General features: G+C 64.5%; 117 protein-coding genes, 1 tRNA gene and 15 pseudogenes (2 of these 133 running past the window's edge). 37 read left to right on the top strand and 96 right to left on the bottom strand.

Annotated elements, in window-relative coordinates:
* The 37 genes and pseudogenes from rpsE to ACETMP_RS03290 all read right to left on the bottom strand — a co-directional run.
* On the bottom strand, window positions 1–42 hold the start of the coding sequence (rpsE, locus tag ACETMP_RS03470; RefSeq protein WP_014494507.1) for a 30S ribosomal protein S5. 555 nt of this gene lie to the left of the window's left edge; the window shows 42 of its 597 coding nt (coding positions 1–42); the start codon lies at window positions 40–42; its stop codon lies beyond the left edge, outside the window.
* 47 nt (window positions 43–89) lie between these two features.
* Window positions 90–452 carry a 50S ribosomal protein L18 gene (gene rplR, locus ACETMP_RS03465; protein WP_007603036.1) on the bottom strand — a complete coding sequence of 121 codons (363 nt, stop codon included), beginning with the start codon at window positions 450–452 and terminating at the stop codon, window positions 90–92.
* Window positions 453–463: 11 nt separating this feature from the next.
* Window positions 464–998: pseudogene (rplF, locus tag ACETMP_RS03460) on the bottom strand (50S ribosomal protein L6).
* A gap of 16 nt (window positions 999–1,014) precedes the next feature.
* Window positions 1,015–1,413: a 30S ribosomal protein S8 gene (rpsH, locus tag ACETMP_RS03455; RefSeq protein ID WP_028137017.1), complete on the bottom strand. Its 399-nt coding sequence runs from the start codon at window positions 1,411–1,413 to the stop codon at window positions 1,015–1,017.
* Window positions 1,414–1,427: 14 nt separating this feature from the next.
* A complete protein-coding gene (rpsN, locus tag ACETMP_RS03450; RefSeq protein WP_028137018.1) occupies window positions 1,428–1,733 on the bottom strand; it encodes a 30S ribosomal protein S14 in 306 nt (101 codons plus the stop codon).
* A gap of 46 nt (window positions 1,734–1,779) precedes the next feature.
* Complete coding sequence (gene rplE, locus ACETMP_RS03445) at window positions 1,780–2,337, bottom strand: 50S ribosomal protein L5 (protein ID WP_375159893.1); 558 nt, start codon at window positions 2,335–2,337, stop codon at window positions 1,780–1,782.
* Window positions 2,330–2,644: a 50S ribosomal protein L24 gene (gene rplX, locus ACETMP_RS03440; RefSeq protein WP_007603031.1), complete on the bottom strand. Its 315-nt coding sequence runs from the start codon at window positions 2,642–2,644 to the stop codon at window positions 2,330–2,332. The genes rplE and rplX overlap by 8 nt, the downstream gene beginning before the upstream one ends.
* Complete coding sequence (gene rplN / locus ACETMP_RS03435) at window positions 2,644–3,012, bottom strand: 50S ribosomal protein L14 (protein WP_007603030.1); 369 nt, start codon at window positions 3,010–3,012, stop codon at window positions 2,644–2,646. The genes rplX and rplN overlap by 1 nt, the downstream gene beginning before the upstream one ends.
* An 83-nt stretch (window positions 3,013–3,095) precedes the next feature.
* Window positions 3,096–3,344, bottom strand: coding sequence for a 30S ribosomal protein S17 (gene rpsQ, locus ACETMP_RS03430; RefSeq protein WP_007603028.1), 249 nt, complete (start codon window positions 3,342–3,344; stop codon window positions 3,096–3,098).
* Window positions 3,345–3,357: 13 nt separating this feature from the next.
* Complete coding sequence (gene rpmC / locus ACETMP_RS03425) at window positions 3,358–3,564, bottom strand: 50S ribosomal protein L29 (RefSeq protein ID WP_157280557.1); 207 nt, start codon at window positions 3,562–3,564, stop codon at window positions 3,358–3,360.
* 5 nt (window positions 3,565–3,569) lie between these two features.
* Window positions 3,570–3,983, bottom strand: a complete 414-nt coding sequence (gene rplP / locus ACETMP_RS03420; RefSeq protein WP_008136349.1) for a 50S ribosomal protein L16 — start codon at window positions 3,981–3,983, stop codon at window positions 3,570–3,572.
* 30 nt (window positions 3,984–4,013) lie between these two features.
* Window positions 4,014–4,739, bottom strand: coding sequence for a 30S ribosomal protein S3 (rpsC, locus tag ACETMP_RS03415; RefSeq protein WP_018647246.1), 726 nt, complete (start codon window positions 4,737–4,739; stop codon window positions 4,014–4,016).
* 17 nt (window positions 4,740–4,756) lie between these two features.
* Window positions 4,757–5,143, bottom strand: coding sequence for a 50S ribosomal protein L22 (gene rplV / locus ACETMP_RS03410; RefSeq protein ID WP_028137020.1), 387 nt, complete (start codon window positions 5,141–5,143; stop codon window positions 4,757–4,759).
* 10 nt (window positions 5,144–5,153) lie between these two features.
* Window positions 5,154–5,432: a 30S ribosomal protein S19 gene (gene rpsS / locus ACETMP_RS03405; protein WP_008136357.1), complete on the bottom strand. Its 279-nt coding sequence runs from the start codon at window positions 5,430–5,432 to the stop codon at window positions 5,154–5,156.
* 12 nt (window positions 5,433–5,444) lie between these two features.
* A complete protein-coding gene (gene rplB, locus ACETMP_RS03400) occupies window positions 5,445–6,278 on the bottom strand; it encodes a 50S ribosomal protein L2 (protein ID WP_126258105.1) in 834 nt (277 codons plus the stop codon).
* A gap of 12 nt (window positions 6,279–6,290) precedes the next feature.
* Window positions 6,291–6,593 (bottom strand): 50S ribosomal protein L23, encoded by a 303-nt coding sequence (locus ACETMP_RS03395; RefSeq protein ID WP_028137022.1) that lies wholly within the window; start codon window positions 6,591–6,593, stop codon window positions 6,291–6,293.
* Window positions 6,590–7,210: a 50S ribosomal protein L4 gene (rplD, locus tag ACETMP_RS03390; RefSeq protein ID WP_074116741.1), complete on the bottom strand. Its 621-nt coding sequence runs from the start codon at window positions 7,208–7,210 to the stop codon at window positions 6,590–6,592. The genes ACETMP_RS03395 and rplD overlap by 4 nt, the downstream gene beginning before the upstream one ends.
* Before the next feature lies 1 nt (window position 7,211).
* Window positions 7,212–7,925, bottom strand: a complete 714-nt coding sequence (gene rplC / locus ACETMP_RS03385) for a 50S ribosomal protein L3 (protein WP_028137024.1) — start codon at window positions 7,923–7,925, stop codon at window positions 7,212–7,214.
* A 98-nt stretch (window positions 7,926–8,023) separates the two neighbouring features.
* Window positions 8,024–8,332, bottom strand: a complete 309-nt coding sequence (rpsJ, locus tag ACETMP_RS03380; RefSeq protein WP_002712302.1) for a 30S ribosomal protein S10 — start codon at window positions 8,330–8,332, stop codon at window positions 8,024–8,026.
* Between the two features lie 83 nt (window positions 8,333–8,415).
* Window positions 8,416–9,606, bottom strand: a complete 1,191-nt coding sequence (gene tuf, locus ACETMP_RS03375; protein WP_008136415.1) for an elongation factor Tu — start codon at window positions 9,604–9,606, stop codon at window positions 8,416–8,418.
* 40 nt (window positions 9,607–9,646) lie between these two features.
* Window positions 9,647–11,719: an elongation factor G gene (gene fusA / locus ACETMP_RS03370; protein WP_028137025.1), complete on the bottom strand. Its 2,073-nt coding sequence runs from the start codon at window positions 11,717–11,719 to the stop codon at window positions 9,647–9,649.
* Window positions 11,720–11,752: 33 nt separating this feature from the next.
* A complete protein-coding gene (gene rpsG, locus ACETMP_RS03365) occupies window positions 11,753–12,223 on the bottom strand; it encodes a 30S ribosomal protein S7 (protein WP_008136420.1) in 471 nt (156 codons plus the stop codon).
* A 15-nt stretch (window positions 12,224–12,238) separates the two neighbouring features.
* Complete coding sequence (rpsL, locus tag ACETMP_RS03360; protein WP_007603006.1) at window positions 12,239–12,610, bottom strand: 30S ribosomal protein S12; 372 nt, start codon at window positions 12,608–12,610, stop codon at window positions 12,239–12,241.
* 873 nt (window positions 12,611–13,483) lie between these two features.
* The gene (locus tag ACETMP_RS03355) at window positions 13,484–15,508 is read right to left on the bottom strand and encodes an ABC transporter ATP-binding protein (protein ID WP_375159892.1); all 2,025 of its coding nucleotides are present in this window, start codon (window positions 15,506–15,508) and stop codon (window positions 13,484–13,486) included.
* A 132-nt stretch (window positions 15,509–15,640) separates the two neighbouring features.
* Entirely contained in the window at window positions 15,641–17,701 is a 2,061-nt protein-coding gene (locus tag ACETMP_RS03350; RefSeq protein ID WP_375159891.1) for an FAD-dependent oxidoreductase, read from the bottom strand.
* 193 nt (window positions 17,702–17,894) lie between these two features.
* Window positions 17,895–22,092: pseudogene (gene rpoC, locus ACETMP_RS03345) on the bottom strand (DNA-directed RNA polymerase subunit beta').
* Between the two features lie 130 nt (window positions 22,093–22,222).
* Window positions 22,223–26,341 (bottom strand): DNA-directed RNA polymerase subunit beta, encoded by a 4,119-nt coding sequence (gene rpoB / locus ACETMP_RS03340; protein WP_028137029.1) that lies wholly within the window; start codon window positions 26,339–26,341, stop codon window positions 22,223–22,225.
* Window positions 26,342–26,856: 515 nt separating this feature from the next.
* Window positions 26,857–27,233: pseudogene (gene rplL / locus ACETMP_RS03335) on the bottom strand (50S ribosomal protein L7/L12).
* A gap of 54 nt (window positions 27,234–27,287) precedes the next feature.
* Window positions 27,288–27,806, bottom strand: a complete 519-nt coding sequence (gene rplJ / locus ACETMP_RS03330; RefSeq protein ID WP_126258098.1) for a 50S ribosomal protein L10 — start codon at window positions 27,804–27,806, stop codon at window positions 27,288–27,290.
* A gap of 566 nt (window positions 27,807–28,372) precedes the next feature.
* A complete protein-coding gene (locus ACETMP_RS03325) occupies window positions 28,373–29,326 on the bottom strand; it encodes a 2-hydroxyacid dehydrogenase (RefSeq protein ID WP_375159890.1) in 954 nt (317 codons plus the stop codon).
* A gap of 89 nt (window positions 29,327–29,415) precedes the next feature.
* A complete protein-coding gene (rplA, locus tag ACETMP_RS03320; RefSeq protein ID WP_028137032.1) occupies window positions 29,416–30,108 on the bottom strand; it encodes a 50S ribosomal protein L1 in 693 nt (230 codons plus the stop codon).
* A gap of 6 nt (window positions 30,109–30,114) precedes the next feature.
* Window positions 30,115–30,543, bottom strand: coding sequence for a 50S ribosomal protein L11 (gene rplK, locus ACETMP_RS03315; protein WP_006611824.1), 429 nt, complete (start codon window positions 30,541–30,543; stop codon window positions 30,115–30,117).
* A 131-nt stretch (window positions 30,544–30,674) separates the two neighbouring features.
* Entirely contained in the window at window positions 30,675–31,229 is a 555-nt protein-coding gene (gene nusG, locus ACETMP_RS03310) for a transcription termination/antitermination protein NusG (RefSeq protein WP_007602985.1), read from the bottom strand.
* Window positions 31,229–31,420 (bottom strand): preprotein translocase subunit SecE, encoded by a 192-nt coding sequence (secE, locus tag ACETMP_RS03305; protein WP_135166019.1) that lies wholly within the window; start codon window positions 31,418–31,420, stop codon window positions 31,229–31,231. The genes nusG and secE overlap by 1 nt, the downstream gene beginning before the upstream one ends.
* A 370-nt stretch (window positions 31,421–31,790) precedes the next feature.
* Window positions 31,791–33,059 carry a methyltransferase domain-containing protein gene (locus ACETMP_RS03300; protein ID WP_375159889.1) on the bottom strand — a complete coding sequence of 423 codons (1,269 nt, stop codon included), beginning with the start codon at window positions 33,057–33,059 and terminating at the stop codon, window positions 31,791–31,793.
* An 85-nt stretch (window positions 33,060–33,144) separates the two neighbouring features.
* Window positions 33,145–34,164 (bottom strand): lysylphosphatidylglycerol synthase transmembrane domain-containing protein, encoded by a 1,020-nt coding sequence (locus ACETMP_RS03295; RefSeq protein ID WP_375159888.1) that lies wholly within the window; start codon window positions 34,162–34,164, stop codon window positions 33,145–33,147.
* A gap of 12 nt (window positions 34,165–34,176) precedes the next feature.
* Entirely contained in the window at window positions 34,177–34,764 is a 588-nt protein-coding gene (locus ACETMP_RS03290) for an SIS domain-containing protein (protein WP_375159887.1), read from the bottom strand.
* Window positions 34,765–34,929: 165 nt separating this feature from the next.
* On the opposite strand from ACETMP_RS03290, the gene ACETMP_RS03285 reads away from it, so the two are divergent.
* From ACETMP_RS03285 to ACETMP_RS03250, 8 genes are all read left to right on the top strand, one after another.
* Window positions 34,930–35,946, top strand: a complete 1,017-nt coding sequence (locus ACETMP_RS03285) for an SDR family oxidoreductase (protein ID WP_375159886.1) — start codon at window positions 34,930–34,932, stop codon at window positions 35,944–35,946.
* Window positions 35,947–36,028: 82 nt separating this feature from the next.
* Complete coding sequence (locus tag ACETMP_RS03280) at window positions 36,029–37,594, top strand: PfkB family carbohydrate kinase (RefSeq protein WP_375159885.1); 1,566 nt, start codon at window positions 36,029–36,031, stop codon at window positions 37,592–37,594.
* Window positions 37,595–37,621: 27 nt separating this feature from the next.
* Window positions 37,622–38,623, top strand: a complete 1,002-nt coding sequence (locus ACETMP_RS03275) for an NAD(P)-dependent oxidoreductase (protein WP_028137039.1) — start codon at window positions 37,622–37,624, stop codon at window positions 38,621–38,623.
* Window positions 38,624–38,628: 5 nt separating this feature from the next.
* On the top strand, window positions 38,629–39,240 hold the full coding sequence (locus tag ACETMP_RS03270) for a hypothetical protein (RefSeq protein WP_375159884.1): 612 nt from the start codon (window positions 38,629–38,631) through the stop codon (window positions 39,238–39,240).
* A complete protein-coding gene (locus ACETMP_RS03265) occupies window positions 39,237–40,274 on the top strand; it encodes an aminoglycoside phosphotransferase family protein (RefSeq protein ID WP_375159883.1) in 1,038 nt (345 codons plus the stop codon). Before ACETMP_RS03270 ends, ACETMP_RS03265 begins: the two co-directional genes overlap by 4 nt.
* Window positions 40,249–41,097 (top strand): transketolase, encoded by an 849-nt coding sequence (locus ACETMP_RS03260; protein WP_257195848.1) that lies wholly within the window; start codon window positions 40,249–40,251, stop codon window positions 41,095–41,097. The genes ACETMP_RS03265 and ACETMP_RS03260 overlap by 26 nt, the downstream gene beginning before the upstream one ends.
* A gap of 10 nt (window positions 41,098–41,107) precedes the next feature.
* Window positions 41,108–42,067, top strand: a complete 960-nt coding sequence (locus ACETMP_RS03255) for a transketolase family protein (protein WP_375159882.1) — start codon at window positions 41,108–41,110, stop codon at window positions 42,065–42,067.
* A gap of 8 nt (window positions 42,068–42,075) precedes the next feature.
* Window positions 42,076–43,182, top strand: a complete 1,107-nt coding sequence (locus tag ACETMP_RS03250; protein ID WP_375159881.1) for a DegT/DnrJ/EryC1/StrS family aminotransferase — start codon at window positions 42,076–42,078, stop codon at window positions 43,180–43,182.
* Here ACETMP_RS03250 and ACETMP_RS03245 read toward each other — a convergent pair.
* Window positions 43,157–43,351: a hypothetical protein gene (locus ACETMP_RS03245; protein ID WP_375162068.1), complete on the bottom strand. Its 195-nt coding sequence runs from the start codon at window positions 43,349–43,351 to the stop codon at window positions 43,157–43,159. The genes ACETMP_RS03250 and ACETMP_RS03245 overlap by 26 nt on opposite strands.
* On the opposite strand from ACETMP_RS03245, the gene ACETMP_RS03240 reads away from it, so the two are divergent.
* The 11 genes and pseudogenes from ACETMP_RS03240 (at window position 43,259) to ACETMP_RS03190 (ending at window position 53,356) form a co-directional block, all read left to right on the top strand.
* On the top strand, window positions 43,259–43,588 hold the full coding sequence (locus ACETMP_RS03240; RefSeq protein ID WP_375161831.1) for a DegT/DnrJ/EryC1/StrS family aminotransferase: 330 nt from the start codon (window positions 43,259–43,261) through the stop codon (window positions 43,586–43,588). The genes ACETMP_RS03245 and ACETMP_RS03240 overlap by 93 nt on opposite strands.
* Entirely contained in the window at window positions 43,492–44,289 is a 798-nt protein-coding gene (locus ACETMP_RS03235; protein ID WP_375161830.1) for a DegT/DnrJ/EryC1/StrS family aminotransferase, read from the top strand. The genes ACETMP_RS03240 and ACETMP_RS03235 overlap by 97 nt, the downstream gene beginning before the upstream one ends.
* Entirely contained in the window at window positions 44,286–45,092 is an 807-nt protein-coding gene (locus tag ACETMP_RS03230) for a sporadic carbohydrate cluster 2OG-Fe(II) oxygenase (RefSeq protein WP_375159880.1), read from the top strand. Before ACETMP_RS03235 ends, ACETMP_RS03230 begins: the two co-directional genes overlap by 4 nt.
* Entirely contained in the window at window positions 45,085–45,477 is a 393-nt protein-coding gene (locus ACETMP_RS03225; protein WP_375159879.1) for an LIC12192 family sporadic carbohydrate cluster protein, read from the top strand. The genes ACETMP_RS03230 and ACETMP_RS03225 overlap by 8 nt, the downstream gene beginning before the upstream one ends.
* 25 nt (window positions 45,478–45,502) lie before the next feature.
* A pseudogene (locus tag ACETMP_RS03220) lies at window positions 45,503–46,169 on the top strand (class I SAM-dependent methyltransferase).
* 49 nt (window positions 46,170–46,218) lie between these two features.
* Entirely contained in the window at window positions 46,219–46,734 is a 516-nt protein-coding gene (locus ACETMP_RS03215) for a WbuC family cupin fold metalloprotein (RefSeq protein WP_375161829.1), read from the top strand.
* 4 nt (window positions 46,735–46,738) lie between these two features.
* The gene (locus tag ACETMP_RS03210; protein ID WP_375159878.1) at window positions 46,739–47,830 is read left to right on the top strand and encodes a hypothetical protein; all 1,092 of its coding nucleotides are present in this window, start codon (window positions 46,739–46,741) and stop codon (window positions 47,828–47,830) included.
* A gap of 869 nt (window positions 47,831–48,699) precedes the next feature.
* On the top strand, window positions 48,700–49,671 hold the full coding sequence (locus tag ACETMP_RS03205; RefSeq protein ID WP_375159877.1) for a lysylphosphatidylglycerol synthase transmembrane domain-containing protein: 972 nt from the start codon (window positions 48,700–48,702) through the stop codon (window positions 49,669–49,671).
* A gap of 233 nt (window positions 49,672–49,904) precedes the next feature.
* Complete coding sequence (locus ACETMP_RS03200; protein ID WP_375159876.1) at window positions 49,905–51,122, top strand: class I SAM-dependent methyltransferase; 1,218 nt, start codon at window positions 49,905–49,907, stop codon at window positions 51,120–51,122.
* On the top strand, window positions 51,115–52,308 hold the full coding sequence (locus ACETMP_RS03195; protein WP_375159875.1) for a class I SAM-dependent methyltransferase: 1,194 nt from the start codon (window positions 51,115–51,117) through the stop codon (window positions 52,306–52,308). The genes ACETMP_RS03200 and ACETMP_RS03195 overlap by 8 nt, the downstream gene beginning before the upstream one ends.
* Window positions 52,309–52,321: 13 nt before the next feature.
* A complete protein-coding gene (locus tag ACETMP_RS03190; RefSeq protein WP_375159874.1) occupies window positions 52,322–53,356 on the top strand; it encodes a Gfo/Idh/MocA family oxidoreductase in 1,035 nt (344 codons plus the stop codon).
* Window positions 53,357–53,363: 7 nt separating this feature from the next.
* On the opposite strand, the gene ACETMP_RS03185 is transcribed toward ACETMP_RS03190, so the two are convergent.
* A complete protein-coding gene (locus ACETMP_RS03185) occupies window positions 53,364–54,965 on the bottom strand; it encodes a hypothetical protein (protein WP_375159873.1) in 1,602 nt (533 codons plus the stop codon).
* A 216-nt stretch (window positions 54,966–55,181) separates the two neighbouring features.
* On the opposite strand from ACETMP_RS03185, the gene ACETMP_RS03180 reads away from it, so the two are divergent.
* The 3 genes from ACETMP_RS03180 (at window position 55,182) to ACETMP_RS03170 (ending at window position 57,109) form a co-directional block, all read left to right on the top strand.
* Complete coding sequence (locus ACETMP_RS03180; RefSeq protein WP_375159872.1) at window positions 55,182–55,688, top strand: hypothetical protein; 507 nt, start codon at window positions 55,182–55,184, stop codon at window positions 55,686–55,688.
* Window positions 55,689–55,697: 9 nt separating this feature from the next.
* Window positions 55,698–56,204, top strand: coding sequence for a hypothetical protein (locus ACETMP_RS03175; RefSeq protein WP_375159871.1), 507 nt, complete (start codon window positions 55,698–55,700; stop codon window positions 56,202–56,204).
* A gap of 143 nt (window positions 56,205–56,347) precedes the next feature.
* Entirely contained in the window at window positions 56,348–57,109 is a 762-nt protein-coding gene (locus tag ACETMP_RS03170) for a glycosyltransferase family 2 protein (protein ID WP_375159870.1), read from the top strand.
* 643 nt (window positions 57,110–57,752) lie between these two features.
* Here ACETMP_RS03170 and ACETMP_RS03165 read toward each other — a convergent pair.
* A tRNA-Trp gene (locus tag ACETMP_RS03165) sits at window positions 57,753–57,828 on the bottom strand.
* A 149-nt stretch (window positions 57,829–57,977) separates the two neighbouring features.
* Here ACETMP_RS03165 and ACETMP_RS03160 point away from each other — a divergent pair.
* Window positions 57,978–59,213, top strand: a complete 1,236-nt coding sequence (locus ACETMP_RS03160; protein ID WP_375159869.1) for a serine hydrolase domain-containing protein — start codon at window positions 57,978–57,980, stop codon at window positions 59,211–59,213.
* Between the two features lie 203 nt (window positions 59,214–59,416).
* Here the strand turns inward: ACETMP_RS03160 and ACETMP_RS03155 are convergent, their stop codons facing one another.
* The gene (locus tag ACETMP_RS03155; protein ID WP_025037031.1) at window positions 59,417–60,184 is read right to left on the bottom strand and encodes an SDR family NAD(P)-dependent oxidoreductase; all 768 of its coding nucleotides are present in this window, start codon (window positions 60,182–60,184) and stop codon (window positions 59,417–59,419) included.
* Between the two features lie 121 nt (window positions 60,185–60,305).
* Complete coding sequence (locus tag ACETMP_RS03150; protein ID WP_375159868.1) at window positions 60,306–61,004, bottom strand: histidine phosphatase family protein; 699 nt, start codon at window positions 61,002–61,004, stop codon at window positions 60,306–60,308.
* Between the two features lie 135 nt (window positions 61,005–61,139).
* Between ACETMP_RS03150 and ACETMP_RS03145 the strand changes: the two genes are divergently transcribed.
* The 3 genes from ACETMP_RS03145 (at window position 61,140) to ACETMP_RS03135 (ending at window position 64,866) form a co-directional block, all read left to right on the top strand.
* Window positions 61,140–61,925, top strand: a complete 786-nt coding sequence (locus tag ACETMP_RS03145) for an SDR family NAD(P)-dependent oxidoreductase (protein ID WP_375159867.1) — start codon at window positions 61,140–61,142, stop codon at window positions 61,923–61,925.
* 1,237 nt (window positions 61,926–63,162) lie between these two features.
* Window positions 63,163–64,335, top strand: a complete 1,173-nt coding sequence (argE, locus tag ACETMP_RS03140; protein WP_375159866.1) for an acetylornithine deacetylase — start codon at window positions 63,163–63,165, stop codon at window positions 64,333–64,335.
* Window positions 64,336–64,563: 228 nt separating this feature from the next.
* Window positions 64,564–64,866, top strand: a complete 303-nt coding sequence (locus ACETMP_RS03135) for a GIY-YIG nuclease family protein (protein WP_375159865.1) — start codon at window positions 64,564–64,566, stop codon at window positions 64,864–64,866.
* A 101-nt stretch (window positions 64,867–64,967) separates the two neighbouring features.
* Here the strand turns inward: ACETMP_RS03135 and ACETMP_RS03130 are convergent, their stop codons facing one another.
* Both ACETMP_RS03130 and ACETMP_RS03125 read right to left on the bottom strand, forming a co-directional pair.
* Window positions 64,968–66,026, bottom strand: a complete 1,059-nt coding sequence (locus ACETMP_RS03130) for a phosphotransferase family protein (RefSeq protein ID WP_375159864.1) — start codon at window positions 66,024–66,026, stop codon at window positions 64,968–64,970.
* A 145-nt stretch (window positions 66,027–66,171) separates the two neighbouring features.
* Window positions 66,172–67,407 (bottom strand): acyl-CoA dehydrogenase family protein, encoded by a 1,236-nt coding sequence (locus ACETMP_RS03125; RefSeq protein ID WP_257180580.1) that lies wholly within the window; start codon window positions 67,405–67,407, stop codon window positions 66,172–66,174.
* Window positions 67,408–67,724: 317 nt separating this feature from the next.
* Here ACETMP_RS03125 and ACETMP_RS03120 point away from each other — a divergent pair.
* A pseudogene (locus ACETMP_RS03120) lies at window positions 67,725–68,384 on the top strand (TetR/AcrR family transcriptional regulator); the annotation flags it as partial.
* Between the two features lie 277 nt (window positions 68,385–68,661).
* Here the strand turns inward: ACETMP_RS03120 and ACETMP_RS03115 are convergent.
* From ACETMP_RS03115 to modD, 9 genes and pseudogenes are all read right to left on the bottom strand, one after another.
* Window positions 68,662–68,877: a hypothetical protein gene (locus ACETMP_RS03115; protein ID WP_028137066.1), complete on the bottom strand. Its 216-nt coding sequence runs from the start codon at window positions 68,875–68,877 to the stop codon at window positions 68,662–68,664.
* Between the two features lie 155 nt (window positions 68,878–69,032).
* Window positions 69,033–70,261: pseudogene (locus tag ACETMP_RS03110) on the bottom strand (CaiB/BaiF CoA transferase family protein).
* A 168-nt stretch (window positions 70,262–70,429) separates the two neighbouring features.
* A pseudogene (locus ACETMP_RS03105) lies at window positions 70,430–71,634 on the bottom strand (MFS transporter).
* Window positions 71,635–71,755: 121 nt separating this feature from the next.
* Window positions 71,756–71,926: a hypothetical protein gene (locus ACETMP_RS03100; RefSeq protein WP_196236035.1), complete on the bottom strand. Its 171-nt coding sequence runs from the start codon at window positions 71,924–71,926 to the stop codon at window positions 71,756–71,758.
* Window positions 71,927–71,950: 24 nt separating this feature from the next.
* Window positions 71,951–72,166: a hypothetical protein gene (locus ACETMP_RS03095; RefSeq protein ID WP_375159863.1), complete on the bottom strand. Its 216-nt coding sequence runs from the start codon at window positions 72,164–72,166 to the stop codon at window positions 71,951–71,953.
* 52 nt (window positions 72,167–72,218) lie between these two features.
* Window positions 72,219–73,556 (bottom strand): PQQ-dependent sugar dehydrogenase, encoded by a 1,338-nt coding sequence (locus ACETMP_RS03090; RefSeq protein ID WP_375159862.1) that lies wholly within the window; start codon window positions 73,554–73,556, stop codon window positions 72,219–72,221.
* On the bottom strand, window positions 73,553–74,005 hold the full coding sequence (locus ACETMP_RS03085) for a DUF2231 domain-containing protein (protein ID WP_375159861.1): 453 nt from the start codon (window positions 74,003–74,005) through the stop codon (window positions 73,553–73,555). Before ACETMP_RS03085 ends, ACETMP_RS03090 begins: the two co-directional genes overlap by 4 nt.
* Before the next feature lie 61 nt (window positions 74,006–74,066).
* Window positions 74,067–74,435, bottom strand: coding sequence for a hypothetical protein (locus ACETMP_RS03080; protein WP_375159860.1), 369 nt, complete (start codon window positions 74,433–74,435; stop codon window positions 74,067–74,069).
* Between the two features lie 97 nt (window positions 74,436–74,532).
* Window positions 74,533–75,453 (bottom strand): ModD protein, encoded by a 921-nt coding sequence (gene modD, locus ACETMP_RS03075; RefSeq protein WP_375159859.1) that lies wholly within the window; start codon window positions 75,451–75,453, stop codon window positions 74,533–74,535.
* A 217-nt stretch (window positions 75,454–75,670) separates the two neighbouring features.
* Between modD and modA the strand changes: the two genes are divergently transcribed.
* The 4 genes and pseudogenes from modA (at window position 75,671) to ACETMP_RS03055 (ending at window position 78,476) form a co-directional block, all read left to right on the top strand.
* On the top strand, window positions 75,671–76,423 hold the full coding sequence (gene modA, locus ACETMP_RS03070) for a molybdate ABC transporter substrate-binding protein (protein ID WP_375159858.1): 753 nt from the start codon (window positions 75,671–75,673) through the stop codon (window positions 76,421–76,423).
* Between the two features lie 5 nt (window positions 76,424–76,428).
* Entirely contained in the window at window positions 76,429–77,115 is a 687-nt protein-coding gene (gene modB / locus ACETMP_RS03065) for a molybdate ABC transporter permease subunit (RefSeq protein ID WP_375159857.1), read from the top strand.
* Window positions 77,112–77,792 (top strand): annotated as a pseudogene (gene modC / locus ACETMP_RS03060) (molybdenum ABC transporter ATP-binding protein); the annotation flags it as partial. The gene modB and the pseudogene modC, both read left to right, overlap by 4 nt.
* A 66-nt stretch (window positions 77,793–77,858) precedes the next feature.
* Window positions 77,859–78,476: a DUF2478 domain-containing protein gene (locus tag ACETMP_RS03055; protein WP_375161828.1), complete on the top strand. Its 618-nt coding sequence runs from the start codon at window positions 77,859–77,861 to the stop codon at window positions 78,474–78,476.
* Here ACETMP_RS03055 and ACETMP_RS03050 read toward each other — a convergent pair.
* The 11 genes and pseudogenes from ACETMP_RS03050 to nifH form a co-directional block, all read right to left on the bottom strand.
* Entirely contained in the window at window positions 78,450–78,656 is a 207-nt protein-coding gene (locus ACETMP_RS03050) for a molybdopterin-binding protein (protein WP_375159856.1), read from the bottom strand. The genes ACETMP_RS03055 and ACETMP_RS03050 overlap by 27 nt on opposite strands.
* Window positions 78,657–78,659: 3 nt before the next feature.
* Window positions 78,660–78,956, bottom strand: a complete 297-nt coding sequence (locus tag ACETMP_RS03045) for a ferredoxin family protein (RefSeq protein ID WP_375159855.1) — start codon at window positions 78,954–78,956, stop codon at window positions 78,660–78,662.
* Between the two features lie 36 nt (window positions 78,957–78,992).
* Window positions 78,993–80,301: pseudogene (locus ACETMP_RS03040) on the bottom strand (FAD-dependent oxidoreductase).
* A gap of 14 nt (window positions 80,302–80,315) precedes the next feature.
* Window positions 80,316–81,422 (bottom strand): electron transfer flavoprotein subunit alpha/FixB family protein, encoded by a 1,107-nt coding sequence (locus ACETMP_RS03035; protein WP_375159854.1) that lies wholly within the window; start codon window positions 81,420–81,422, stop codon window positions 80,316–80,318.
* Between the two features lie 19 nt (window positions 81,423–81,441).
* Window positions 81,442–82,284, bottom strand: coding sequence for an electron transfer flavoprotein subunit beta/FixA family protein (locus ACETMP_RS03030; RefSeq protein WP_375159853.1), 843 nt, complete (start codon window positions 82,282–82,284; stop codon window positions 81,442–81,444).
* Between the two features lie 181 nt (window positions 82,285–82,465).
* Window positions 82,466–82,795 (bottom strand): nitrogenase stabilizing/protective protein NifW, encoded by a 330-nt coding sequence (gene nifW / locus ACETMP_RS03025; protein WP_375159852.1) that lies wholly within the window; start codon window positions 82,793–82,795, stop codon window positions 82,466–82,468.
* Window positions 82,788–83,579, bottom strand: a complete 792-nt coding sequence (cysE, locus tag ACETMP_RS03020; protein WP_375159851.1) for a serine O-acetyltransferase — start codon at window positions 83,577–83,579, stop codon at window positions 82,788–82,790. Before cysE ends, nifW begins: the two co-directional genes overlap by 8 nt.
* Window positions 83,580–83,586: 7 nt before the next feature.
* Window positions 83,587–84,768, bottom strand: a complete 1,182-nt coding sequence (gene nifV, locus ACETMP_RS03015) for a homocitrate synthase (protein ID WP_375159850.1) — start codon at window positions 84,766–84,768, stop codon at window positions 83,587–83,589.
* Window positions 84,769–84,897: 129 nt separating this feature from the next.
* Complete coding sequence (irr, locus tag ACETMP_RS03010; RefSeq protein ID WP_375161827.1) at window positions 84,898–85,380, bottom strand: Fur family transcriptional regulator Irr; 483 nt, start codon at window positions 85,378–85,380, stop codon at window positions 84,898–84,900.
* A 7-nt stretch (window positions 85,381–85,387) separates the two neighbouring features.
* Window positions 85,388–86,104: a nitrogen fixation protein NifQ gene (locus ACETMP_RS03005; RefSeq protein WP_375159849.1), complete on the bottom strand. Its 717-nt coding sequence runs from the start codon at window positions 86,102–86,104 to the stop codon at window positions 85,388–85,390.
* 65 nt (window positions 86,105–86,169) lie between these two features.
* A pseudogene (gene nifH / locus ACETMP_RS03000) lies at window positions 86,170–87,059 on the bottom strand (nitrogenase iron protein).
* Between the two features lie 395 nt (window positions 87,060–87,454).
* Between nifH and ACETMP_RS02995 the strand changes: the two are divergent.
* Window positions 87,455–87,889 carry a response regulator gene (locus ACETMP_RS02995; protein WP_375159848.1) on the top strand — a complete coding sequence of 145 codons (435 nt, stop codon included), beginning with the start codon at window positions 87,455–87,457 and terminating at the stop codon, window positions 87,887–87,889.
* Window positions 87,890–87,965: 76 nt separating this feature from the next.
* Here ACETMP_RS02995 and ACETMP_RS02990 read toward each other — a convergent pair whose 3' ends face one another.
* From ACETMP_RS02990 to ACETMP_RS02980, 3 genes are read right to left on the bottom strand one after another with little or no spacing between them, the layout of a single operon-like run.
* Window positions 87,966–88,319 (bottom strand): ferredoxin, encoded by a 354-nt coding sequence (locus ACETMP_RS02990; RefSeq protein WP_375159847.1) that lies wholly within the window; start codon window positions 88,317–88,319, stop codon window positions 87,966–87,968.
* Entirely contained in the window at window positions 88,316–88,651 is a 336-nt protein-coding gene (grxD, locus tag ACETMP_RS02985) for a Grx4 family monothiol glutaredoxin (protein WP_375159846.1), read from the bottom strand. The genes ACETMP_RS02990 and grxD overlap by 4 nt, the downstream gene beginning before the upstream one ends.
* A gap of 19 nt (window positions 88,652–88,670) precedes the next feature.
* Window positions 88,671–88,904 (bottom strand): BolA family protein, encoded by a 234-nt coding sequence (locus ACETMP_RS02980; protein ID WP_375159845.1) that lies wholly within the window; start codon window positions 88,902–88,904, stop codon window positions 88,671–88,673.
* Window positions 88,905–89,258: 354 nt separating this feature from the next.
* Here ACETMP_RS02980 and ACETMP_RS02975 point away from each other — a divergent pair, with 354 nt between their 5' ends.
* Genes ACETMP_RS02975 through ACETMP_RS02965 form a run of 3 tightly spaced genes read left to right on the top strand, consistent with a single transcriptional unit; the run spans window position 89,259 to window position 90,347 of the window.
* Window positions 89,259–89,738, top strand: coding sequence for a hypothetical protein (locus ACETMP_RS02975; protein WP_375161826.1), 480 nt, complete (start codon window positions 89,259–89,261; stop codon window positions 89,736–89,738).
* A gap of 7 nt (window positions 89,739–89,745) precedes the next feature.
* Entirely contained in the window at window positions 89,746–90,075 is a 330-nt protein-coding gene (locus ACETMP_RS02970; RefSeq protein WP_375159844.1) for an iron-sulfur cluster assembly protein, read from the top strand.
* Between the two features lie 26 nt (window positions 90,076–90,101).
* Window positions 90,102–90,347 (top strand): hypothetical protein, encoded by a 246-nt coding sequence (locus ACETMP_RS02965; protein ID WP_028137092.1) that lies wholly within the window; start codon window positions 90,102–90,104, stop codon window positions 90,345–90,347.
* Window positions 90,348–90,359: 12 nt separating this feature from the next.
* On the opposite strand, the gene ACETMP_RS02960 is transcribed toward ACETMP_RS02965, so the two are convergent.
* From ACETMP_RS02960 to ACETMP_RS02865, 20 genes and pseudogenes are all read right to left on the bottom strand, one after another.
* Window positions 90,360–90,788, bottom strand: a complete 429-nt coding sequence (locus ACETMP_RS02960; protein ID WP_028137093.1) for a group II truncated hemoglobin — start codon at window positions 90,786–90,788, stop codon at window positions 90,360–90,362.
* A gap of 24 nt (window positions 90,789–90,812) precedes the next feature.
* A complete protein-coding gene (locus tag ACETMP_RS02955; RefSeq protein WP_375159843.1) occupies window positions 90,813–90,980 on the bottom strand; it encodes a hypothetical protein in 168 nt (55 codons plus the stop codon).
* 9 nt (window positions 90,981–90,989) lie between these two features.
* Entirely contained in the window at window positions 90,990–91,439 is a 450-nt protein-coding gene (locus tag ACETMP_RS02950) for a Rieske (2Fe-2S) protein (RefSeq protein WP_375159842.1), read from the bottom strand.
* Window positions 91,440–91,452: 13 nt separating this feature from the next.
* A pseudogene (locus ACETMP_RS02945) lies at window positions 91,453–91,678 on the bottom strand (hypothetical protein).
* A 14-nt stretch (window positions 91,679–91,692) separates the two neighbouring features.
* A complete protein-coding gene (locus ACETMP_RS02940) occupies window positions 91,693–92,001 on the bottom strand; it encodes a 2Fe-2S iron-sulfur cluster-binding protein (RefSeq protein ID WP_375159841.1) in 309 nt (102 codons plus the stop codon).
* Window positions 92,002–92,035: 34 nt separating this feature from the next.
* Window positions 92,036–93,244, bottom strand: coding sequence for a DegT/DnrJ/EryC1/StrS family aminotransferase (locus tag ACETMP_RS02935; RefSeq protein WP_375159840.1), 1,209 nt, complete (start codon window positions 93,242–93,244; stop codon window positions 92,036–92,038).
* A complete protein-coding gene (locus ACETMP_RS02930) occupies window positions 93,241–93,399 on the bottom strand; it encodes a hypothetical protein (RefSeq protein WP_375161825.1) in 159 nt (52 codons plus the stop codon). Before ACETMP_RS02930 ends, ACETMP_RS02935 begins: the two co-directional genes overlap by 4 nt.
* A 127-nt stretch (window positions 93,400–93,526) precedes the next feature.
* Window positions 93,527–93,886, bottom strand: a complete 360-nt coding sequence (locus tag ACETMP_RS02925) for a hypothetical protein (RefSeq protein ID WP_375159839.1) — start codon at window positions 93,884–93,886, stop codon at window positions 93,527–93,529.
* Window positions 93,887–93,896: 10 nt separating this feature from the next.
* Window positions 93,897–94,136, bottom strand: a complete 240-nt coding sequence (locus ACETMP_RS02920) for a nitrogen fixation protein NifZ (protein WP_028137099.1) — start codon at window positions 94,134–94,136, stop codon at window positions 93,897–93,899.
* Window positions 94,136–94,453 (bottom strand): nitrogen fixation protein NifZ, encoded by a 318-nt coding sequence (locus ACETMP_RS02915; RefSeq protein WP_375159838.1) that lies wholly within the window; start codon window positions 94,451–94,453, stop codon window positions 94,136–94,138. Before ACETMP_RS02915 ends, ACETMP_RS02920 begins: the two co-directional genes overlap by 1 nt.
* Window positions 94,450–95,223 carry a 4Fe4S-binding leucine-rich repeat protein gene (locus ACETMP_RS02910; protein ID WP_375159837.1) on the bottom strand — a complete coding sequence of 258 codons (774 nt, stop codon included), beginning with the start codon at window positions 95,221–95,223 and terminating at the stop codon, window positions 94,450–94,452. Before ACETMP_RS02910 ends, ACETMP_RS02915 begins: the two co-directional genes overlap by 4 nt.
* The gene (locus tag ACETMP_RS02905) at window positions 95,216–95,746 is read right to left on the bottom strand and encodes a hypothetical protein (RefSeq protein WP_375159836.1); all 531 of its coding nucleotides are present in this window, start codon (window positions 95,744–95,746) and stop codon (window positions 95,216–95,218) included. Before ACETMP_RS02905 ends, ACETMP_RS02910 begins: the two co-directional genes overlap by 8 nt.
* 8 nt (window positions 95,747–95,754) lie before the next feature.
* Window positions 95,755–96,063: an iron-sulfur cluster assembly accessory protein gene (locus tag ACETMP_RS02900; RefSeq protein WP_028137103.1), complete on the bottom strand. Its 309-nt coding sequence runs from the start codon at window positions 96,061–96,063 to the stop codon at window positions 95,755–95,757.
* 13 nt (window positions 96,064–96,076) lie between these two features.
* Complete coding sequence (locus ACETMP_RS02895; protein ID WP_025037807.1) at window positions 96,077–96,301, bottom strand: 4Fe-4S binding protein; 225 nt, start codon at window positions 96,299–96,301, stop codon at window positions 96,077–96,079.
* Between the two features lie 10 nt (window positions 96,302–96,311).
* Window positions 96,312–97,873, bottom strand: a pseudogene (nifB, locus tag ACETMP_RS02890) (nitrogenase cofactor biosynthesis protein NifB).
* Between the two features lie 297 nt (window positions 97,874–98,170).
* Window positions 98,171–99,037: an SIR2 family protein gene (locus ACETMP_RS02885; protein ID WP_375159835.1), complete on the bottom strand. Its 867-nt coding sequence runs from the start codon at window positions 99,035–99,037 to the stop codon at window positions 98,171–98,173.
* A pseudogene (nifT, locus tag ACETMP_RS02880) lies at window positions 99,034–99,259 on the bottom strand (putative nitrogen fixation protein NifT). Before nifT ends, ACETMP_RS02885 begins: the two are co-directional and overlap by 4 nt.
* The gene (nifS, locus tag ACETMP_RS02875) at window positions 99,256–100,452 is read right to left on the bottom strand and encodes a cysteine desulfurase NifS (RefSeq protein ID WP_375159834.1); all 1,197 of its coding nucleotides are present in this window, start codon (window positions 100,450–100,452) and stop codon (window positions 99,256–99,258) included. The pseudogene nifT and the gene nifS overlap by 4 nt, the downstream one beginning before the upstream one ends.
* A 29-nt stretch (window positions 100,453–100,481) precedes the next feature.
* Complete coding sequence (locus ACETMP_RS02870) at window positions 100,482–100,775, bottom strand: NifU family protein (RefSeq protein ID WP_375159833.1); 294 nt, start codon at window positions 100,773–100,775, stop codon at window positions 100,482–100,484.
* A 41-nt stretch (window positions 100,776–100,816) separates the two neighbouring features.
* Window positions 100,817–101,137 (bottom strand): iron-sulfur cluster assembly accessory protein, encoded by a 321-nt coding sequence (locus ACETMP_RS02865; RefSeq protein WP_080136068.1) that lies wholly within the window; start codon window positions 101,135–101,137, stop codon window positions 100,817–100,819.
* Window positions 101,138–101,469: 332 nt separating this feature from the next.
* Between ACETMP_RS02865 and ACETMP_RS02860 the strand changes: the two genes are divergently transcribed.
* Entirely contained in the window at window positions 101,470–102,060 is a 591-nt protein-coding gene (locus ACETMP_RS02860; protein ID WP_375159832.1) for a hypothetical protein, read from the top strand.
* A 10-nt stretch (window positions 102,061–102,070) separates the two neighbouring features.
* On the opposite strand, the gene ACETMP_RS02855 is transcribed toward ACETMP_RS02860, so the two are convergent.
* Window positions 102,071–102,475, bottom strand: coding sequence for a Rieske (2Fe-2S) protein (locus ACETMP_RS02855; protein WP_375159831.1), 405 nt, complete (start codon window positions 102,473–102,475; stop codon window positions 102,071–102,073).
* 314 nt (window positions 102,476–102,789) lie between these two features.
* Between ACETMP_RS02855 and ACETMP_RS02850 the strand changes: the two genes are divergently transcribed.
* Window positions 102,790–103,104: a hypothetical protein gene (locus ACETMP_RS02850; RefSeq protein WP_375159830.1), complete on the top strand. Its 315-nt coding sequence runs from the start codon at window positions 102,790–102,792 to the stop codon at window positions 103,102–103,104.
* A 10-nt stretch (window positions 103,105–103,114) separates the two neighbouring features.
* On the opposite strand, the gene fdxB is transcribed toward ACETMP_RS02850, so the two are convergent.
* From fdxB to nifD, 8 genes and pseudogenes are all read right to left on the bottom strand, one after another.
* Window positions 103,115–103,399 (bottom strand): ferredoxin III, nif-specific, encoded by a 285-nt coding sequence (gene fdxB / locus ACETMP_RS02845; RefSeq protein ID WP_375159829.1) that lies wholly within the window; start codon window positions 103,397–103,399, stop codon window positions 103,115–103,117.
* Between the two features lie 13 nt (window positions 103,400–103,412).
* Window positions 103,413–103,613, bottom strand: a complete 201-nt coding sequence (locus ACETMP_RS02840; protein ID WP_028137114.1) for a CCE_0567 family metalloprotein — start codon at window positions 103,611–103,613, stop codon at window positions 103,413–103,415.
* 9 nt (window positions 103,614–103,622) lie between these two features.
* Entirely contained in the window at window positions 103,623–104,093 is a 471-nt protein-coding gene (locus tag ACETMP_RS02835) for a NifX-associated nitrogen fixation protein (protein ID WP_375159828.1), read from the bottom strand.
* Window positions 104,094–104,104: 11 nt separating this feature from the next.
* Window positions 104,105–104,499, bottom strand: a pseudogene (nifX, locus tag ACETMP_RS02830) (nitrogen fixation protein NifX).
* Window positions 104,500–104,520: 21 nt separating this feature from the next.
* A pseudogene (gene nifN, locus ACETMP_RS02825) lies at window positions 104,521–105,904 on the bottom strand (nitrogenase iron-molybdenum cofactor biosynthesis protein NifN).
* 9 nt (window positions 105,905–105,913) lie between these two features.
* Window positions 105,914–107,581, bottom strand: coding sequence for a nitrogenase iron-molybdenum cofactor biosynthesis protein NifE (gene nifE / locus ACETMP_RS02820; protein ID WP_375159827.1), 1,668 nt, complete (start codon window positions 107,579–107,581; stop codon window positions 105,914–105,916).
* A 116-nt stretch (window positions 107,582–107,697) separates the two neighbouring features.
* A complete protein-coding gene (nifK, locus tag ACETMP_RS02815) occupies window positions 107,698–109,257 on the bottom strand; it encodes a nitrogenase molybdenum-iron protein subunit beta (protein WP_028137119.1) in 1,560 nt (519 codons plus the stop codon).
* Window positions 109,258–109,339: 82 nt separating this feature from the next.
* On the bottom strand, window positions 109,340–110,396 hold the 3' portion of the coding sequence (gene nifD / locus ACETMP_RS02810; RefSeq protein WP_375159826.1) for a nitrogenase molybdenum-iron protein alpha chain. It continues 446 nt past the right edge of the window; the window shows 1,057 of its 1,503 coding nt (coding positions 447–1,503); its start codon lies off the right edge, out of view — the gene reads right to left on this strand; the stop codon is at window positions 109,340–109,342.

Genomic DNA, 110,396 nt, shown 5'->3' with positions numbered 1-110,396 from the left:
GCGTTGATCGCGTCCACCACGTTGTTCGCGTTCAGCTGCCATGGTTTTTCCAATCCTTCAGAGGCTTACGCCTCAATCCTCAAATTCCGTTAGAAGCTCAGCCCACTCTCACGCGCAGCGTCGGCGAGAGCCTTGACGCGCCCGTGATAGAGGTAGCTGCCGCGATCGAACACGACTTCCTTGACACCCTTCTCGGCGGCGCGCTCGGCCAGCAGCTTGCCGACCGCCTTCGCCGCATCGATGTCGGCGCCGGTCTTGCCGCCGTCGCGCATCGACTTCTCGAGCGAGGAGGCAGAGGCCAGCGTCTCGCCCTTCAGGTCGTCGATGACCTGGGCGTAGATGTGCTTGGACGAGCGAAACACCGACAGACGCGGACGACCACCACCGGAGCGGCGCAGCTTCAGCCGCACACTCCGCTTGCGCCGGGCATTGGTAACCTTGGCTTTGGACATGACCGGCTCCGTTACTTCTTCTTGCCTTCCTTGCGGAAGATGAATTCGCCAACATACTTCACGCCCTTGCCCTTGTAGGGCTCCGGCGGGCGATAGCTGCGGATCTCGGCCGCGACCTGGCCGACGCGCTGGATGTCGCTGCCCGACACCGTGATCTCGGTCGGCTTCGGCACCGTGATCGTGATCCCTTCCGGGATCGCGTAGACCACGTCGTGGCTGTAACCGAGCGCGAGCTGCAGGTTCTTGCCCTGCATCGCGGCGCGGTAACCGACGCCGGTGATCTCCAGCTTCTTCTCGAAGCCCTTGGTGACGCCTTCGACCAGATTCGCGACCTGGGCGCGAGCGGTCCCGTACAGGGCACGCGCGCGATTGGTCTCGAAGCGCGGCTGAACCTTGATCTGGCCGCTCTCGAAGCTTCACCTCGACGTCGTCATGGACGACGAACTGAAGCTGGCCCTTCGGCCCCTTCATCTTGACGGTCTGCCCATCGACGGTCGCGGTAACACCCGACGGCACCGCCACAGGCCTTTTGCCAACACGTGACATGGATGAAAAATCCTTCTCAGAACACCGTGAAGAGGACTTCGCCGCCCACATTCGCGTCGCGCGCGCTGTGGTCGGCCATGATCCCCTTCGGCGTCGACAACACCGAAATGCCGAGCCCGTTGTTGACCCGCGGCAGGTTCTTCACCGAGGCGTAGACGCGGCGCCCGGGCTTGGAGACACGTTCGATCTCGCGGATGACGGGCTCGCCGTCGAAATACTTCAGCTCGATCTCGATCTCGCTGCGGCCCGAGGAATGCTCGAGCGTGGCATAGCCGCGGATGTAACCCTCGGTCTTGAGGACCTCGAGCACGTTCTCGCGCATCTTCGAGCCGGGCGTGGAGACCTTGCTCTTCGAGCGCATCTGCGCATTGCGGATACGGGTGATCAGATCGCTGATTGGATCGTGCGTGGACATCTAAACGACCCTCCTTACCAGCTGGACTTCACGAGGCCCGGGACCATGCCCTTGGAGCCAAGTTCGCGCAGCGCGATACGGGACAGCTTGTTCTTGCGGTAGTTCGAGCGCGGACGGCCCGACAGCTCGCAACGCAGGCGGATGCGGGTCGCCGACGAGTTGCGCGGCATTTCCGCCAGCTTCAGGGTCGCGGCGAACCGCTCCTCCATCGGCAGCGTCTTGTCGGCGATGATCGCCTTCAACCGCTCGCGCTTGGCGGCGGCGTTCTTCACCATCCGCTTGCGCCGGTTGTTCTTCTCGACTGAACTCTTCTTTGCCATGCTTGGCTCCTGGGTATCCGCGTTTGAGAGGCTTTAGGTCAGCGTCTCACTGCCGGAACGGGAAATTGAAAGCGGTCAACAAGGCCCTCGCCTCTTCGTCGGTCTTGGCCGTGGTGCAGACGGTGATGTCCATGCCGCGGGCTTCCGTGACCTTGTCGAAGTCGATCTCGGGGAAAATGATGTGCTCCTTGATGCCGAGCGAATAATTGCCGCGGCCGTCGAAGCTCTTCGGGTTCAGGCCGCGGAAGTCGCGGACGCGCGGCAGCGCGACCGTCACCAGGCGATCGACGAACTCGTACATGCGGGCCTTGCGCAGCGTGACCTTGCAGCCGATCGGCTGGTTCTCGCGCAGCTTGAAGGTCGCGATCGCGATCCGCGAATAGGTGACGATTGCCTTCTGGCCGGCGATCTGGGTCAGCTCGGCAGCGGCGGTCTCGGCCTTCTTGCGGTCGTTGACGCTGTCGCCGACGCCCATGTTCAGCACGACCTTGTCCAGGCGCGGAACCTGCATGACGTTCTCATAACCGAACTTCTCGGTCAGAGCCGTGCGGATATTGGCGTCGTATTCCGCGCGCAGGCGCGGGGTGTAAGCGGCCTCAGCCATCGATCTCAGCTCCCGAGCTCTTGGCGATGCGGACCTTCTTGCCGTCCGCCAGAATCTTGAATCCGACGCGGGTCGGCTTTCCGTCCTTGCCGACATACGCGATGTTGGACAGTTGGATCGGCGACTCCTTCGAGATGATGCCGCCCTCCTGGGCCTGCGTCTGCTTCTGGTGACGCTTGACCATGTTGATGCCGCGCACCAGCGCCGTGCCGGCGTCGGGGCGCACTTCGAACACTTCGCCGGTCCGGCCCTTGTCGCGACCGGTCAGCACGACGACCTTGTCGCCCTTGCGGATCTTCGCAGCCATCACAGCACCTCCGGCGCGAGCGAGATGATCTTCATGTGGTTCTTGGCGCGCAGCTCGCGCGGCACGGGCCCGAAGATACGGGTGCCGACCGGCTCGGACTGATTGTTGATCAGAACGGCGGCGTTGCGGTCGAAGCGGATGACCGAACCGTCGGCGCGGCGGATGTCCTTGCGGACGCGCACCACGACGGCCTTCATCACGTCGCCCTTCTTCACCTTGCCACGCGGAATCGCTTCCTTGATCGAGACGACGATGATGTCGCCGATCGTGGCGTAGCGGCGCTTGGAGCCTCCGAGCACCTTGATACACATGACACGGCGTGCGCCAGAATTGTCGGCCACGTCGAGGTTGGTCTGCATCTGAATCATTGATGCACCTCGTCCTCTTCTCTTTGCGCCAGCCCAGCCGGCGCTCAACATTTCCCTGAAGTCAGTCGGCTAAAGCCAACAGATCAGGCGCTTTTCTTGTGCTCGCCCCGGATCACGACCCAGCGCTTCAATTTCGAAATCGGCTTCGATTCCTCGATCCACACCATGTCGCCCGGCTTGAACTCGTTGCTCTCGTCGTGCGCGTGGTAGTTCTTCGAACGGCGGATCGTCTTCTTGTAGATCGGGTGCGTGAAGCGGCGGTCGACGCGCACCACGATGGTCTTGGCCTGCTTGTCGCTGACGACCACGCCCTGCAAAGTACGTTTCGGCATCTTCGTAAGCCTCTTACTTCTTCTTGGCGCGCGTCTGCGCGGCGACGGTCTTGATCCGGGCGATGTCACGGCGGGCCTCGCGCAGGCGCGAGGTGTTCTCGAGCTGCCCGGTGGCGCGCTGGAAGCGCAGGTTGAAGCGCTCCTTCTTCAGGTTCAGGATGGCCTCATCCTGCTGGTCGGGGCTCATCGCGCGGATGTCTTCGATCTTCATCTGGGCCATGACCATTACTCCGCAATGCGCTCGACGAAGCGCGTCTTGATCGGCAGCTTGGCGGCCGCCAGGGTCAGCGCCTCACGCGCCGTCTGGGTGTTGACGCCGTCGATCTCGAACAGCACCCGGCCCGGCTTGACGCGCGCGACCCACAATTCCGGCGAACCCTTGCCGGAGCCCATGCGGACTTCGGCCGGCTTCTTCGACACCGGAACGTCCGGGAACACCCGGATCCAGACGCGGCCGGCGCGCTTCATGTGGCGGGTCAGCGCGCGGCGAGCGGCTTCGATCTGGCGCGCGGTGACGCGCTCAGGCTCGGTCGCCTTCAGGCCGAACTGGCCGAACGCCAACGTCGCGCCCGAAGACGCAACGCCGTGGATGCGGCCCTTATGCGCCTTCCGGAACTTCGTTTTCTTAGGTTGCATCATGGCTTTGAGCCCTCAAATTCCTGTGCGGCTTTAGGCTGCAGCCGTGTCGCGGCGCTGACGGCCACCACGATCACCACTACCGCCCGTCTCGCCTTCGGCCATTCTCTTGTCCTGGGCCATCGGATCGTGCTCGAGGATCTCGCCCTTGAAGATCCAGACCTTGACGCCGCAGGTGCCGAAGGTCGTGAACGCGGTCGCAACGCCGTAGTCGATGTCGGCGCGCAGCGTGTGCAGCGGCACGCGACCTTCGCGGTACCATTCCATGCGCGCGATTTCCGCACCGCCCAGACGACCCGAGCAGTTGATGCGGATGCCTTCCGCGCCGAGACGCATCGCCGACTGCACGGCGCGCTTCATGGCCCGGCGGAACGCCACGCGGCGCTCCAGCTGCTGGGCGATCGATTCGGCCACCAGCGTCGCATCGAGCTCCGGCTTGCGGATCTCGACGATGTTGATGACGACGTCGGACGAGGTGATGTCCGCGACCCGCTTGCGCAGCTTGTCGATGTCGGCGCCCTTCTTGCCGATCACCACGCCCGGACGGGCCGAGTGGATGGTGACGCGGCACTTCTTGTGCGGACGCTCGATCACGATGCGGGCGACGGCCGCCTGCTTGAGCTCCTTGTGCAGGATCTCACGGATCTTGACGTCCTCGTGCAGCAGCTTGCCGTATTCCTGCTTGCCGGCGAACCAGCGGGAATCCCAGGTACGGTTGATGCCGAGGCGCAGACCGATCGGATTGATCTTTTGACCCATCGTGTTCTCCTGCGCCCTTAAGCGGCGGCTTCAGCTTCGACCTGACGAACGATGATCGTCAGCTGCGAAAATGGTTTGTAGACCCGGCCCGAGCGACCCCGGCCGCGAGCGGCGAAGCGCTTCATCACGAGACCGTTGCCGACGAAGGCCTGCGCCACGACGAGATCGTCGACGTCGAGGTCGTGGTTGTTCTCGGCGTTGGCGATGGCCGATTCCAGGCACTTCTTGACGTCGACCGCGATCCGCTTGCGCGAAAACTGCAGATCGGCGAGCGCAGCAGCAGCCTTACGACCGCGAATGAGCTGGGCCACCAGGTTGAGCTTCTGCGGACTCACCCGCAGCATCCGGGCGACCGCCTTGGCCTCGTTGTCGGCGAGGCTCCGTTCGCGCTTAGGTTTGCTCATCGTTTAATCCTCAAGCCTTCTTGGCTTTCTTGTCGCCGGAGTGGCCATGGAAGGTCCGGGTCGGCGAGAACTCGCCGAACTTGTGACCAACCATTTCCTCGTTGACGGCCACCGGCACGTGCTTCTGACCGTTGTAGACGCCGAAGGTCAGGCCGACGAACTGCGGCAGGATCGTCGAACGACGGCTCCAGATCTTGATGACGTCGTGACGGCCGGACGCGCGCGCGGCATCTGCCTTCTTGAGCAGAGAACCCTCGACGAACGGGCCTTTCCAGACTGAACGAACCATGTCCGGCGTTCCTTACTTCTTCCGCTTGTGGCGGCTTAGGAGAATGAATTTGTTGGTCGACTTGTTGGTGCGGGTCTTCTTGCCCTTGGTCGGCTTGCCCCACGGCGTGACCGGGTGGCGGCCGCCCGAGGTACGACCTTCACCACCGCCGTGCGGATGGTCGATCGGGTTCATCGCGACACCACGGTTGTGCGGGCGACGGCCCATCCAACGCTTGCGACCGGCCTTGCCGATCGAGGTGTTCATGTGATCCGGGTTCGACACCGCACCGATCGTGCCGCGGCAACGGCCGTGCACCAGGCGCTGCTCGCCCGAATTCAGGCGGATGATGACGTAGTCCTGGTCACGGCCGACGAGCTGGGCGTAGGTGCCGGCGGAACGGGCGAGCTGGCCGCCCTTCCCGATCTTGACCTCGATGTTGTGGATGATCGTGCCGACCGGCATGTTGCCGAGCGGCATGACGTTGCCCGGCTTCACGTCGACGTAGTTGCCGGCGACGATGGTGTCACCCACGGCCAGGCGCTGCGGCGCCAGGATATAGGCCTGCTCGCCGTCCTGATACTTGATCAGCGCGATGAAGCCGGTGCGGTTCGGATCATACTCGAGCCGCTCGACGGTCGCGGGGACGTCGATCTTCTCGCGCTTGAAATCGACGGTGCGCAGCGTCTTCTTGTGACCGCCGCCACGGAAGCGCACGGTGATGCGGCCGGTGTTGTTGCGGCCGCCCGAGGAATGCTTGCCCTCGGTGAGCGCCTTGACCGGCTTGCCCTTGTAGAGGGCCGAACGATCGACCATGACCAGCTGGCGCTGGCCCGGCGTCGTGGGGTTGAATTTCTTCAGTGCCATCGTCGTACGACCTTACAGACCGGTGGTGACGTCGATCCGGTGGCCCTCTTCGAGGGTCACGATCGCGCGCTTGGTGTTCGACTGCGAGCCGAGATTGCCGCGGAAGACCTTGGTCTTGCCCTTGCGGACCAGCGTGTTGACGCTCTTGACCTTGACGTCGAACAGCTTCTCGATCGCTTCCTTGATCTGCGGCTTGGTCGCCTTCGCGGCGACCTTGAACAGCACCTTGTTGTGCTCGGAGGCGATCGTCGCCTTTTCGGTCACGACCGGCGCAACGATCACGTCGTAGTGGCGAGCCTCGATGTTCTTCGTCATTTGAAGCGCGCCTCCAGCGCATCGATGGCGGCCTTGGTCAGAACGAGCTTCTGACGGCGCAGGATGTCGTAGACGTTGATGCCCTGGATCGGCAGCACGTCCATGTTCGGGATGTTGCGGGCCGCAGCGGCAAAACCGTTGTTGAGCTCGGCACCGTCGATGATCAGCGCGTTGGTCAAGCCCAGACCCGAGAAGTGACCGAGCAGCGCCTTGGTCTTGGCGGCTTCCAGCGCGGCCTTGTCGATCACGACGAGATCGCCGTCCTTGGCCTTGGCCGAGAGCGCATGCTTCAGAGCGAGCGCGCGGACCTTCTTCGGCAGGTCGGTGGCGTGCGAACGCACCACCGGACCGAAGGCACGACCGCCGCCGCGGAACTGCGGCACGCGAGCCGAGCCGTGACGAGCACCGCCGGTGCCCTTCTGCTTGTACATCTTCTTGCCGGTGCGCCAGATCTCGGCGCGGCCCTTGGCCTTATGCGTACCGGCCTGGCGCTTGTTGAGCTGCCACTGCACGCAACGTGCAATGATGTCCTGGCGCGGCTCGAGGCCGAAAATGGTGTCGGAGAGCTGGACCGAGCCGGCTTCCTTACCTTCGAGGGTGGTGACCTTCAATTCCATCTCACGCCTCCTGCGCAGCCGGAGCGGCTTCCGCGTCGCCAGCAACCTTGAACTTGCCGGGCTTCGGAGCTTCCTTCGGCAACGGCTTCTTGACGGCGTCGCGCACGCGGATCCAGCCGCCCTTGGAGCCGGGAACGGCACCTTCGACGAGGATCAGGCCGCGCTCCACATCGGTCTGGACGACGCGAAGGTTGAGCGTGGTGATGCGGTCGACACCCATGTGGCCGGGCATCTTCTTGTTCTTCCAGGTCTTGCCGGGGTCCTGACGGCCGCCGGTCGAACCGATCGAACGGTGCGAGACCGACACGCCGTGGGTGGCGCGCAGACCGCCGAAGTTCCAGCGCTTCATGCCGCCGGCGAACCCCTTACCGACCGAGGTGCCGGTGACGTCGACGAACTGACCGACGACGAAGTGATCCGCAAGGATCTCGGCGCCGACCGGGATCATCGCGTCCTGCGAGACGCGGAATTCCTCGACCCGCCGCTTCGGCTCGACCTTGGCGACCGCGAACTGGCCGCGTTCCGCCTTGGGCATGTAAACGGTCTTGCGGCTGCCAGAACCGAGCTGGAGCGCGACGTAACCGTTCTTCTCTTCGGTACGGTGGCCTACGACCTGGCAATTGCCGAGCTTCAGCACGGTCACGGGGATATGTTCGCCGGCCTCCGTAAAGACCCGCGTCATCCCGACCTTTTGTGCGATCACTCCGGAGCGCATCGGCTTGCTTCCTGTTCTTTCTGTCCTTGCGGACTAGCTAATCTTCGTAAGTGAGCATGACCCGATCCGAAAACCGGTGCCCACTTCTCGGGGCATGCTCAGAGCTTGATCTCGACGTCGACACCGGCGGCCAGGTCGAGCTTCATCAAAGCATCGACGGTCTGCGGGGTCGGATCGACGATGTCGAGCAGGCGCTTGTGAGTGCGCATCTCGAACTGCTCGCGGCTCTTCTTGTCGACGTGGGGCGAACGGTTGACGGTGAACTTCTCGATGCGGGTGGGCAGCGGAATGGGTCCGCGGACCTGCGCGCCGGTGCGCTTCGCCGTGTTCACGATCTCGCGGGTCGACGTATCGAGGATACGATGGTCGAACGCCTTGAGACGGATACGAATGTTTTGGCCGTTCATTGCCGTGCTTTCTCTAGTGAGTGGCGAGTAGCGAGTAGCGAATAGAGATCCCTATCCGCCACTCACCATTCCCTATTCGCTTGTTACTCGATGATCGAGGCGACGACGCCGGCGCCGACGGTGCGGCCACCTTCGCGGATCGCGAAGCGGAGCTTCTCTTCCATCGCGATCGGCACGATCAGGTGCACTTCCATCGCGATGTTGTCGCCCGGCATCACCATCTCGGTGCCTTCCGGCAGATGCACGACACCGGTCACGTCGGTGGTGCGGAAGTAGAACTGCGGACGGTAGTTGGTGAAGAACGGGGTGTGGCGACCGCCCTCTTCCTTGGTGAGGATGTAAGCCTCAGCCTTGAACTTGGTGTGCGGCTTGACCGAACCCGGCTTGCACAGCACCTGGCCGCGCTCGACGTCTTCGCGCTTGGTGCCGCGGAGCAGAGCACCGATGTTGTCGCCGGCCTGGCCCTGATCGAGCAGCTTGCGGAACATTTCGACGCCGGTGACCGTGGTCTTCTGCGTGGCGCGCAGACCGACGATCTCGATTTCCTCGCCGACCTTGACGATGCCGCGCTCGACGCGGCCGGTCACGACGGTGCCGCGGCCCGAGATCGAGAACACGTCTTCAACCGGCATCAGGAACGGCTGGTCGATCGGACGCTCCGGCTGCGGGATGTACTCGTCGACGTTCTTCATCAGCTCGAGAATGGCGTCGTGGCCGAGCTTCTTGTCGGAATCTTCGAGGGCGGCGAGCGCCGAGCCCTTGATGATCGGGATCTTGTCGCCGGGGAAGTCGTACTTGGAGAGCAGCTCGCGGACTTCGAGCTCGACGAGCTCGAGCAGCTCCGGATCGTCGACCATGTCGCACTTGTTGAGGAACACGACGAGCGCGGGCACGCCGACCTGGCGGGCAAGCAGGATGTGCTCGCGGGTCTGCGGCATCGGGCCGTCAGCGGCCGACACGACCAGGATCGCACCGTCCATCTGGGCGGCGCCGGTGATCATGTTCTTGACGTAGTCGGCGTGGCCGGGACAGTCGACGTGGGCATAGTGGCGGTTCGGCGTCTCGTACTCGACGTGCGCGGTCGAGATGGTGATGCCGCGCGCCTTCTCTTCCGGCGCCTTGTCGATCTGGTCGTATGCGGTGAACGTCGCACCGCCGGCTTCGGCGAGAACCTTGGTGATCGCCGCGGTCAGCGACGTCTTGCCGTGGTCGACGTGACCGATGGTGCCGATGTTGCAGTGCGGCTTGTTACGTTCAAACTTTGCTTTGGCCATTTGACTCTCCGTTCAATCGTCAGCTTTAGACCGACGACAATCAGGCAAACTTCTTCTGGACTTCTGCCGACACGTTGGCCGGCGCTTCTGCGTAGTGGTCGAACTGCATGGTGAAGGTCGCGCGACCCTGGCTCATCGAGCGCAGATTGTTCACGTAACCGAACATGTTCATGAGCGGCACCATCGCATTGATGACGTTGGCGTTGCCGCGCATGTCCTGACCCTGGATCTGACCGCGCCGGGAATTCAGGTCGCCGATGACCGAGCCGGTGTAGTCTTCCGGGGTCACCACTTCGACCTTCATGATCGGCTCGAGCAGGACGGACTTGCCCTTCTGCAGGGCTTCGCGGAATGCCGCACGCGCTGCGATTTCGAAGGCGAGCGCCGACGAGTCGACGTCGTGATACTTGCCGTCGACGAGCTGAACCTTGACGTCGACCACGGGGAAGCCCGCGACCACGCCGGAGCTCATCACGCTGTTGAGGCCCTTTTCGACGCCGGGGATGTATTCCTTCGGAACCGCACCGCCGACGATCTTGGACTCGAACTCGTAGCCCTTGCCGGGCTCGTTCGGCTCGACCACGATCGACACTTCCGCGAACTGACCGGTGCCGCCGGTCTGCTTCTTGTGGGTGTACTTGACCTCGGCCTTCTTGGTGACGCGCTCACGGAACGCAACCTGCGGGGCGCCGATGTTGGCGTCGACCTTGTAGGTCCGCTTGAGAATGTCGACCTTGATGTCGAGATGGAGCTCGCCCATGCCCTTGAGGATGGTCTGGCCGGACTCCTGGTCGGTCGACACGCGGAAGGACGGATCCTCCGCGGCGAGCTTGGCCAGCGCCACGCCCAGCTTTTCCTGGTCGGCCTTGGACTTCGGCTCGATCGCGATCTCGATGACCGGCTCGGGGAATTCCATCTTCTCCAGGATCACCTGCTTGTCGGGATCGCACAGCGTGTCACCGGTGCGCGCTTCCTTCAGGCCGGCCAGCGCGACAATGTCGCCGGCATAGGCTTCCTTGATGTCTTCGCGGTTGTTCGCATGCATCAACAGCATGCGCCCGATGCGCTCCTTCTTCTCGCGCGTCGAGTTGACGACGCCGGTGCCGCTCTGCAGCACGCCGGAATAGATGCGGCAGAAGGTGATGGTGCCGACGAACGGGTCGTCCATGATCTTGAACGCGAGCAGCGCCAGCGGCTCCTTGTCGTCCGCCTTGCGCACGACCTCGTTGCCGCGGTCGTCGGTGCCCTTGATCGCGGGCACGTCGATCGGCGACGGCAGATAGTCGACGACGGCGTCGAGCAGCGGCTGTACGCCCTTGTTCTTGAAGGCCGAGCCGCACAGCACGGGATAGAACGCGCCGGTCAGCACCGCCTTGCGGATCAGCCGCTTCAGCGTCGCCTCGTCCGGCTCCTTGCCGTCGAGATAGGCGGCCATGGCGTCGTCGTCGAGCTCGACGGCAGCCTCCACCATCTTCTCGCGGTATTCCTTGGCCTGCTCGACCAGATCCTCGGGAATGTCGACATAGTCGAACTTCGCGCCGAGCGATTCATCGTTCCAGATGATGCCCTGCATCTTCACGAGGTCGACGAGACCCTTGAAGTTGTTCTCGGCGCCGATCGGAAGCTGGATCGCGATCGGCTTGGCGCCCAGGCGGTCGACGATGTCGGACAGGCACTTGAAGAAGTCGGCGCCGGTCTTGTCCATCTTGTTGGCGAAGACGATACGCGGAACCTTGTACTTGTCGCCCTGGCGCCAGACGGTCTCGGTCTGGGGTTCGACGCCCTGGTTCGAATCGAGCACGCAGACGGCGCCGTCGAGCACGCGCAAGCTGCGCTCGACCTCGATGGTGAAGTCGACGTGGCCGGGGGTGTCGATGATGTTCAGGCGCTTGCCGGCCCAGAACGCGGTGGTCGCAGCCGAGGTGATCGTGATGCCACGCTCCTGCTCCTGCTCCATCCAGTCCATCGTCGCGGCACCTTCGTGCACTTCGCCGATCTTGTGGCTCTTGCCGGTGTAATAGAGGATGCGCTCGGTCGTCGTGGTCTTGCCGGCGTCGATATGCGCCATGATACCGAAGTTACGGTAGTCCTCGATGGCATGTTGGCGGGGCATGGGTGGTTCCTTGCGAGTCCGAGTGTGTCGCCGTTACCAGCGATAGTGCGAGAAGGCGCGGTTGGCTTCCGCCATCCGGTGCACGTCTTCACGCTTCTTGACGGCGTTCCCGCGGTTGTTCGATGCGTCCAGCAGCTCGGCCGAAAGCCGCTCGGTCATGGTCTTCTCGTTGCGCTCGCGCGCGGCCGAGATCAGCCAGCGGATGCCCAGCGCCTGCCGGCGGGTCGAGCGAACCTCGACCGGAACCTGGTAGGTCGCACCGCCGACGCGGCGAGAGCGAACCTCGATCGTCGGCATGACGTTCTCGAGCGCCTGCTCGAACACGCCGAGCGGGTTCTGCTTGGTCTTGGATTCGATGATGCCGAACGCACCATAGACGATGCCCTCGGCGACCGACTTCTTGCCGGCATACATCACCGAGTTCATGAACTTCGTGACGATGATGTTCCCGAACTTCGGATCGGGAAGGACTTCGCGCTTTTCCGCTGAATGGCGACGAGACATAGAGCTGGTTCCCGCTTACTTCGGACGCTTCGCGCCGTACTTCGAACGACGCTGCTTACGGTTCTTGACGCCCTGGGTATCCAGAACGCCGCGGAGGATGTGGTAACGCACGCCGGGCAAGTCCTTGACGCGGCCGCCGCGGATCATGACCACCGAGTGCTCCTGGAGGTTATGGCCCTCGCCGGGGATGTAGCCGATCACCTCGAAGCCGTTGGTCAGGCGCACCTTGGCGACCTTACGAAGCGCCGAGTTCGGCTTCTTCGGGGTCGTGGTGTAGACGCGGGTGCAAACACCACGCTTCTGCGGCGACTGCTGCAGCGCCGGCACCTTCTTGCGCGACTTCTGCACTTCACGCGGTTGAGCGATCAGCTGGTTGATCGTCGGCATCCTGGCCTTACCCTTTGTTCTGTCGCGGCCCCTTCCGGATCCGCTGTCTTGCCGCAGCCCGTTGCCGGAACTGCAAATTCTTTCGAGCTACCTGCCCGACGAGGCTGCCTTCCGCGGAACAATCCGCACAAAGCGAAATCGCGCCAACCACCCCATCAACGGGCGGAAAGCGCTTCGACGCCACAGAGGACCGCAGTATTGAGGCCGTCGGCGTAAAGCCACGGCCTGCGCACTGAGGTCATGCATCCGAATTCGATCTCAAGAGAACTTGCTCAAGAGACCTAGAATCGCACTGGCATTGCCTAGCTATGATCGACAGCGTTTGAGCGGCATTCGTCGAGGTTGGTGCCCGCTTCGAGCGATCCCTTGTGGAGCTGGTCCTTGGGGATCTGACGGGTGGCCCGTTCCGACGCTGGCGATGCTCACCGCCTGTCGTTAAGTGAGGCGCTTTCTATAAGTGGGAGTCGCTCAAGTCAAGGCGAAACGACAGTCACGAAGCGCTTCAGCAGCCTGTCAAAATCGCTGTTTATCGCCTCGCCGCGCTCACACTCATATGGGACGACAGCCTCCACGTCGCCAGCTCAGCTGTGATTTATATCCGGACAAAAAGCAATTTTATGATAATCGGCACGGCCTTTTCTTGCTCGGAGTGCGTTAAGGGGCGTTAATCTCTCCGCTTCGGCAGCCATCGGCGCCGCCGGGAGCGGCCGAAGTCGCCGCACGACCAATGTCCGCGACGTCGGCCGCGCGGACTTTCGACGCTCACGACCAATTCGAATGAGAGCTATCCGATCGAGCTCTCGAATCGAAAACTCGTCGTCAGGTGCGGACCGCGCCGATGCCGATCACCGGAATCACCGAATCGCGGTCCGGTCACTCCTCGTCGTCCTCGTCGTCGTCGTCCTCGTCTCTGCCATCGTCGACGGGCGCGGCCGCGCCGTGCGGCTGGTGGATCTGGTCGTTCCACAGCTTGCGATAGGTGCCGTTCTTGGCGAGCAACTGGGCATGAGAGCCGCGTTCGATCGCCCTGCCCCCGGAAATCACGATGATCTCGTCCATCTCGACCACCGACGTCAGACGGTGGGTCGACCAGATCATGGTGCGGCCCTTGGCGACCTTGAGCAGCGTGCGGTTGATCGCAGCTTCCGTGGTCTGGTCCAGCGCCGAGGTGGCTTCGTCCAGCAGCAGCACCGACGGGTTGCGGATGATGGCGCGCGCGATCGCGATGCGCTGGCGCTGGCCGCCCGACAGGGTGTCGCCGCGCTCGCCGACCGGCGTGTCGTATCGCTGCGGCAGGCTCATGATGTAGCGGTGGATCTCGGCCTTCTTGGCAGCGTCCTCCACCTCCTCGTCGGTCGCGCCCTCCTTGCCGAGCCGGATGTTCTCGCGGATCGACATGTTGAACAGCATGTTCTCCTGGAACACCACCGCCATGCTCCGGCGCAGCGAATCCAGCGTCACCTTGCGGACGTCGACACCGTCGATGGTGAGCCGTCCCTCGTCGGGCACGTAGAGCCGCAGGATGAGGTTGAGCAACGTGCTCTTGCCGGAGCCGCTCGGGCCGACGATCGCGATGCGCTTGCCGGCCTCGAGCTTGAGGCTGAGATTGTCCAGCACCGGCGTCTGGCTGCCCTCGTACCGGAAGGTGACGCGGTCGAAGGTGATGTCGTTGGTGATGCGCGGCAAATCGGGCGCACCGGGCCGATCGGCGCCGCGGGTCGGCTCGTCCAGCAGCTCCTGGATATGGCGGATCGCGGCGGCCGAGGAGATCGACACCGGGATGAAATGCATCAGATGGGCGATGTTGTAGGAAACCTCCCAGAACGCGCTCTCGAAGGTGACGAAGGTGCCGATGGTGATCTGGCCCTTGGTCGCCAGATACGCGCCGATCGCGAGCACCACGAGGTGCAGCAATAGCACCGAGATGGTGACCGTCCGCTCCACCATGGTCGACAGGAATGCGGCCGAGGCGATCTTGTTGCGCGTCTCGTCGTTGCGGAAGGCGAAGAAGCCGAACATCTTGCGCTGCAGGCTGAACGCCTTGATCACGGCCTGCGCCGCCACGTTCTCCTGCACCATGCCGAGCAGCGCGCTCTCGTTGAGCTTCTGCTCGTAATTGGCCTGCACTGCCTTGGGCGTCAGGATCCGCGGGCCGATCAGCGTAATCGGAAACACGAGCAGCGCGACCACCGCGAGCTGCCAGTTCAGGAACACCATCAGGACGATGCCGGCGATCAGTTCCAGAAACGGCAGCGCGGCGCTGTTGGCGAAGGTCTTCACCGAGCCTTCGAACGCGGAGAGGTCGACCGAGAAGCGCGACAGGATTTCGCCGCGCTTGGTGCGGCCGAAATAGGCCGCCGGCAGGTCCTGGACGTGCTCGAACAGGCGTTTGCGGACGTCCGAGATGACGCAGGCGGCCAGCCGCGCATCCCAGCGCTCGTACCAGACCGCGACAATCGAGGTGAAGATGCCGGCGACGGCGAGCACGCCGAGGATCTTGTACAGCGCCTGGAAGTCTTCCTCGCCGAGCGCCTCGTCGATCAGAAACTTGAGGCTGAGCGGCATGATGACGTTGAACAGCGTCTCGACGAAGACGCCGAACGCGACGAACGACAGCATCCGCTTGTAGTTCGTCAGATAGGGTTTGACGAACCCGAGAATGGTCGCGAGCGCGCCGGCGGCCTCGCGGGCAGTAAAGACGACGAGGTCCTCGTCCTCGTCATCGTCGTCGAGTTCCAGGCCGTCCTCCGCCTCGTCCTCGTCATCCTCCTCGTCGTCGAGCTCCGGTTTGGCCGAAGCGGCGAGCTTGTCGTCGAGCTCGGCCGCCTTGTCTGCGGTGAGCTTCTGTTTGTCGGGCGAGAGAGGCTTGTCGTCGGGCGAGAGAGGCTTGGATGCCATGAAACCAACCGATGCTGACGGCCGGCATGACCGCAGAGAAAGCAGGACATAGCGGCAACCGCTATGGCCCCGATTCTATGCGATCAAGATGAATTCGGCAAAACAATTGGGCGAATTCGACGCGTCCGGCGGCTATTCCTCGTCCTCGTCCTCGACCTTGTCAAAGAAGGAATAGCGCAGGCTGTCGGCGTCGGCGTACCACTGTCCTGGCCCCTTGTTGGCGGCGAGCGTCGCCTCCCAGAGCGCATCGGTGCAGTCCTTGCGGTGCATCGAGAGATCGAAACCATTGCCGAAGAACAGCTCGGACCATTCCCACCAGGTGCCGAGCTTCTTGACCCCGCGCAGGAGGTCGTAGCGGTCGATCAGGGCGGGAGCCATGTCCGAGGTGATCGAGCCGAACACGAGGCCGGTCTTGACCACGCGGTTGAGCTCGCGGATCGCGCGGACCACCTGCTTCGGGGAAACGTGGCAGAGGCTGGTCTCGAACACGAAGTCGAATGCGCCGTCCTTGAACGGCATGTCGGTGATCGAGCCGAGCTTGTTGTACTTCTTCAGCGCCTTCGGCGTCCTGGCGTGGATGGCACGGTTGTTCTCGATGCCGAAGGCATCGATGCCGCGCTCGCGCAGCGCGCCGACCAGCTCGCCGCTGGCGGAGCCCGCGACGAGCAGCCTGAAGCCCTTCGTCTTGCCCCAGACGATACCGAGCAGCTTGGTGAGATAATCGGGGTCGGTAAAGTGGCGCCAGGCCTCGTGGTAGGGACCGAGACCGCGATAGTTCTCGAAATAATCGCGATCGATCTTGTCGGAGAGCGGCTTGTCCTCCTGCGCGCGTTCCCGGCGCAGGCGCATCATCTCGGTCAGGATGATGTCGGTGGCGGCGTCGGAGGAGTCGAGCAGGCCGTTCAGCGTGGAATCGAACAGATAGTCGCCGACCACCACGATGCCCGGATGCTCCTTCGGCTCCGGCCGGTGATTGGTCATGACGTCGCGCACGGGCAGACCGCCCGGTATGGCGTTCACCGACGACAGCCAGCGGTGGATCTTGCCTTCCATGAAATGCGAACGCGCATCGCCGAGCGAGGCCGGCAGCGACTTCAGCGCGGCGTCGATCAGCTCCTGGTCCGACAGATTGGCGAAGGCCAGCGCGTCGGAGCCCGGAATCAGCCAGTTCAGCACGCCGTGCTTGCCGACGTCGTGGCGCGCGCCCTCGTTGTAGACGCAGCAACCGCCGAAAGCTTCCGACATGAACCAGGCGCCGGGAATCTTCCCGCCCCAGAACGGCGTGTCGAACAGGATCGAGACGCGCAGGTAATGCGCCGGACGGTCGAAATAGGAGACGTGCTTGACCATCGACTTGCGCAGCTGCTCGCCTTCCCAGCCGAGCGTGGCCAGCCAGGAATGCGGCAAGCAGACCAGCACGAGGTCGAAGTCGCGGGTCTCCGGTCCCTTGCCGTTCATCATCTTGAGCTGGTAGCGGCCGGTCGGCGCCTTGCCCACGGTGAGCACGCGATGATTGAGCTGGATGTCGGCATTGACCTCCGACTGCAGGCACTCGATCAGCTGCTCGTTGCCGTTCTGGATGGAATAGAGGCCGATATAGCCGTCGACATCCATCAGGTAGTTCTTGAGCGCGTTGAGGCCGTTGGTGTTGTGGCTCTCGGTCGCGATGTCGGAGCGCGCCATCACCTTGAAGAATCGCTTGGCCGTCTCGTCCTCGACCTCCTCGTCGAGCACCTGCTCGGCGGTCTTGTAGGCCCAGGGATTCTCGTTGTCGTGCGCGCCGACGCCCTCGTAATATTCGACCGGCGACAACATCTCGGTGCAGCGCTTGCGGAAGGCCTCGATCGCAGCGGCGGTCTTGGCGCCGTATTTGCGGCGCATGCCGGGCACATCGTTCAGCAGCTCGCCGCCGAGGTGCACCTGCTCGGCGTCCATCGGAATGGTCTGCAGCCCGAAATGCTGGATCAACTCGCGCAGCGGATCCGGACCCGTCATCGAGTAATCGTAGATCTCGGCTACGCCGGCCTCGTACATCGCCGGCGCGGAATCGAACTTGCGCGTGACGATCTTGCCGCCGAGCCGGTCGGAGGCCTCGTAGATGGTGACGCGACAGAGATCGCCGAGCTTGCGCTTCAGGTACCAGGCGCTCATCAGCCCGCCAGGGCCGCCGCCTACGATTGCGAGATCAAGCATATGAGTTCCGTGGTCTCCGGTCCGCCCCCTTCACGGGACCACCGGTCTAAACTCTCCTAGCAGAAGCGCTTTTACGCCTGAAGGAAAGATGAACAAGGCCTGATCCTGCACCGCAGCAAGCCGGCGAGGATGCAGCAAAAAGGCCGGCTTGCGCCGGCCTTTTCAGTGTCTCAGTATTCCTACGGATGAACGATCATTCCGCGGGCGGCAGCGCGGGAAGCTCCGCTTCCGGCGCGGGCGACACGACCGCCGCCTGCTTCTCGCGCTCGTCCAGGATCAGCTTGTCGCGCTTCATGGCGACTTCGCGGATCTTGGCCATGGAGGCGCCGGTGCCCGCCGGGATCAGCCGGCCGACGATGACGTTCTCCTTGAGGCCTTCGAGCGGATCGACCTTGCCGTTGACCGCCGCTTCCGTGAGGACGCGGGTGGTCTCCTGGAACGAGGCCGCCGAGAAGAACGAACGGGTCTGCAGGCTCGCCTTGGTGATGCCGAGCAGAACCGGCGTTCCCGTGGCGGGCTTCTTGCCCTCTTCCTTAGCCTTCTCGTTCAACGCGTCGAACTCGATCTTGTCGACCTGCTCGCCCGAGATCATGTCCGTATCGCCCTGGTCGGTGACCTCCACCTTCTGGAGCATCTGACGGACAATCACCTCGATGTGCTTGTCGTTGATGAGCACGCCCTGGAGCCGGTAGACCTCCTGGATCTCGTTGACCAGATAGGCCGCGAGTTCCTCGATGCCCTTGACCGCGAGGATGTCGTGCGGTGCCGGGTTGCCTTCGACGATGAAGTCGCCCTTTTCGACGATGTCGCCGTCCTGAAGGTGGATGTGCTTGCCCTTCGGGATCAGGTACTCGCGCGGCTCGTCGGTCTTGTCCATCGGCTCGATCGAGATGCGGCGCTTGTTCTTGTAGTCGCGCCCGAACCGGATGGTACCCGCGATCTCGGCGATGATCGCCGCATCCTTCGGACGCCGTGCCTCGAACAGTTCCGCCACCCGCGGCAGACCGCCGGTGATGTCACGTGTCTTGGCGCTTTCGGTCGAGACACGGGCGAGGATGTCGCCCGGGTTGACCTTGGCTCCGACGTCGACCGAGAGAATGGCGTCGACCGACAGCATGTAGCGGGCATCGCCGCCACGGGCGAGCTTGAGCACCTTGCCGTCCTTGCCCTTGACCACGATGGCCGGACGCAGGTCCGAGCCGCCGCGGGTCGAGCGCCAGTCGATGACCACGCGCTTGGCGATACCGGTGGCCTCGTCGAGCGTTTCCGAGATCGACTGCCCCTCGACCAGATCCTCGAAGCCGATGGTACCTTCGACTTCGGTGAGCAGCGGACGGGTGTAGGGATCCCACTCGACGATGCGCTGGCCGCGCTTGACCATGTCGCCCTCGTCGACGTGCAGGCGCGAGCCGTACTGGACGCGGTGCGTCGCACGCTCGGTGCCGTCGGCATCGACGATGGCCACCACCATATTGCGCACCATCGCGATCAGGTGGCCTTCGCTGTTGCGGGCGATGGCCTTGTTCCTGATCACGATCTTGCCGTCGAAGTTGGCTTCGACGAACGACTGCTCGTTCAGCTGCGCCGCACCGCCGATGTGGAAGGTGCGCATGGTGAGCTGGGTGCCCGGCTCGCCGATCGACTGCGCCGCGATGACGCCGACGGCTTCGCCGTGGTTGACTGGCGTGCCGCGGGCGAGGTCGCGGCCGTAGCACTTGCCGCAGATGCCGTTGACGAGCTCGCAGGTCAGCGCCGAGCGGATCTTCACCTCCTGCACGCCACCCTGCTGGATGGCGTCCAGATGGCTCTCTTCCATCAGCGTGTCGCGCTTGATGATCACCTTGCCGGAACTGTCACGGATGTCTTCGCAGGCCGTGCGTCCGAGGATGCGCGAGCCCAGCGAAGCGACCACGGTGCCGGCATCGACGATGGCGCGCATCTTGATGCCGAGCTTGGTGCCGCAGTCGCTCTGCGTGATGATGCAGTCCTGCGCGACGTCGACCAGACGACGGGTCAGGTAGCCGGAGTTGGCGGTCTTCAACGCGGTGTCCGCGAGGCCCTTGCGGGCGCCGTGGGTCGAGTTGAAATACTCGAGCACCGAGAGGCCTTCCTTGAAGTTCGAGATGATCGGCGTCTCGATGATCTCGCCCGACGGCTTGGCCATCAGGCCGCGCATGCCGGCGAGCTGGCGCATCTGGGCCGGCGAACCGCGGGCACCGGAATGAGCCATCATGTAGATCGAGTTGATGTCGGCATCGGCCCCGCTCGCCGTCTTCTTGGTCGAGGAGATCTCCTTCATCATCGCCTTGGCGATTTCTTCGGTAGCCTTCGACCAGGCGTCGACGACCTTGTTGTACTTCTCGCCGTGGGTGATCAGACCGTCGTTGTACTGCTGCTCGAAGTCCTTCGCCAGCGTACGGGTGGTATCGACGATCTTCCACTTGCCGTGCGGCACGACCATGTCGTCCTTGCCGAACGAGATGCCGGCCTTGAACGCGTTGTAGAAGCCGAGCGCCATGATGCGGTCGCAGAAGATCACCGTCTCCTTCTGACCGCAGTGACGGTAGACCTGGTCGATCACGCCCGAGATCTCGCGCTTGGTCATCAGCTTGTTGATGATCTCGTACGAAATCCGCGGGTTCTTCGGCAGCAGGTTGCCGAGCATGACGCGGCCGGCGGTGGTCTCGATCCAGCGCGTCGAGACCTTGCCGGTCTCGTCCATGCCCTGCCACCGGTACTTGATCTTGGTGTGGAGGTGGATGACCTTCGCGTGCAGGGCGTGCTCGAGGCTCGGCCATGTCGCCGAAGATCTTGCCCTCGCCGGGCAGACCTTCGCGCATGATCGAAACGTAGTAGAGACCGAGCACGATGTCCTGCGACGGCACGATGATCGGCTGACCGTTGGCCGGATGCAGGATGTTGTTGGTCGACATCATCAGGACGCGCGCTTCCAGCTGCGCTTCGAGCGACAGCGGAACGTGCACGGCCATCTGGTCGCCGTCGAAGTCGGCGTTGAACGCCGAGCAGACCAGCGGGTGAAGCTGGATTGCCTTGCCCTCGATCAGCACGGGCTCGAACGCCTGGATGCCGAGGCGATGCAGCGTCGGCGCGCGGTTGAGCAGCACCGGATGCTCGCGGATCACCTCATCCAGGATGTCCCAGACCTCGGGCCGCTCCTTCTCGACCAGCTTCTTGGCCTGCTTCACCGTGGTGGACAGGCCCTTGGCGTCGAGCCGCGAATAGATGAACGGCTTGAACAGCTCGAGCGCCATCTTCTTCGGCAGGCCGCACTGATGCAGGCGCAGCTCGGGACCGACCACGATCACCGAACGGCCCGAATAGTCGACGCGCTTGCCGAGCAGGTTCTGGCGGAAGCGGCCCTGCTTGCCCTTGAGCATGTCGGCGAGCGACTTCAGCGGGCGCTTGTTGGCGCCCGTGATGACGCGGCCGCGGCGGCCGTTGTCGAACAGCGCATCGACCGCTTCCTGAAGCATGCGCTTCTCGTTGCGGATGATGATGTCGGGCGCGCGCAGCTCCATCAGCCGCTTCAAGCGGTTGTTGCGGTTGATGACGCGGCGATAGAGGTCGTTGAGGTCCGAGGTCGCGAAGCGGCCGCCGTCCAGCGGCACCAGCGGACGCAGGTCCGGCGGAATCACCGGGACCACGGTCATGATCATCCATTCCGGCTTGTTGCCGGAGTGGCGGAACGCTTCCACGATCTTGAGGCGCTTGGCGAGCTTCTTGTGCTTGATGTCGGAGTCGGTCTCCTGCATCTCGACGCGGAGCGAAGCCTCCAGCTTCTCGAGGTCCATGCCCTTGAGCAGCTCGCGGATCGCTTCGGCGCCGATCATGGCGGTGAAGCTGTCCTGGCCGTATTCGTCCTGCGCCTTCAGATACTCGTCCTCGGACAGCAGCTGACGGTCCTTGAGCGCGGTCAGACCCGGCTCGAGCACGACGTAATATTCGAAGTAGAGGATCCGCTCGAGATCCTTCAGCGTCATGTCCAGCAGAAGGCCGATGCGCGAGGGCAGCGACTTCAGGAACCAGATGTGGGCGACCGGGGCTGCGAGCTCGATATGGCCCATGCGCTCGCGCCGGACGCGCGACAGCGTGACCTCGACCGAGCACTTCTCGCAGATGATGCCCTTGTACTTCATGCGCTTGTACTTGCCGCACAAGCACTCGTAGTCCTTGATCGGCCCGAAGATGCGGGCGCAGAACAGGCCGTCGCGCTCGGGCTTGAAGGTGCGGTAGTTGATGGTCTCCGGCTTCTTGATCTCGCCGTAGGACCAGGACAGAATCTTCTCTGGAGACGCGATCGAGATCCGGATCTGGTCGAAGACCTGAGCCGGCGTCGTCGGGTTGAAGAGATTCATAATTTCTTGGTTCATCGTCTTCTCCTCGCGTGCCGGTCGCCTCCGGCCGCAAATTCGAAAATCACTTCAAGCAGGCGCCCTGCCCTCAAGGCCTCGGGTGGGGCGCCGGTGCCCGGCCGCAAAGGGCCGGGCATGACAGGTCGAATTACTCGGCCGCTTCCGACGTCGGCGCCGGTCCCACCTTGGAGTTGTGCAGGTCGACGTTGAGGCCGAGCGAGCGCATTTCCTTGACCAGCACGTTGAACGATTCCGGAATACCGGCCTCGAACGTGTCGTCGCCGCGCACGATCGCCTCGTACACCTTGGTACGGCCGGCGACGTCGTCCGACTTCACCGTCAGCATCTCCTGGAGCGTGTACGCCGCGCCGTAGGCCTCGAGCGCCCACACCTCCATTTCGCCGAAGCGCTGGCCGCCGAACTGCGCCTTGCCGCCCAGCGGCTGCTGGGTGACGAGCGAGTATGGACCGATCGAACGCGCGTGGATCTTGTCGTCGACCAGATGGTGCAGCTTGAGCATGTAGATGTAGCCCACCGTCACCTTGCGATCGAACGGATCGCCGGTGCGGCCGTCATAGACGGTCGACTGGCCCGAGGCGTCGAGACCCGCAAGCTTCAGCATCTCCTCGATGTCGGCTTCCTTGGCGCCGTCGAACACCGGCGTCGCGATCGGCACGCCGCGGCTCAAGTTGTGGCCAAGCTCGATCAGCTCATTGTCGTTGAGCGACTTGATCGTCTCGTCGTCGCCGTAGACCTTCTTCAAGGTCTCCTTCAGCGGCTTGATGTCCTGCTTCGACAGGTACGCATCGACCGTCTGGCCGATCCGCTTGCCGAGGCCGGCGCAGGCCCAGCCGAGATGGGTCTCGAGGATCTGTCCGACGTTCATGCGCGAGGGCACGCCGAGCGGATTGAGCACGATGTCGGCATGCGTGCCGTCTTCGAGGAACGGCATGTCCTCGATCGGCACGATCTTCGACACCACGCCCTTGTTGCCGTGGCGGCCGGCCATCTTGTCGCCGGGCTGGATCTTGCGCTTCACCGCGACGAAGACCTTGACCATCTTCATCACGCCGGGCGGCAATTCGTCGCCGCGCTGAAGCTTCTCGACCTTATCGAGGAAGCGCTGTTCGAGCCCCTTCTTCGACTCGTCGTACTGCTTCCGCATGGCCTCGATCTCGGCCATCAGCTTGTCGTTCGGCGAAGCGAACAGCCACCACTGCGACTTCGGGTACTCCTCGAGCACCGCACGGGTGATCTTGGTGTCCTTCTTGAAGCCCTTGGGACCCGCAATGCCCTGCCGCCCTTCGAGCAGCTCGGCAAGACGGTTGTAGACGTTGCGGTCCAGGATCGCCTGCTCGTCGTCGCGGTCCTTGGCCAGACGCTCGATCTCTTCCCGCTCGATCGCCAGCGCACGCTCGTCCTTGTCGACGCCGTGACGGTTGAACACGCGCACTTCCACGATCGTGCCCTGCACGCCCGGAGGAACGCGCAGCGAGGTGTCGCGAACGTCGGAGGCCTTCTCGCCGAAGATGGCGCGCAGCAGCTTCTCTTCCGGCGTCATCGGGCTTTCGCCCTTCGGCGTGATCTTGCCGACCAGGATGTCGCCGGCGCGCACTTCCGCACCGATGTAGACGATACCGGCTTCGTCGAGGTTCTTGAGCGCTTCTTCCGAGACGTTCGGAATGTCGCGGGTGATTTCCTCGGGTCCGAGCTTGGTGTCGCGGGCCATCACCTCGAACTCCTCGATGTGAATCGAGGTGAAGACGTCTTCCTTCACGATCCGCTCGGAGAGCAGGATCGAGTCTTCGAAGTTGTAGCCGTTCCACGGCATGAACGCGACGAGCACGTTGCGTCCCAGAGCGAGCTCACCGAGATCGGTCGACGGACCGTCGGCGATGATGTCGCCCTTCTTGACGATGTCGCCGACCTTCACCAGCGGACGCTGGTTGATGCAGGTCGACTGGTTGGAGCGCTGGTACTTCATCAGGCGGTAGATATCGACGCCCGACTTAGTCGGATCGAGATCTTCCGTGGCGCGGATGACGACGCGGGTGGCGTCGATCTGGTCGATCACGCCCGACCGGCGCGCCGCGATCGCAGCACCCGAGTCGCGCGCAACCACGCCTTCCATGCCGGTGCCGACGAACGGCGCCTCGGCGCGAACCAGCGGCACCGCCTGGCGCTGCATGTTCGAGCCCATCAGCGCGCGGTTGGCGTCGTCGTTCTCGAGGAACGGGATCAGCGCCGCGGCGACCGAAACCAGCTGCTTCGGCGACACGTCCATGTAGTCGACCTTGTCCGGCGTCACCGGCAAGACTTCGCCGGCATGACGGCAGACCACGAGGTCTTCGGTGAAGCGGCCCTTCGGGTCGAGCGGCACGTTGGCCTGCGCGACCGTGTAGCGGCCCTCTTCCATCGCCGAGAGGTACACGACCTCGTCGGTGACGCGGCCGTCCTTGACCTTGCGGTACGGCGTCTCGACGAAGCCGTACTTGTTCACGCGCGCGAAGGTCGCGAGCGAGTTGATCAGGCCGATGTTCGGACCTTCCGGCGTCTCGATCGGGCAGATGCGGCCGTAATGCGTCGGATGCACGTCGCGCACCTCGAAGCCGGCGCGCTCGCGGGTCAGACCGCCCGGTCCAAGCGCCGACAGGCGCCGCTTGTGGGTGATCTCCGACAGCGGGTTGGTCTGGTCCATGAACTGCGAGAGCTGCGAGGAGCCGAAGAACTCGCGCACGGCGGCAGCCGCCGGCTTGGCGTTGATCAGGTCCTGCGGCATGACCGTGTCGATATCGACCGAGGACATGCGCTCCTTGATCGCGCGCTCCATGCGCAACAGGCCGATGCGGTACTGGTTCTCCATGAGCTCGCCGACCGAGCGCACACGGCGGTTGCCGAGATGGTCGATATCGTCGATCTCGCCCTTGCCGTCGCGCAGGTCCACCAGCGTCTTGATGACGGAGAGGATGTCTTCCTTGCGCAGCGTGCGCTGGGTGTCGGGCGCATCGAGGTCGAGGCGCATGTTCATCTTGACGCGGCCGACCGCGGACAGGTCGTAGCGTTCGGCGTCGAAGAACAGCGACTGGAACATGGCCTGCGCCGAATCCAGCGTCGGCGGCTCGCCCGGACGCATCACGCGGTAGATGTCGAACAGCGCGTCCTCGCGCGTCATGTTCTTGTCCGCCGAGAGCGTGTTGCGGATGTAGGGGCCGACATTGACGTGGTCGATGTCGAGCAACGGCAGCTCCTTGTAGCCCTGCTCGTTGAGCGACTTCATCAGCTTGTCGGTGATCTCCTCACCGGCTTCGGCGTGAATCTCGCCCGTCTTCGGATTGACGAGGTCCTCGGCGACGTAGTTGCCGACCAGCTCCTCGTCGGACATGCGCAGCGCCTTCAGCCCCTTCTCCTGGAGCTGGCGGGCGGCACGGACGGTGAGCTTCTTGCCGGCCTCGAGCACGACCTTGCCGGTGTCGGCGTCGATCAGGTCGTTGACGGTCGAGTAGCCGCGGAAACGGTTGGCGTCGAACGGAACGCGCCAGCCTTCCTTCGTCCGCTTGTAGAGGATCTTCTTGTAGAACGTGGACAGGATCGCCTCGCCGTCGAGGCCGAGGGCGAACATCAGCGACGTCACCGGAATCTTGCGGCGGCGGTCGATACGCGCATAGACGATGTCCTTGGCGTCGAACTCGATGTCGAGCCAGGAGCCGCGATACGGAATCACGCGGGCGGCGAACAGCAGCTTGCCCGAGGAATGGGTCTTGCCCTTGTCGTGGTCGAAGAACACGCCGGGCGAGCGGTGCATCTGCGAGACGATGACGCGCTCGGTGCCGTTCACGATGAAGGTGCCGTTCATCGTCATGAGCGGGATGTCGCCCATGTAGACGTCCTGCTCCTTGATGTCCTTCACCGACTTCGCGCCGGTTTCCTCGTCGATATCGAACACGATGAGGCGCAGCGTCACCTTGAGGGGAGCCGCGAAGGTCATGCCGCGCTGACGGCACTCGTCGACGTCGTATTTCGGCTGCTCGAACTCGTAGCGGACGAATTCCAGCATCGAGGTGCCCGAGAAATCGGAGATCGGAAACACCGAGCGGAACACCGCCTGGAGGCCCTCGTCGAGACGCCCACCCTGGGGTTCATCGACCATTAGGAACTGGTCATAGGACGCCTTCTGAACCTCGATGAGGTTCGGCATCTCGGCCACTTCCTTGATGTGTCCGAAAAACTTGCGAACGCGTTTGCGACCGGTGAATGTCTGCTGCGCCATCGTGGCCTCTCATTTTCGTCGCCCGATCTGGGCGCGCCGTCCAGGACGCGGCTGCCACCGCTCCCCGGGTTGAATTTTTCGAACCCGTTTTGGGGGCCGCAGACTCAGGTTCAGGCGAGAATGTCCTGAATCTGTTCTTCAGACCTTCAAAACGCAAAACGACGCGCGGGGCGCTGCTGCGCGCCCGCCCGTCACAACGATCGTCTTCACGGACTGCAAAAGCCCGAAATAGCTTGCTCTCCCAACGGCTTACAGGGATCCGGGACCCCCGCCACCGCGCTTTCGTGCTGCCGACCCGATATGGGGCGACAATAGTGGAGATTCGAGGGGTAAACCCTCAAATCCCCACACTTTTTCGTGTTCAGCCCGCGTCGGGACGTTCCGTCGCACGGCTTTTGCATCAGGCGCCCGTCTTTCCGGTCGTCATGGCCGGGCTTGACTCGGCCATCCACGATCTGGGGACGAGATCCCGGGTCTCGCTTCGCGAGCCCGGGATTTCGCTGAAGTAACTTGCGTTACTTGAGCTCGACCTTGGCGCCAGCCTTCTCGAGCTGGGCCTTGATCTTGTCGGCTTCTTCCTTGTTCACGCCTTCCTTCAGCGGCTTCGAGCACCCTCGACGAGGTCCTTTGCTTCCTTCAGGCCGAGACCGGTGATGGCGCGGACTTCCTTGATGACCTCGATCTTCTTGTCGCCGGCGCTGGCGAGAACGACCGTGAACTCGGTCTTCTCTTCCGCCGGAGCGGCAGCGGCGCCACCGGCAGCCGGGCCGGCCACGGCGACGGCCGCGGCGGCCGAAACGCCCCACTTCTCTTCGAGGAGCTTCGCCAGTTCAGCAGCTTCGAGCACGGTGAGGCTCGAGAGGTCGTCAACGATCTTCTGCAAGTCAGCCATTGTTCAGTTTCCTTACGTGTAAGTCTGGTTCGGGTTTGAGTTTTGCGAAGGGCGTCAGGCCGCTTCGCCCTTTGAGGCATGAGCCTGGATGACGCGCGCGAGCTTGCCCGCGGGCGCATTGGCGAGCTGAGCCAGCTTGGTCGCCGGGGCCACGATGAGGCCGACGATCTTGCCGCGCAGTTCATCAAGCGACGGCAGCGAGGCAAGGGCCTTCACGCCGTCGACATTCAGGACGGTCTTTCCCATCGAGCCGCCGATGATGACGAACTTTTCGTTCGCCTTGGCGAATTCGATGGCGACCTTTGGCGCCGCTACCGGATCGTTCGAAGTGGCGATCACGGTCGGTCCCTTCAGCATGGGGCCGATGGCAACGACGTCAGTGCCTTCAAGAGCAATTTTGGCGAGACGGTTCTTCGAGACCTTCACCGCGGCACCCGCCTGCTTCATCTGCTGGCGCAGCTTCTGCATCTGGGCGACGGTGAGGCCGGAATATTGAGCAACGACCGCGACGCTCGTGGTCTTGAAGACCTCATTGAGCTGTTCGACCGCCTCTTTTTTTGCCGCTCGTTCCACAGCAAGCTCTCTCCGGTTGGCGGTCATCGCGAAAGCGGGACCGCCGGGTTGCACCCATCGTCCCACCCAAAACCTGAACCTCGGGGCCAAAATCCCCTTCGGACACGCGCCGGGCGAGACGACAATTCAAAGCCTGCCCTCCGGGAGCACCTGAGGGCGCCCACGGCGTGTCGAGGTCCGAACCAGACCCGTTTCGCGACCAGCCCTTAAAGCTGGATGCGAAGTGAAATCCGGTCTTCACCCGTCTATGCAGGCCATGCGATTAAGCCGTTGAGAAATCGAGATTTCCCGCAGGCGCCTGCAGTCTCGGACAGGACAGGGTCAGCCGGCGAACCGCCCGACCCCTGCCCACATTCCACCAACAGACGGGTTCTCCTTCCTTTTCGGGCAAATCCTCACGGACGTCCTGAAAAGGAATGATCTCCTGTCGTGTCGGGTTTTCGGAATGCATGCACGAAAGCGCCAGCCGAGGCCGGCACGTCCGGAGGCGGTTCTTTAACCGCTCCGGGCTTGCTTGCCAAGAGCAAAATTCACACCAGTTCCAATCCGTTGCCGGACGGGCCGATTCAGGCCGATTTGACCGCATAGGGCAGCGGCTTGCCCGCGAAAAACGCGGTCAGGTTGGCCAGCACGCAGTTCTGCATGGCAACGTGCGATTCGAGGGTGTGGCCACCGACATGGGGGGCGAACACCACGTTCGGCAGCGCGGTCAGCGCGTCGGGGGCGTGCGGTTCTTTCTCGAACACGTCGAGGCCGGCGCCGGCGATGGTCTTGTCGGTGAGTGCCGCGACCAGGGCCTTCTCGTCGATCACGGAGCCGCGGGAGATGTTGACGACGTAACCGTCCGCCCCGAGCCGCTTCAGGATGTCGGCGTTGACGACGTGCTGGGTCTCGGCCCCTGCCCGGACCGCGATCATCAGCACGCTGCACCAGTCGGCCAGCGCCTCCAGCGACGGGAAATATCGATAGGGCAGATCGTATCGGGTGCGGCTGAAATAGCCGATCTCGCTCTCGAAGGCGGCGCAGCGCGCCGCGATCTTGCGGCCGATCTCGCCCATGCCGTAGACGCCGATGCGGCGGCCGGGCATGCCGGCCTGCGGGCGCATCATCGGCGACGGCTTCGAGGCGGCCCAATCGCCGCTACGGACATATTGGTCGGCGACCAGGATCCGCCGCGTCGTCGCCAGCATCAGGGTCATCGCGATGTCGGCGACCGAGGCCGCGTTGGCGCCGGGACTGTGGCCGACCGCGATATTGCGGCTGGCGGCCGCCGTCAGGTCGACGCCGTCATAGCCGGTGCCGTAGCAGACGATGGCGCCGAGCTTGGGAAACAGGACCATCGCCTCCGCACCGAGCGGCGAGCCGCCGGCGGTCAGCAGCGCGCGGATGTCGTCGAGCTCCTCGGCCGGAAACACGTCTCGCGCGGGCTTGCCGCCGGTGTCGAGCAGCTCGAAGCGCTCGGCGAAGCGCGCCATCATCGTCTTGGGAAAGCGCGAATAGATCAGGACCTTGTCACCCATTGTTCTTGTTTCCAGTGAGCGCCGCCACAAACGACGAGGGGCGGAATCGGTTGCCCAATTCCGCCCCTCGCCTCATGCAATTTTCAGGCTTAGCCGAGAATGGTGCCCGGCTCGACCTTCACGCCGGGGCCCATCGTCGAGGACACCGCAACGCGCTGGATGTAGGTGCCCTTGGAGCCGGCTGGCTTGGCCTTGGAGACGGCGTCAGCCAGGGCCTTGATGTTCTCGACCAGCTTTTCCTCGGAGAACGAGGCCTTGCCGACGCCGGCCTGCAGGATGCCGGCCTTCTCGACGCGGAACTCGACCGAGCCGCCCTTGGCACCCTTCACCGCGCCGGTGACGTCCATGGTCACGGTGCCGATCTTCGGGTTCGGCATCAGGCCGCGCGGGCCGAGCACCTTACCGAGACGGCCTACCAGCGGCATCATGTCGGGGGTGGCGATGCAGCGGTCGAAATCGATCGAGCCGTTCTGCACCTTCTCGACCAGGTCTTCGGCGCCGACGACATCGGCACCCGCTGCCTTGGCCTCATCGGCCTTGGCGCCGCGGGCGAACACGCCAACGCGGAGCGTACGGCCGGTGCCGTTCGGCAGGGTCACGACGCCGCGGACCATCTGGTCGGCGTGACGCGGATCGACGCCGAGGTTGATCGCGATCTCGATGGTCTCGTCGAACTTCGCTTTCGCGCGCTCCTTGACCATCTTGATGGCGTCCGCCAGCGGGTAAAGCTTTTCGCGGTCAACACCTTCGCGGGCTTTGTTCAAACGCTTTCCGATTGCCATGACCGCTTACCCCGCAACTTCCAGGCCCATCGAACGGGCGGAGCCCTCGACCATCTTCATGGCCGATTCGATGGAATCGCAATTGAGATCCTTCATCTTCTTCTCGGCGATCTCGCGCACCTGCGCCTTGGTCACCTTGCCGGCCTTGTCGCGGCCCGGCGCCTTCGACCCGGACTGGATCTTGGCAGCCTGCTTGAGGAAGAACGACATCGGGGGCGTCTTCATCTCGAAGGTGAACGAACGATCGGCGTAGATCGTGATCACCACGGGAATCGGGGTGTTCTTCTCTTCCTTCTGGGTCTGGGCGTTGAACGCCTTGCAGAACTCCATGATGTTGAGACCGCGCTGACCGAGCGCGGGACCGATCGGGGGCGAAGGATTCGCCGCACCGGCCGGGACCTGAAGCTTCAGGTATCCGGTCACTTTCTTTGCCATGTATCACTCCTGTTGTGCCGGCATGCCGCCGGCGGTTTCAGGTTCGTGGTCGGGATCAACGGCGGCTGGCAACCGCCCTCGTCCTCCCACGCCTCTTGCTGCGCAAGACCGAAGTCTCGCGCAATACCCGCTCAGACCTTCTCGACCTGACCGAATTCCAGTTCGACCGGCGTTGCGCGACCGAAGATCGACACCGCGACCTTCACCCGCGAGCGCGCCTCGTCGATCTCCTCGACGACGCCCGAGAACGAGGCGAACGGGCCATCGGCCACGCGCACATTCTCGCCGATCTCGAACGACACCGACGCCTTCGGCCGTTCCACGCCCTCCTGCACCTGGTGCAGGATGCGCATGGCTTCGGCTTCCGAGATCGGCATCGGCTTGTTTTCCGCGCCGAGGAAGCCCGTGACCTTCGGCGTGTTCTTGATCAGATGAAACGCCTCGTCGGTCAGCTTCATCTTCACCAGCACGTAGCCGGGGAAGAACTTGCGCTCGGCGTCGATCTTGCGGCCGCGGCGCACTTCCGTGACCTTCTCGGTCGGCACCAGCACCAGCTCGAACAGCTCCTCGAGCCCGCGCTGCTTGGCCTGCTCGCGGATCGATTCGGCGACCTTTTTCTCGAAGTTCGAATAGGCGTGGACGATGTACCAGCGCTTGTCGGACAGTTGAGCGGTTGCTGTTGCCATCAGTGAATGCCCAGAAGGAAGGTGATGAGAACGCGGATGACCTGGTCGGCGGCGAAGAAGAAGATCGAGGCCACGGCGACCATGACGAACACCATGATGGTGGTGATGGTGGTCTCGCGGCGGGTCGGCCAGGTGACCTTGGCGGTCTCCGAGCGCACTTCCTGCAAGAACTTGAACGGGCTGACTGCCATCGTTTTGATGTCCAACGTCCGTCGACAGACGCGAATGAATTTCAGGGATCCGAACAGCCGCCGTTGGCCCAGCCCTCTATCTCGAAGGATGAGCCGGAAACCGGGCTCGATTGTTCGGGGATTTCAAAGCCGCGCCGGAGATCCGCGTCTAACGGGCCGGCTGCGAGTGCGGGGTATCTACTGCGGATAGGCCCAAAGGTCAAGATATAGAGGGCGCGCCCCAGGTGAGCCGATCTCCCCCGGCGGGAGAGCAGAGCCAAGCTCGATCAAAGGCTTATCCGCCCCACCCCGGCACGACATGACCCGCGGCTTCCAACCGCCTGCTTCAGGGCGCCCCGTCGGGGCACTCGCCGCGTCGGCCGCCGCGCGATCAGTCGGCCCGTTCGACGATCGAAACGCCCGGCAGCGGCACCACGAACTTTCCGCCTTCGGCGAAATAGCGGGCGTGCTTGGCCCGGATCGGGTCGACATAGCGCCAGGCGAAGACGACCACGAACGCCGGCTTGCGCTCGTAAAGGGCGGCAGGCGGCAGGATCGGGATGTCATAGCCCGGACCGGCCATCACGTTCCCCTTCTTGGGGTCGTCGTCGACCAGGAAGTCGATCTTGTTCTCCAGGCCGAACTGCGGCAGCAGGGTCGTGGTGCCGACCGAGACGCCGTAGCCGGCGACGAGCTGACCGCGCGCATGGGCAGCGTCCGCCATCGCGACCAGCTCATCGCGGATGGCGGCGATCCGTTTCACGTAGGGCGCATAATAGGCCGGCTGGTCGACACCGAGCCGCTCTTCCTCGGCAACGAAGCGCGCGACCTCCGCCGACGGCTTCTTGGCGCCCCCGGCGCGCTGCACGGTCACGCGGATCGAGCCGCCCTTGGTCCAGATGTGCTGGACGTCGATCAGCTCCATGCCGAGCCGGGCAAAGAAACGGATCAGCGGCTTGATGTTAAAATACGACAGGTGCTCGTGATAGACCGTGTCGAGCAGGTTCTTCTCGGTGACGTCGACGCCATATTGCGTTTCGAAGACGAACAATCCGTCCGGCGCGAGCACGTCGCGAACGCCGATCACCAGGGGATCGAGATTGTCGACATTGGCGATCATGTTGTTGGCGATCACGACGCTCGCCGCACCGTGGCTCTGCAGGATGCGACGCCCGATCGCATCGGTGAAGAAATCGCCGATGGTCTCGATCCCCGCCTCCGTCGCGCGCCGCGCGATCTCGACGGCGGGATCGACGCCGAGCACCCGCATCCCGCGCTCCTTGAAGAAGCCGAGCAGCGATCCGTCGTTGCTGCCGAGCTCGACGACCAGCGAGCCCGGCGCGATGGCGAAGCGGCTGACGACGTCGTTGGCATACCCCGCGAAGTGCTCCCGCAGGCCGAGCGAGAGCGACGTGGTGTAGACGTAGTTGCGGTACTGGATCTCCGGATTGCCGACGTGGAGAATCTGCAGATGGCCGCAATCCCTGCACAGATGCAGCGCCATCGGCACCGCGGCGCGGAACACGGGATCGTCGACGCTGGCGTCGGGGACCTGGAAGTTCGGTGTGCCGATGGGCATGCCGGCCATCGGGACGACCAGCTCTTGCTTGTCCGAGTGGCAGAGGCGGCAGGTTTGGCGGACGTAGAACAGATTTTTCATCGTGGAACCGAAAATTGAGACAGGCGATCGGGTGAGGCAATCCCACCCCGTGAAAACCACATCGGCAGCAATGGGCTCAAGCGGGTCATGGCTGGCTCGAGACTTCCCTGCCCAGACCGTCGTAGCTGGGCGCTTCCTCCGCCGCCTTGGCGGCGGTGTCCGCGGAATACGATCCGCGTTCCGGACTTGCCAGCCAGATCACACCTCCGACAAGCCCGATGATGACGCTGATGGCGCCAAGCAGAAGCGAAACCGACAGCGCTTGCTCGGAAGGGACGCCCGCCAGACCGAGGCAGGCGACCATCGCCCCCTCCCGAACGCCCCAGCCGCTGATCGAGATCGGGACCGCGGTCAACAGCACGACCGGCGGAATCAGGACCCCGGCGTCCGTCACCGAGAGCTGGGCGCCGACACCGCGCGCCAAGGCGTAGCAGGCCGCCGCGGTCACGAGATGGATCAGGAGCGCCGATCCGAACAGCAAAGCGCGACTCTTCGATTGCAGGAGAAGGAACCTGACCAGTGCTCCGAACCGGACGAAGCTTGCGATCGCCGGATGCGCAACGAGGCGCCTGGGCAGACGATCGAGCGTCAACAGGATTGCAGTGCCGGCGACGCCCGCCAGCGTCAGCCCGCCGATGGCGAGGATCGCGGCCGGATTGGACACGCGTGACGTGAGGAACGGCAATCCGGCGACCATCAGCACGATCAGCCCGATCAGGGCCGTGAAACGATCAGCCGCAACGCCCTTGACCGCCTCCGGCCACTGCACGCCGCGCTGGCGCAGCAGCCAGATCCGCACGGCGTCCCCGCCGACCGACGACGGCAACACCTGATTGAACCAGAGGCTGATCATCAGAATGCGCCAGCCCGCGAGCCAGTCCAGCGAGACGCCGAGCGCACGCATGATCAGCTCCCACCGGCCATTGAGCACGAAGGTCTGGAAGAAAATCAGCGTCAGCGCGAGGACGAACAGGAAAGGATCGACCGAGACAAGATGGCTGCGCAATTGTTGCAGGTCGAGACCGCGCGCGATGTAGACCAGCACGGCGATCGACAGCAGCAGCTTTACCGAAAACAGGGCCGCCTGCTTGAACCGCGACTGCATCGGGTGCCCGCCTCAGGATGCCGGATATTCCGCGCGACCGATGACAAGGTCGATCGCGGCCATCATCCAGAACTGGTGCGTCGTCTCGACAATGTTGTAGCTGCGACTATCGACAAAGAAATTGATGTCGCCGAGATTGCGCAGGGGATTGTCCGCATTCATGCCCGACAGCGTGATCACGTCGAGCTTCATCGTCCGCGCCTGCGCAACCGCATTGAGGATGTTCTTCGAGCGCCCGGACGAGCTGATCGCGACGAGGCAGTCACCGGCACGCGCGCTCAATCGCACCGCGTGCGCGATCCAATCCTCGAAGCCGTAATCGTTGGCGAGGCACGACATCATGCTGGCGTCGCTGAAGCAAAGCGCAGGCACCGCTGCGTTCTTCGCCAGATCGATCGCCAGATGCGAGGCGATGCCCGCCGAACCGCCGTTGCCGATGAAGATGACGCGGCCGCCCTGCTCGCGCGTGCGCAACCAGACGGCGCGGGTGGCGGAGATGCTGGCAAAAACGCCGTCGTCGATAGCCGTCGCGCGATGCAGGCGCCCGACATAATCGACGAGGAAAGCCTTGTGATCGGGATCGACGGACTCGACAGGCATGGGCTGGCGGCTCGACTGCAACATGATGCCCTGATACCGGCTATCACCAGGGATTGCAAAGGTATAATGCTTGCAAAGTCGGCGAGCGGCTGATAGTCGGCTTTCGGGTTTCACTCAACATTGGCCGGCCTGTTTCGCTGGGCATTCGCGTCACGGATGTTCCCCATGAAATGCATTGTCACTGGTGGCGCAGGTTTCATCGGAAGTCACCTCGTCGATCGCCTCCTCGACGATGGCCACGAGGTCGTCGCGCTCGACAATTTCGTCATCGGCCGCCCGGAAAATCTGGCCTCGCGCGCCAATTCGAGCCGGTTGAAGGTGGTGCGGGCGGACGTCACCGACCTCGACTCGATCAGGCCGTATTTCCACGGTATCGACTGGGTCTTCCACCTCGCGGCGCTGGCCGACATCGTTCCCTCGATCGAGTCCCCGATCCCGTATCATCGCGCCAATGTCGACGGCACGGTCAACGTTCTCGAGGCGGCCCGGCACGCCGGCGTCCGCCGTTTCGTATATGCCGCATCGTCGTCCTGCTACGGCATTCCCGACGCCTACCCGACGCCGGAGAGCGCCGAGATCCGGCCGATGTACCCCTACGCGCTTACCAAGAATCTCGGCGAGCAGTGCGTCATGCACTGGTGCCAGGTCTACAAGCTGCCCGCGGTCGCGCTCCGCCTGTTCAACGTGTACGGGCCGCGCCATCGCACCACCGGCACCTATGGTGCCGTGTTCGGCGTCTTCATGGCGCAGAAGCTCGCCGGCAAGCCCTTTACGGTGGTCGGCGACGGTGAACAGACGCGCGACTTCACTTTCGTCAGCGACGTCGCAGACGCCTTCGTGACCGCCGCGCGCTCCGATATCTCGCACGAGATATTCAACGTCGGCTCGGACAACACCTACAGCGTCAACCGGCTGGTCGAGCTTCTCGGCGGCGAGAAGGTCCACATCCCCAAACGTCCGGGCGAGCCCGATTGCACCTACGCCGACATTACCAAGATCAAACGGGTCCTGAACTGGACGCCGAAGGTGAAATTCGAGGACGGCGTTGCGACGATGCTGAAATCGATGGATCAGTACAAGGACGCGCCGCTGTGGACGGTCGACAAGATCGCCGACGCCACCAAGGACTGGTTCAAATATCTCGGTGACGACAGCGGCTCGGCCCAGAAGGCAAGCTCTTGAACAGGTGCGCGGGATATCGTTGCCGCGATTCGATCATTTCCGGGCGGCCATCTGAGACCTACCGGCGCTTTGGGTAATTCACATGGCTAATCCTCAGACAGACAAGCCGGCCGTCCATCCGGCCCCGCACGACAAGATCAGGACGATCGAGGAGCTCGGCGAGATGGCGCGTGCCGCGCAGGCAAAGGGCCTGACCGTCGCGCTCTGCCACGGCGTGTTCGATCTGGTGCATCTCGGCCACGTCCGGCACATCCTGGCGGCGCGCAACGAGGCCGACGTGGTCATCGTGACGATCACCGCCGACCGTTTCGTCAACAAGGGACCTGGACGGCCGATCTTCCCGGAGAACATGCGCGCGGAGATGCTGGCCGCGCTCGGCACGGTCGACTGGGTCGGCATCAACCAGACCTCCAGCGCCGAACCGGTGCTCGATACCGTGCGCCCCGACATCTACGTGAAGGGCTCGGACTACGAGAATCCCGAGGACGACGTCACCGGCAAGATCGCCATCGAGCGCGAGGCCGTCGAACGTCATGGCGGGCGAATCGTCTTCACGCGCGACGTGACCTTCAGCTCGTCGTCGCTTCTGAACCGCTACTTCGACATCTACGATCCACCTTTGCGCGACTACCTGCAGAAGGTGCGCGAAGGCGGCGGCGCCGAGCGGCTGCTGAAGCTGATCGACAAGATCCAGGACATGCACGTCGTGCTGGTCGGCGATACCATCATCGACGAATACCAATACGTCACGGCGCTCGGGAAGGCTTCGAAGGAGAACATCGTCGCCACCCTGCTCAGGAACGGCGAGCAATTCGCCGGCGGCGTCATTGCAGCGGCCAACCACGTCGCGAGCTTCTGCAAGTCGGTCGAGATCGTCACGACGCTGGGCGGCAACGACTACCCTGAAGAGTTCATTCGCGCGCATGTCCGCCCGAACGTCACGCTGACGCCGATCCGCATTCAGGGCCGTCCGACGACCCGCAAATTGCGCTACGTCGAGATGGGCTATCTGCACAAGCTGTTCGAAGTCTATACGATGGACGACACGCCGCTCGACGAGACCACGCGCAAGGAGATCGACCGCGTCACCACCGAGCGCGTGCGCGCCGCGGACGTCGTCATCGTCACCGATTTCGGTCACGGCATGATCGCGTCCAGCACGATCGAGGCGTTGATCGCGAACTCCAAGTTCCTGGCGGTCAACGCCCAGAGCAACAGCGGCAACCACGGCTACAACCTGATCACGAAATATCCGCGGGCGGACTACATCTGCATCGACGCGCCGGAAGCGCGGCTGGCCGCCACCGACAAGTTCAGCGACATCGCATCGGTGATCGAGGACAACCTGCACCGCAAGATCGATTGCGACAACATGATCATCACGCACGGCTCCTTCGGCTGCTACCCCTTCTCGTCGAAGACCGGCGTCGCGCGTGTGCCCGCTTTCACCAAGACGGTGGTCGACACGGTCGGCGCAGGCGATGCCTTCCTGACGATCACGGCGCCGCTGGTGGCGGCCGGCGGCAACATCGAGGACGTCGCCTTCATCGGCAATGCGGCGGGCGCGATCAAGGTCGGCATCGTCGGTCACCGCAACTCGGTCGAAAAGGCACCGCTGGTCAAGTTCGTCACCGCGTTGTTGAAGTAACGCGAACGGAAAATCTGGAGAACGACAGTGATTGATCGGAAATGGAACGTGATGGTCACCGGCGGCGCCGGCTATGTCGGCAGCGTGCTGGTTCCCCAGTTGCTGGCGGCGGGCCACAAGGTCACGGTGCTCGACCTCTTCATGTACGGTGACGACGTCTTCAACGCCGTTCGCGACAATCCGAACCTGCGCCTGATCAAGGGCGACATCCGCGATGAGGCCGCGGTCAACGAGGCCCTGCGCGGCAACGACGCGGTGATCCACCTCGCCTGCATCTCCAACGACCCCTCGTTCGAACTGGACCCGGCGCTCGGCAAGTCGATCAACTACGACTGCTTCCGGCCGATGGTGCGCGCGGCGAAGAAGGCCGGCGTCAAGCGCTTCATCTACGCCTCCTCGTCGAGCGTCTACGGCATCAAGGACGAGGCCGAGGTGACCGAGGAATTGTCCTGCGAGCCGCTCACCGACTACTCCAAGTTCAAGGCGATGTGCGAGACCGACCTCGCCGAAGAGGCCGCGCCCGGCTTCGTCACCTGCACGGTTCGTCCCGCCACCGTCTGCGGCTACGCTCCGCGGCAGCGGCTTGACGTCGTCGTCAACATCCTGACCAACCTCGCGGTCAACACCGGCCGCATCCGCGTGTTCGGCGGAACGCAGAAGCGGCCCAATCTGCACATCCAGGACATGTCCGCGGCTTATCTGTTCCTGCTGCAGCAGGATGACGCGAAGATCGACGGCAAGACCTACAACATCGGCTATGAAAACCACTCGCTGATGAAGATCGCCGACATCGTCAAGTCGGTGGTCGGAGACAACGTCGACGTCGCCGTCGAGCCGACCGACGATCTGCGCTCCTACCACGTGTCCTCGGAGAAAATCCGCCGCGAGCTCGGATTTGCGCCGACCCACACGATCGAGCAGGCCGTGTCCGGCCTCGTGGACGCCTTCAAGGCCGGCCGCCTGCCGAACTCGCTCAACGATCCCCGGTATTTCAACATCAAGATGATGCAGAACATCAGCCTGAAGTGAGCGGCGTGCGGATCGGCATCGATTTCGACAACACGATCATCTGCTACGACAAGGTCTTTGCCGCCGTCGCGCGTCAGCGTGGGCTGGTGCCGGAGGGCTGGGAGGGGCTGAAGAGCGAGGTCCGGGACCTGTTGCGGTCCCGTGCCGGCGGCGAGCTGGCCTGGCAGGGGCTGCAGGGCTTCGTCTACGGCAGGGGCATTGGCGGCGCCGAGATCTATCCTGGGGTCCGCGAGTTCCTCGCAAGCTGCCGCAAGGCCGGCGCGAGCGTCTTCATCGTCAGCCACAAGACGCAGTTCGGCCATCAGGACCCCGACCACGTCGATTTGCGCGAGGCCGCGCGCGGCTGGTTGAAAGCCGCAGGCCTCGTCGACGCCGCCGATGCGGCGCTGGCGGCGGGCAATGTCTATTTCGAGGACACGCTGGCGGCCAAGGTCGAGCGGCTCGCCAGTCTGAAGCTCGATATCTTCATCGACGATCTCGTCGACGTCTTCGAGCAGCCGCATTTTCCGAAGGCGACGCGATCGATCCTGTTCACACAGTCGCGGCCGCCTCATCCCGCCCATTGCGAGCCGATTGCGACCTGGGCGGACATCAGCCGCGGGGTGTTCGCGCCATGAGCGAGCCGGACCTGAACGCGCTGGATGCAATTTCAATCGGCAGCCGCCTGGCCGGCGCGCAGGTCGTGGCCGCTCAACCGGCGCGTTCCGGCGGCAACAACCGGGTGTTTCGGCTGGAGATGGCAAAGGGACCGCCCCTCGCTCTCAAGCATTATCCGTCCGACGGGCGCGATCGCCTGGGACAGGAATACGACGCGCTCACGTTTCTGTCGCGCCACGGCATCTCGTCGACGCCGCGGCCCATCGCAAAGGACGCAGATGCATTCTGCGCGCTGTATCAATGGTTCGACGGTGACGCGGCGGTGCTGCGGCCCCGGGAGAACGATGCCGACCAGCTGGCCGATTTCCTGATCGAACTGCAGAAATTGCGCGACGCCGAGGGGGCGCAGGCCCTGCGGAACGCCTCGGCCAGCATCTTTTCGCCCGAGCAAGCCATCGCCCAGTACGAGCAGCGCCTCGACGGATTGAGGCGGGCCGCGGACGATGATCCGGATTTGCGTGCGTTCATCGACGGCAGCCTGGTTCCCACCACCGCCGCCGCCGTTCAACGCCTCCGTCGACGTTATGCGGAACTCGGCCGGAATCCCGCAGCGGACCTTCTGCCCGCTCATCGCGCATTGAGCCCCTCCGACTTCGGGCTGCACAATGCGCTACGCGCCGAGGACGGCAGGCTGCGCTTCATCGACTTCGAATATTTCGGGTGGGACGATCCGGTCAAGCTCGTGTCCGACACCGCGATTCACCCAGGCAGCGATCTGCCCGCGGCCAGCGCCAACCGATTGATCGAGAGGCTCTCGCGCGCTTTCGAAGCCGGGGATGACGCGTTTGCGATCCGCCGTGACGTGCTGTATCCTGTGTTCGGGGCGATTTGGTGCCTGATTGTCCTGAATGCCTATTTGCCCGAAAGCCGCTCCCGGCGCGCTCTGGCTGCGCAAGGTGGCGATCTGACGGTCCGCCTTGCCGGTCAGCTCGACAAAGCCCGCCGGCTTCATCAAACGATTTGCCAACGTGATCCAGATCTCACCCCACGCTGAAGCCGCCCTCACCTGCACGCTGGACGAGCGCAGTCTCTACTTGCGCCGCCTGGTCCTCGGTTCCGTCCGCTCCGCAGGACGCGGCCATGTCGGCCCGGCCCTGTCGCTGATCGAGATGGTCCGCGTGCTCTACGACGACGTGCTGCGGATCGACCCGCAAAACCCGCGTGATCCGAATCGCGATCGCGCCATCCTGAGCAAGGGCCACGGTTGTCTCGCGCTCTATGCGCTGCTCGCCGATCGCGGCTTCTTCCCGTTGTCGGAGCTCGAGGGCTTCTGCGGCTCCGACAGTATCTTGGGCGGACATCCCGAATACGGCATGGTGCCGGGGGTCGAGGCCTCGACCGGCGCGCTCGGACACGGCCTGTCGATTGGCGTCGGCCTTGCGCTCGCCGCCCGCATGCGCGAGCGCAGCTACCGGACCTTCGTCCTGCTCGGCGACGGCGAGATCAACGAGGGATCGGTGTGGGAGGCCGCGATGGGCGCGGCCAAGCACGGGCTCGACAACCTGGTCGCGATGATCGACTACAACAAGCTGCAGAGCTACGGACCGACCGATTACGTCCTGCCGCTGGAGCCGCTCGCGGACAAATGGCGCAGCTTCGGCTTTGCCGTGCAGGAGCTAAACGGCCACGACATCGGCGCGCTGCGCACCGTCCTGAAGCAGGTCCCGGCCGTTCCGGGCAAACCCACCGCGATCATCTGCCATACCGTCAAGGGCAAGGGTCTGCCGGCTGCGGAATCCAACGCCGATTGGCATCACAAGAACAAGCTGACCGACAGCGAGCTCGACGCCATTCGCGTCGCCGTCGGCGATTTTTGATCGGCTCCCCATGCGCAACACCGCGATGAACATGGTCTACAAGCTCGCCGCGCGCGACGAGCGGGTGCTCTACATCGGCTCCGATCCCGGCGCCGGCACGCTGCGCGCGATGAGCAAGGAGTTTCCCAAGCGCCATCTGATCGAGGGCATTTCGGAGGCGCACATCATCGGCATGTCGGCCGGTCTGGCGATGGAGGGCTTCGTGCCCTACGTCAACACCATCGCGACATTCCTCACCCGCCGCTGCTACGAGCAGGTCGCCGTCGATCTCTGCCTGCACAACCTGCCGGTACGGCTGATCGCCAATGGCGGCGGTCTCGTCTACGCGCCGCTCGGCCCCACCCACCAGGCGATCGAAGACATCGCCATCATGCGGGCGCTGCCGAACATGACGGTGGTCTGCCCGTGCGACGCCGACGAGGCCGCGCGCATGATGGAGAAGACGCTCGACTGGACCGGACCGATCTACATCCGGCTGGGCAAGGGCGGCGACGCGATCGTCTCGAAGGCCGAGCACGGCTTCGAGATCGGCAAGGCCATCCTGATGCGGCCGCCGGGCGACGTGCTCATGGTGACCACCGGCATCATGCTCCAGCGCGCCATCGCCGCCGCCGACCAGCTCGCCGCGCAAGGCATTCGCGCCGGCATCCTGCACATGCATACGGTGAAGCCGCTCGACGCCGAGGCGCTGCTCCAGGCGGTGCGCGGCACCAAGCTCGTGGCGACGCTGGAGGAGCACGTGCCCTCCGGCGGCCTCGGCAGCGCCGTCGCCGAAACGCTGATCGACAGGCTCGGCTCCGGCTTTCCCGCCATGCTCCGGCTGTCGCTGCCGGACCGCTTCATGCACAATTACGGCTCGCAGGATTCGCTGCTCAAGAAGCACGGACTGTCCGCCAACGCCATCGCGACGTCGATCGAGCACGCGCTCGCGGCGCCGCGCAGCTCCGCTCCTCAACTTCATTCCACCTGACGGGTCACATGTACGACGTTCGATATTCCTATCTGCTCGAGCAATTCTCCGACCCCGCTCCCATCCTGGCCGAGATCGGCCGGCTGGTTGCGACCGGTGACTTCACCCTTGGCAAGCCCGTCGCCGAATTCGAGAAGCGCTTTGCCGAGCTGATCGGCGTGCGTCACGCCATCGGCGTCGGATCGGGCACTGACGCGCTCAAGCTGCCGCTCAAGGCGCTCGGCATCGGTCATGGCGACGAGATCATCACCGCCGCCAACACCTTCATCGCCACCGTCGGTGCGATCGCGGAAACCGGCGCGACGCCTGTGCTGGTCGACTGCGACGATTCCTTCTGCATGAACGTCGACCATGTCGAGGCCGCGATCACCGAGAAGACCAAGGCGATCATGCCGGTCCAGTTGACCGGCGAGGTCACGGACATGGGCAAGCTGATGGCGATCGCCAAGCGTCGCAACTTGCCCGTGGTCGAGGACGCCTGCCAGGGCATCCTGTCGGAGTTTGCGGGAAAACGCTCCGGCACCCACGGCGTCGCGGCCGGCTTCTCGCTGCATCCGCTCAAGAACCTCAACGTCTGGGGCGATGCCGGCGTCGTCGTCACCAATGACGACGGTATGAACGAGAAGCTCCGCCTGATCCGCAACCACGGCATGAAGAACCGCGACGAGATCGCGATCCTGGGCTGCAATTCACGGCTCGATTCCCTCCAGGCGGTCGTCGGCAACTGGCTGATCGGTCAGACCAGCGAGATCACGCGGCGCCGGATCGAGAATGCGGCCTATTACGATGCGGGCCTTGCCGGCCTGCCTGGCCTGCGCGTCCCGCCACGCCGGCCCAACGTGAAGCACGTCTACCATCTCTACATGGTGTTCGCCGAACGCCGCGACGAGCTTTACAAATACTGCCTGGACAACGGCATCGAGGCCAAGATCCACTATCCGATCCCGCTGTATCAGCAGGAAGGCCTGAAGCATCTCGGCTACGCGCCCGGCACCTTCCCGGTCACCGACCGCCACGCCAAGGAGGTCATCAGCTTCCCCGTCGACCAGCATCTGACGCGCGCGCAGCAGGACCGCGTCATCGAGACCGTCAGGAAATTCTGCCATGGACGCTGACACCGGCCGCCGGCGCATCGGTTACGTCAATCTTCCCGCGCAATTCGAGGAAGAGCGCGCCGAGATCATGCAGGCGGTGGAAGGTGTATTCCAGCGCGGCGACTTCATCGGCGGCGCGGCGGTCGGCAAGCTCGAGGAGGAATTGTCGGCCTATCTCGGCTCGCCGCATGTGGTGACGCTGAATTCCGGCACCGATGCGCTGATCCTCGCCTTGCGGGCGCTCGACATCGGCCCCGGCGACGAGGTCATCACCCCCCGAATTCGTTCGTGGCGTCGACCGCCGCGATCATCGCGGTCGGCGCCACGCCGGTGTTTGCGGACGTGCTGCCGGACCAGAACATCGATCCGGCCGCGGTCGAGGCCGCGGTCACGGCGCGCACCAAGGCGATCATGCCGGTGCATCTGACCGGGCGCATGGCCGACATGACCCCGTTGATGGCGATCGCGAACAAGCACGCGCTCGCGGTGATCGAGGACAGCGCCCAGGCGGTCGGCTCGACCTATGACGGCCGGATGAGCGGCACCATCGGCACGTTCGGCTGTTTCTCCGCCCATCCCTTGAAGAATCTCAACGCGGCCGGCGATGCCGGTTTCCTCGTCACCGCCGACGCCGCCCTCGCCGCCAGGATCCGCCGGCTGCGCAATCACGGCCTGATCAACCGCAGTGACGTCCAGGAGTGGGGCATCGTGTCACGGCTCGACACGCTCCAGGCCGAGGTGCTGCGCATTCGCCTGCGTCATCTGCCCTCGGTGATCGAACGCCGGCGGCGCAACGCCGCGCAATACCGCGCCGAGCTCGAAGGCCTGCCTCTGTTCATTCCGCCCTGCCGCAACATCGAGTTCAACACCTTCCATACCTTCGTGGTGCAGACCGACCGCCGCAACGACTTCCAGAAATATCTGGCCGACAAGGGCATCGAGACCGCCATTCACTATCCGATCCCGATCCACCTGCAGCCGGCGGCGGCGCATCTGGGTCACGGCCGCGGCGCGTTCCCGGTGACCGAGCGGCAGGCCGACCAGATCCTCACGCTTCCCATCAACCAGTTCCTGTCGGCCGCCGATATCAGCTATATCTGCGCGACCGCCCGGGAGTACTTTGCATGACGGATACGGATTTCCTTCAGGCCGACGAGCAGGCGCTGGCGCAGCGCTTCATCGACGACGGCTTCGTCACCACGCCGGCCGACGATCGCGCCGGGCTCGACCGCATCCAGCGGCGTGCTGCGGAGCTCGCGGCGGACTATCTGAAGCTGCCGCACAGCAACGACCCCTACGCGATGCTCGACACCATCCACACGCGCGTGAGCGTGGACGATCTCAACGGCATGCGGCTGCACGTGTTCAACGGCCTCAATGCCGAGCCGTGGTTCCGGCCGACCTATTTCCGCCTGGCGCGCTCGACGATCGAGACCATCGTCGGCAACGAGCTCTGCATGCAGCGCCGTGTCAATCTCAGCATCCAGATGCCCGGAGACAGCTCCTCGCTGCTTGCCACCCATTCCGACGTCTGGTCGGGCGACTCGCCGTTCGAGGTCGTGGTATGGGTGCCGCTGGTCGACGTGCAGCGCACCAAAGCGATGTATCTGCTGCCGCCGTCGCTGAACGGCGAGATGCAGGATCGGATGGCAAGCCTGCGCAGCGCCGAGGAACTCTACAAGACGATCAAGCCGCACGCGACCTTCATCGAGATTCCCTACGGTCACGTGATGCTGTTCAACCAGACCCTGATGCACGGCAACCGCGTCAACGAAGAGCCCGGCACGCGGTGGAGCATGAACTGCCGCTTCAAGAGCATCATGTCGCCCTACGCCGACAAGCGCTTCGGCGAATTCTTCGAGCCGATCCTGCTGCGTCCGGCGACGCGGGTCGGCATGCAGTACAAGCTGCCGGGAGGCTTCCATGGCTGAGAGAGCCGGCCATCGCGGCTATATCGGCGCCCGGCCGTTGAACGGCAGCCGCACCCCGCAGCACGTCCAGAACATCGTGATCCGCGACTATGCGCGGCGGAAGAACCTGCAATTCCTGCTCAGCGCCGTCGAGCACATCATGCCCGGCAGCTACATGGTGCTCGAGGACATCCTCGACGAGCTGCCGCAGCTGCGCGGCATGATTCTCTACAGCATCTTCATGCTGCCGCCCGACGAGGCTCGCCGGCGGGAAATCTACGACCGCGTGCTGCGCGAAGGCTGCGACCTCCACGCAGCCGTCGAGGAGATCACGCTGTCGTCGCAGAAGGACATCCAGGCCGTCGAGGACATCCTGCTGGTCAACAAATACGCGACCATCCTGTGACGATGCCGCGGACCGGTTGAGCCCCATGAGCGAGATCAACCTGCTCCAGCCGATGCACGCTTCGACCAGGCGGAACTACGTCCAGCGCGTGGTCGAGCACGACAAGGCGGAATCCGCCACCGTCGCGCGGCAATGGGGCCGCGACTACTGGGACGGCGACCGGCGCTACGGCTATGGCGGCTACCGCTATGACGGACGCTGGCGCCCGCTCGCCCAGACCCTGATCGATCGCTACGGCATCAAGCCCGGCATGAGCGTGCTCGACGTCGGCTGCGGCAAGGGTTATTTGCTCTACGAGTTCACCCAGCTCGTCCCCGGCCTCACCATCGCCGGCATCGACATCTCCGAGTACGGCATCGCCAATGCCAAGGAGGAGGTCCGGCCACAGCTCCAGGTTGGCAACGCCATCGAGCTGCCCTACCCCGATCACAGCTTCGACCTCGTGGTGTCGCTCGGCGTGCTGCACAACCTTCCGCCTCGAGGACGTATTCCGCGCGCTGCCCGAGATCGAGCGCGTCGGACGCGGCGCCTCGAAATACCTGATGGTGGAATCCTTCCGCAACGAGCGCGAGAAGGCCAATCTGCTCTACTGGCAGCTCACCTGCCTGAGCTTCCACAGCCCGGAAACCTGGGCGTGGATCTACGACAAATGCGGGTACCGGGGCGACCATGGGTTCATCTTCTTCGAATGAGGCGACGGGCCTGCGCCGGCCGACCTCGCTGCGCGCGCAGAATCCCGAAGTGTATTATTCGGACGACGCCATCGTCACGGCGGACGACGCCACGATCGCGGAGCTGAAACGCATCGCCGCCGGCAACCCGCGTCTGCGCAGCCGGCTGTGCACGCACCCCGATCCCTCATCCGGCCTGCACGAGATGCTGATCGTGCACCACCGGGAGGCCTATGTGCGGCCCCACAAGCATCTCGGCAAACCCGAATCGTTTCACGTCATCGAGGGTACCGCGCAGGTCGTGATCTTCGAGGATGACGGCCGCATTCGCGAGGTGCTCGAGATGGCACCCTACGGCCAGGGCAAGCGTTGCTACTACCGCATGCCGGAGAAGGTCTTTCATTCGATCCTGATCACCTCGGAATGGCTGGTGTTCCACGAAACCACCGCCGGTCCGTTCGATCCCTCCCGGACGGCTTTTCCGGACTGGGCCCCCGATGGCAGCGACGCCGCCGAAGTGCGCGACTACGTCACACAGATCGGCAGGCTCGTCATCGAACATCAAGGCCGCGATGCGAGGGCCTGAGGCCATGATCGAGCCGGCCAGCCCCAACGGCTTCCGCTGGAAGACGATCCCACACGCCGCGCTTTCCTACATGCGCGAGCGAATGGGTATCGGATATGTCTGGGTCGGTGCGGTTCTCGCCCTTGGTGCGAGCTTGCCCGCACTGTTCGCACGCGAGGTCTTCGGCGACGACTGGAGCGTTTACTACACCTACTGGACCGAGGGCCTCCCCGGACTTTTCCGCGTGCTGTATGAAGCGGCCCATGCCGGCTTCATCGTGCCGATGTCGCTGCTCGTCGTTCTCTTGCCCGACATGCCGGACGTCGCTGCGCGGTTCGCAGGTCTGGGTTGCCACCTCGCGAACGGCGTGTTGCTCTACTCCATCCTCCAAAGGTCACCGTACACGAAGCCGATAGCTGCCTTGTTTGCGGCTCTCTTCCTGCTCAGCCCGTTTTACGTCATTCGCCTCACGCAGAACGCCGTCTACGACGTCTTCCTGCTCTTCTATTTGTTGTCTTACGAGTTGACCCATTCGAAAGTGCGGGCGCTTCGATGGGCCGCGCCGTTCTGCCTGCTCTTCTCATTGTCGCTGGAGACCTTGATCGCCCTCGAGCCGCTCCGGGTCGTGCTGGCCCGAACTCCCGGCGAACGTTGGACGCGGACACTCGCGCGGCTCGCTCCGTTCTGGTTGGCCGTCGCGACCATCGTCGTGCTGCGGATGACGATCTTGGGGAAGAGCGGTCACTACGCCGGACAATATAGTTTCGTGTCCGACCCTGTCGTCATCCGGAAAGCGCTGGTTGCCCATTTCATGGCCTTTCGGACCGGCCTTGAATACGCCTATTCCCACGGGTTCGGGTTGCTGGGAAGCCGCAATTCCACAGTCCTGGCATTGGCCGCCGTGGTCGGCTCCGCTCTGCTCTCCGCGAGCGCGTTCTGGACACCATGGCTGCTGAGGAGCTTTGTCTCGTCAGCCAACGCGATGCTGCTGTTGGTGCTCGGAGCCGCAATCGCCCTCCTCGGGGCGATGCCTTACGCCATCACTGGAATTTATGGCGACGTGATGCGGGGGAATCCAGACTGCTCTTTCCCTCGCAGGTCGGCGTCTTGTTGCTGATGGCGACGTTCATCCAGCTGGTTCCGGGAGCACGATTGCGCGCCGGCTTGGCTGGCGGCCTGCTCACCGTGTTCGCGCTGTCCATGGTGCAGGACTCCAAACGGCTTCTCTATGACGGGCTGATCAACTCGGATCTCCAGCGGCAAGTTCGGGCAGCCTTGCTTGCTGACCCCGAACCAAAGGTCGTGAGGCTCCATATAGAGGATCCCCACTTGATCTCATATCGCTCCCGCTGCCTAGGCGCCCCCGACATGAATGTCGCTCAGATGATGCTGCGGGATGAAAATCGAGAGCGGTCGTTCGTGTACACGGATCATTGTGGGGATTTCGACAGTTCCGGGGCTATCCGGAACGACGCCTGCACGGTCTCCTACCTCGAAGTTCTTTCCCTGCCCCCCACGCCGAGAGGCCTGGCGCTACCGCGCTGCGCCCGGCATTCCGCCGCCCGATCGCATCAGACTCCTCGAACTGATGAGGGCCGTCCTCGAGGATGCGCCGTCGGCCACGCAAGGTCGCGGCGAGCTCGTGCAATTGAAGGACGATCTGCCGATTCCTTTGGCAAGAGCTGAATACCGGCCACCTTGCCGCCGGCCCGGAGTACGTGGAACCGCCTGGCTGCTGGCGTTACCCGCGCCGGCCTGCGAAGAGTCGGGCCTTGGGGCCCGATAGGCAAAGCAATGCTCATACTATGGCTCCCGTCGATCCTCCTGATAGGTTTCGCGGGAATGAACCAGTTCGATTCGAGCCATCGCGCCCATGCTCGCCAGAGCTAGCGCCGCGGCTCCCGATCGCTCTCCTCCGGCCGCTCGCGTCCAGCCGATGCGCGAAGCCGGGAAGGACTGGCTGCTGACGGGTGGAACGGGCTGACGATGCCTCCTGGCAAGAAGACGATCATTGTCCTGACCAAATTCGTGGTCTCAGCGGGCATTATCGTTCTGGTCGCACGCGACCTCGATCTCTCGTCACTCAAGGCCGACCTTCTCGCCGTTGAATTACACATGCTCGCGCTGGCGATGTTGCTGCTGTTCGCGCAGACGTTCGCCCTGTGCAACCGCTGGATTCTCATCCTCCGCGCGATCGGCGTGTCCCTGGATTGGGTGGCCGGATGGCGCATCGTACTTGCCAGCGCCTGGTTCAATCAGGTGTTGCCCTCCGGCGGCGAAGCGATCCGCATATGGATGTTGCGGCGCCATGGAATCAAGTGGTCGCAGACCCTGAGCAGCATCGTCGCAGATCGGTTCATCGGCCTTCTGACCCTCGGCTTCCTCATCTTGGCGGGAATGCCGTTCCTGATCTCGCGCATCCATGACAACGTCTTGCTGTTCGCTATCGCAGCGATCGTCGCTGCCGCATATTCCGGCGCAATCGTCCTGATGATGCTGACTCGGATGCCGGCCCGAGTGACCGCCGTTCTTCCCGTCCGGGTCATGCAGTTTGTGGCGCTGCTCGAGGCTCCGCTACTCGCGAGAGCAGGACGTGAAGCCTTGGTCGGTTCGGCTATTGTCGTTCATCTCCTGACCATCGCGGCTTCCTATGCTCTGGCGATCGGGCTGGACGCCGGGTTGTCCGCACTCGACGCATTCGTCCTCGTGCCGCTGGTGATCATGGCGGCCGCCGTCCCGCTTTCCATCGGAGGATGGGGCATTCGTGAAGGAGCGATGGTCGGCGCACTCGGGCTTGTCGGCATCGCATCCGACAAGGCGCTCGCAATATCCATCCTGCTCGGGCTCGGCAATCTCATTGTCGGAGTCATCGGGGGCGCTGTGTGGCTGCTTGCGCCCGAGCGTGCGACTTATAGCGCCGAACCGGATGATACTGCTCCACCGCTCCAACAGCGGTAATTGCGCGGAGCTGAACGACGTGCAACTGCACGGAACTGCCGCGGCAACCCGACGAGCCGGATGCCATCGATCGAAGCCCCTGCTGTGGCGCGGCGGCTGTCCCGCCGCCGGTGGCGCAGGGACAGGGCAACTTAGGAATTGTGGCGCAGGCTGAGCCACTATATAGCCTTCAGCCAGTTCGGAGTTTCACCCGGGGCTCTGCCCCCATGTTGTTCCTGCAAAGAGCCAGACCAGTGACCGACCATTGCCGCCTTTGCCACTCGACCAACCTGCGTCCGGTCATCGACCTCGGATTGATGCCGATTGCGCATCGCCTTCGGCATAGCCGAAACGAGCAGGAGGAACGGTATCCGTTCGAAGTGCTGGCCTGCGGCGATTGCGGCCTGCCTCAGATCGTCAAGCCGATCGATCCAGAAATTCTGTATCGCCAGTTCAACTACAATTTCAGCAGCTGGAAGCCGGAGCCGCATCAGGCCGACGAGCTCGACACCATCGCGAAATTCTCCAAGCATCAATCCGTGTTCGAGATCGGTTGCAACGACGGCCTGTTCATGGACAAGTTGCGTGAGCGCGGCACCAAGATCATGGTCGGTGTCGAGCCCAATCCGGTGTCGGGCAAGATCGCCCGCGAGCGCGGCATCACGGTCTATGCCGACATGCTCAGCCCGGAGATGGCCCACGACGCGGTCGCTCAGTCCGGCAAGTTCGACCTCGTCGTATCGCGCCAGGTGCTCGAGCACATCGTCGATTTCGAGAACTTCTTCGCTTGCGTGAAGATCGCGCTGAAGGAGGATGGGCTGCTGTTCATCGACGTGCCCGATTTCGCGCCCGGCTCGGCCGTGGGCGACCTCTCGGTGCTCTGGGAAGAGCACGTCAGCTATTTCACCGAACCGACCCTCCTCGCCCTGCTGGCGCGCCACGGTTTCGAGGCAGTGTCGGTGAAGACATACAATTTCAGCGGCGGCAGCCTCGCGGTCGCGGCCCGCCGTGCCAAGGGCGCAGTGACGCCGCCGCCTGCGCCATCCGGCGTCGGCGAGAAATTCGGTCAGCGCGCAAGAGAGTATGGCGCGCGTCTCCGCCCAATTCTCGCCAGGGCCCGCGCCAACGGCGCGGAGATTGCCATCTACGGCGCCGGCTGCCGCGCCTGCACCTTCACCAACGCCCACGAGCTGGCCGATCTCGTCGATCTCTCCGTCGACGACCAGAAGGAGCGCCAGGGATTGTTCCTGCCCGGCACCGGCATTCCGATCCGTGCGCCCGAGGAGCTCGCAGGCAAGTCCGGGCCGCTGGTCTGTCTTCTCGCCGTGAACGAGGAGAACGAGGCCAAGGTCAGCAGCCGGTTGCGCGAGACTGTGAAGCGGCCGTTGCAGATCGTTTCGATCTTCGCACCCTCGGACATCTGGAGCGAGCTCGATCGTCTCGAGGCGGCCGCAGGGTCGCGGGATGGCTGACGACAAGCTCTTCAACTATTACGAACGTCAGGACGTCCTGCCGACGTTCGGGAACTTCAAATCGTCCAGCGAGCTCGAGGCCTATGCCACCCAGCGGCACGAGCTGTTTTCGGACAAGCTCGTGCTGCCGCCGCGACTGTTCCGCGATGCCGAGGTGCTCGAGTTCGGCCCCGATTCCGGCGAGAATGCGCTGGTGTTCGCCGGCTGGGGCGCGAACATGACGCTCGCCGAACCGAACCGGCTCGCGCACCCGAAGATCGAGGCCTATTTCACCCGTTTCGGCCTGACCGGACGTCTTCGCGAACTCGCGCTGGCCGACGTCGAAGGCTTCAGCAGCGACCGCCGTTTCGACATCGTCGATGCCGAGGGCTTCATCTACACCGTGCAGCCGAGCGAAAAGTGGCTTGCCGTCTTTCACCGCCTGCTCAATCCCGACGGTTACGCCGTCGTCTCCTACTACGAGCGCTATGGCGGCTTCTTCGAGCTCGCACTCAAAGCGATGCATGCGGCGGGCAAGGTGTTGACCGGTCACGCCGCCCTCGATACGGCGAAGATGCTGTTCGAGCCGAAGTGGAACAGTATTCCGCACACCCGCAGCTTCGAATCCTGGCTGATGGACGTGCTTGAAAATCCGTTCGTCCGGCATCGCTACTTCCTCGATGCGACCGCGTTGTGCACGGCCGCGCACGACAGGGGATTCGACGTCCATTCGGCATGGCCGGCCTACCGCGACAGCCTCGACATCTACTGGCACAAGAAGGTTCTGGCCGGTGACGAGAAGCTGCGTCGCGCCGCACGCCATCTCGATCGCAGCCGCCTGAGCTTCCTCGGCGGGCGGAAGCTCTATCTGGTCGGCAAGGCCGATGCCGTGCAGGCGATCTCCGCGTCGATCGAGGCGCTGGTTCGTGACGTCGATGCAATGATCGACGATCCCTTCGGCGAGAGCCTGCCGCGCGTCGTCGCGGGCCTTGCCTCCTTGCGCGAGACGATCGGCACCACGGACATTCTCGCCGACGACGCGGCCGACATCGAAGCCATCACGGCGACACTCGACAGCTTCCATCGCATCTTTGCTGCGATCGGGCGACGGGACACGTCCGCCGTCGCCGCCCTCGCCCGGTCGGATTCGGCATTCATCAACATCTGGGGACAGCCGGCGCATTTCCTCGTCATCCGGAAGCGCTGAGGGAGCGCAGCCATTGAGGCCAGGCATTGGCATCATCGGAACGGGCATGGTCGGCCAGATGTGCCACCTCGCCAATTTCGCCGCCAATCCCGCCTGTCGCGTGGTCGCGATCGCAGACCTCCGGCCGGATCTGGCGGCTGCGGCCGCTCAGAAGTTCGGCATCTCGCGCACTTACGGCTCGCACCGGGAGCTGCTCGCCGATAGCGCGGTATCCGCCGTCGTGGTCGTGACCAAGCGCCCTGCCACTGGCCCGATCGTGCTGGACGCGCTCAACAGCGGTCGGCACGTGCTCTCTGAAAAGCCGATGGCCTACACGACCGCCCAGGCCATGTCGCTGGCCGAAGCCGCACGGCGGCAAAACCTCGTCTACAGCATCGGCTACATGAAGCGTCACGACGCCGGCGTGGCACGGGCGCTCGAGGTGCTGACGCGCTTGCGTCTTGACGGCTCACTCGGACGCATCGTCCGGGCAAAGGGCTGGTGCTTCGGCGGCGATACAGGGCGGTCGCAAGATAATTTCGTGATGACCGGTGAAGCGCGACCGGACGGAATCGAGCTCTGGCAGGACGGCCCCGACTGGATGCCGCGCGCGATACGTCCCGGCTACGACAACTTTCTGAACGTCTTCAGCCACATCATCAATCTGTCGCGCTATTTTCTGGGATCGTCGCCCGCGGTCGCCGAAAGCGGGATCGAGGCTTCAGGGGCCGGGCGCATCGTTCTCGATTTCGACGGCATCGCCTGCACGCTCGATCTCGTCAGCGGATCGGACGGAGCCTGGCGCGAGGGACTGACGATCGAGTTCGAACGCGGCGCGGTGATGCTGGAGCTGCCCCCACCCTTTGCCGCGCAAGAGGCGGAGGTGGTTGTCGATCGCGACGGTCAACGCACGCGGTTGACGAATGGTGCGAGCTGGGCCTTCCGGCGTCAGGCCGATGCCTTCGTTTCCGATGTCGCCACGCACGGTACACCGCTGGCCTCCGGCGCGGATTCGGTCACCGACATCGCGCTTGCGGAGACGGTTTGGAAACAGTGGGCTCGCGGCTGAATCATCCTCATCGCACTTCAGGCGCGGCATTCTTCTCGATCGGCAGGATCCCCGCGATCGGCCCAAGCTTGATCGTGACCTGCGCGAGCTGCGCCAGGAACTCCGGAACGTCGCAGCGCGCCAGCAGGCGGCACGCATAGTACTTCCGCACCAGGACCGGGTTCGGTGCTGCTCCCGGCCCCGGCTGGAAGGAGATCGTCGCCTGCGGTCCCGACGGATCAAAATGATGGAAGGCGCTTCCCGGAGCCTTGCGCGCCTCGTCCATGCTGCGCAGGATGTCGGGCCGCTCGGCGCGCAGTGCAAATCCGAAAAACGGCTGATTTCCCCAGGCAAGGCGGAGCATGCCGGTGACTTCGGCAAGGCCGAACGGCACATGGCGTGAGGGGTAATCGAAGAAACCGTCGTCGAGCGCATAGACCGTCGCCGCGGGCTGGGCCCGACCGGCAAGATCGCGCGCCAGAGCCTCCTGCTTCAGCGTTCTCGCCTGCATGAAGATGTAGTCGGTCCACAGCATGCCGATCGACACGATCAGCCCCGCGCCGAATACGGCCGCAAAGGCCAAGCGAGGGCTGGTCCAGCGTTCGACCAGCCGCTTGACTGCGAGCAACACCAGCGCCGACGGCACGCCGAACATCAGCAGATGACGGCTCTCGTAGAAATGCATGGAGGACGGCCGCAAGCCGGCGATCAGATAGGGCGATGCCAATGCGAGGAACAGCATGACGGCAAGCACGAGCGGCAGAAAGATCGAGAGCCTGGATGCGGCCGGCTTCGTGTCGGAACGCAGCAGCAGCACAACGATGCCGGCGAGCACGGCCGCCGCGATGAAAAGCGTCGGGACCGTAGTCGCCGCGCGCACCGCATTCGCCACAACGTCCCGGTAACCCGCGACGAAGAATGTCCACCACCCCCTCGCCAACTCGCCGAGAGGCGGAAAATGCGCGTCATAGTGCTGCGCGTACACGCCCATCCGCTTGAACCAGATGTTGAGCGTGCCCCAGTAGATCAAGGGAAGTGCGATCAACTCCGGATAACCTGCGGCACAACGCCAGCCTGCGAGCCAGGTGCGGCGAACGAAGCCGTCCGCCGCGTTGCCGCCACGCCAGATCGCAACGAAGAGGCCCAGCATCACAAACGCAAAAAGCACGATCGTGGAGTTGAGCGCGAAACCGAGCAGGAACGCGAGCACGCAGGCGAGGCGAAGCAGCACGCGCCGCGGACCACGGGCACTGAAGGCCAGCGTCAACAACCAGGCACCGACGAACAGGAGCCCGAAGCTGAAAACGTAGACCGCGTTCGCCTTGCCGGCCCAGAGCTGATAGCCGGGATAGGTCCAGACGCTCAGGGCGAAACCGACCGCCTCGGCGCGGTCGAGCAGGCCGAGACGCCTTGCGGTCAACGCCAGCGATGTCGCGCCGAAGACGATCCCGGCAAACGCCAGCGAGACCATCACGGCGACCGGTGCGCCCGTCCAGTTCGCGAACCTGTCGTAGTTGTAGAAGATCGGATGACCAGCGCCGTTCAGCAGAAAGTCGATATCGATGAAATAGTCCGGACGCGGCTTGAGCACCAGCCAATCGTCCATGAAGAGACCGTCGTTCAGGAGCATCGGTGCATGCGCAGCCAATAAAGCGGCAAGGAGGACGACTATCGCACGCGACAATGGGGGCATCTCGGAGGGAGGAACGGCATCGCCGACAAGGATTCGCACGCCCGGGTGAGGTCCGCAAGGGCGCCCCGACGGGCTCCCTTGACCGGAAAAATGCGACCTCCTATAGAATTTCGCACTGGCTGGACCGAGAGGCGTCCGGGACGATTTTCCGCAATGAACATGCTACCGGGCCCCGCGCAAGCCGCTGCGATTGGTCTCAGTCTTGCGCTGCCGCTGTTGCTGCTGTGCTATGCGCGCATCGCCGCCACCGGCGGATCAGGTCGCCGCTTCCGGCTCGGCTGCTTCAGCATCATGGCCCTTTACGCGATCGCCTGTATCGCGCTTCCCGGGCAACGCCATTTCGACGACGTGCTCGGCGGCCTGTTCCTGCTGGCGGCTGCGATGATGTTCTTCTACATCCTGTTCAGCCTGCTGGCCTGGGGCTTCACGCTGACGCTGCTCACGGCACTGGTCAAGGCCGACCGTCCACTGACTCTCGAGCAATGGGCGGTGGCCTACATGCAGGGCGGCGATCTCGGCACCTTCACGCACAATCGCCTGAAGCTCCTGGTCGGTGCGAGGCTGGTGATCGCCGCGGACGGCAAGTTGGCCCCGACGGCAAAAGGCGTCGCCGTCGCGCGCCTCGTCAAGTTCGTTCGCCTGTCGACCGGGCTTGGGTGAGCGACCACGATGTCCTTCATTGTCGGAATCCTCGCCGCGGTTAGCTTCGCCCTGCTGTCGCCCGCCTTGCAGCTGATAGCCCGCGCGCGCGGTTGGACGGTTGCGCCCGTAACCCTGCTCGCGATCGCCGCGGTCGTCACGCATGGCCTGGGCGTCGTGCTCGGAATCTTCGTCGTCGCGCCATTCAGGTATTGGGACGCTGCGTCGATCTTCGGGTTTTGCATCATGGCTTACGTCTTCGCTTTTGGCGCAGTGTACAAATCGGTGTCCCTGGAGATTCTGCTTGGCCTCGTCGACCGGCCCCAGCGGAGCGCACCGATCTCGGACATCGCCGAACGGCAGGTTCCAGCTCTGTTCCAGGGACGAATAGGGAACCTGGTCGAGGGCGGCTTGGTCGAGCCGCTCGACTCGCACTTCGCCGCGACGGCAGCCGGCCGGGTCATGGCAGCCCGCGTCGGGCGGCTGCGCCGCGCTTTCGGCATCGGCGACACCAGCCTTTACGATTTTTCCGACTAGTGGCGGGAAATACACACATCACCGGTTTCGTGCCGGTTGTGCAGGTCGAATCTGCGGGGGCCTTATTGTTCGCCCGGGCCTTATGACCTAGAGTTGCGTCAGGGGGCCGCCGGTCGAAAGGGGCCGGCAACAGGCAGCTAGAGATGACACCTTCCAGGGCGGCAAAGCGGCTTACCATCGTCATCCCTGCTCTGAACGAGCAGGACAAGATCGCCGACACCATTGGCGGCGTCCTGCCGCTCGCCTGCGAGCTGCTCGACGACTTCGAAATCTTCCTGATCGACGACGGCAGCACCGATGCCACCGGCGCGATCATGGACGAGTTCGCCGCCGGCGATCCGCGCATCATCGTGCAGCATAACGCCGAAAGGCGGGGCGTCGGCGCCGGCTTCGAATACGCCCTGTCGCGCGCGAAATTCGACGCCATCACGCTCATTCCCGGCGATCACGCCTTCCAGAACGAAGGTATTGCCCGGATGTTCAAGGCGGCGGGCGCCGCCGACCTCGTCATTACCCATCGCGACAACCAATCGGACCGCTCGGTCAACCGCTCGCTGCAGTCGCATTCGCTGCGCTTCATCCTGAACTGCCTGTTCGGCTTCTGGCTGTCCGACTACCACAGCATGATCGTCTACCCCGTGAAATGGCTGCGCCAGATCGCGGTGAAGACCGACGGCTACGGTTATCAGATCTGCGCCTTGATCTCGCTGCTCCAGCTCGGCCTCAGCTACGTGCAGGTGCCCGTGAGCTTGAACGCGGAGCTGAAGGGGTCGTCCCGTGCGCTGCGGCTGCGCACTTATTTCGAGCTCTGCGGCACCATCGTGTCGCTGCTGCGCCGCGTTCCCATCCGGGACGTCGACCTCAGTCAGGTTCCCCGCGGCGCAGGACGCGTCCCGGCACGCTAGGCGACGCCTCGCCCGCGCTCCTCGCCTGAACGGCAGGTGAATGTACCGTTCAACAGCCGTTGCGCGTCAGGGCGCTATAAGCTCCCTTACCGGAACTCGCGTCCTGGCCCATCGTTACAGGATCGACCAAAGAGGGAGAGAAACTGTGCTTATTCAAGCCGTGGTACTGGCGCTGGGTACCCTTGGACCAGTATCGGCCCCGCCCGCCCAGGAGCCTCTGGTTCAACAGGTTCAGTTCCCCGGGAGAAACGGCTGGTGTCCGCGGGGCTATGACTTCAACTATTCGAACGGCTATTGCTATCCCAACGGCTATCACGCCCCCGGCCTCTATGTGAGGCCGACGCCGAGACATTATCCCCCAGAGGGTTATTACCGGCCTCACCGGCACCGGTACCCGCCGGGCTATTACGACCGCTACTAAGGGCATTCGTCCACGCACGGATAAGGCCCGCCGGAGCCGGCGGGCCTCGGGGCACCAGCTTGCCCTGCTCCTGAACAAGGGAGCACGCGGGCACATCAATCACGGCCATCGTCAACAGCCGCTGCCTGCCGGAAGTTTGGGGGGCCTGACCCATTCGGGTCCGAGCTGAGGTCCAGTTCGGCCTCGGTTCGAAACAAGAGCCGCTTAAGCCATTGAATTATCTGGCAGGAGTGGCAGGGCTCGAACCTGCGACCCCCGGTTTTGGAGACCGGTGCTCTACCAATTGAGCTACACTCCTACGGACCCCGCGTCGCCACAGGATCAGGCGCGCTTTCAAGCACAAGGGACGGCCGCTTTGCAAGGGTGAACCGCGCCGGCTTCGCTTGTTTGTGCCGGGCTTTCTGGGCCACAGTCCGTCGGCGATAACAAAAGCAACCGGGAGTGCCCATGACCGCGACAGCGACCGCCACAGCCGCCTCACAGGCCACCATCGCGCCATCGACCCCGCCCCTGCCGGAGGCCCGCCCGGAGACGCTGGGGCTATCGCGTCCCCGCCTCCAGGCCATGTCGGACGCCTTCAAGCGCGAGATCGACAAGGGAACCGTTCCCGGGGTCACCGTGCTAGTGGCGAGAGGCGGCCAGGTCGGCTGGTTCGAGGCGCTCGGCAGGCAGAGCCCGGCGGCCGCCGCGCCGATGGCCCGTGATTCGATCTTCCGGATCTTCTCGATGACCAAGCCGATCGTCTCGGTCGCCATCATGGCGCTGGTCGAGGACGGCCGCCTCCTGCTCAACGATCCCGTCGCCAAACTCATCCCGGAATTCGCCAACCAGCAGGTCGGAATCGTCAGGGACGGCAAGCTGGAGCTGGTGCCCCCGACCCGGCCGATGACCGTGCAGGACCTGCTTCGCCACACCTCAGGCCTCACCTACGAGCACCAGGGCGACGGCCCCGTGCACAAGCTCTATCAGGAGTCCCGCGTCCGCAGCCGCAAGATCAGCAACGCCGAACATGCCGCATTGGTGGCGAGCTTCCCGCTGGTCTGCCAGCCCGGCGCGGAGTTCAACTACAGCCGCTCCACCGACATTCTCGGCCGCATCGTCGAGGTCGTCAGCGGCAAGTCGCTCGGCGCCTTCCTCACCGAGCGCGTGCTCGCACCGCTGCAGATGGCCGAGACCGGCTTCTCGACCTCCGAGGCCAATGCGGGCCGGCTCGCCGAGCCGTTCGCGGCCGATCCCTGGACCGGCGACAAGGTCGCGCTGTTCAACATGCTCGAGCAGCCGGTGATGGAATCCGGCGGCGGCGGTCTCGTTTCAACGACGATGGACTATGCCCGCTTCTGCCTGATGCTGCGCAACGGCGGCACGCTCGACGGCAACAGGATCATCGGCCGCAAGACGCTGGAGCTGATGGCGTCGGATCACCTCGGGCCGCATGTTCAGACCAACGGCACCCTGCTCTCGCCCGGCCACGGCTTCGGTCTCGGCTTCGCCGTGCGCCGCGAGGCCGGCATCGCGCCGTTCCCCGGCAGCGTCGGCCAGTATTTCTGGAGCGGCATCGCCGGCACGTTCTTCTGGATCGATCCGAAGGAGGATCTGTTCGCGGTGTTCATGAGCCAGGGGCCGGGACAGCGCGACTACACGCGGACCCTGGTGCGGGATCTGGTTTACGCGGCGGTGGAGTGACCGCTGGTTGAGCCGAATGATCGGGCGGCGAACTCGGTGCAACCTCTCCCGCTTGCGGGAGAGGTCGGCGCATAGCGCCGGGTGAGGGCTTTCTCCTCGTCGAGGAGTCTCGCTGCGGAGATACCCTCTCCCCTACCCTCTCCCGCAAGCGGGAGAGGGAGCGCACTGTTCTTCGCGGCCACACCTCGACCTGATCTCACGCCTCAACTGATCGTCGCGCCGCCGTCGATCACCATGGTCTGGCCAGTCATGAAGTCGCCGGCCTTCGATCCCAGGAACACCGCCGCGCCCGCGATCTCGTCGGGAATGCCGATGCGCAAGAGCGGCGAGCGTGAGGTCGAGGCCTTCAGGTTCTCCGGATTGTCCCACAGCGCCTTGGCGAAGTCGGTCTTGATCAGGCCCGGCGCGATGCAGTTCACGCGGATGTTGTGCGGGCCGTATTCGCAGGCGAGATTGCGCGCGAGCTGCATGTCGGCGGCTTTCGAGATCGCGTAGGCGCCGAGGATGGTCGAGCCTTTCAATCCGCCGATCGAGGAGACGATGATGATCGAGCCGTCCTTGCGCTCGATCATCTGCGGCACCACCATCGAGATCAGCCAGTTGTTGGCGACGATGTTGTTGTCGAGAATTTTCCTGAACTGATCGTCGGAGATGCCGGCGAGCGGACCGTAATACGGGTTCGAGGCGGCGTTGCAGACCAGCACGTCGATCTTGCCGAAGGCGCGGTTGCTCTCGTCGACGAGGTTTTGCAGATTCTCCTTCGACGAGATGTTGGCGGCGACCGCGACCGCGGTGCCCTTGCCGAACTTGTCGTTGATGCCCTTGGCGACCTGCTCGCAGACGTCGGCCTTGCGCGAGGAGATCACGACCTTGGCGCCGTGCTCGGCCATGCGCTCGGCGATCGCAAGCCCGATGCCGCGCGTCGATCCCGTGATGACGGCGACTTTCCCCTTCATGTCGAACAAGGTCATGTGTCTCTCCCAGAATTTGATCTTGGTGTTGATGTCATTCCGGGGCGATGCGAAGCAGCGAACCCGGAATCTCGAAATTCCGGGTCCGGTCCCAACGGGCCGTCCCGGAATGGCGACCTACTCAGGCCAGCTTCTTGACTTCCGGCCCCGCCGGCTGGTGCATCGCCGCGTGCGCAGCGTCGGCGATCCACGGCTGCTGGTTCACCATCGGCAATCGCCAGACCGTGCGCTCGGGACTTGCGAAATGATCGAGCCGGGTCACCGAGCAATTGTCGATGTCGAACGACAGGCCCCGCTCCGGCTGGCCGTCGAGCGCGAGCCCCAGCGCCGCCTTGATGGTGCCGCCATGGGCGACCGCGATGATGTCCTGCCCGGCCGCCTCATTGTTAATCCGCTCGATGGTGCGACGGGTGCGGTGGTAGAGATCCATGAAGCTTTCGCCGCCGGGCGCGGGCTCGTTGATGTCGGCGAACCAGCTTGCGCCGACAGGACGGCTGGCGATGAACTGGGCCCGGTTCATGCCCTGCCAGCGGCCGAGATTCTGCTCCGCGAGATCCGCTTCCCATGTCATCGATGCAGGCTTTGGGAAGCCGGCCGCCCAGATCGCCTCCGCGGTCTGGTGCGTGCGCATCAGATTGCTCGAATACCACACCGCCTTGCGCGGCAGCACCTTGGCAACGGCGTTGAACACGTAGGTATCGCTGGTGTCGCAGGCGATGTCGCTCTGCCCGTAGATGTTGCCGCCGTCACTGCGCACCGGCGCGTGACGGACCCACCACCATCGCGTGACGACCACATTGGGCTTGTCTGCACCTGCCATTGAAACCCTTCCATCCCGCCTGATGTCGCTGTACGTCAGTAGCGAACCCGTCTCAAGACACTTTACCGTTTGAAATCTTGTTTGAAATTCCATCGCGCGGCAAGCGTCGCGCGAGGCACCACGAGGGAGAATCGCATGGGCCGCCTGCAAGGCAAATCCGTCATCATCACCGGCGCCGGCAGCGGCATCGGCCGCGCCGCCGCACTGCTGTTCACCAGGGAAGGCGCCAAGCTGGTCGCGGTCGATCGCACCGAGGCGGTGAAGGAGACCGTCGCCGAGATCAAGAAGGCCGGCGGCGTCGCGGACGCCATGATCGCGGATGCGGGCTCGGAAAAGGACGTCATCGCCATGATCGACAAGGCGGTGACGAACCACGGCCGGCTCGACGTGATCTGGGCCAATGCCGGCATCTCCGGCGGGCTCGTTCCGCTGGCCGAGCAGACCGTGGAGCACTGGCAGGAGATCCTGCGCATCAATCTGATCGGGCCGTTCCTCGCGGTGAAACATGCGATGCCGCACATGGTGAAGCAGCAGTCGGGCGCGATCGTGCTGACCGCGTCCGTCGCCGGCCTCAAGGCCGGCGCCAGCGGGCATCCTTATGCGGCGAGCAAGGCGGGCGTGATCAGCCTGGTGCAGACCACCGCCTATTCGCTCACCGGCACCGGCGTGCGCATCAACGCGGTGTGCCCAGGCCTGATCGAGACCGGCATGACCAAGCCGATCTTCGACCGCGCCAAGGAGCGCGGCACGCAGGGCAAGATCGGCCAGCTCAACCCGCTTCAGCGTCCCGGCCAGCCGCACGAACTCGCCGCGATGGGCCTGTTCCTGGCCAGCGACGAGGCCTCGTATGTCAACGGCCAGGCCTTCCCGGTGGACGGCGGCCTCACCGCGTCGATGCCGTATACGGGCAAGCCGGTCTAGCCGAGGGTCTCGTGTCCCGGACGCGCCGCAACGTTCTTACGTTGCTGCGCAGAGCCGGGACCCAGCGAGCCGCGTGCTCGCTGCTGCATGGGCCCCGGCTCTGCAGCGCATCACTTCGTGCTGCGCCGCTTCCGGGGCACGAGAGCAGAGTTTGCGCGCAACTGCATCGACAGCGTCATTGCGAGCGCAGCGAAACAACCCAGAATCCCTCCGCGGACAGACTCCGGATTGCTTCGCTGCGCTCGCAATGACGGAGCGTGTAGAGCGGTAATGCATGAATCGCGTGTCCCGGACGCGCCGCAACGTTCTTACGTTGCTGCGCAGAGCCAGGACCCAGGAAGCTACAGAACTCGCTGCCGCATGGGCCCCGGCTCTGCAGCGCATCACTTCGTGCTGCGCTGCGTCCGGGGCACGGGAGCGTCGGTGAATGATTGACATGGGATCGCATTCTCGCGGCTTTGCTCGCCCGAGCTTTGCGTGTCGCTTCGCCCTCATCAATGAAGAGGGCGCAGGGAAGGCCGGGAGCCGGTGGCTCCCGTGGACCGCCATGCCAAGAGCAGACTGCGTGTGCTTCGTGCATAGCGGAGAACAGGGCAACCGGAGACATCCCGGCCTTCCCTGCGCAGTGGCTTGACGGCTTATGTCGTGCTCTCCCCGGGGAGCGTTGCACTATTGCCCCCGTCGCCTTGCGGATCATCGATGCGCGGGCCCGGTCGGGCCGCCACATCACCGCAAGCCTTGACGCACAGACCCCGGGCGCCAGGACCACACGATTTTGCCGTACGCCGATCGCACCGGTCGTGTGCGCGACGGCCTTGCTCACGGTTGCCCGCCCTGCGAAACCCGTCGCGCCGATGCCATCGGCGTCCACCGCCGCCCGGCCCGCGTTCGTGACGATCGCGATACGCCCCTCTTCCTTGGGCCGGGTTGCCGCGACACATACGTCATTTCCGAATTTCGGTAAAGTGGAATATTTTCGGCGGCGCAGATTGACCTATGGCTCGGGTGTTTCGCCCGTCGGGCACCGCAAGGTCTGGTAGCCTCCGTCGTCATTTCACGGCGTGCCGAAGGCGCGAACCGGAATCCATTTCGCAATGGATGGTGCGGGCCGCTGGATTTCGGGCTATGCCGCGCATCCCGGAATGACGATTGAGATGTTGATTTGCCCATCCCGCCATCGCGTTGGTATGGTTCGTGCAAGCATTTCGTGCTCCATATCCCCTGACAGAATGAGACAATGCCGAGCTCAAGATCCGATCGTATTCGAAAACTCCTCGCCGACCTCGTGTCGTTCGACACGGTCAGCGACCGCACCAACCTGCCGCTGATCGCCCATATCGAGAACTACCTCGCCACGTTCGGCATCACGGGCGAACGCATCGTCGACGCGACAGGGCAAAAGGCCTCGCTGTGGGTCACGATCGGCTCCGAGGACCGACCGGGCTTCGTGCTATCGGGCCATACCGACGTCGTGCCCGTCGTGGGCCAGGACTGGAGCCATGATCCGTTCAAGCTGGTCGAGCGCGACGGCAAGCTCTACGGCCGCGGCACCACCGACATGAAGGGCTTTGTGGCGGTGTGCCTCGCCATGGTGCCCGAGATGGTGGAGGCCAGGCTTGCAACGCCGATTCACCTCGCAATTTCCTATGACGAGGAGATCGGCTGCGTCGGCGTGCGGCCGATGCTCGGCGTCGTCGCGAAAAAGAAGACTAGGCCGATCGGCGCTTTCATCGGCGAGCCGACCGAGATGAAGGTGATCATCGGCCACAAGGGCAAGCACGGCGTGCGCGCGACCTTTCGCGGCCTTGCCCGCCATTCCTCGATCGCGCCCGACGGCGTCAACGCGATCGAGTACGCCGCCGATCTGATCGTCGAGATCCGCCGCCGCGCCGAACAGCTTGCGGCCGCGCGCGCGACGGACAGCCTCTACGACGTTCCGCATTCGACGCTGCTCACCAGCATCGTCCACGGCGGCGCCGCGCTGAACATCGTGCCGGACACTTGCGCGGTCGAGTTCGAATGCCGCGGCATCGGCATCACCGAGTCGCGCGAGGTCACGGATGCGATCGTCGCCTGGGCCAAGGCCGAGCTCGAGCCGGCGATGAAGGCACGGCATCCGGATTGCGGCATCGGCTTCGAGGAGATCCTCGACTATCCCGCCCTCGACACCGAACCGGACGCCGCGATCGTCACGCTGGCCAAGAGCCTTGCCGGACGCAACGACCACGCCAAGGTCGCCTTCGGCACCGAAGCCAGCCTATTCGCGAGCATGGCCGATATCCCGTCGGTCGTGATCGGCCCCGGCTCGATCGCACAGGCGCATACGCCGGACGAGTTCGTGGAGATGGCCGAGCTGGAGAAATGCGCGGGCTTCGTGGAGAGGCTGATCGCGCATTGTGCGAAGGGGTAGCCGGAGCTCCCTAGTTGCTGGGTCCCGGCTCTGCGCAGCAGCGTTGCACGCTGCAGCGCGTCCGGGACACGAGACTATGGCTTAGTCCCCCGTAGCCACCCAAAAAGCGGTCTCGTGTCCCGGACGCGGTGCGGCACGAAGTGACGCTCCGCAGAGCCGGGACCCAGAGCGCTTGGCGACGTCATCCTAGAGTGCAACTATAGGACGCACCACCACAACGCCGGTTGCATGGTTATGTCCTTCTTCGTGTACATCCTCGCGAGTAAGCGAAAGGGCACGCTCTACATCGGAGTGACGAATGACCTCGCTCGCCGGATCAGCGTGCACAAAGCAAAGCTCGTCCCCGGCTTCACGCGGCAATACGAGGTCACGCTACTGGTCTATTTCGAAACCTTCGAGTCGATCCTCGAAGCGCGCGCACGCGAGCATATGCTCAAGCGGTGGCGACGTGCCTGGAAGCTCAAGCTGATCGAAGAGCTCAATCCGGATTGGCGCGATCTTACGAATGAGCTGAATACGTCGGCGAGTTGACTGGGTCCCGGCTCTGCGGAGCAGCACTTCGTGCTGCACCGCGTCCGGGACACGAGAGTGGCGCAAGCAGAAAGGCGCAGTCATCAGCCGCGCCTTCGTCCCTACACCGCGCCCGCCTTCTGCGCGTAGTCCCATGACGCCTTCGACAGCGGCACGGTGCGCTTGGCTGACTCCAGCGCCTTGGCATTGGCGGCGGTGCCGTCGCGGACGCGGCCGGCGATGCCTTGGGTGATGCCGGCGAGCCGGAACAGATTGTAGGCGAAGTACCAGTTGAGATCGGGCACCGTCATCTTGGTGACGTTGCAATAGAGCTGCGCGGCTTCTTCCAGGCTCGGGATGTTGAGCGCCTTGAGGTCGGCGCCGTCGAGGCCCGGCATGATCCACTGCATCAAGAGATAGGTGAAGTCGGCCATGGGATCGCCGAGCGTCGACAGCTCCCAGTCCAGCACGGCCTGCACGCGCGGTTCCGTCGCGTGGAAAATCATGTTGTCGAGGCGATAGTCGCCGTGCACGATCGAGACGCGCGCCTGTTCCGGCACCGTCTTCGGCAGCCATTCGGCCACCTTCTCGAATTCGGCAATGTGCTGCGTCTCGGAGGCCCGATATTGCTTGGTCCAGCGGTCGATCTGGCGCGCAAAGTAGTTGCCTGGTTTGCCGAAGTCGCCGAGGCCGATCGCGGTGGGATCGAACATGTGGAGTTTCGCCAGCGTCTCGATCTTGCTGGTGAAGATCTTGCGGCGGTCTTCCGGTGTCTGGCTCGGCAGCGTCGGGTCCCAGAACACCCGGCCCTCCTCCATCGACATGATGTAGAAGGCCGCGCCGATGACGCTATCGTCCTGGCACAGCGCATAGGCGCGTGCGACCGGAAACCCCTGCTTGCCGAGCGCTGCGATCACGCGATACTCGCGATCGACCGCGTGCGCCGACGGCAGCAATTTGCCGAACGGTTTTCTGCGCATCACGTAGGAACGGTTCGGAGTGTTGAGGCGATAGGTCGGATTGGACTGGCCGCCCTTGAACTGGAGCACGACCAGCGGGCCCTCGAAGCCTTCGACGTGCTCGCGCATCCAGGCTTCCAGGCGCAACTCGTCGAAACGATGCCGCTCCTCGACCGGCTTTGTGCCCGAAAACTCTTCGTCTTTCCTGACGCCGTCGGCCATGACGCTTCCTCTTCAGTCCTGACCTTTTGCAGGTCGAGCATGATCCTAATCGGTAACCGCTGACGCACTTGCGTCAAGCGGTCATTCCGAATGGGACCATGCCCTGTCGTTTCTTCAGATCGGGAGCGCCTCCCGGCTCTCCCTCTCAATGATTGGGAGAGTTTGCATACTTCCGAACTTCAAGCCTGGCAATGGCGCGATTGTGCACCTCGTCCGGACCGTCGGCGAGACGGAGCGTGCGGATGTGGGCGTAGTCCTTGGCAAGGCCGGCCTCGTCCGAGACACCGGCGCCTCCGAAGGCCTGGATCGCCTCGTCGATGATCTTCAGCGCCATGTTGGGCGCTGCGACCTTGATCATGGCGATCTCGGCCTGCGCGGTCTTGTTGCCGACCTTGTCCATCATGTCGGCGGCCTTGAGGCACAGAAGGCGCGTCATCTCGATGTTGGTGCGGGCTTCGCCGATGCGCTGCTCCCAGACGGAGTGCTCGACGATCTTTTTGCCGAAGGCGGTGCGCGAGGACAGCCGCCTCACCATCTTCTCCAGCGCCTCCTCGGCCTTGCCGATCGTGCGCATGCAGTGATGGATACGGCCGGGACCGAGCCGGCCCTGCGCGATCTCGAAGCCGCGGCCCTCGCCGAGCAGGATGTTCTCCTTCGGCACCCGCACGTTCTCCAGCAGAACCTGGGCGTGGCCGTGCGGCGCATCGTCGAAGCCGAACACCGGCAGCATCTTCTCGACCTTGATGCCGGGGGTGTCGAGCGGAACCAGGATTTGCGACTGCTGCTGGTGCTTGGCCGCCTTGAAATCGGTCTTGCCCATCAGGATCGCGATCTTGCAGCGGGGATCGCCGACGCCGGACGACCACCATTTGCGGCCGTTGATGACGTAGTGGTCACCGTCGCGCTCGATGCGGGTTTCGATGTTGGTGGCGTCGGAGGACGCCACCGCCGGCTCCGTCATCAGGAAGGCCGAGCGGATCTCGCCGTCCATCAGCGGGCGCAGCCATTTGCGCTTCTGCTCCTTGCTGCCGTAGCGGATGAACACTTCCATGTTGCCGGTATCGGGCGCGGAGCAGTTGAACACTTCCGAGGCCCAGCTGATGCGGCCCATCTCCTCCGACAGCAGCGCGTATTCGAGATTGGTCAATCCCGCGCCGCGGAATTCGTCGTCCTCGTGCTCGGACGGCGGCATGAACATGTTCCAGAGGCCTTCGGCTTTCGCCTTCTTCTTGAGGTCCTCCAGGATCGGGATCACCTTCCAGCGCTCGCCGCTGTGATCCTGCTGGTCGTAGATCGGCACCGCCGGGCGCACGTGCTTGGCCATGAAGGACCGCACGCGGTCGAGCCATTCCTTCTGCTTGGGGGACAGATCGAAATCCATGGGACGCTCCTCGTCTCTCTTGTGCGAGCCTGCTGCTTCGCGGGGCTGTTTGCGCCGGACTGTCCTCCCGTTGCGTGCGGCCCGCAAGCGGGCTCGCGGACGCTTCGGAACCAGCCTCGAGTTGCGAACGGGTCCCGATTGCGGATTGACATGTCCGGCCTTCAAACGATAGTTTCATACAAGCGTTTGAATTGCAACTCCCTCGCTCACGACGTCATTCCGGGGCAGCCCGCAGGGCTGAACCCGGAATCTCGAAATGTGCCGCGAGATTCCGGGCTCGACGCTTCGCGTCGCCCCGGAATGACGGGAAAAGAACCATGGCCAGCGATCATACGAGGTCTGCCATTCTGACCGCCGCCGAACGGCTCTATGCCGATCGCGGCTTCAGCGACGTGACGCTGCGCGACATCGTCGCGGAGGCCGGCGTCAACCTCGCCGCGGTGAACTATCATTTCGGCTCGAAGGACGAATTGATCGCGGAATTATTCGTCACCCGCTCGATCGCGACCAACCGCGAGCGCCTGCGCGAATTGAAGGCGGCGGAAGAGCAAGGCGGCGGCCGCGCGCCGATCGAGGTGATCCTGCGCGCGCTGGTCGGGCCGACGCTGCGCGGATGCCTCGGCCCTGAGAACCAGCGCTCGACCGCGGCGCGCTTCATGATCCGCGCCTCGATCGAATCCGTGCCGCCGATCCGCCGCATCAAGAACCGCGAGATCGACCATCTGCGGAAATTCGCCGGCGCCATGCGCCGCGCCCTGCCCGAGCGCAGCGACGTCGACATCTACTGGGGCCTCAACTTCGCGCTCGCGATGGCGCATCACACCATCCGCGAGAGCGAGCGGTTGACCAAATTGTCGGAAGGCAAATGCGATCTCGACGACGTCGAGGACGTCGTCGCCCGCGTGGTCAGCGTGGCGACGATGGCGCTGACGGCGGGGCGGACGGAGAGCAAGGCGCCATCAAAGGTGGCGGCGCGCGCTAGCGGAGGTCTGCGCGCACGCCTCGTCCTTCGAGACGGCGCTTACGCGCCTCCTCAGGATAAGGCTAAGCAGCGTCAGTGCCCTCTGAAGCTGCGGCCGCGCACTCTGCCCTCATCCTGAGGAGCCCGCAGAAGCGGGCGTCTCGAAGGATGGCCGCAGGAAAAAGCTCTCAAATGCCATGCCCTGCTGCACGCGGGGAGAGGTGAAGCAAGCGCAATTCACCTCACGTCAGGCGATGCAGTCGATCTGATGGGAGAGCGATTGTTGGCCGGGATCAGGCCCGCTGCGGCATCTCCTCGGCCTCTTCCTTGGCGAGCAGCAGCAGCATCTCGATGCCCATCTCGCCTTCCTGAGGCGAGCGGATGAACTTTATCTCATCGGCGCTTTGCCGCAGCGCGGCAATGATGGCGACGGCCTGATTGGCGGTGGCCGCCTCGGTTGCAAGAATGGACTTCTGGTTCTTGGCCTGAAACCCGATCGTGTAGGACATGCACTTCCCTCCCCGAACTCCGTGGAGAGATCGAATCAGAGTCGCGTGCAAAGCGGAAGCCGGTGCGACTACGGACCGGACTTATCTGGGGATGGCCCGCATGCCTCAGGCAAGGTCGGGCGTCGCTTCCTTTTCGCCCTAGGGGAAGAAAGGGGCTAGATGATTCCCTGCTGCTTCAGCTCGTCGATCTTCGCCGCATCATAGCCGAGCTTGCCGCCGAGCACCTCCGTCGTGTGCTCGCCGAGCAGAGGCGGAGCGCGGTATTCGGTAATGGGGGTGCCCGAGAGGGTCAGCGCGTTGCGGATCAGCGAGAGCTCGGGCTCGAACTTGTGCTGCGTCTTGACCCGCATGCCGCGCGACTGCACGTGCGGATCGGAAAACACCTGCTCGAAATTGTTGATGGGCCCCGAGGGCACGCCGGCCTCCTCCAGCTTCTCTAGCCAGTAGGCCACCGGCTGCTTCAGGAACAGGCCGGCGAAAATCGCCATGATCTCCTTGCCGTGCACGACACGGTCGTTGTTCCTGACGAAGCGCGGATCGTTCGCCAGCTCCGGCTCGCCGAGCACGGCGCAGGTCTTTCGAACTGGCCGTCATTGCCGACCACCAGCATCAATTCGCCGTCGGTGCAGCGGAACACGCCGGCCGGCATGCCGCCATTGCCCCAGGTGCCGCGGCGCGGCGGCGTCTTGCCGTTGACGAGGTAGATCTGCAGCCAGTGCGACAGCGACGCAATGACGGTGTCGAACAGGCAGACGTCGATGTGCTGGCCCTGCCCGTGATTGACGTCGCGGTGGTACAGCGCGGAGAGAATGCCGATCGAGGTGTTCATGCCGGTCATGTAGTCGACGATCGAAGGGCCGACCTTCATCGGGCCCTCGCCCGGCTCGCCATCCATGTGGCCGGTGACGCTCATCAGGCCGCCCATCGCCTGCAGGATGGCGTCATAGCCGGCGCGCGGCGCATAGGGGCCGGTCTGGCCGAAGCCGGTCACCGAGCAATAGATGATGCCGGGATTGATCGCCTTGATGGTCTCGTAGTCGAGGCCGTAGCGCTTGAGATCGCCGACCTTGTAGTTCTCCATGAAGACGTCGACGTCCTTGGCGAGCTCGCGGATGATCGCCTGCCCCTCGGGCTTGGCGATGTTGACCGTGACCGACTTCTTGTTGCGGTTGGCACAGAGGTAGAAGGAATTGTTGTTGTTGGCCTTGCCCTCGGGGTCGGTCAGATAGGGCGGGCCGAAGGCGCGCGCGTCGTCGCCGGTGCCCGGCCGCTCGATCTTGATGACCTCGGCGCCGAGATCGCCCAGCATCTGCGCCGACAGGGGCCCTGCGAGCACGCGGGTGAGGTCAAGGATCTTGATGCCTGAGAGCGGCAAGGCCGACATGTCGATTTCCTCCGGGGAACTCATCTTTGGCGGGGCCGCCCGAAGCGGTCCGCGCTCCTGCCGATACCACCATTTTGGCGCCCTGAGCACTGCACTGGCGGCATGCGGCCATCTGCTGCCGGGCACGACGACATTGCCATCAGCACTTTCCGCGCCGCGAACATCCGCTCAGGTGACGGGCGCCGCCACCGCCCGCGGCCGTCGCCGTCCGAGCAGGACCAGGATCAGCACCGTGGCGCAGGAAAACACCAGAGTGAGACCGAGCGCGCCGCGGCTGCCGAACTGCGTGAGCAGGCCGACGAGAAGTGGCGGCGAGATCGCGGAGGCGAGATTGAGCGGCAGCGCGATCATCGACATCGCCTTGGCGAACTCGGCCTGATCGTAGAACACGAGCGGGATGGTGGCCCGCGCCACCGCCATTGCGCCGCTGCCGGCACCGTAGAGCAGGATGAAGGCCGCGACCGCCCAGGTCGCGCCCTCGCTCAGCATCAGCAGCAGCATGGCCGCGGGCAGCGCCGTGCCGGCGACGAGGCCGGTCGTGATCCCGTCCCACCGCCCACCACCGAGCAGATCCAGCCCGCGGGCGCTGACCTGGATCACGCCCAGCATCGAGCCGAACGCCAGTGCCTGCGCCGGCGCCAGCCCCTCCGCCCGCAAGAGCTCGATCAGGATGGCGCTGATGCCGAAATTGACGAAGGCGTTCAGCGTGATCGCGGCGACGACGAGGCCGAACGTGCTCCTCGAATCGCGGGCGGCGGCGGCGACTTGACCGGCTCGCCAGCATCATCCGCCACGATCTTCCGGCGTGGCGCGACGAACGCGTAAAGCGGCAGGCTGACGACGAGCAGCATCGCGGCATAGACCAGGCACGTCCCGCGCCAGCCGAGGTGGCCGTTCAGGAACGCGGTGGTCGGCCAGAAGATGCTGCTGGACAGGCCCGTCACCAGCATCAAGGCCCCGATCGCGTTCTTGGCCTGTCGCCCGGCGATCTCGTTCAGCATGATATAGGCGCCCGTCGACAGCGTGGCGCTGCCGGCGACGCCGAGGACGATCCAGGCGGCGAAATACAGCATCGGCTCGCGCGCGAGGGACAGCAGCAGAAAGCCCGGCGCGGTGACGATCGTGCCGACCATCATGACGGTCCGGGCGCCATGGCGCGCAAACGAAGGGGCGAGCCACGGCGCGCACAGGCCCATCGCGACGTAGAGAACGGAGGTGCCGGCGAAGACCGCCGGCAGGCTCATGCCGAGATCGGCGGCGAGATCGCGCCCGACGATGGCAGGAAGCCCGATCGTGCCCCATCCGATCAGCTGGGTGATGGCAAGCACCAGCAGGACCCCGATCAGCCTGCTGTCAGATTTCAAGAACCGCATTCCGAAGGTCGCCTGCCCGTCCCGCGCAAAGCGCGCCGGCAGCCTCTCTTACCTGCCGGTTGAGGTCACGGGAATGTCGGTTCCGAATGGCACCGCGGCGCTAGCCGCAGAGCAGACCGCATCACGCGGTGTGGCCGGGCTCGACGTGCTTCGGCGTCTTCTTCTCGCGCTGCGGGGTCATCCTGGCCGGATCCGGCGCGCCGGGCACGCCGCGGGGACCCAGCTGGTCGCGCTGGATGTCGTCCTCGGAGCGGGATGGCTCGACGCCGTTGGGCTCACGGGGCTTGGTCATCGCGTCTCCTTCCGAAGCGTTGTCTTATGCGTTGTCCTGGACGCCGAGCGCGTTGCCGCCAGGCTCGCGGCCGGGCACGCTGACCTGGACTTCATGTCCCTCACGCAGCGCCAGTGAAGCCGCAGCCACTGCGGACTCGAACGCAGCTTCCTTGGTGGCATAGGTGTTCCTGACGTCGCCGTCGTGCAGCACGCCCCATTCGTCCTGCACCGGCACGATGGCATATTGAGCAAGGCCCATGTCGAACTCCTGAGTTTCAGAAACCGTCTGCCCCGATAACGCGCCGGCGGGCTTAACGTTGCGTCAGCTGCGGATGCGTGGCGGTGACGCGCCACACCGTGTTGCCGCTGTCGTCCGCGACCAGCAGCGCGCCTGATTTGTCGATGGCGACGCCGACCGGGCGGCCGCGCGCCTGGTTGTCGCCGTTGAGGAAGCCGGTGACGACGTCCTGCGCCGGTCCGTTCGGCTTGCCATCCTTGAACGGCACGAACACCACCTTGTAGCCGTTCAGCACCTGCCGGTTCCAGCTGCCGTGCTCGCCGACGAAGGCACCGCCGCGATAGGCGGCCGGCAGACCGGAGCCGGTGGTGAACACCATCCCGAGCGGCGCGACATGCGAGCTCAGGGCATAATCCGGCACGATCGCCTTGGCGACGAGATCGGGCCGCTCCGGCTTGACGCGGGGATCGACGTGCTGGCCGAAATAGCTGTAGGGCCAGCCGTAGAAGCCGCCGTCCTTCACCGACGTCATGTAATCGGGGACGAGATCGGGACCGAGCTCGTCGCGCTCGTTCACCACCGTCCACAGCGCGCCGGTCTGCGGCTCGAAGCTGAGCCCGTTCGGATTGCGCAGGCCGCTTGCAAAGATGCGCCAGCGCCCGCTGGCGCGGTCGACCTCGAGGATGGCGGCGCGGTTGTGCTCGGCCTCCATGCCTTTCTCGGTGATGTTGCTGTTGGAGCCGACGCCCGCATAGAGCTTCGAGCCGTCCGGACTGGCGACCAGGCTCTTGGTCCAGTGATGGTTGATCGGCCCGCCCGGCAGCGGCGTCAGCACCGTGCCCGGTGCGGTGATCCTGGTATCCCCTTCGGTGTAGGGATATCTGACGATCGCATCGGTATTGGCGACATAGAGATCGTTGCCGACCAGCGCGACGCCGAACGGCGAGTTGAGATGGTCGAGGAAGACGCTTTGCGTATCCGGCACGCCGTCGCCATTGCCGTCACGCAGCAGCGTGATGCGGTTACCCGGCCCGGTGTCGTTGCCGCCCGAGGTCGCCCAGGATTCGATATATCCCATGACGAGCTCCTTGGGCCGCTTGATCGCGGCCCCCTTCGGCGCCTTGGATTCCACCACCAGCACGTCACCGTTGGGCAGCACGTAGAGGAAACGCGGATGCTGCAGGCCGGTGGCGAAGGCCTTGACCTGCAGGCCCTGCGCCACCGTCGGCGTCTCGTCCTTCTTCCAGCCGACGATGCGCGCGATGTGGACCGGCGGCAGCAGATATTGCTGGATGTCGGGAAGCTTCGGATTGGCCCCGATCTGCGCCTGGGGATCGCCGCTGCCGTCGTCGCAGGCGGCCAAGAGCAGCAGCGAGGAGCACAGCAACGCACGGCCAATTGAGAATGTCATCGCGCAACTCCGACACCGTGGCGATAGACCATGGCCCGGCCCAGCCAGCCGGTGACGAGCAGGATCAGCACGGTGATCACCGACAGAACGAGCCCCGTCGGCCACACCGAGGTCCAGGCATCGCGGGCATGGATCAGCGTGTTGACGATCGCGAGGATCAGCGCCACGGCATTTCCGATCAGATGCGGCCAGGCCGGCGTCTGCGCCCGCACCAGCCGGTTGCCAAGGAAATCGGTCAGACCCGCGATCGCCGCCAGCACGCCGAAGACGACGCCGGCGAGCAGAAGCCAGGCGGAGAAATTCGCCCACATGATCTCGGCGCTGGCAACATAGGCGAGGTCGGTCAAGAGCGCCCCGACGAAGCACGCCATCGGTATCGGCACCAGCATCGGATGAATGGGATGCCCCGCGATCTGCGCGGTCGTGCGCACGCGCACGTCTTGCTGCACGGTCGGCCTCGTGACTTTTGGTCCTGCCCGACCGGCCAACTCGCGCGTAGCGCGATGGTTCCTAGGTGCGGGTACCTGGGCGCGTCAGGCCCAGCCGTTGGCGGACCTCGTCGTCCTCGATCGTCTGATCCAGGCGCTGGTCACTGCGAGCCTTCTTGCCGGCCTCGAAATCTTCAGCGATCGTCTCAAGCGCCCGAAACGCATCCCCGGCGCTCGGAGCCGTCTCGATGTGGGCGATCGATCGACCGTTGACGGAGAGATCGGCCTCGCCCCAAGGGGTGGCGTCGATCTCCAGGCGGTCGCCTCCGGCATTTGCGGTGAAGTGCTGCACGGTGGATTTCGAAGTCGGCAGCGTGAGATCCGGCGTCCAATCGATCGGCTTGTCGGTCATGTCGTGATCTTTCCAAGATACGACCGACAGATAGACCATCCGATGCGCGCCGGATTGATCTGGATCAGCTCTATTCCGGATTCGGGCGATCGGCGCCTCCGTGTCCCGCGACCGATCATGCCGCCGCAGATTCAGTTCAGGCGACGGCTGAACTGAGGCTTTGGCACGGCTGGACCATGGCTGCGTCGTTCGCCACGATCCGGACCTGCACGTCCCTGGGTTTTGCCAGATAGGGCGATGAGGTGACCAGGATATCAGCGCCGGCTTCGGCATAAGCCGCGGCGTTCGCCGCATTGATCCCACCAGCCGCAGCAATGATCGGCCGGGCGCGCGTGTAGGCCATGGACGCGATGCGCTTGACCAGGGCGGCGACCTCGGCCGGCGAAAATTTCTCGGCCTGAATCACGTCGAAGCCGGCGACTGCCGCGGCCAGGGCGGCATCGGCCGTCTTGACCTCGATCACGAGTTTCTTCTCCGGTGCCGCCCGCCGCAAGCGTTCGGCCGCCTGAAACAGCGGCAGCTCGCCGAGAAAGGCGCGGTGCTCGGGAAACACCAGCACGGTCTCGGACAGGCCGAGCCGGTGCATGGCGGCACCACCCGCTTTGACGGCCGCCACTGCAAATCGCTTGGTGCCCGGCACGTTCTTGCGGGTGCAGGCAACCGCAATTTGCGGGGCAACCGCCCTCGCCGCGCCGACGATGGCGCGGGTCTCGCTGGCGACGCCGGACCAGATTTCGATCAAGGTCTGCGCGACCTTCCAGCTCCGCAGCAGGCCGGCAGCCGGGCCGCGCGCCTCGAGGATCGGCGCGCCCTGCTCCAGCGCCGCGCCGGATGCGGCGAACAGCTCGACCTCGCAGCCGGCGAGCGCGATGATCGCGGCAGCATCCTCGACGAGCGCCAGCACCATCGGCGAGCGCGCAGCAAATTGCATGACGCCGTCGATCGTGCCGATCCCGAGCGCCTCGGTGGTGAGGTCGCCATAAGGCACATCGTCTTGCAGCAGACGCTCGAGGCTCGGCGCGCGATGCAATGATTGCCATGGCGTATTTCCTTTCACTGGTGTCGGCTCGCCGACGATCTTGTCGCAAACCCGACACGGATCGCGGCCCCACCGCCGCAAGCAGCGGGAACGCCCATCTCTCGACGCTCATTCCTGCAAGGCGCGCACCAGATTTCACGGACCCCATTCGGCACGCCAATTGCTGAGCTCTCGCTGGCCGGCGCCTTGCAGCAATCGGGCTCGCGGAGGCGGTCGCCGTCCGCTGGAGTCCATCATGAAGCTGTTTCGCACGATCGCCGTTGCCGCAGGGCTGCTGCTCGCATTCACGGAAGCGCGGGCAGCACAGACCAATGTCGCCGTGGCCGCCAACTTCACCGATGCCGCCAAGGAGATTGCCGCCCTCTTCAAGCAGAAGACCGGTCACGAAGCGGTGCTGAGCTTCGGCGCGAGCGGACAATTCTACACCCAGATCGCGCAGGGCGCGCCGTTCCAGGTATTCCTGTCCGCCGACGAGTCCCGGCCGAAGAAGCTTGTCGAGGACGGGCTTGCGGTTGGGGACAGCCGCATCACCTACGCGATCGGCAAGCTCGTGCTGTGGAGCAAATCGCCGGGCGCCGTGACGGGCGAGGGAACCTTGAAGGCTGCATCCTTCGCAAAGCTCTCGATCTGCAATCCGGCCGCCGCGCCATACGGTCTCGCCGCCGTTGAAACCATGAAGGCGCTGAAGCTCTACGATGCCCTGAAGCCGAAGCTGGTGGAAGGTGCGACCATCACCCAGGCCTACCAGTTCGTCGAGACCGGCAACGCCGAGGTCGGCTTCGTCGCGCTGTCGCAGCTGACCGGCAGCGACGCCGGTTCGCGCTGGGTGGTTCCGCAGGCGCTCTACAGTCCGATCCGCCAGGAAGCCGTGCTGCTGAAGACCGGCGCCGGAAACGAGGCCGCCAGCACATTCATCTCCTTCCTCAGAGGGCCCGAGGCCCGCGCCATCATCGAGAAATACGGCTACGTGCTGGACGGGCAGAGCTGACGCGCATGGAGATCTGGTCGACGGAGATCCGCCAGTCGGTTCTGCTGACGATCGAGCTCGCGGCGATCTCGACCGTGATCCTGCTGGTGTTGGCAACGCCGCTCGCCTGGTGGCTGGCGCGCGCCAAGAGCTGGTGGATCGAAATTGTCGCGAGCGTGGTTGCGCTGCCTCTGGTGCTGCCGCCGACCGTGCTCGGCTTCTATCTGCTGGTGCTGCTTGGCCCCGACGGGCCGGGCGGATGGATCGCAAGCCTGTGGGGTGGTCGCACGCTTGCCTTCACCTTCGAGGGCCTAGTCATCGGCTCGGTGATCTATTCGATGCCCTTCGTGGTGCAGCCGATCCGCAACGCCTTCGCCGCGATGGGCGAGCGGCCGCTCGAGGTCGCTGCCACCTTGCGCACCTCACCCCTGCGCACGTTCTGGACCGTCGCGGTGCCGCTGGCGCGGCCCGGCTTCCTGACCGGTGCGGTGCTCGGCTTCGCGCACACCGTCGGCGAATTCGGACTCGTCCTGATGATCGGCGGCAACATCCCCGGTCGCACCAAGGTGCTGTCGGTCGCGATCTTCGACTATGTCGAGACCTCGCGCTGGCGCGAGGCGAGCGTGCTCGCCGGCCTCATGGTGATGTTCGCCTTCGCGGTGATCCTGACCATGACGCTCGTCGACAAGCGCGCAGCGAGGGCTGCGGCATGAGAACAGCCGAACCCGGCCGCATCAACGCGGCCTTCCGCGGCAGCCTCGGCAATTTCACACTCGATGCCGCGTTCAGCGTGCCCGCCGCCGGCGTCACCGCGATCTTCGGCCCTTCCGGCTGCGGCAAGACCACGGTGGCACGCTGCATCGCCGGCCTGCAGCGCATGGCCGATGGTTTTTGCGCGGTGGATGGCGAAGCCTGGCAGGACCGTCAATCGTTCCGGCCCGTGCACCGGCGGCCGATCGGCTACGTGTTCCAGGAAGCCAGCCTGTTTCCGCATCTGTCGGTACGCCGAAATCTGCTGTTCGGGGCGCCGAAGGCCGCGGGCGCGCAGATCGCGTTCGACGAGGTCGTGGAGCTGCTCGGCCTTGCCACCCTGCTCGACCGCTCGCCCTACCGCCTCTCCGGCGGCGAGCGGCAGCGCGTTGCGATTGGCCGCGCGCTGCTGTCGCAGCCCAAGCTTCTTCTCATGGACGAGCCGCTGGCGGCGCTCGACCACGCCACCAGGAACGAGATCCTGCCGTTCCTCGAGCGGGTGCACGACCGGCTGTCGTTGCCGGTCTTCTATATCAGCCATGACATGACGGAGATCGAGCGCTTTGCCGATCATCTGGTGCTGATGGAACGTGGCCGCGTCATCGATGCCGGGCCGCTCCGGAGCCTCCGTCCGGCGCCGGCCACGAACCGTGACCGGCTCGTAGATTGCCCGGATCGACGGAACGGCGTAGGAAAACCGGCGAGGATGACCTTCATGCCGATCGACTTCCACGACATCGACCCGAACCGCGTCGCCGCGATCCTCTACCGCCCGCAGGACGACGTCGACACCTTGCTGGCCGATTTCGCCGAGACTCTGGTGCGATCGGGCGAGCGGATCGGCGGGGTCGTCCAGCGCAATATCGAGGACGGCGGCGGCTGCCACGTCGGCATGCAGGCGGTCGATCTCATGACCGGCCGCGAGATTTCGATCTGCCAGCCGCTCGGCTCGGGCGCGATGGCTTGCAAGCTCGACGCCGCGGGACTGGCCGAAGCGGCCGTCGCCGTCACCCGCGCGATCGCAGCGGATGTCGATCTCGTCGTGATCAACAAGTTTTCCAAGCAGGAGGCGGCCGGCGAAGGCCTGCGCGACGAGCTGGCCCACGCCATCGCCGCCGGTATCCCCGTGCTCACGGCCGTGCCCGAAAAATGCCTGGACGCGTGGACCGACTTTACCGGCGGGATCGGCACCACCCTGCTCTGCGAACGCGGAGCGATCGAAGGCTGGTGGCAGGACCTGTCGTCGCGCATCAAGCGGGCCCGTGCGGCGCGGCAGCCCGCTGATGCGCCGGCGGCCTCACTTGCCGATCATCACGTCCGATGACTTGATCACGGCCGAGACGGCATCGCCCACTTTCAAGGCGAGGTCCTCCACCGCTTCGTTGGTGATCGCGGAGAACACGACAAGGCCCGGCGCGAGCTCGATCTTCACATGGGCCGTCGTCGTGCCCTTGGTGACGGCGATCACCCGTCCGGGCAGAACGTTGCGGGCGCTGAGCTTCATGGATCAGCCGAACTTGAACAGCACGCCGTAGCCGCCGCGCGGATAGCTCCATTCGATGTCGCCGTTCTCCTCGCAGATCACGCGGCAGGTCCCGCATTCGATGCAGCCGTCGACGGTGATCTCGACCTGGCCCTTGTCGTTGAGCTCATAGCAGCGCGCCGGACAGGCCTTCAGCATGCTGAGGAGCCCCGGAGATGGCGTGGTGTGGGGCCGCACCTTGATATGGGCCCGGCCGGCATCGACCAGATAACGGTTGTAGAACAGCTTGTCCTCGACACGCACGGATGGCTCGATCGACATGGTTTGGGTCTCCATCGCTGATGTTGCGCTTCCTGCTCACCGCCAGGCACGCGCGAGGCGGAATGCGTCGCCGAACAGCCCGCCCCACGACCGCGCCTTGACGAACGATTTGAACGTCGTCTTCTCCTTCTCGACCTTCGGCGTGCCGTCGACGCGCAGGAAGTTCTGCATCGCCTTGGAGACGAGCTCCGGATAGGTCAGGAAGAAGTTCTGCGACTGGGTGTGCATCAGCGCCGGCATGTCCTTGTACTTCTTCAGATCCTTGATGACGAAGGACTGGTCCAGCATGGTCTTGTAGAGCGACAGGTTCTCCGCCGTCATCGGATCCTTGCGCGACTTGACCTGGAAGATCGCCTCCGCGGCGATCCGGCCCGAGGTCATCGCGAGGTTCGATCCTTCGCGGTGAATGGCATTGTTGAGCTGGGCAGCGTCGCCGACCACGACCCAGCCCTCGCCATAGAGCTGCGGGATCGCCTTGAAGCCGCCTTCCGGAATGAGGTGCGCGGCATATTCCTTCACCTCGGAGCCTTCGATCAGCGGGGCGACCGAGGGATGCCGCTTGAAACGGTCGAGCAGACCGTACGGCGTCTCGCCGGTGCGTTGGAAATCCGCGACGAGGCAGCCGATGCCGAGCGAGATGCACTCCTTGTTCGCGTAGATGAAGCCCATGCCGGTCATGCCGCGCGAGATGGTTCCAGCGGCCTCGATCACCACGCCTTCATCGCCCCGGAGATTGAAGCGGGCCTCGATGGTCTCCCGCGGCAGGAAATGCATCTCCTTCACGGCAAGCGCGACCTTGTCGGGCTTGGGCCGCTCGCGCAGCCCCGCACGAGTCCCGAGCAGGCCGTTGACGCCTTCAGCGAGCACGACGACATCGGCATGGATCTCGCCATCGGCGCGGTCGGTGCGCACACCGATTACCTTGCCGTAGGCATCCTGCGCCAGCTCGGTCACCGTGGTCTCGCACAGCACGGTGGCGCCGGCCTCGCGGACCTTCTGCGAGAACCATTTGTCGAACTGAGCGCGGATGATGGTGTAGCGGTTCGGCTTCTCCTCGTTGAAATCGTCGGAGCGGTAGTGCAGGCCGGTGTGCGAGCGGTCGTCCATCATCCAGAAGCGCTGTTCGACCAGGTGTCGCTCCAGCGGCGCGTCCTCGCGGAAGTCAGGGATCAGTTTCTCCAGCATGTCGGCGTAGAGAATCGCGCCCTGCACGTTCTTCGAGCCGGAATACTCGCCGCGCCTCGAGCTGGAGCACCTTGAGGCCGCGCTGGGCCAGCGTGAGCGCCGCCGCATTGCCGGCCATGCCGGCCCCGACGACGATGGCATCGAACTTCTCCTCGATCATGGCGTGCTCCTGTCTCAGCTGGCGATCCGGTCGCGCGAATGCGGCGACAGCCGGGCACGGAACGCCGCGGTCAGAGCCGGAAGCAGGCGGATGGCGTCGGCGACGATGCCCATATGGGCGAAATCGAAAATCGGCGCGTTCCTGTCGGTGTTGATGGCGACGATGAGGTCGGCGCCCTCGACGCCGACCCGATGCTGGATCGCGCCGGAAATGCCCGCAGCGATGTAGAGCTTTGGACGGATGGTCTTGCCGGTCTGGCCGATCTGCCGGTCGGAAGTGACCCAGCCTTTCTGCACCAGCGGCCGCGAGCAGCCGTATTCGGCACCGATCACCGTTGCGAGCTGGCGCACCAGCTGGAAATTCTCGGGCGATCCCAGCCCCAGGCCGCCGGCTACGACGACGTCGGCATAAGCGAGATTGGACTTTGCGGAATCGCGGTCGGGCAGGAACGACAGCACCTTGGTCACGATGTCATCCTCGACCAGGCCAAGCGGATGGCTGACGATGCGGCCGACCGGGCGCGCGAGCCGCTCCGGCATCGGCATCACGCGCGGGCGCACCGTCGCCATCTGCGGCCGGTAGTTCAGCGTGTAGATCGTGCAGAGCAGCGAGCCGCCGAACGTCGGGCGCGTCGCCGCCAGCGAGCCGTCGGTATCGACGTCGAGCTCGGTGCAGTCGGCGGTGAGGCCAGTGAGCAACGTCGTCGCCACCGAGCCCGCGAGATCTCGGCCGAGCGTGGTGGCGCCGAGCAGCAGGATCTCCGGCTTGTAGGTGTTGACGACGTCGGTCAGTGCCTTGGTGTAGGACTCGTTGCGATAGTCGGCGAGCAGATTGTCGGCGACCATGTAGACGAGATCGGCGCCGTAGCAGAAGGATTCCGCGGCGGCGCTCTGCGTCGCCTCGCCTTCGGGGCCGATCACGACCGCGGCAAGATCGACCTTGAGCTTGTCGGCGAGCTTGCGGCCGGCCCCCATCAGCTCCCAGGAGACGGGGTGAACCTGGCCGCGCTCGTGCTCGATGAAGACCCAGACGTGCTTGTAGGCCTTGAAATGCTCGGGCAGCTCCTTCTTGGTCGCGGCCCGGCCGGATGCGGAAGCGGCGGTCTTTGGTGCGGTGCTCATGGTGCCTATTCCCCTCGCCTCAATAGCCGCGCGCCAGCGCGGCGAGCTCGGTCTCCAGTGTCGGCTGGCGCTTGAAGATGGCGTCGATCAGTGCCTCCGCCGGCTGTTCGCCGGGCTCGATCAGCACCGCCTTCTCACTGCGCGCGGCCGGCGCGAACACCCGCTTGACGATGGTGGGCGAGCCGCGCAGGCCGCATTTCGAGATGTCCTCGACGCCGGCCTCCTGCGCGCTCCATTTCACGATTCCCGCCCGCGCGGCGCGCAGGGCGTCGGCCATCGCGCCGCGGCGGATCTGGTTGGTCGCCTCCAGCATGGTGACGAGACACGGCAGCCTGGTGCGCAGGAGCTGCACGCCGCCTTCGGAGCGCCGTTCCGCGTCGATGGTGCGCGCCTCCAGATCCAGCGCGCTGATCCTGGCGACGTAGGTCAGCTGCAACAGGCCGAGCCGCTTGGCGATGCCGGGACCGACCTGCGCGGTGTCGCCGTCGATGGTCTGCTTGCCGGTGAAGACGAGATCGGGCGCGCCGAACTCGGTCGAGATCTTGCGGATCGCGGTGGCGAGCGCGTAGGTGGTGGCCAGCGTATCGGCGCCGGCAAAGAAGCGGTCGGTCAGCAGCACGGCGCGGTCGGCGCCGAAGGTCAGCGCCTTGCGAAGACTGTCCTCGGCGGACGGCGGCCCCATGGTCAGCACCGTGACCTCGCCGCCGAACTGGTCGCGCAGCTCCAGCGCGGCCTCCAGCGCGAAGAGGTCGTAGGGGTTGATGATAGTCGGCACGCCCTGGCGCATGATGGTGTTGGTCACGGGATGCACGCGGATCTGCGCGGAGTCGGGGACCTGCTTGATGCAGACGACGATGTGCATGTGCGTCTCCAGGACTTTGTTCACGGCAAGAACAGCAAGTGTCGTACCAAGTCCGCGAACGGAGAAAATCAGACAGCGATACAGCGACTTAGGAACGTGGCGGCCGCGGCTGCATTCGCTTTCCGCAGCGGAGCCGACAATGCTGCTGCGACATTCGTCGCAAATGCGACAGAGCTCGGCTTCACTTCAGCGTGCCGATCTGCACCAATGCCGGCGGCTGCTTCGGCTGCGGCGCGACGGCGTCTTTCAGGACCTTGAAGACGCGCTGGTCGATCGGCGAGGACGCGACGAAGTCCGCATAGGCGCGCTCCAGCACGGCCTTGCACCGCTCAGCCACGGTCTCGTCCGTCGCGCCGGCAAAGTCCTCCCCGGCGAGGTACTGGCCCATCCGCTTCAGGATGTGCAGCCGCGCTACATTGACGATCCTGGGATCGTAGTCGACGCCGAGCAGGGTGAAGAACTCTTCGGCCGCAGATGCCTTGTTGAGTTGCGCGAGGATTCCGTCAGCCATGTTCGATCTCCGTGGAGCTCTGCCGCGCCGCACGGGGCGCGAGCGGTGTCGCGGGCGCGCCGGCATCCCGCATGCGCCTCTGCATGTGTGCCAAGCGCGCCTCCAGGAACTCGACGCGGTCGAGCAGCACGGCGATGGCATCTCCGACCGGATCCGGCATCAGATGGTGGTCGAGATCGATCCGGCCGACGCTACGGCGATGACCGAGCTGCGGACGCACGACGCGCGCGGGAATGCCGACCACGGTGACGTCGGGCGGCGTGCTGTCGATCACCACCGAATTGGCTCCGACGCGCGAGCCGGCACCCACGGTGATCGGCCCGAGGATTTTCGCGCCCGCTCCCACCACGACGCGGTCTTCCAGCGTCGGATGGCGCTTGCCCGGAAACCACGACGTGCCGCCGAGCGTGACGCCGTGATAGAGCGTGACGTCGTCGCCGATCTCCGCGGTCTCGCCGATGACGACACAGGCACCGTGGTCGATGAAGAAGCGCCGGCCGATGCGCGCGCCGGGATGGATGTCGACATTGCTGGCGAAGCGTCCGAACCAGGACAACAGCCGTGCCGCGAAGCGCCAGCCGGCGGTCCACAGCCGGTTGGCGATCCGGTACCAGATCACGGCATGGATGCCGGGATAGGTCAGGAGCGTCTCGAGCTGACCGCGCGCGGCGGGATCGCGCTGGCGCACGCAGCCGATATCCTCGCGGATCAGCTTGAGCAGAGACGGCTTGACCGGTCCGGGAGGCGACGGTTCGGCGAGCGGAATGTCGACGACACAGGCCATGGGTCCCTCACGCGCAATCGAGGAGTGAACGTTCGCGCACCTCGCGCCAGATCGCCGTCACCGTCTCGCGCGCCACCGCGCCCTTGTGCGCGACGGCATGCTGGCGGACGCGGGCGAGAACCGACTTCGCCTCCTCCGCGCTGACCGACAATCCGAGCTCGGCGAGGAGCGCGGTGATCGCGGCAAGTCCGGAATGCTTGCCGATCACGATGCGATTGGAGCGGCCGAGCAGGCGCGGATCCAGCGCCTGGTAGGTGCGCTGATCCTTCAACAGGCCGTCGACGTGAATGCCCGATTCGTGGGTGAAGACGTGCTCGCCGACGATCGCCTTGTTGAGCGGTATGGCACGTGCAGCCGCGGCCGCGACCACGGATGCCACCTTGTCCAGCTCGGACAGCACCACGCCGGTATCGCAGCCATAGAGCTGCTTGAGCGCGACGGCGACCTCCTCGAGCGGGGCGTTGCCGGCCCGCTCGCCAAGGCCGATCACCGTGACGGAGGCATGCGTCGCGCCGGCCTTGATCGCCGCGAGCGTGTTGGCCGTCGCCAGACCCAGATCGTCATGGCCGTGGAATTCGAGCTCCAGATCGGTGGTGGCGCGAAGTGCTGCGATCAAAGCGAAGGAGGCGTCGGGATCGAGCACGCTCAGCGTGTCGGCAACACGGAAGCGCCGCGCGCCGGCCGCCTTGGCGGTTGCGATCAGCTCGATCAGGAATTCCACGTCGGCGCGCGAGGAATCCTCGCCGCCGACCGCAACGTCGAGGCCCCTGTCGCGGGCGTAGCCGACCACACGCCTCACCTGCTCCAGCGCCGCCGCCCGGCCACCACTGAGCTTGGCGGCCATCTGGACGTCGGAGGTGGGGATCGAGACATTCACCATGGAGACGCCAGCCGCAATGGCCGCATCGACATCCGACGGCCGCATCCTGCACCAGCCGATGGCCGTCACCGGCAGGCCGGCCTCGACGATGGCCCGGATCGCGCTCACCTCGTCATGGCCCATTGCAGGCGTGCCGGCTTCGATCTCGGTGACGCCGGCACAGGCCAGCGCGCGGGCAATCGAGACTTTCTCGGCAGTGGTGAAAGCGACGCCGGGGGCCTGTTCGCCATCGCGCAAGGTGGTGTCGTTGAGGACGACGGGTCGGAGCAGTGTTCCGTCCGATCGGGTGGTTGAGCCGGAAGGTGCCATCCGCGTACTCCAATCATCGATGTCGACTGGGATCAGCAACCCTCGTGCCATCGCCAGAACGACTGCCAAGTACCTGAAATCGATGGGCTTATCGGCGCCGCTCGCTTTGTCGCAAATACGACAGGCGTGTCAGGTCCCGGCGGGTTTGCGGCGGATGTGGATGATGATGTCGAGCCGCGAGATCTCGTGGCCCGGCAAGGGATCGGGCAATTGCTCGAGCACCAGCGTCTCCGGCACGTCGATCAACATATCCTCGCCGTGAAGGTAGAAATGCGGATGGACGGTCGTGTTGGTGTCGAAGAACGAGCGCGAGCCATCCGGCCCGATGCGACGCAGCAGTCCCGCCTGGGTGAAATGGTTCAACGTGTTGTAGACCGTCGCCAACGACAGCTGAATGTTGGCCGCGGACGCCTCGGCAAACAGCATCTCGGCGGTGACATGCCGGTCACCCTGGCCGAACAGCAGCTCTCCCAGCAACACCCGCTGACGCGTCGGCCTCAGGCCCGCATCGCGTAAGCGGCGGAACGCGGAGCATTCGGCGGCCCGGAGCTCGCGTTGCGCAGACGGCTCGTCCAATGCGTCGACGAAGGAAACTTCCGGATACGCGTCCATGATCACCTCATGCTGGCCGGTCGCCGACGTCGGCCTGATCGCCGCCGCCACGCAACACTTCCCGCCGGCGTTCGGCCATGCGGCTCTCGCCGCTCTCCCCGCCGAAGCAGAGATCGAAATCGTTGCACTGCGTGCAGACCGGCGTCGTGCACATCACGAAGCCGTCGTCCTCGCAGAGCATGCGGTAGAAAAAGCGCTTCCAGCGCATGTTCCTGGTGTTGCGGGTCGCCAGCGGCGCGAAATGACGCGTCAGGAGGCGCGACAGTTCCGGCCGCTCGCGCAATCCGAGATCTTCCCAGAGATGGTTCGGCTCCATCGCGCGCCGCGCCACCATCGCCGCCACCCAACGGCCGACCTCGCCGTCGGTCGAGCGGTGCGCGAGCAGAAGATCGCGCACCATGGCGGTCTCGTCGTCGACGCTCGCATCGCCCCCGCCTGTCCAGGCAAACGCCCGACCCGGCACGGATGGGAAACATTGCGCCAGGAGCGCATCCAGCTCCCGTTCGGGCAGGCCAACGCGCTCCGCGATCGGACCGCCGTCCATGACGGCTGCCGCCAGCACCGAAGCGAGCACGTGCCGGTCGAAAGCCTCGTCGTCACCAATGTCGGCGTCGGCGGGATCGCTTCCGGTCAAGACGCGATAGACGTCGATCCCGGCATGCGTGCCATCGGCGATGGGGGCCGCCGCGAACGTCGTTGCGATCGTCACTTGCGCTTCAATCACGGAGTGGCTCCGCCGGTGATGCCGAAACGTGCCGGCCTCCCCGTCCAGGAAGGCCGGCACGATGCTCAGGCCGACATTGCCGCGAGCTCGGCAGCGGTCTTGCCGACGACGGTCTCGTCGACCGGCTTCATGATGCCGTGCTCCATCAGCATGTCCTCGAGCTCGTCCATCGTGATCGGGGTCGGGATGATGCCCTTGCCGGCGTTGTTGTGGATCTTGTGCGCGAGCTTGCGATAGTGCTCGGCCTGCTGCGATCCGGCGCGTATTCCAGCACCGTCATGCGGCGCAGTTCGGCGTGCTGGACGATGTTGTCGCGCGGCACGAAGTAGATCAGCTGGGTGCCGAGCTTCTTGGCCATGGCCTCCGCCAGCTCCAGCTCCTTGTCGGTCTGCCGTTCGTTGCAGACCAGGCCGCCGAGCCGAACGCCGCCGGAATTGGCGTACTTCAGGATGCCCTTGGAGATGTTGTTGGCGGCATACATCGCCATCATCTCTCCGGACATCACGATGTAGATTTCCTGCGCCTTGTTCTCGCGGATCGGCATGGCGAAACCGCCGCAGACGACGTCGCCGAGCACGTCGTAGGACACGTAATCGATGTCCTCATAGGCGCCGTTCTCCTCCAGGAAGTTGATCGAGGTGATGACGCCGCGTCCGGCGCAGCCGACGCCGGGCTCCGGACCGCCGGACTCGACGCAGCGGATGTCCCGGTAGCCGATCTTCATCACGTCCTCGATCTCGAGGTCCTCGACGCTGCCGGCGTTCGCCGCGAGGCTCAGGATGGTGTCCTGCGCCTTGGCGTGCAGGATCAGGCGGGTCGAGTCCGCCTTGGGATCGCAGCCGACGATCAGGATCTTGTGACCCATCTCGGCAAGCGCCGCGAGCGTGTTCTGCGACGTCGTCGATTTGCCGATACCACCCTTGCCGTAAAACGCGATTTGCCTCAGTGAAGACATGTTGCTCTCCATCAACCGATTGCCAATGACATCGCGCTGCTCGCGCGAGATTGCTTCTCTCTCTCAGAAGCGTGGGCCCGCGGGGTTCGGGAAGGAGAACATCGCTCGCCATCGGCGTCGGCGTGCTCTCAGCCCTCACTCGTTGTTGCTGCATCCAAATAGCAACTGGCGTGCCATTCGCCGGCCGCGTCGTAAGATGCTGATCGTGCTCGCAGAATATTTCGGTGCAAGCGGCCGACAGAAGCTGTGTCGAACCCTACAGAGGTAGGGTCTCTGTCAGAAACCGGACAAGGATCGAAGCGATGGCGGTGTGAATGCACCATGATGACCGCGGCGTGGATGCGGAACGGAAATTGCTCGTACTTCGACGTGAGGCGATCAGAGGAGAACGACAGATGCAGATCGGCGTCGAGACGGCCAAGGCCGTCGACCAGCGACGCGTGTTCGTGGTCGATGAGGACGAGATCACGCGCGCGGCACTCCAGTTCATGCTGCATGACGAGATCGAGACGCACGAACTCGCCACGCCGGAGGAGGCCTACGCCAAGGGCGTGGATTGGCTGAAGCCCGACGTGGTGCTGCTCGGGGTCTCTTTCCTGAAGACCCGAGGGCCCGGCCTGATCGGCGAGATCGGCACGAGATTTCCGGGCGTCCGCATTCTCGTCGTCACCGACAGATCGGACGAGACCATTGCGGTCGAGGCGATGAAGGCTGGCGCGCACGGCGCCGTGGTCAAGCCGCTGACGCTGGAAGGCGTTCGCAGGAAGGTCGACACGATTCTCGGCCGTGGCGGCGCGGCACCGCTGATCCAGCTCAGCGCATTGACATAGCAGTGCCGGCGTGGCGACGCGGTCGCGAAGCTGGACGCGGCCGCAGCCGATGCCGCGCTGCGCGAAGCAATGAAGCTCAGCTCCGCGCCAGCACCATCACCAGGCGATCGACGCGCCGGCCTTGGGCCAGGTGCTCATGAACGATCTCGTCGATGTCTCCCGGCGTCGTCGGCCGATACCAGACGCCATCGGGATAGACCACCATCAGCGGACCGGCCCCGCAGAAGCCGAGACAGCCCGACGCAGTGAAGCCGACATCCGTGAGCCCATTCGCCTCGATCGCCTTGCCGAGCTGCTCCCACAACGGCGCGCCGCCGGCCGCGCCGCAGCTTCCGCGCGGATGGCTGGGAGGCCGCTGGGTGTGGCAGGCGAAGACGTGATGACGATAGAGCTGCGGCAGCTCGAACCCCTCGGTCGTTCCGTCGCTCATGACGCCGCCACCGCAACGCCCTTGTCGTTCAGCACTGCGGCCAGCTCACCCAGCTTGAACATCTCCCGGACGATGTCGCAGCCGCCGAGAAACTCGCCCTTGACGTAGAGCTGAGGAATGGTCGGCCAGTTCGAGAACGATTTGACGCCCTCGCGAATGTCGGGATCGGCGAGCACGTCGACGCCGATGAAGGGCACGCCGAGGCCGTTCAAGATCTGCACGACGGCCCCGGAGAAGCCGCATTGCGGCGCGGCCGGAACGCCCTTCATGAACAGCACGACGTCGCTGCCGGCGATGATGTCCTTGATGCGTTGTTCGGTCGGTTCATTCATGCGTTCATTCCTTTCATAGTCATTTCGGCACCGCCGTCTCGAGCGCGAGCGCATGCAGCGCCTCGCCCATTTGTCCCTTCAGGGCGGCGTAGACCATCTGGTGCTGCTGGATCCGGCTCTTGCCCGCAAAAGCCTGCGAGACCACGCGCGCGCCGTAGTGATCGCCGTCGCCGGCGAGGTCGGTCACGATCACGTGGGCGTCCGGAAACGCCTCTCTGATCAATCGCTCAATGTCCGGTCCCGCCATCGCCATGTCGCACACTCCTGATCCACTCGCCGCTCCATGCAAGCGTCAAACCAGTTTGGCAACACGTGCGTTCGGAGGGACTTGCGCGCCTGGCGCCGCCGCGATGTCCGACTTGCGACAACGCCGCGCGCGTGGGTGTCGGCGACGTGACGAACACGACGGGTCCTGTTCCGAGCACGGCGACGTTGCCTCGCGGCGCCTCGAAACCACGCGCCTTCGCGGCGTCTCTCATTCGGCCCGGCTTTTGCTTTGCAAGGTTGCATCCGTATTCCATGCGCCAGACGAGGAACCCGAATTGTCTCGCACAGACTCCAGCAGATTTGGCAATCGGTGCCGCATCCCGACGATGGTGGGCGGTACATGACGGCCGTCCTTGTCGATTCCGATGGCATCAATTTCGGTGAGCTCGCACCCGAAATCGACTCGCTGCTGCAGCAGGGCGTGGTCAGCTATCGGCGCGACCCGCTCGAGGCCGACCGCATCTTCCGCCAGGCCCTGGATGCCGCGCCGACGGAGCTCGCCGTCTATTTCTGTCTCTACAAGACCCACACCTATCGCGGCCGGCTCGACGAGGCCCAGGGCATCGCCGAGCGCGGATTGAGTGAAGCCGCACACCAGGCCGGCTGGAGCCCGGATTGGCGAAGCTGGCAGCCCCGGGCCGAGCTGCCCGATGGCGCCGGCCGCTTCGCGCTCTACACGCTGAAGGCGCTCGCCTTCATCCATCTGCGCAAGGGCGAACAAAGACAGGCACGCGAACTGCTCGCCGCCCTGCGCCGGCTCGACCCTGCAGGCGCGGTCGGCTGGCCGGTCGTTGCGGCTCTCGCCGAGGGGCTGCAGTGAGGTGGCGATGACGACAACCGAGCTTGCCGACAACGAGACGCTGATCGCGAGCGTCATCGCCGCGCTGCGGACGGTTCACGATCCCGAAATCCCCGTGAACATCTACGACCTCGGCCTGATCTACCGGATCGAGCCGAAGCACGACGGCCTGGTCGAGGTCGACATGACGCTGACCGCGCCGGGCTGTCCGGTCGCCGGCGAGATGCTGACCTGGGTCGAGAAGGCCGTGCTCGAGGTCGGCGGCATCGAGCAGGTGGCGGTGCGGCTGGTGTTCGATCCGCCCTGGGACTCCTCGCGAATGACCGACGACGTCAAGCTCGAGCTCGGCCTCTTCTAAAGCGCACTCAGGGAGAACCGCACGAGATGCTGCCGACCACCATCCTCGTCGACGATGCGCCGCGCTGCGTCGTGCGGCCCACCGACGCCAAGGACCTCAACCGCTTCATTCGTAACGGCAGGAGCTTTCTGCTGGCCGAGAAGCCCGAGGGCAAGATCACGCACCGGCTGGCGAACGAGACGGAGCTGACACGGTGGCAGAGCGGCCTTGCCTTGCACAAGGCGTGGGGCGCCGCGGACGAGGAGTTTTTCGGCCTGCCACTATCGGATTGACGGCGCGCCGCGTCAGCCGTGCCTCCCCCGCGCATCGTGCGGATTGCCCGCCTGGTTGCGCATCCAATCGGCGAGCTTGGTCAATGCGGCATCGAGCTCGCCGCGCGCCGCTTCGTCGGCGACCGTTTCCCCCAGCGCGCCGCGCATGCACAGCAGCCAGGCGTCGCGCTCGGCGCCACCGATCGGGAAACCCATATGGCGCTGGCGCAGCCGCGGATGGCCTTTCTCCGGCGAATAGAGCTTTGGCCCGCCGGTCCACTCGGAGAGATAGCGCTTCAGCACCTGCTTGGTCGATGTGAGGTCGTCCGCGTGCATGGCGCGAATGCCGGCGGCTTCGGGCAACGCGTCCATCCGACGATAGAAGCTCTCCACCAGGCGGTCGATGACGACAGGGCCTCCGATCCGTTCGAACATCGAAACCGTGATCGCCGTATCGCTCATGCCAATTCCTTCCGTTCCGCGCACTCACTCATCCATGCTCGGCGACAGGATAACCTCCGCCGGCGCCCCGGGGCCTTGATCGGCGACAAATTCCAGCGTGGAGACGCGCGACAATCCGTGGCCGCTCTCCATCAGAACGACGGCATCTCGCGGCAGCCGCTGCAGTCGGTCGAGCAGTTGGGCGACGGTCACGCCTGCCCCCTAATCCGGATGGATCATGATGTCCATGATTTCGTCGTTGTCGTCGAAGCCGCCGAAGGGGCGGTCGTCTTCGACCAGCCGTTCGCCGCACAGGCAGACCTCGCCGTCGACCATCGCCAGCGCAATCGGCTGAAGGTTGCGGCCGTTGCAGGGACCGTCGATGCACAGCCCGCTGTCGATCTCGAACGTGGCACCGTGACGGCCGCATTTCAGAAAGGCGCGATCCTGCGTGAAGAAGTCGCCGCTGCCGATATTGAGCCAGACCCCGTCATGCGGACAGGCGTTGACGTAACCGACATAAGCGTTGTCGTGGGTCCGGATCACGACGATCGGGAACGGCCGGCTCTCGCCCGACACGTCGATGCGCGACAGGTTGAATGCCCTGGCGCCGCCGCGCTCGATCTCGTCGCTGGTGCAAATGACGAAGACATCGATCTCATCCAAGCCCATGGTCCCTCGCCGGTCAGGCCGCCGCCGGCGCGGCTGCCTGCTTTAGCGCCGTCAGCTCGGCGCGAGTCAGTCGGAACACGCCCCGCCCGCCCGCGAAGGTCTGGTAGACATCGCCCGCCTTGTCGCTCAGGAAATCGAACCAGGCCTGCGGCGTGAGGACCTTCGGGCCGTTCGCCGATCTCGACCACGGTGCCGTTCGGCGCAAACCGGGCGTGAAGAATGATGTTCTGCGCGTCCATCGTTCCAATCCTGCTCATAGGCCCGACGAGAAGCCGAGCAGCTCGATCCTGACATCCTCGGTGCCGAGGACGGCGGCCTGGCAGGCGAGCCGCGACTTCGAGCTGACACCGACGATGGTGTCGAGCTTCTCGTTCTCGAGCCGCGCGATCTTCGACAGGCCTTTGCGCCCCTCGTGCACGAAGATATGGCAGGAGCCGCATTTGGCCTGGCCCTCGCATTTGTGCGGGATGGCGATCTCGGCGCCGAGCAGTGCCGCCAGGAGTGTCGTTCCTTCCGAAACCTCGATGGTCTTGCCCTCGGGCATGACGGTCAGAGTGGTCATGATCTCGATCCTTTCAATTGTACGGTTTCATGGTTCAGTAGATCGCCGCGCCCGCGCCGACGTTGATCGAGGCGTCCTTCATGGTCTCGACGATGAACTCGATCTGGCCGTCGGTGAGATGGGGATGGAACGGCAGCGCGATGGCGCGATCGGCGATCTTCTCGGTCACGAGCAGATCGCCGCGGCGACAGCCGAGATCGAAATAGTGCCGCTGCAAATGCAGCGGATGGCTGTAGGCCGCAGCCTCGACCTGCTCGACCCGGAGGTCCTCGGCGATGGCATCGCGGCTGGAGCGGGTGAAACGCGTGCCGAGATGCACGACGTAGAGGAACCAATTCACCTCGGTCACGTCGGAGGCGACATAAGGCGGCTTGATGCCCTCGAACGACTGCACATGCGTCGCATAGAGCTGCTCGACCAGCCGCCGACGCTCGATGATTTCGTCGATGCGCCTGAGCTGGGCCAGCCCGAGCGCGGCCGCAAGATCGCTGATCCCGGCCTGATGGGACGCCGTTGAGCTCACCACGACGGAAGATCGCTCGCTCAGCCGGTGCGAGCGATGACGGCGCAAGGTCACCGCGAGGTCGATGTCGTCGGTGACGACCATGCCGCCCTCGCCGCAGGTCAGCAGCGAGGGTTGGGCGAAATCGAATACGGCGATGTCGCCGAAGCTGCCGACCAACCTGTCCTTGTAGCGCGAGCCGATCGCCTCGGTGGAATCCTCCAGCAGGAGAAGGCCGTGCCGGTCCGCAATGTCGCGCAGCTCCGACCACGGCGCCGGATGGCCGTTGGTGTTGGCGGCGAGAATGGCCCGCGTCGTGGGCGCGATGCACGCTTCCACCTTCTGCGGCGCCAGCGTCCCCGACCAATAGTCGATGTCGGCGAATACGGGCCGTGCGCCGGCGAGGCTGATCGCATGCGCGGTCTCGCGGAACGAATAGGACGAGGCGATGACCTCATCACCTGCGCCAATGCCGTACGCCTTCAGCGCGAGCATGAGGCCGATCGTGCCGCTCGGTACCGCAATCGCGTAGGCCCGGCCGACATAGGCGGCAAACGCCGCCTCGAACTCCTCAGCCAGCCGGCCGCTGGAGAGCCGCGCCGAGCGCAGCACGGCGTCCACCGCCCCGATCTCCGCCAGCGTGACGTCGGGGTCGGAGAGCGGAATGACGTCGTGGCCCGTGGCGACGGACGCATCGCCCTCGTCCGCAACGTCGTCGTAAGCGAGAGCAGGCTCGGTCATGACGCGGCCGCCCGACTCACCAGCACGATCCCGGTCGCACGTGCGGGATCGTTCGTGATCTGCGCACAATGATCGGCGCTGTCGAGCAAATGCAGGTCGAACGCGCCGCAGCTGCGGTACGGGGTCTCCGTTACATCCGAGGCGTCGCAGCGGATCCAGGCGAGGTCGGGGAATTTCCGGCGCAGCTCGAGGATAGAGCTGGGTCGCGGCTTCGGGTGACGCGAGCATCCGCTCGATCTCGGTCAGTTCGTTTGCCGCAAGCCCCATCTTACCAACCTCCTGCTATTGCCAGAACACGCGCTCGGGATCGGCATTCAATATCTCCGTCGCCGACGCCAACCGCTGGTGCACGCCGTGCAGCTCCCAGGCACCGCTCTTGTGGTCCTTACGGAAGAGCTTCCAGCTCGCGCCCACCGCATCGTGATGCAGCAGCGCGACGTCGATGACACCGCCGTCGGCGTCGATGTTGCGCGAGCAGCAGGGGCTCTCGACGAGATACCCGCCGGTCACGCCCTTGACGATCGGCGAGACGTAGCGATAGCGCCTGCGCGATCCGAGTGCGCGCTCGATCCGCCTGCGATCGAGCTCGTTGGGATGCGCGGGCAAGTCTGCATCCGGCTGTCTGAGCACCGCGGCATTCATCGTGGCATCCCTAGAGCGGGCTGATTTCTTCTTCGAGGCAGCCGACCACCAGCCGCTCGCCGAACTCGACGAGATAGATCGGCAAGTTCGCCTCCGTATGCCGGCCGACCTGGACGATCTCCCCGGTGTGACCCACCCCGACCAGCAGGCTGTCGGCCGGCGTATCGGGAAACGAGCCGTCATTGTGCAGGTCCACCGCGGCCTTCACGCGCTGGCCCCACTGGTACTTCGGCAGTTTGGGTTCGATCATCATGATGCAGCCTCCGGCAGCGGAATGTCCTCAACCGCATCGCGTGGGGTGACGGGGTCGAGCTCCTTGCGCTTCATCCCGACGCGGTTGCCGCTGTCGAGGAATTCGACGCCATAGATGTAGAATTGCTGCAGGAAGGTTCCTATCGAGACGACGTAGCCGATCTCGCCCTTCCTCGCGAGGATGTCGCCGATCTCCTTGCCGGCATAGGTGCCGTCGTTGCGGATGGTGCGTCTGGCCCGCACTTTCTCCCCAAAGGAGAAGAACGGCGGGGCCGTCAGCTCGACGACGTCGCTGTCGCGCACGATGTTGCTCATAGGGAGGCTCCCGTTCCTCGCTCCAGCCTCACGGCGACCCGCGACCGCGCGACTTCGCGCACCAGGCCGTCCTGGTCCTCGACGAGCCCCATGAGCTCGCTGGCTGCCGCTCGGCTTGCGACCTCGTACCGGATGCGCCAGTCGGGATCGCGATGCATCAGCGCCAGCAGCTCCGGCGACAGGCGCCGCGCGACCTCGAGCCGCACGGCGGCATCGCGGTCGGCGACCATGCCGAGCAACCATTCATCGGGAACACGGCGGGCCACGACGCGTCGGACCTCCGCCTCCCCGTCATCGATCATCCGGCCGAGCAGCAGCGGCGCCAGCCTGCGTGCGACGACGAGACGGACGTAGTAATCCTCGTCGGATGCCATCGGCAGCAGATCATCGCCGTCGATCAGGGTGGCCACCCGCATCCTCACCTCGCGATGCGGATCCGCGCGCAATTGCAGCGCATAGCGCCTGGGCAGGCGGCGGACCGCATTCCAGCGCACGGTTTCGTCGGCGTCGCCGAGCAGCGGCGGCAGCAGGAACAGATTCGCGGACTTTGCGGCGATCGCGCGCACCTCGAAATGCGGGTGGCCGAGATAAGCGTCGGCAAGGCCCGGATTCCAGTCGAAGAAGCGGTCGATGCGGCGTGCGTAGCGATCGTTGACGCAGGCATGCCTGATCCGGCAGCCACCGACGCCGTTCAGCGCCAGATGCGTGCAGCCGCTGCAGTCGACCTGATTGCCCTGCCAGTCGCGGGCCTCGCCGATGTCGTCAGTCATCGTCCTGCCCCATCCGCTCGAGCACGCCCAGCAGCACCTCGGCGCCGATCTTGTCGGTGGGATCCAGCTCCAGCAGCTTCAGGACCGCGCGCCGCCCCTCCTCGGTCTCGCCGAGACGCATCTGCAAGTAAGCGTAGCCCTTCAGCGAGAACAGGAAGAAGCGCGCGAGAATGTTCTCGTAGCGGCCGAACTCGGCATCGCCCGCACGTACGCTGCGCCAATCGGTGGGAAGATCGTTCTCCTCGGCCGCCTTGCGCAGGCAACACCGCGCGACCTCGAGCGCCTCGGCAAGACGTCCCTTGTAGAAATAGAAACGATAGAGGCCGATCAGGACGGCGGCGTGGCCGGGGGCAATCGCCTCGGCCTCACGCAAGTGACGTTCCGCGATGTCGTCCAGATGATAGGACTGACCCGCTTCCCACAAATGATGCTCCGCCGCGCTCGGCAGCCCGCGCCCGAGCAGGGCGCCGGTGACGAGCGCCTCGTTGAACTCGACCTGTGGGCTGACAGACGTGTCGGGCATCGTGCTGCTCAGTGGTGTCCGCAGGAGACCTGCTTCGGATCGTGGAACACCAGCCCGGTCTGGGTCGGCGTATCCGCGAAGTCGATGGTGACGCCGTCGAGCAGCAGCCGGCTCTCGGCCGGCAGGAACAGCTTGACGCCCTCGCGCTCGACCACGGCATCTCCGGCCTGCGGCTCGGCACGCACGCTAATGTCGGCGGCAAGGCCTGAACAGCCGCCGGGACTGACCGCAAGACGGAAGCCGCTGCCCGCGCCGCCGTCGACCCGGAGCATCATGCGCATGAACTTTTGCGCCGCCGGTGTGATCGTGAAGTTCATCTCCTTTTCCCCCTCAAGCAGGCGCCTGATAGCGCGGCAGTGACGTATCGATGACGCAGGTGTTGTCGACCGGGCAGACCGCCACGCATTGCGGCTCGTCGAAATGGCCCAGGCACTCCGTGCATTTCTTCGGGTCGATCACGAACGTTCCTCCCTTCTCGCGGATCGCGACGTTCGGACATTCCGGTTCGCAGGCCGAGCAGCTCGTGCACTGCGAAGCGATGATCTTGAACGGCATCGATTCCTCCTCACGCCGCCGAGATCAGCGCGCCCTGGCGGATGGCGGCATCGCCGCGCTCCACGTGTTCGATCTCGCCGCTATTGACCTTGTCGAGGTAGGCCTTGAACCAGGCGATCGCGGACTTCTCGATATATTCGTGGGCGTACTGATCGACCGGCTCGATACCGGCCTTGATCAGGTCGCCTTTCGGGCAGCCGCCGATCTTGGCGACGAACACCGCATGGCAATCGTTGATGGCACGGATGATGGTCTCGAGGCTGTCCTCCTCGCCGTAGCCGCCCTGGCAGTAGAGATCGACGCGGCGATGACCGACGAACTTGGCGCCTGCGGTGGAGAGTTCGTAGACCTGGAACTCCTTGGCGTGGCCAAAGTGCTCGTTGATCAGGCCGGAGCCCTTGGTCGCGACCGCAGCGAGCACCTTGATGTCGCTGGACTTGCCTGCGAGCTCGGCAAGCTCCTCCTGCTTGGCCGCGACCTTGGCGACACGTTCCTCCTCGACCTTGTCCTGATAAGCCTTGCGGGTCTCGGCGTCGTACTTGACCTCCATGGCCATGATCTTCTCGGTGGTGAACTCGGCGCTGCGGTCCTCGCCGAGCAGACCGACGGCGTCGGCGCGGCACTGCCGGCAGTGCCGCATCATGTTCATCTCGCCTTCGCAGGAATCCTGAAGCGCCTTCAGCTCCTGCGCGCTCGGGCCGCGCTGCCCGTTCAGGCCGAATACGGTGCCGTGCTCGGGCGCGGAGATCAGCGGCATGATGTTGTGCAGGAAGGCGCCGCGCGACTTCACCGCCCTGTTGACCTCGACCAGGTGCTGGTCGTTGATCCCGGGGATCATCACCGAGTTGATCTTGCAGAGGATGCCGCGCTCGGTGAGCATCTCCAGGCCTTGGAGCTGCCGATCGGTCAGGATCTTGGCGGCCTCGTAGCCGGTGTAGCGCTTGTGCTTGTAGAAGATCCAGGGATAGATCTTCGCACCGATCTCGGGATCGACCATGTTGATGGTGATGGTGACGTGGTCGACATTGTATTTCGCGATGGTGTCGACATGATCGGGCAGCATCAGGCCGTTGGTCGACAGGCAGAGCTTGATGTCAGGCGCCGTGTTGTAGATCAGCTCGAAGGTCCTGAACGTCTTTTCGGGGTTCGCCAGGGATCGCCGGGGCCGGCGATCCCGAGCACCGTCATCTGCGGGATGGTGGAGGCGACCGCCAGCACCTTCTTGGCGGCCTGCTCGGGCGTCAGCTTCTCGCTGACGACACCAGGACGCGATTCGTTGGCGCAGTCATATTTACGATTGCAGTAGTTGCACTGGATGTTGCAGGCCGGCGCGACCGCGACATGCATGCGGGCGTAGTGATGGTGCGCTTCCTCGCTGTAGCAGGGATGGTTCTTCACTTTCTCCCAGATTTCGGTCGGAAGATCACCCTGCCCGGCCTGCGATCCGCAGCTGGCCTTGCCGCTGCCGCCGGTGGTGCCGCAGCCCTTGTGCTCGGCGATCGCCTGCATGATCTCACCGACTTCGGCGACGTGAGCGTTGCTGCCGGCGTCGTGTTGCGCTGAAACGTCCATATGCTCAGTTCTCCTTACCGGCCGGGTTTACGGGGCTCTGATTTCGCGAAGCGTCCTAAGAGTCGTTCCAGAAAGGTATTAGCAACCCGCATGCCACCGTCGCGCTGTCGACTTTCCTGGCTCTCTTCAACGAGTTAGCGCGCAGGCGCGGGAATGTCGGGTTGCCAACGCATGTTGGAAAGATGACAGATGTCGTGAGGTGTGCGGTGATGCCCGATGCCGGCAGGCGCCTTGCAAATGCATTCGGCCCCGCTCCCGCTAAGGAAGAGGGGCCGGCAGTTCGCAAACGGCCGGTGTCTAGCCAGCCAGCACGATCTCGATGGCGCGGGGGAGCGGGATGGCGAGCGGGGTCAGGCCCTGGCTCACCAGGAAACGCAGCTCGTTCTTCGACAGCGCGTCCGGCTCGACGACCGCATAGTGCGTGTCCGCGGAGCGCTTCGACACCTGTCGCGCATAAGTGCGCAGGAGCTGATCGTTGAAGCGACAGCCGAGGAACAGGAAGCTTCGGCCCGTGCGCCGCGCCTTCACCTCATCCGGAATCGGGGTCTGGATGTCGATCTCGGTCAGCACCTCGACGTAGTCGGCATCGGAGATCAGAAAATTCTTCGCCGGCGCGACGCTGCCGTGAGGCTTGTAGAGGATCGTGGTCCAGTCCTTGGCCCGGACGCGGTCGACCTCCTGGCCGGTGGCATCGTAAAATCGGTACCAGCGATCCTCGCCGATGCCGGCGCGGGTGATGCCCTGGATCTCGCCCCAATCGTCCCGACCGGTCAGCGTCGTGCGCATCGCGCCGTCATACCAGCTATCGACGATGAGGGGCAGCGGCAGCGTGGCGAGATGCCGATGCAACGATGTCGGCGTCACCGGCGTCTCAAAAGCCTCCGACATCAGAGCCGTCACGGTGGCGCGATGCCGCGTGCTCTCGATGTGCTGCGCCGCGGCCCAGGCGTTGCCCTTGGCCCGCCGCGGCAGCGCGACCTTGCTGCCGAGAAATGCCGCGAGACCTTCCGGGTTCATCGGCACGCTTGGCGCGGACAGTTCCGTCACGCCAGTACCAAGATAGGGAATGACGCTGCCATCGCGAAGCCGCCCGACAACCTCGCGGAAAATCGCCTCGGCATCGGCGGGATTGGCGAACTCGATGTGGGGGACCGGCGCGTTCATTGCTCGTCTCCCTCGCCGCCGCGCTTCCTGGCGTTGATCGTGATCGGCAAATTGGTATCAGCGGCCATCTGCGGCAGGTCGAGCACCCAGCCATTGGCGATCTTGATCCAGCCGCCCCACAGGGTCTCGTGCTCGGACTCGACGATCGGCTCCTCGAGGATCCTTCTTCGGCACGTAGATCGACAGGCCGGTCTCCGGCGAGCGCCGAATCATGACTTTCATAGGCTCATCTCCGCAGGACGAGAGGTGTCGCTCGCGCGCTCTTGCCACGACGGAGACAATGCTCTCAGTTTCGAAAGGATCTCAGGCAGCACCAGCAGGGCCCGGTCAACCTCTTCGGCCGTGGTCTCGCGGGACAGTGAGAAGCGGACCGCGCCGCGCAGCGCCTGCGGCGGCACGTTCATCGCGCGCAACACGTGCGACGGCTCCATCGAACCGGAGGCGCAGGCCGATCCCAGCGAAGCGGCGATGCCGGTGCGGTTCAGATGATGGATGATCGCTTCGCCTTCGACATGCTCGAAGGCCATGTTCGACGTATTCGGCAGTCGGCTCTTGATGTCGCCCAGCACCATGCAGTGACCGAGCCGCAGGATACCCTGCTCCATCCGGTCGCGCAGAGCGGCGATCTCCGCCCGCTCCCGTTCGAGCTGCGCCGCCGCGAGCTCGGCCGCCTTGCCGAGACCAACGATACCAGGAACGTTTTCGGTGCCGGCGCGGCGACGACGCTCCTGCGGACCGCCGAGGATCAGCGGCTTGAACTTCGTTTCCTTGCGCACGTAGAGCGCGCCGATGCCCTTGGGACCGTGCAACTTGTGGCCAGACAGCGAGAGCATGTCGATCTCGCTCGCCTTGAGATCGATCGGAAGCCGACCGACGGCCTGCACGGCATCGGTGTGAAACAGCGCGCCGGCCGAGCGCGCCATCTTCGCCAGGAACTCGACCGGGAAGACCGTTCCGGTCTCGTTGTTCGCCCACATCACGGACGCGATCGCGGTGCGGGGACCGAGCGCGCGCCTGTAAGCCTCGATGTCGAGGCGTCCACGCGTATCCACGGCGATGAGATGGCTCTTGATGCCGCGGCGGCCGAGTTCCTCGACCAGCGACAGCACCGCGGGATGCTCGACCGCGGTGGTGACGATCTCGTCCCGACCGTCCTGCACGGCAAGCGCCGACAGGATCGCCGCGTTGTCCGACTCGGTACCACCCGAAGTGAAGACGATCTCGTGATCGAAGGCGGCGCCGATCAGCGCCTGCACGCTACGCCGCGCTTCCCTCACCGCCTGGGCGACCTCGCTGCCAAAAGCGTGCGCGGAAGACGCATTGCCGAACTGCTCGGAGAAGAACGGCAGCATCGCCGCGACGACGGAGGGGTCCGTGCGGGTCGTCGCGTTGTTGTCGAGGTAGATCGGCCGCACGGAATCCCTCTCCCGATGTCGGAGCCTATTCAGTGACGGGGCCTGGCCGCTCCGGCAACAGGGATCAGGCGAACGAACTCGCCGAGCCGTTCGATCAGGCGGGCCTGGATACCCTCCAGCGTCGCGCTGGCGAGCTTGCAGAACACACAGGCCCCGGTGAGCCTGACCATGATCTTGTTGCCGTCGATCTCGAGCAACTCGCAATCGCCACCGTCGCGCTTGAGATTGGGCCGGATCTCGTCGAGCACGGCACGCACGATCTGCTCGCGGCCCGACGGCTCGGCGGCCGGCGCTTGTTTCAGGTGTTCGGATTCGACGAGCATTTCACATTCTCCCTATTGCGGATCGGATCGACGAGGACGGCCTAGCTGAACGACTTGCCGCAGGAGCAGCTCGACTTCGCATTGGGATTGTCGAAGGTGAAACCGGAGCCTTCCAGCGCCACCACGAAATCGATCGTGGTGCCGTTGAGATGTTCGTGGCTTGCATTGTCGACGAACACCTTCACCCCGCCGCGTTCGATCACGGTATCGTCGGGCTTGGCCTCCTCGGCGAGGCCCATCATGTATTTGAAGCCGGCGCAGCCGCCGGTCTCGACCATGATACGCAAGCCGCTGGCCGGCTGTGCCGCCGAGGAGATCGCGGTCTTCACCGCATTCACCGCGCTGTCGGTCAGGTTGATCATTGCTCGCCCTCGCTGTCTGGGTCTGTCGCAAGGGGATCGCAAGTCCCGTGCCAGAGTGCACATGCCTGAAACCGCAGGGTTTTCATCGAGCGCGCGCCTGTTGTCTTTGCGACGCTTGTCGGGTTTGCGACATACGGCCACGCGACGCCGGAACGGCGGAATGGCAGCGCAATACCGGGGAGATGCCAGCGCCCGCAGGGAGTGGTGTCGATTTCCGCTGCATTCGAAAATTTGGCGCATGGGCGTGCAGTCGGCAAACTCCTTGCATAAGGGCCTCGAAGCATAGGGCATCGAAACCGTCGCACCGCTGCCAGAACGATCAGGAGAGATTCATGACGTCGATCGACAACACCGCCCTCGGCCGCCTGGACAAGGAGGGCCGGCTTCTGAACGCGGTGCTGAAGGGTGACACCACCCGGCCGGGACGGTTCGGCTTTCGCGGCGACATCGCGCTGCGATTCCAGGCTCAGGTGGCCGACGAAAAGCGTCCGCCGGAATACTCGATCGAGCAGGTGCTGACCGTGGCGCAGGAGGGTGAAGCGACCATTCCGGTGCTCGCCGGCTATCTGCACTCCTACGCGTATCTTGCCGACGTCGCCAAGGTGCTGGACGGCGCGCTGAGCCCGAAGGGCAGCTACTTCATGTTCTGCAACAACATCGACCTCCTGGCGAAATATCGCACCAGGATCGGCGACATCGAGTTCCGCATATTGCCGTGCGACGAATCGACGGTATGGAAGGAGATGATGGAGCTTGCCGGCGTCGACAAGAACGACATCAAGAAGCTCGACACCGCCGGGAAGCTCGACTACCTCCTCGACGCCGCCAGGGATCTCGACGGCTCCTATACCGAGATCTCCTTCGAGGAAGGCGTCGCCAGGATGGAGCCGGTGAAGAACCGCAACGAGAACCGCCCGGTCTGACGCCTCATCGTCAGACCTCCTCCTCGCAATTGATCTCGTCGTCCTCGATCAACGTCACGCCGGTGACGCAGATATCGCCGTCGAGCACGGCAAGCGCGATCGGCGTCAGGCTCTCGCCCTTGCACGGCCCATCCACGCAACGCCCGGTTCCGAGCTCGAACGTGGCGCCGTGCTTGCCGCACATCAGCTTGGTGCCGTTGCCGTCAAGGAACTGGTTTCGTTCCCAGTCGAGGTTCACGCCATCGTGCGGGCACCGGTTGAGATAGCCGAACACCTGCCTGCCCCAGCGCAGGATCACGATCGGCCAGGGCCGCGCTGCACCGTCCTCGCCGACGATCATAAGGCGAAAGCCGATCGCCCGCTGGCTCGGAATGTCGTTGAAGGCGCAGATTGCATAGGCGGTATTCTGGTCCATGCCGTCCTCATTCGCGGTCGGATCGTTCGACTGGTGCAGAATCGCGCTAGCCGCAAGACATGGCCCGTCCACTTGCTCCGTACGGAATCGGACACGCGCGTCCCTCTTGTCGCGATGATCCGGCAGGGTGCGCCTGCCGGCGCGGCTGTCGAGCGGTTGACATCTCCGGCGAGGGGCCGCCCCCTCGGCACGCTCGCACAATGTGGCATGGAATTTGATCTTGTTCAGTCAGGCGCCTGGAAGTCCCGATCAGGCGCTGTCTCGGCAGCGGGATGTGACGACATGTGGTTCGCGGCGCAGGAGGCCGACCAGCGATGGCAATATTGGTCAAGACTACGCAGGACGGTCGCAAGCTCGAAGTGATCGGGCTCGCGATCACACTGGACGGCAAGCTCGAGGCCAACGAACTGATCGACGTCAAGGATCATCCTTACCGCCACGCGATCCGGGCGGCGGCACCCGAAGCCACCCACATGGCTGGCCGCGTCCCCCTGACGCGCGAGGAAGCAGAGATCGTTCTCGCCGCGTTCAAGCAGGCGGAAGCCGACATGCTGGCCAATCCCATCGCCATCCACGAGCGATTCCGGATTGCCGCGATGATGAAAGCGCGTGAGCAGGGGATCGAGTGAGACGCAACGCTTAAGCCGCGGGGGCGTGGGTCTGACAATTGGTCGGACAGACTCGCGCGCAGGCGCCGCAGCCGATGCAGGCGCCGTCGTCGTTCATCACCATCACCTTCTTCTCGACCTCGTCATCGTCGTCATCGAGGTCGATCATCTCGCCGTCCTCGTTGAGGCCCTTGAGCGTCATGACCTCGCGGCCGCACACCTTGTAGCAGCGGCCGCAGCCAATGCACTTCTGGGCATCGATCGACACCAGATAGTCCGGCTTCCAGTCGCGGCCGTCGCGGGTTGCGTAGGACATGGGTGTGGCCCGGTTATGCCTTTTCCAGCGTCTTGAGATCCTCGCGCTTGCGCTCGAGCTCGGCGAAGGCGTCGTGGGCCTTCTGGGCCACGCTCAGGATCGAGGTCCAGTTGATCGGGAGCTCCTCCGAGAGATCGTGGAGGTCCATCTTGGCCTGCGTGGCCTTAGCCGACAGCTTCTTGATCTCGGCCTTCAGGGTTTCAAGATCGCTCATGCTCAAACCTCAGTAATTCGCCACGTCGGGAAACTTGCGGATCATCTCGACACCGCTCGCGACGTATTTGTCGCCTTCGGCCGCAAGCTTGCCGAGACTGTCGAAGCCGAAGCGATGCACGTCGCGCAGCTGCTTGTTGACGATGATGAGCCGGCCGCCGATCAGGACCATCCGGCCAAAGCCTTCATGGTGCATCTTCAGCATCGGCGAGATCATCACGCCGGTCACCTTCTCGATCGAGAGCGCGACGGCGTTGAAGAACAGCTCCATGCGCCAGATCGTGTCCGGATCGGGATCGCCGACGATCGGCAGCGCACGCCGCTTCTCCTTGTCGAGGATATAGGGCTCGAGCAGGTCGAGATCCTTCTTGCCCTCCCAGGCGCCATGGGTGTCCTGGGCGCGCCAGATCTTGACGAGCTCCTTGACGAACGGCGCCTCCGCCGCGTTGTCGGCCTGGATCAGTTCAGCCGCTTCAGTCATGATCGTTTCCCTCAGTCCTCGAAATCAAAGCTGCGGTCCTGTGCCTTGGCGAGCACCTTGCGCAGCCATGGCGGCGGCGAGCCCTTCAGCACGTCCTCGAGCTTGACGCAGAGATCGTCGATCGCCTCGGGCTGCGTCACCTTCATGGGGTGGATGTTGTTGGCGACGACCCGCGCCGCGCCCGAGCCGCCGATCGCGGCGACGTAGAGATCGTGCAATCCTTGATCGCCTCGATCTTCGGCGCCAGCTTGTCCTCGTTGCCGTCCTCCTTGAGGTCGCCGTCGAACTGGATGGCCTCGACAAAGTGATGGCCGTCCGGATTGACGTCGTAGATGGCGATATTCTTGGCCCATCCGAAATGCGCATCGACGCGCTTCAGGTCCTGGGTTGCAAAAGCCACTTTCATCGATCTGGTCCTCTTCTTGCGTCAGTGCAGTTGCGGCGGGACGACCTGAAGGCCGCTGTCCGTGGTGCGCCAGGTATCGGGCGTCGGCTGGTGGTTCGCCTCGCGGTCGGCGATGACGAGATTGGCGAGATCGAAGATCAGATCGCGTGTGCCGCGATAGCCGACCGACAGAAGGTGCCCCGCGCCGAGCCGGTCGAACATCGGGAAGCCCGCACGGTAGAACAGGATCTTCAGGCGCGAGGCCGCCTGGCGGCCGTGCGAGATCGGTGATGAGGAGATCGCAGCCACGGACCTTGGCGAGGTCTTCGAGATCCTCGAGGTCGCCGATCAGGACCTCCTGCGTCCTGACGCGTTCCAGCACCGGCGAGGCCGTCGTGGTCACGGCGACCGCGATCTCGGCACCCATCTCGTGCAACATGCTGGAGAGATCGAACAGCAGGTCCGGCTCGGCGCCGATTGCGAGCTTGCGCCCGCCGATGTGGAAATGCGCGTCCAGCATCGCGTCCGCCAGCTGGCCGCGCTGCCGGCGGTATTTCGCCGGCACCGGCCTTCCGCTGATCTCGCTGAGGAACGCGATGAACTCGTCGTTCGGGGCGAGGCCGCAGAGCCGCTCGAACAGGCGGAACGGCACCCCCGCCTTCTGCTGCATGGCTTCCGCCGCGCGCTTCATCTGCGCGCCGATGGCGATGGTCCAGGCCGCCTGCCCCATGGTCGCGATCTCGTCGACCCCGATGCCGCCGATCGTCGTGGGCGTGAATTCGTCGGGGATATGACCATCGAGCGAGCCGGCAAGGTCGGGCAGGAAGGACGGCTTGAGGCCGAAATCCTCGATGATGGTGCGCAGCTCGTCGAGATCGCCGGGGGTGAGGTGGCAGCCCGGCAGAACGTTGACGCGCGCAGGGTCTCGCGCCGCTCCCGCCTCGACGGGATCGACCAGCACCTCGACCATCCGTGCAACCGTCTTCTCCCAGCCGTCCTGGAAGGCGTCCTTGAAATCGGGCGTTGCAACATAGACCAGCGGGAATTTTTCGAGCTGCGGATGCTTCTGCCGGATCAGACGGATGAAGCCCTCGACATCGTCGCCCTTGGTCTCGGTGACGCCGGTCGAATTGATGCCGATGATCTCCGGCTTGGTGCGATTGTAGATGTTGAGAATCGCCTGCTCGACGTTCTCATAGCCGCCGAGCACGGTTGCGACCTCGCTCATCGCGGTGGTCTGCATCGGCACGGCTTCCTTGAAATGCCGCACGAACAGCGTCAGCCCGAACGAGGTGCAGCCCTGCGAGCCGTGCAGCAGCGGCATCGCCCCGCGCAGGCCCATGAAGGCGAAGGAGCCGCCGATCGGCTGGCTCATCTTGAGCGGATTGACCGAGCAGGCCTTCTTGGAGGTGGTGACGATGGCCATCTGGGCGCCCTACTCCGCCGCTTCGAGGATCGGCGTCGACTGTAAGGCGAGAATGTCCTCGATCCGTCCCTTGCAGGCGCCGCAACCGCCCGAGGCGTTGGTGTGCTCCTTGACGCCGTCGACGTCGGAAAGCCCGTGCGCGGCAATGGCATCCTCGATGGTGCCGAGATCGACCGTCTTGCAGTGGCAGATCTTCTTGGCGCGCCGGGCCTGCTCTGCGCGCACCGGATCGGCCGCGATCTCTGCCGCCTGCGCATCCATCTGCGCCATCGCCTTCGCCTGCCAGTTGACCCCGGCATCGTCCCATGGCGCCGGCTTGCGCAGCTGCGCCCACATCGGGTTGTAGAGCGCCTTCTCGATCTGCTCCATCAGCGTGACCATGCCGATATAGCCCATATAGGCGTGGCTGCGCTCCTGGTTGATGTCGAGCCAGGGCATCGCCGCCTTCAGCGCGACGAACTGCGACTTGCCGCCGGAGAGCATGATGTCAGCCCGCGCGTCCTTCAGCATCTTGTACATTTCGCGCGGCGTCATGTCCTCGATCATGTGGGCGTCCTGCCCCATCAGCTCCTTGATCCGCTCCTTGTCCTCCTTGGTGGACTTCTTCACGGAGGTGCCGACGATCTCGAGGCCCGCCTCCTGGAGTGCCGCCACCACGGACCACGACTTCACCCCGCCGGTGATCAGCAGCACCTTCTTGTCCTTGAAGCGCGGCTTGAAGCGCTCGATCGCCGCCCAGGCCTTGGCTTCCTCCCGCGCAATCACCGCTTCGGTGCGGTCCATCAGCTCTGCCGGCGCGCCGCGCTCGATCAGCAGGCGGGCGATCTCGCGTAGCGAATCGCTGGAATCCTGAATCCCGTAGAACGAGCCCTCGAAGTAGGGAATGCCGTAGCGTTCCTCCATCTTGCGGGCGACGTTGATCATCGCCTTGGAGCACACCATCATCGCGGCCTTGGCGCGATGCGAATAAGCGAGCTCGCGGTACTTGCCATCGCCGGAGATGCAGGAAAGGATGCGGATGCCGAGCTCGTCGAGCAGCGGCTTGATCTGCCAGAACTCGCCCGAGAGATTGTATTCGCCGATGATGTTGATGTCGTAGGGCGTGGTGTAATCGGGCTCCTCGGTGCCGATGACGTGCTCGAGCAGCGCCTCACCCGCGAGCTTGTTGCCGAGGTTCTTCGGCCCGACGAAGCCGGGCGAATTGACGGGGATGACCGGCTTGCCGAACTTCGTGGCCGCGGCCTTGCAGACGGCATTGATGTCGTCGCCGATCATGGCGGGGACGCAGGTCTGATAGACGAAGATCGCCGGCGGATCGTACTTCTCGATCACCTCTCTGATCGCCTTGTAGAGCCGCTTCTCTCCGCCGAACACGATGTCGGTCTCGTTCATGTCGGTGGTGAAGCTGCGGCGCCAGAGGTCGGAGCCCGACGAGGCGCTGCCGCGATTGTCCCATGAATTGCCCTCGCAGGCGATCGGGCCGTGGACCAGATGCGCGACGTCGGTGAACGGCTGGAGCGCGATCTTGGCTCCGTCGAAGGCGCAGCCTCCCGCGGCCCCGCCAGGCTGTAGCTGCTTGGTGCAGCCCTTCTTGCGCTCAGCCTCCGTCTTGCCGGCGTTCTTGCCGCAACCTGGCTCGTTGAAGACGTCCTGGATGGTGGCCGACAGCGAGCTCATGAGCCTCTCCTATTTCCTGACCCGCTGCGCGAGCGTTTCGCCCCGCAGTCTCGATCGCAGGCTGGACGTGTCGCCTGCCGCCGCCGTTTTCGGGCGACGGCAGACTTTTCGCGGCATCAACGGATGATGTCGAAGCTGTAGTCGGTCTTGGCGGGAACGTTGGTATTCTTGTCGATCTCGTCGAAGATCTTGTCGAGGATCTTCACCAGCACGTTCATGCCGCCCTGATAGCCCCACACCGGATAGCGGTGGTGATGGTGGCGATCGAACACCGGGAAGCCGATGCGGATCAGCGGCGTGCCGGTGTCGCGTTCCAGGTACTTGCCGTAGGTGTTGCCGATCAGGAAATCGACCGGCTCGGTGAACAGCAGCGAGCGCATGTGCCAGAGGTCCTTGCCCGGATAGGCATGGCAGTTCTTGCCGAACGGCGAGCTGGCGAACAGCCCTTCCATCTTCTCGGCCCAGGCCTTGTTGCCGTTGGTGGACAGCACATGGGTCGGTTCGGCGCCGAGCTCGAGCAGGAAGGCGGCCAGCCCGTAGCAGAGGTCCGGATCGCCGTAGATCGCGAACTTCTTGCCGTGGATATGCGCGCTCGAATCGGCCATGGCGTCGACGAGACGGCCGCGCTCCTGTTCCAGCGCCTTTGCAATCGGCTTGCCCGTGATGCGCGAGAGCGTCATCAGGAAATCATCGGTGGCACTGACGCCAACGGGATGGTTGAAGGCCGCGACTTCGTGGCCATGTCCCTCGATGAAGGGGAGCGTCTTCTCGGTGCAATATTGCTGCATCGAGATGGTGGCCTTGGCGTGGATCGCGTTCGCGGCGTCCTCCAGCGTGGTGCCGCCGTCGTACATGCGGAACTCGCCGTCGGTCGGCGTGTCGAACACGTCGCTGTTGTCGGCGAGTATCGTGTATTCGATCCCCATCAGCTCGAAGATGCGCTTGATCTCGCGGATGTTGCCGACAGTGTAGCCGTCGAAACCGCCGATGAAGTTGATCTTGCCGTTCTCCTTGCGCTCGAGCTTCGGTGCGGTGCCGGCCTTGCCATCCCAGAAGTGCTCCAGGATGCCCTTGAGGGCGTTGTCGTAGCCGGTCACGTGGCTGCCGACGAAGGCCGGCGTATGGGCGAAGGGAACATCGTACGCGTCGGGAACCGAGCCCTTCTCCTTCGCCGTCTTGATGAAGGCATTGAGGTCGTCGCCGATCACCTCCGCCATGCAGGTGGTGGAGACGGCGATCATCTTCGGCTTGTACATGTTGTAGGTGTTGGCAAGCCCATCGATCATGTTGTTCAGGCCACCGAACACGGCCGCATCTTCCGTCATCGACGAGGAAACGCAGGAGCTCGGCTCCTTGAAGTGCCGCGACAGATGGCTGCGGTAATAGGCGACGCAGCCCTGCGAGCCGTGCACGAAGGGCAGCGTGCCTTCGAACCCGACGGCGACGAACACGGCGCCCAGCGGCTGGCAGGCCTTGGCCGGGTTCACCGTCAGCGCTTCGCGGGCGAAGTTCTTCTCGCGGTATTCGGGCGTCTTGGCCCACTCCCTGATCCGCTCGACCTCCGCGGGATCGTGCGGATTCTCGAACAGGGCCTTCTTATTGGCCAGCATCTGCTGGTATTCAGGTCCCCGGAACAGCTCGAAGTGATCGAGCACGTGTTCGGCATTCTGTGTCATCGTGGCACCCTTGTTGGATTCGTGTTCGATCGCCTGTCTCCGGCTCTTCGTCGAAGGAAGAAGAGCCGGACCTCAGCCTCTGTCATTCCGCCGCCATCAGGCTCGGCCGCGGGGCATCCTTCCAGGGTGCCTTGGTCTTCTTCCAGATCGGGGAGTTGATCGCCATGTCCATGTCGCGCGCGAAGATCGCGAAGCCGTCATAGCCGTGATAGGGACCCGAATAATCCCAGGAGTGCATCTGCCGGAACGGCACACCCATCTTCTGGAAGACGTACTTCTCCTTGATGCCGGAGCCGACGAGATCGGGCTGGATCTTCTCGACGAAGCGCTCGAACTCGTAGCCGGTGACATCGTCGTAGATCAGCGTGCCGTCCTTGACGTAGTGCTGGGCGGTGCGCTGGTAGTCGTCGTTGTGACCGAACTCGTAGCCGGTGCCGACCACCTCCATGCCGAGGTCCTCATAGGCACCGATGACGTGGCGGGGACGCAGTCCGCCGACGAACAGCATCACCGTCTTGCCTTCGAGGCGCGGACGATACTTGGCGATCACCGCGTCCATCAGCGGCTGGTACTTGGCGATGACGCGCTCGGCGCCTTCCTTGATCTTGTCGTCGAAGAAGCTGGCGATCTTGCGCAGCGATTCCGCGATCTTGGAGGGACCGAAGAAGTTGTACTCGCACCAAGGAATGCCGAACTTCTCCTCCATGTGACGGGAGATGTAGTTCATCGAGCGGTAGCAGTGCAGGACGTTGAGCTTCGCCTTGGGCGTCGCTTCCAGCTCGGCGAGACTGCCGTCGCCCGACCATTGTGCGATCACGCGCAGGCCCATCTCCTCGAGCAGGATGCGCGAGGACCAGGCGTCGCCGCCGATGTTGTAGTCGCCGATGATCGCGACGTCATAAGGCGTGGATTCGAACGCGGGCTTGGCCTCCGGGGAGACCTTGTCGAAGATCCAGTCGCGAACGGCATCGTTGGCGATGTGGTGGCCGAGCGACTGCGAGACGCCACGGAAGCCTTCGCAGCGCACCGGAACGATGGTCTTGCCGCCATACTCCTTCGACTTCACCTTCGACACGGCCTCGATGTCGTCCCCGATCAGGCCGATCGGGCATTCCGACTGGATGGTGATGCCGTGGTTG

The sequence above is a fragment of the Bradyrhizobium dasycarpum genome, assembly GCF_042019905.1.
Classification (GTDB): domain Bacteria; phylum Pseudomonadota; class Alphaproteobacteria; order Rhizobiales; family Xanthobacteraceae; genus Bradyrhizobium; species Bradyrhizobium japonicum_B.
Note: the sequence above shows the minus strand (reverse complement) of the source record. Positions and strands in the feature narration are given on the sequence as shown.

Bases quoted from the DNA above. Each gene is read 5' to 3' on its own strand.
- rplR (WP_007603036.1), bottom strand. From the start codon at position 452: ATGTCCAAAGCCAAGGTTACCAATGCCCGGCGCAAGCGGAGTGTGCGG.
- rpsH (WP_028137017.1), bottom strand. From the start codon at position 1,413: ATGTCCACGCACGATCCAATCAGCGATCTGATCACCCGTATCCGCAAT.
- rpsN (WP_028137018.1), bottom strand. From the start codon at position 1,733: ATGGCAAAGAAGAGTTCAGTCGAGAAGAACAACCGGCGCAAGCGGATG.
- rplE (WP_375159893.1), bottom strand. From the start codon at position 2,337: ATGGCTGAGGCCGCTTACACCCCGCGCCTGCGCGCGGAATACGACGCC.
- rplX (WP_007603031.1), bottom strand. From the start codon at position 2,644: ATGGCTGCGAAGATCCGCAAGGGCGACAAGGTCGTCGTGCTGACCGGT.
- rplN (WP_007603030.1), bottom strand. From the start codon at position 3,012: ATGATTCAGATGCAGACCAACCTCGACGTGGCCGACAATTCTGGCGCA.
- rpsQ (WP_007603028.1), bottom strand. From the start codon at position 3,344: ATGCCGAAACGTACTTTGCAGGGCGTGGTCGTCAGCGACAAGCAGGCC.
- rpmC (WP_157280557.1), bottom strand. From the start codon at position 3,564: ATGGCCCAGATGAAGATCGAAGACATCCGCGCGATGAGCCCCGACCAG.
- rplP (WP_008136349.1), bottom strand. From the start codon at position 3,983: ATGATGCAACCTAAGAAAACGAAGTTCCGGAAGGCGCATAAGGGCCGC.
- rpsC (WP_018647246.1), bottom strand. From the start codon at position 4,739: ATGGGTCAAAAGATCAATCCGATCGGTCTGCGCCTCGGCATCAACCGT.
- rplV (WP_028137020.1), bottom strand. From the start codon at position 5,143: ATGAGCAAACCTAAGCGCGAACGGAGCCTCGCCGACAACGAGGCCAAG.
- rpsS (WP_008136357.1), bottom strand. From the start codon at position 5,432: ATGGTTCGTTCAGTCTGGAAAGGCCCGTTCGTCGAGGGTTCTCTGCTC.
- rplB (WP_126258105.1), bottom strand. From the start codon at position 6,278: ATGGCACTGAAGAAATTCAACCCCACGACGCCGGGCCAGCGCCAGCTG.
- ACETMP_RS03395 (WP_028137022.1), bottom strand. From the start codon at position 6,593: ATGACGAAGAACATCGAGGCTCGCCACTACGACGTGATCGTTGCGCCG.
- rplD (WP_074116741.1), bottom strand. From the start codon at position 7,210: ATGGAATTGAAGGTCACCACCCTCGAAGGTAAGGAAGCCGGCTCGGTC.
- rplC (WP_028137024.1), bottom strand. From the start codon at position 7,925: ATGCGCTCCGGAGTGATCGCACAAAAGGTCGGGATGACGCGGGTCTTT.
- rpsJ (WP_002712302.1), bottom strand. From the start codon at position 8,332: ATGAACGGCCAAAACATTCGTATCCGTCTCAAGGCGTTCGACCATCGT.
- tuf (WP_008136415.1), bottom strand. From the start codon at position 9,606: ATGGCCAAAGCAAAGTTTGAACGTAACAAGCCGCACTGCAACATCGGC.
- fusA (WP_028137025.1), bottom strand. From the start codon at position 11,719: ATGCCCCGCCAACATGCCATCGAGGACTACCGTAACTTCGGTATCATG.
- rpsG (WP_008136420.1), bottom strand. From the start codon at position 12,223: ATGTCTCGTCGCCATTCAGCGGAAAAGCGCGAAGTCCTTCCCGATCCG.
- rpsL (WP_007603006.1), bottom strand. From the start codon at position 12,610: ATGCCGACGATCAACCAGCTGATCGCTCAACCGCGTGAAGTGCAGAAG.
- ACETMP_RS03355 (WP_375159892.1), bottom strand. From the start codon at position 15,508: ATGGCATCCAAGCCTCTCTCGCCCGACGACAAGCCTCTCTCGCCCGAC.
- ACETMP_RS03350 (WP_375159891.1), bottom strand. From the start codon at position 17,701: ATGCTTGATCTCGCAATCGTAGGCGGCGGCCCTGGCGGGCTGATGAGC.
- rpoB (WP_028137029.1), bottom strand. From the start codon at position 26,341: ATGGCGCAGCAGACATTCACCGGTCGCAAACGCGTTCGCAAGTTTTTC.
- ACETMP_RS03325 (WP_375159890.1), bottom strand. From the start codon at position 29,326: ATGGGTGACAAGGTCCTGATCTATTCGCGCTTTCCCAAGACGATGATG.
- rplA (WP_028137032.1), bottom strand. From the start codon at position 30,108: ATGGCAATCGGAAAGCGTTTGAACAAAGCCCGCGAAGGTGTTGACCGC.
- rplK (WP_006611824.1), bottom strand. From the start codon at position 30,543: ATGGCAAAGAAAGTGACCGGATACCTGAAGCTTCAGGTCCCGGCCGGT.
- nusG (WP_007602985.1), bottom strand. From the start codon at position 31,229: ATGGCAACAGCAACCGCTCAACTGTCCGACAAGCGCTGGTACATCGTC.
- secE (WP_135166019.1), bottom strand. From the start codon at position 31,420: ATGGCAGTCAGCCCGTTCAAGTTCTTGCAGGAAGTGCGCTCGGAGACC.
- ACETMP_RS03300 (WP_375159889.1), bottom strand. From the start codon at position 33,059: ATGAAAAATCTGTTCTACGTCCGCCAAACCTGCCGCCTCTGCCACTCG.
- ACETMP_RS03295 (WP_375159888.1), bottom strand. From the start codon at position 34,164: ATGCAGTCGCGGTTCAAGCAGGCGGCCCTGTTTTCGGTAAAGCTGCTG.
- ACETMP_RS03290 (WP_375159887.1), bottom strand. From the start codon at position 34,764: ATGCCTGTCGAGTCCGTCGATCCCGATCACAAGGCTTTCCTCGTCGAT.
- ACETMP_RS03285 (WP_375159886.1), top strand. From the start codon at position 34,930: ATGAAATGCATTGTCACTGGTGGCGCAGGTTTCATCGGAAGTCACCTC.
- ACETMP_RS03280 (WP_375159885.1), top strand. From the start codon at position 36,029: ATGGCTAATCCTCAGACAGACAAGCCGGCCGTCCATCCGGCCCCGCAC.
- ACETMP_RS03265 (WP_375159883.1), top strand. From the start codon at position 39,237: ATGAGCGAGCCGGACCTGAACGCGCTGGATGCAATTTCAATCGGCAGC.
- ACETMP_RS03255 (WP_375159882.1), top strand. From the start codon at position 41,108: ATGCGCAACACCGCGATGAACATGGTCTACAAGCTCGCCGCGCGCGAC.
- ACETMP_RS03250 (WP_375159881.1), top strand. From the start codon at position 42,076: ATGTACGACGTTCGATATTCCTATCTGCTCGAGCAATTCTCCGACCCC.
- ACETMP_RS03245 (WP_375162068.1), bottom strand. From the start codon at position 43,351: ATGCGGCGAGCCGAGATAGGCCGACAATTCCTCCTCGAGCTTGCCGAC.
- ACETMP_RS03230 (WP_375159880.1), top strand. From the start codon at position 44,286: ATGACGGATACGGATTTCCTTCAGGCCGACGAGCAGGCGCTGGCGCAG.
- ACETMP_RS03225 (WP_375159879.1), top strand. From the start codon at position 45,085: ATGGCTGAGAGAGCCGGCCATCGCGGCTATATCGGCGCCCGGCCGTTG.
- ACETMP_RS03210 (WP_375159878.1), top strand. From the start codon at position 46,739: ATGATCGAGCCGGCCAGCCCCAACGGCTTCCGCTGGAAGACGATCCCA.
- ACETMP_RS03205 (WP_375159877.1), top strand. From the start codon at position 48,700: ATGCCTCCTGGCAAGAAGACGATCATTGTCCTGACCAAATTCGTGGTC.
- ACETMP_RS03195 (WP_375159875.1), top strand. From the start codon at position 51,115: ATGGCTGACGACAAGCTCTTCAACTATTACGAACGTCAGGACGTCCTG.
- ACETMP_RS03185 (WP_375159873.1), bottom strand. From the start codon at position 54,965: ATGCTCCTGAACGACGGTCTCTTCATGGACGATTGGCTGGTGCTCAAG.
- ACETMP_RS03180 (WP_375159872.1), top strand. From the start codon at position 55,182: ATGAACATGCTACCGGGCCCCGCGCAAGCCGCTGCGATTGGTCTCAGT.
- ACETMP_RS03175 (WP_375159871.1), top strand. From the start codon at position 55,698: ATGTCCTTCATTGTCGGAATCCTCGCCGCGGTTAGCTTCGCCCTGCTG.
- ACETMP_RS03170 (WP_375159870.1), top strand. From the start codon at position 56,348: ATGACACCTTCCAGGGCGGCAAAGCGGCTTACCATCGTCATCCCTGCT.
- ACETMP_RS03160 (WP_375159869.1), top strand. From the start codon at position 57,978: ATGACCGCGACAGCGACCGCCACAGCCGCCTCACAGGCCACCATCGCG.
- ACETMP_RS03155 (WP_025037031.1), bottom strand. From the start codon at position 60,184: ATGACCTTGTTCGACATGAAGGGGAAAGTCGCCGTCATCACGGGATCG.
- ACETMP_RS03150 (WP_375159868.1), bottom strand. From the start codon at position 61,004: ATGGCAGGTGCAGACAAGCCCAATGTGGTCGTCACGCGATGGTGGTGG.
- ACETMP_RS03145 (WP_375159867.1), top strand. From the start codon at position 61,140: ATGGGCCGCCTGCAAGGCAAATCCGTCATCATCACCGGCGCCGGCAGC.
- argE (WP_375159866.1), top strand. From the start codon at position 63,163: ATGCCGAGCTCAAGATCCGATCGTATTCGAAAACTCCTCGCCGACCTC.
- ACETMP_RS03135 (WP_375159865.1), top strand. From the start codon at position 64,564: ATGGTTATGTCCTTCTTCGTGTACATCCTCGCGAGTAAGCGAAAGGGC.
- ACETMP_RS03130 (WP_375159864.1), bottom strand. From the start codon at position 66,026: ATGGCCGACGGCGTCAGGAAAGACGAAGAGTTTTCGGGCACAAAGCCG.
- ACETMP_RS03125 (WP_257180580.1), bottom strand. From the start codon at position 67,407: ATGGATTTCGATCTGTCCCCCAAGCAGAAGGAATGGCTCGACCGCGTG.
- ACETMP_RS03115 (WP_028137066.1), bottom strand. From the start codon at position 68,877: ATGTCCTACACGATCGGGTTTCAGGCCAAGAACCAGAAGTCCATTCTT.
- ACETMP_RS03100 (WP_196236035.1), bottom strand. From the start codon at position 71,926: ATGACCAAGCCCCGTGAGCCCAACGGCGTCGAGCCATCCCGCTCCGAG.
- ACETMP_RS03095 (WP_375159863.1), bottom strand. From the start codon at position 72,166: ATGGGCCTTGCTCAATATGCCATCGTGCCGGTGCAGGACGAATGGGGC.
- ACETMP_RS03090 (WP_375159862.1), bottom strand. From the start codon at position 73,556: ATGACATTCTCAATTGGCCGTGCGTTGCTGTGCTCCTCGCTGCTGCTC.
- ACETMP_RS03080 (WP_375159860.1), bottom strand. From the start codon at position 74,435: ATGGTCTATCTGTCGGTCGTATCTTGGAAAGATCACGACATGACCGAC.
- modA (WP_375159858.1), top strand. From the start codon at position 75,671: ATGAAGCTGTTTCGCACGATCGCCGTTGCCGCAGGGCTGCTGCTCGCA.
- modB (WP_375159857.1), top strand. From the start codon at position 76,429: ATGGAGATCTGGTCGACGGAGATCCGCCAGTCGGTTCTGCTGACGATC.
- ACETMP_RS03055 (WP_375161828.1), top strand. From the start codon at position 77,859: ATGACCTTCATGCCGATCGACTTCCACGACATCGACCCGAACCGCGTC.
- ACETMP_RS03050 (WP_375159856.1), bottom strand. From the start codon at position 78,656: ATGAAGCTCAGCGCCCGCAACGTTCTGCCCGGACGGGTGATCGCCGTC.
- ACETMP_RS03045 (WP_375159855.1), bottom strand. From the start codon at position 78,956: ATGTCGATCGAGCCATCCGTGCGTGTCGAGGACAAGCTGTTCTACAAC.
- ACETMP_RS03035 (WP_375159854.1), bottom strand. From the start codon at position 81,422: ATGAGCACCGCACCAAAGACCGCCGCTTCCGCATCCGGCCGGGCCGCG.
- ACETMP_RS03030 (WP_375159853.1), bottom strand. From the start codon at position 82,284: ATGCACATCGTCGTCTGCATCAAGCAGGTCCCCGACTCCGCGCAGATC.
- nifW (WP_375159852.1), bottom strand. From the start codon at position 82,795: ATGGCTGACGGAATCCTCGCGCAACTCAACAAGGCATCTGCGGCCGAA.
- cysE (WP_375159851.1), bottom strand. From the start codon at position 83,579: ATGGCCTGTGTCGTCGACATTCCGCTCGCCGAACCGTCGCCTCCCGGA.
- nifV (WP_375159850.1), bottom strand. From the start codon at position 84,768: ATGGCACCTTCCGGCTCAACCACCCGATCGGACGGAACACTGCTCCGA.
- irr (WP_375161827.1), bottom strand. From the start codon at position 85,380: ATGGACGCGTATCCGGAAGTTTCCTTCGTCGACGCATTGGACGAGCCG.
- ACETMP_RS02995 (WP_375159848.1), top strand. From the start codon at position 87,455: ATGCAGATCGGCGTCGAGACGGCCAAGGCCGTCGACCAGCGACGCGTG.
- ACETMP_RS02990 (WP_375159847.1), bottom strand. From the start codon at position 88,319: ATGAGCGACGGAACGACCGAGGGGTTCGAGCTGCCGCAGCTCTATCGT.
- grxD (WP_375159846.1), bottom strand. From the start codon at position 88,651: ATGAATGAACCGACCGAACAACGCATCAAGGACATCATCGCCGGCAGC.
- ACETMP_RS02980 (WP_375159845.1), bottom strand. From the start codon at position 88,904: ATGGCGATGGCGGGACCGGACATTGAGCGATTGATCAGAGAGGCGTTT.
- ACETMP_RS02975 (WP_375161826.1), top strand. From the start codon at position 89,259: ATGACGGCCGTCCTTGTCGATTCCGATGGCATCAATTTCGGTGAGCTC.
- ACETMP_RS02970 (WP_375159844.1), top strand. From the start codon at position 89,746: ATGACGACAACCGAGCTTGCCGACAACGAGACGCTGATCGCGAGCGTC.
- ACETMP_RS02965 (WP_028137092.1), top strand. From the start codon at position 90,102: ATGCTGCCGACCACCATCCTCGTCGACGATGCGCCGCGCTGCGTCGTG.
- ACETMP_RS02960 (WP_028137093.1), bottom strand. From the start codon at position 90,788: ATGAGCGATACGGCGATCACGGTTTCGATGTTCGAACGGATCGGAGGC.
- ACETMP_RS02950 (WP_375159842.1), bottom strand. From the start codon at position 91,439: ATGGGCTTGGATGAGATCGATGTCTTCGTCATTTGCACCAGCGACGAG.
- ACETMP_RS02940 (WP_375159841.1), bottom strand. From the start codon at position 92,001: ATGACCACTCTGACCGTCATGCCCGAGGGCAAGACCATCGAGGTTTCG.
- ACETMP_RS02935 (WP_375159840.1), bottom strand. From the start codon at position 93,244: ATGACCGAGCCTGCTCTCGCTTACGACGACGTTGCGGACGAGGGCGAT.
- ACETMP_RS02925 (WP_375159839.1), bottom strand. From the start codon at position 93,886: ATGAATGCCGCGGTGCTCAGACAGCCGGATGCAGACTTGCCCGCGCAT.
- ACETMP_RS02920 (WP_028137099.1), bottom strand. From the start codon at position 94,136: ATGATCGAACCCAAACTGCCGAAGTACCAGTGGGGCCAGCGCGTGAAG.
- ACETMP_RS02915 (WP_375159838.1), bottom strand. From the start codon at position 94,453: ATGAGCAACATCGTGCGCGACAGCGACGTCGTCGAGCTGACGGCCCCG.
- ACETMP_RS02910 (WP_375159837.1), bottom strand. From the start codon at position 95,223: ATGACTGACGACATCGGCGAGGCCCGCGACTGGCAGGGCAATCAGGTC.
- ACETMP_RS02905 (WP_375159836.1), bottom strand. From the start codon at position 95,746: ATGCCCGACACGTCTGTCAGCCCACAGGTCGAGTTCAACGAGGCGCTC.
- ACETMP_RS02900 (WP_028137103.1), bottom strand. From the start codon at position 96,063: ATGAACTTCACGATCACACCGGCGGCGCAAAAGTTCATGCGCATGATG.
- ACETMP_RS02895 (WP_025037807.1), bottom strand. From the start codon at position 96,301: ATGCCGTTCAAGATCATCGCTTCGCAGTGCACGAGCTGCTCGGCCTGC.
- ACETMP_RS02885 (WP_375159835.1), bottom strand. From the start codon at position 99,037: ATGAACGCGCCGGTCCCCCACATCGAGTTCGCCAATCCCGCCGATGCC.
- ACETMP_RS02870 (WP_375159833.1), bottom strand. From the start codon at position 100,775: ATGCTCGTCGAATCCGAACACCTGAAACAAGCGCCGGCCGCCGAGCCG.
- ACETMP_RS02865 (WP_080136068.1), bottom strand. From the start codon at position 101,137: ATGATCAACCTGACCGACAGCGCGGTGAATGCGGTGAAGACCGCGATC.
- ACETMP_RS02860 (WP_375159832.1), top strand. From the start codon at position 101,470: ATGACGTCGATCGACAACACCGCCCTCGGCCGCCTGGACAAGGAGGGC.
- ACETMP_RS02855 (WP_375159831.1), bottom strand. From the start codon at position 102,475: ATGGACCAGAATACCGCCTATGCAATCTGCGCCTTCAACGACATTCCG.
- ACETMP_RS02850 (WP_375159830.1), top strand. From the start codon at position 102,790: ATGGCAATATTGGTCAAGACTACGCAGGACGGTCGCAAGCTCGAAGTG.
- fdxB (WP_375159829.1), bottom strand. From the start codon at position 103,399: ATGTCCTACGCAACCCGCGACGGCCGCGACTGGAAGCCGGACTATCTG.
- ACETMP_RS02840 (WP_028137114.1), bottom strand. From the start codon at position 103,613: ATGAGCGATCTTGAAACCCTGAAGGCCGAGATCAAGAAGCTGTCGGCT.
- ACETMP_RS02835 (WP_375159828.1), bottom strand. From the start codon at position 104,093: ATGACTGAAGCGGCTGAACTGATCCAGGCCGACAACGCGGCGGAGGCG.
- nifE (WP_375159827.1), bottom strand. From the start codon at position 107,581: ATGAGCTCGCTGTCGGCCACCATCCAGGACGTCTTCAACGAGCCAGGT.
- nifK (WP_028137119.1), bottom strand. From the start codon at position 109,257: ATGACACAGAATGCCGAACACGTGCTCGATCACTTCGAGCTGTTCCGG.